Origin of the sequence: Citrobacter sp. Cpo061 (assembly GCF_030332845.1) — a bacterium.
GTDB classification, from domain to species: Bacteria; Pseudomonadota; Gammaproteobacteria; order Enterobacterales; family Enterobacteriaceae; genus Citrobacter; species Citrobacter portucalensis.
This window is the reverse complement of record NZ_JAOWHB010000054.1, coordinates 514315-629657: the sequence shown is the minus strand read 5'-3', so window position 1 is coordinate 629657 and position 115343 is coordinate 514315. Positions and strand designations below refer to the sequence as shown.

The window sequence follows — 115343 nt, the reverse complement described above, 5'->3', positions numbered from 1 at the left end:
GTGACGCTTCCCTGATGTTGAGTTTTTCCTGCCAGGTAGCGGGTTTTAAAGCGAGTGAAATGATCGCTTAACCCTTCTGCGGCTTGCGTATCTCCCGCCAGATCCAACAAGGCGATGGCCACTTCAGCAGTGCAATATTGCCCTTCAGCGTGAACGCCACGCAGGTGGTAAGCAGAAAGGCGTGATAAATCAACGGAGATCACCGGTAGGTTATCGAGGTACGGGCTTTTGCGGAACATTTTACGCGCCTCAGGCCAGGTACCGTCGAGCATGATAAACAATGGTGGCTTACCGGCTGGTGGCGTGAAAATCACTTCACGCTCTTCACCCGCATAGGAGGCCGGGAATACAACCATCGGCTGGTAATCCGGATTTTTCACCAGTTCCAGCAGCGCCTGCGGCGGCTCGGTGCGTGACCACTGAAAAGCCGTGGTATCGGGCAGAATATCAGCAATCAAACGCCCCGTGTTGCTGGGCTTCATCGGCTCGGTATCAAACATCACCAGACAAAAGCGACTTTTTGCCTCAGAGGGTGCCAGCGTTGCGCACAAGCAGAGTTTCTGCGGCAGCAGGCAGCGCTGACAGCGGCGAACGCGATTACCTCGGGCAAGGAAAGGACGCGTGGCGCGCGCGAGGCGCTCTGCGCGTAACTGAAGAACAGCGTTATCGGTCATGGGGAAACACGTTGAAAAACGCTATTGTCGCAGAGGTGAAAACGGGGCACAAGATGCGCCCCGTAGAGATTATAATGATTCGTTAAGCCAGCTATCAAATGGGGCTTTTGGTACAGCGCCGTTAAGCATGTCGACAATTTCCCCTTTTTTGAAAATCATAATGGTCGGAATACTGCGGATACCGAAACGGGCGCTGAGTTCACGCTCGGCTTCCGTATTCACTTTAACAAAACGCACTTTACCGCTACGCTCTTCCGCGACATCTTCAAAAATCGGGGCGAAGTTACGACATGGACCACACCAGGGGGCCCAAAAGTCAACGACCACCGGGAGATCGTCTTTTAACAGTTTATCCAGTGTCTCACCGGTCGCATTGATCACCTCCCCATCAAACAGGTCGTGACCACAGCGTCCGCATTTAGCCGCTTCCTGGACACGATCGTCGGGGATGCGGTTGATAGCCTGGCAGCTGGTACAAACGGTATTCATAACTAACCTCTGGATGAGTGGAGTGGACTTCACGGCAGGAACGCCAGTATGTTTCTATTATGTTACATATTATCGGGGAGTCTGTTCTAAACAACAATGCGTTTTATTCAATGAGTACAATAGTCCTTAGCTTTTAAATGAAATAATGGCTAACGACGTGCACATCGGGTAATCTGCGCGCTTCGCGCAGAGCAGGTGGAGAAAAACATGAGCGACGAACTGAAGAACAAAAACGGCAAGGTCAAAGTGATGTACGTCCGCAGTGACGATGACTCGGATAAACGCACCCAAAATCCACGTACTGGTAAAGGCGGCGGTCGCCCCGGTACTTCCCGAGCCGAAGGCGGTCGTCGCCCTGCCCGTGATGACCGAAAGGGTCCGAACAGCGAACGCGGTCGTGAACGTGGTCGTGACCGCGATGTAGAACGTGACCGCAGACGTGAAGATTCACCGTGGCGTACCGTGTCCCGCGTACCGAATGATGACGCAGCGGATAAAGCCGATCACGGCGGTATTAGCGGTAAGAGCTTTATCGATCCTGAAGTATTACGCCGTCAGCGTGCGGAAGAAACCCGCGTTTACGGTGAGAATGCCTGTCAGGCTCTGTTCCAGAGTCGTCCGGACGCCATCGTCCGCGCCTGGTTTGTTCAGAGCGTAACCCCGCGCTTTAAAGAAGCATTACGCTGGATGGCGGCAAACCGAAAAGCCTATCACGTGGTTGACGAAGCCGAGCTGGCGAAAGCCTCTGGCACTGAACACCATGGTGGCGTCTGTTTCCTGATCAAAAAACGTAACGGTACTACCGTTAAGCAGTGGGTCGGTCAGGCAGGGGCGCAGGATTGCGTGCTGGCACTGGAAGATATCGCTAACCCGCATAACCTGGGCGGCATGATGCGTAGCTGCGCGCACTTCGGTGTGAAAGGCGTAGTGGTTCAGGATGCGGCGCTGCTGGAATCAGGTGCGGCCATCCGTACCGCTGAAGGCGGAGCTGAGCACGTTCAGCCGATTACCGGCGACAGCATTGTTGATGTGCTGGACGACTTCCGCCAGGCGGGTTACACGGTTGTGATGACCTCAAGCGCGAAAGGCAAACCGCTGTTTACTACCACGCTGCCGGAAAAAATGGTGCTGGTATTAGGGCGTGAGCGTGAAGCTCTGCCAGAAGCAGCATGCTCAGCCGACGATCTGTGCATAGCGATTGACGGCACTGGCAAGGTAGAAACGCTCAACGTTTCTGTGGCAACAGGCGTGCTGCTCGCGGAGTGGTGGCGTCAAAACAAAGCCTGATAATAAAAATGCCAGCGAATCGCTGGCATTTTTTTACTCGCTTTCTGCGGGTAATACCGGCATCCAGTCAATTGGCTTTTCACCTCGTTGTTCCAGCCATTCATTCGCCAGTACAAAGTGATTGCAGCCAAAGAAACCGCGATGCGCAGAGAGCGGTGATGGGTGGGGCGCTTTCAACACATGGTGACGCTGCGTATCAATAATCGCGCCTTTCTTCTGTGCGTGAGAACCCCAGAGCAGGAAAACCACACCTTCCCGATGTTGGTTAATCAGACTGATGACTTTATCGGTAAATGTTTCCCACCCAAGGCTGGCGTGAGAATGTGCCTGGCCGGCGCGGACGGTGAGTACGGTGTTGAGTAACAGTACCCCCTGGCGTGCCCAGCTTTCCAGATATCCGTGCGTTGGGCGCGTGAAGCCTGGAATCGTTGCCTCCAGCTCTTTGTACATGTTCAGCAACGAGGGTGGGGTGGCAATGCCGGGGCGAACAGAGAACGCGAGACCGTGTGCCTGGCCTGGACCGTGGTAAGGATCCTGACCCAGGATGACGACTTTCACGTCACCAAGCTCGGTAAAGCGAAAAGCGTTAAACACATCTTTTTGCGGCGGATAAATTGTCATTCCCGATTGACGCTCGCCGGCAACAGTATGCAGCGTGTTAACAAAATAAGGCTGCTGTTTCTCTTCAGCCAGCACATCGTGCCAGGTTAATTCGGTGGCCATCTCGCTCTCCTGCGAATTTTCAATCCCCCTAGCTTAACTGCTTCTTTCGACGTCGCAAAATTCTGTACGTTACTCAATGGTCTACCCCTTAAAGATAGTTGAAAATTTATGTAAAAAGTTTAGCTGCGCACATGGCGTAAGTTGATGTAAAACAATAAAATCCACCTATCACCACTTTCCATGTGTGGTTTTTGTTGATTTAAATCAAAGATTCAAGGGTGTGTGAGGGGTATATATACACTCAAGCAACAATGGTTTTACCAATTGGCCGGATGACGGCCAACCGAGATCAAATAATTTTGCCGGGGAGGCATCAAATGATTACAGGTATCCAGATTACTAAAGCTGCAAACGACGACCTGCTGAACTCTTTCTGGCTGCTGGACAGCGAAAAAGGCGAAGCACGCTGCATCGTTGCGAAAGCAGGTTTCAATGCTGATGAAGTCGTTGCAGTCAGCAAACTGGGCGAAATCGAATACCGTGAAGTACCGGTAGACGTACAGCCGGAAGTCCGCGTGGAAGGTGGTCAGCACCTGAACGTGAACGTTCTGCGTCGCGAAACGCTGGAAGATGCAGTTAAGCATCCGGAAAAATATCCGCAGCTGACCATCCGTGTTTCTGGTTATGCAGTGCGTTTCAACTCTCTGACCCCAGAACAGCAGCGCGACGTTATTGCTCGTACCTTTACTGAGAGCCTGTAAGGCTCACGGGGAATAACCCCGTTTAGCAGAGAATCAAAAAGCGGAAGATGCCAGTGCGTCTTCCGCTTTTTTGCATCTGTTAGTAAAAGATCCTCACCGCGCAATACACCAACAGCAGCGCCAGAATGATATTCAACTGTCGACCGTAACGGCGAAAAACGCGCTGAAAAAGATGGCCCGCCAGCGCCCAGCAGGCATTCCCGAAGGTGCCGATCAGCGCTAACAGAATACTCACCCCAATCAGCCAGTGGGCGTCCTGAGTGTACGGTAATACGAACGTGGATAACGCGGTAATGCCGTACAAAATGATTTTCACGTTAACAAACTGCAAGCCAAAACTTGCCCAGAAGCTAATCGGCTCTGACTGCAATCTATCGTTCGAGGTCGGGCTGGTGGCGATCTTCAGCGCCAGCCACAGGATATAAGCGGCCCCAGCCCAACTAAGCCAATGGATGATGGCTGGATCCATGACCGCCAGTGAAAATGAAATCCCGGCGCACATCAGCATGACGATTAAAAAGCCCAGGCTCATTCCGGCCAGTACGCGTGTACTCTGACGAAAACCGTGTGACGTCGCGGCGCTGAGCGCAAGGATGTTGTTTGGTCCGGGAGTTAGCGCGGTAATCAATGTATAGGTCCAGAATGCACTTAAAAGGGTGGGGGTCACTTGTTATCTCCTTTGTTTTGATAGACAGTACCCGAGACTAAATATTTAAAAAAATGAATGTTTTTGCATTCTGAATTCGATATTTTCGATGGGTTGGTGCGGATGGATTTACGTCGGTTTATTACGCTAAAAACGGTGGTGGAAGAGGGCTCATTTCTGCGGGCATCACAAAAACTGTGCTGTACGCAATCAACGGTTACCTTTCATATTCAACAGCTTGAGCAAGAGCTTTCGGTGCAGTTGTTTGAAAAAATTGGTCGCCGGATGTGTCTCACCAGTGAGGGAAAACGGCTGATGCCGCATATCCATGACCTGACGCGCGTGATGGCATCGATTCGACAGTCGGCACATCAGGGTGCGCAGCCGAGCGGCGATCTACGTGTCGCAACAGGCGAAACGCTGCTGGCGTATAAAATGCCGCAGGTTCTACAGCGATTTAAACAACGTGCGCCCCATGTGCGGCTGTCTTTACAGTCGCTCAACTGTTATGTCATTCGCGATGCATTGCTCAGTGATGATGTTGATCTGGGGGTCTTTTATCGGGTGGGTAATGACGATGCCCTGGAGTTGATGCCGCTTGGCGATCAGTCACTGGCATTAGTTGCTTCGCCACTGCTTCAGCACGTTGATTTTACTCAGCATAACCAGCACATTCCCTGCAGTTTTATCATTAATGAGCCGCAATGTATTTTCAGACAACGCTTCGAGGGGCTACTGCGTAAACGACAGATTACGCTGGAAAATACCATTGAGTTATGGAGCATTGAAAGCATTAAGCAGTGCGTATCGGCAAATCTTGGGATCAGCTTTTTGCCGCATTTTGCCGTCGAGAAAGAGTTACGTTCAGGGGAGTTGATTGAATTACCGTTCAGTGAACAACCTGAGTTAATTACGGCATTGTGTGGTTATCATGCCGGAAAAGTCGTTAGCCCGGCGATGCGGGTGTTTCTTGAGTGCATTGAAGAGAGTTTTGCATCACGTGAAAAAATGCCGGGCTAAATGGCCCGGCATTCGGTTTACTCTTTGTCGGACTGCTGGGTAGCAGCGCCGCTCGGCTTACGACGTTTGCCGATATTTTTGGCGTCGCGGTGACGTTTTTTCACCCGCGGCTTCTCTTTCTCTTTCGCCTTTTTCTCAGCGCGCTTCGCCAGCACTTTCTTGGATGGCTTACCGTTAGATTTCTCACTTGGCGCGCGCGTGGTTGGACGCAGTTCGTCAATGACGCGAGCTTTCAGCGGTTCGTCAATATAGCGGCTCGCTTTGCCGAGCAGCAGGTGGTCGTGCGCTTCAACCAAAGAGATCGCAGTGCCTTTACGGCCAGCACGACCGGTACGGCCAATACGGTGCAAATAGGCATCGCCACTGCGCGGCATGTCGAAGTTAAACACGTGGCTGACGTCAGGAATATCGATCCCGCGAGCGGCAACGTCGGTTGCTACCAGCACGTTCACACGACCATCGGTCAGGCGTTTGATCGCTTCGTTACGTTTGTTCTGCACCATCTCGCCTTCGAGATAGCAGTTATTAATGCCCGCCTGGCGCAGCCAGCCTGCCAGTTCGTGCACACGCTCACGTTTGCGTACGAAGACAATCGAGCGAGTCGCTTCCGGCTGTTTTAACAGGTGGATCAGCATGGCAGTTTTGTGCTCGATGTCATCGGCACGGTAGTAAAACTGATGGATCTTCTTGCGTTCGCGGGTGGACGGATCCGCTGAGACTTCGACCGGGTCTTCCAACAGACGCTCGGCAAAATCTTTAATCGCATCGCCTTCCAGCGTGGCGGAAAACAGCATGGTTTGCTTACGCCAGCGTGTTTCACCGGCGATATGCTCGATGTCCTGGGCAAAGCCCATGTCCAGCATACGGTCTGCTTCATCGAGAATTAGCGTTTCAACCGCATGGCAGTCGAAGTTTTCTTCTTTAATGTATTGCAGCAGACGACCCGTGGTGGCGACCACGATGTCCTGGTTTTCGCTAAAGACTTCCATGTGGTTCATGTAAGCCACGCCGCCGGTAATCGTAGCGATATCCAGATGTGTATTCTTCGCCAGCTCACGAGCGTGTTCGGCAACCTGCATCGCCAGTTCGCGCGTTGGCGTCAGGATTAAAATGCGCGGCGGACCAGATTTCTTGCGCGGGAAGTCGAGCAGGTGCTGCAACGCTGGCAGCAAATATGCCGCCGTTTTACCGGTGCCTGTCGGCGCAGAACCGAGTACATCACGGCCATCGAGCGCAGGCGGAATGGCGGCAGCCTGAATGGCGGTCGGGCGAGTGAAACCTTTTTCCTGGAGGGCATCCAGAAGGCTTTCATCGAGTTCAAGTTCGGAAAAAGTCGTTACAGTCATGTTCTACCTCTGAGTGGGGCGCTGATTATAGACGTTACGGCTGCAATCTTCATCTGTTTGTATGGATATACCTTCTCAGGTATTGTTTTTATCCTATGTTATCGTTTTTTTTCCAGGAAGGTTGTTCTTCATGCCCCAGTCTACATCCGTACTGAGACGTAATGGATTTACTTTTAAGCAGTTTTTTGTGGCACACGATCGCTGTGCAATGAAAGTCGGAACAGACGGCATTTTATTGGGGGCCTGGGCCCCCGTTGCGGGCGTAAAGCGGATCCTGGATATTGGTACCGGGAGCGGCCTGTTGGCGCTGATGTTGGCCCAGCGCACTGATGAAAACGTCATCATTGACGCCGTGGAGCTTGATGTCGATGCCGCGCAGCAGGCGCAGGAGAACATCGCGCAATCTCCGTGGATGCATCGCGTGAGTGTTCATACAGAGGATGCGCAGCAGTGGATACCGCGTCAGACCGTGCGTTTTGATTTGATAATCAGCAACCCTCCCTATTATGAACAGGGCGTGGAATGTGCTACACCGCAGCGCGAGCAGGCGCGCTATACCACCACGCTCGATCACCAGGCGTTGCTTACGCTGGCGGCGGACAGCATTACGGAAGAAGGTTTTTTTTGTGTCGTGCTGCCGGAACAGATTGGGAACGCGTTTACCCAGCAGGCATTAAGTATGGGCTGGCATCTGCGATTACGTACGGATGTAGCAGAAACGGAAGCCCGACTACCGCATCGGGTATTGCTGGCATTCTCCCCGCAGGCCGGGGAGTGCTTTAGCGACAGGCTGGTGATTCGTGGGCCAGACCAACGTTACTCTGAAGGTTACACGGCGCTGACCCAGGCGTTTTACCTGTTTATGTGATGACTTAGCGGCGAGAGAATGGACGGGCCGGCTTCTGGAAGCTGCTCTGGGTAATCCAGCGTGTAGTGCAGGCCCCGACTCTCTTTGCGCATCATTGCGCAGCGGACAATCAGCTCGGCAACCTGTACCAGATTGCGCAGTTCCAACAAATTGTTCGACACGCGGAAATGGGCGTAATACTCGTCGATTTCCTGTTGCAGCATGGTGATACGGCGCAGAGCGCGCTCCAGGCGCTTGGTCGTACGCACAATACCGACGTAATCCCACATAAACAGCCGCAGCTCATGCCAGTTATGCTGGATAACAACCAACTCATCCGGATTTTCTACCCGGCTTTCATCCCAGCCCGGGAGCGTGCTAACGCCGCGAGCATAAGGCATGCGCCTGTCGATATCTTCAGCCGCGGACCAGCCATAAACCAGACACTCCAGCAATGAGTTCGATGCCATCCGGTTGGCGCCATGCAGGCCGGTGTAACTCACTTCGCCGATCGCATACAGCCCGTCGACATCGGTACGGCCAAAGTCATCCACCATCACACCGCCGCAGGTATAGTGCGCGGCAGGCACGATGGGAACCGGCTCTTTGGTTAAATCAATGCCCAATCCCAGCAACTTTTCATAAATCATCGGGAAATGCTGACGAACAAATTCTTCCGGCTTATGGCTGATATCGAGGAACATGCAATCTGCACCAAGGCGCTTCATTTCATGATCAATGGCGCGGGCGACAATATCGCGGGGAGCCAATTCGCCACGTTCGTCAAAATCGGGCATAAAGCGTGAATCGTCCGGGCGCTTCAGGTGCGCGCCTTCGCCGCGCAGCGCTTCGGTCAGCAGAAAATTGCGCGCCTGTGGATGATACAGCGCTGTCGGGTGAAACTGGTTAAACTCCAGGTTGGCGACGCGGCATCCTGCGCGCCAGGCCATTGCAATCCCGTCACCCGAGGAAATATCCGGATTGGTGGTGTATTGATACACCTTTGACGCGCCGCCGGTGGCCAACACTACCGACTTCGCATGGCAGGTTTCGACGGCTTCTTTATTACGATTCCAGATCCATGCGCCGACAACCCGACGCGTTCCCGGCAGACCGATTTTATCGGAGACAATCAGGTCGACGGCGTTGCTACGCTCAAGAACCCGGATATTGGGGTGATTTTGTGCCTGGCTGACGAGGGTGGTTTCGACTTCTTTGCCGGTAGCATCCGCAGCGTGCAGGATGCGTCGATGGCTGTGACCGCCTTCACGGGTCAGGTGATAGCTCTCTTCGCCGTTAGGCTGAACCTGTGTATCGAATAAGACGCCCTGATCGATAAGCCATTGAACGCAGGTGCGAGCATTGCTGGCGACAAATTCAACCGCATGGCGATCGCACAGCCCGGCCCCGGCAATCAGCGTATCTTCAACGTGGGAGTCGATACTGTCGGTTTCATCGAAAACCGCGGCAATACCCCCCTGGGCATAAAATGTCGAGCCTTCGCTGACCGGCCCTTTGCTCAGGACAATAACCTGATGTTTTTCAGCCAGGCGCAGCGCCAGTGAGAGTCCGGCAGCCCCGCTGCCAATGATCAGCACGTCACAGGATAATTCAGGAGTCGTATTCATGATGTTTGTTTAATTTACTAAACAGTGTTTGGTCACCATAGCACCACATTGCGCGATACTGCACGTTTTATTTTTAAATGTGTTGCAATGACTAAACATGAAGGAAAAGCATGATGAGGGCGAAATAGGCAAAAATATTTTGTGAAGCAGGCCGTTAGCATCAGATTATGTGATGAAATAAAGTGCCCGTTGGGTTACTCTGCAAGCGGTGAAATGGGCATTTCTGTACAGATAGTGCGTTGATCGGGTTATGTAGACTTATAATGAGAGATAAGACCTGTCTACAACATGACAAACAAAAAACAATGCGTAACGGAACTTTACGAAACTTGAGCACTCTAAGCATTTGCTTGCTCATAGTGAAGCTGATGGAGTGGCGTTTCGAAAGCGCGTGGAAATTTGGTTTGGGGAGACTTTACCTCGGATGAGCGAGCAGTTAACGGACCAGGTCCTGGTAGAACGGGTCCAGAAGGGAGATCAGAAAGCCTTTAACCTACTGGTAGTGCGCTATCAGCATAAGGTGGCGAGTCTGGTTTCTCGCTATGTACCGTCGGGTGATGTACCCGATGTAGTACAAGAAGCATTTATCAAAGCCTATCGTGCGCTGGACTCGTTCCGGGGAGATAGTGCTTTTTATACCTGGCTGTATCGTATTGCAGTCAATACAGCGAAGAATTACCTGGTCGCTCAGGGGCGTCGTCCACCTTCCAGTGATATTGATGCGATTGAAGCAGAAAATTACGAAAGTGGCGGTGCGCTGAAAGAAATTTCGAACCCTGAGAACTTAATGTTGTCAGAAGAACTGAGACAGATAGTTTTCCGAACTATTGAGTCCCTCCCGGAAGATTTACGCATGGCAATAACCTTGCGGGAGCTGGATGGCCTGAGCTATGAAGAGATAGCCGCTATCATGGATTGTCCGGTAGGTACGGTGCGTTCACGTATCTTCCGAGCGAGGGAAGCTATTGATAATAAAGTTCAACCGCTTATCAGGCGTTGACGATAGCGGGATACTGGAAAAGGTATTAGGCATGCAGAAAGAGAAACTTTCCGCTTTAATGGATGGCGAAACGCTGGATACTGAGTTACTCAAAGAGCTAACTCACGACCCGGAAATGCAAAAAACCTGGGAGAGTTATCACCTGATTCGCGATTCCATGCGAGGTGATACCGCCGACGTTCTCCATTTCGATATTTCCGCCCGCGTAATGGCCGCCATCCAGGATGAGCCAGTACGCCAGACGGCGCCATTGATTCCTGAGGCCCAGCCAGCACCGCACCAGTGGCAGAAAATGCCATTCTGGAAGAAAATGCGTCCGTGGGCCGCGCAGCTTACCCAAATGGGTGTGGCCGCGTGCGTATCACTTGCAGTTATCGTTGGCGTCCAGCACTATAATGGACAATCTGAAACGTCCCAGCAGCCCGAAACACCGGTATTTAATACATTACCGATGATGGGTAAAGCCAGTCCGGTAAGCCTGGGTGTACCTTCTGACGCGACGGCCAGCGGCGGTCAACAACAGCAGGTACAGGAGCAGCGTCGTCGTATTAATGCCATGTTGCAGGATTACGAATTGCAACGTCGACTGCACTCTGAACAGCTTCAGTTTGAGCAGGCCCAAACACAGCAAGCCGCTGTGCAGGTGCCAGGAATTCAAACTTTAGGAACGCAATCGCAGTAATGAAGCAACTTTGGTTTGCCATGTCACTTGTGGCTGGTAGCCTGTTCTTCTCTGTAAACGCCTCGGCCAATCCTGCGTCCGGGGCGTTGTTGCAGCAGATGAATCTGGCCAGCCAGTCGCTAACCTATGAGCTGTCATTTGTCAGCATCAATAAGCAGGGTGTTGAATCCCTACGTTATCGTCATGCCCGCCAGGATAACCGTCCACTCGCGCAACTATTACAAATGGATGGACCGCGCCGGGAAGTTGTGCAACGCGGCAACGAAATTAGCTATTTTGAGCCTGGTCTCGAACCGTTCACGCTGAACGGCGATTATATCGTTGACTCTCTGCCATCCCTGATTTACACCGACTTCAAACGCCTTGCTCCCTACTATGATTTTATCTCAGTAGGCCGCACCCGTATTGCCGATCGGCTCTGTGAAGTGATCCGCGTTGTGGCGCGTGACGGCACCCGTTACAGCTATATCGTTTGGATGGACACGGAGACCAAACTGCCGATGCGTGTCGATCTCCTCGATCGTGATGGCGAAACGCTGGAACAGTTCCGTGTAATCTCCTTTACCGTGAATAACGGTGTTAGCGACAGCATGCAGACGTTAGCAAAAGCGAATTTACCACCGTTGCTGTCGGTTCCTGCGGGTGAGAAAACCAACTTCAACTGGAGTCCGTCGTGGTTGCCACAAGGTTTCAGTGAGGTCTCAAGCAGTCGACGTCCGCTGCCGACGATGGATAACATGCCGATTGAATCACGCCTTTATTCTGATGGCCTGTTTAGTTTCTCCGTGAACGTAAACCGTGCGACGCAGAACAGCGCCGATCAACTGCTGCGTACCGGCCGTAGAACAGTCAGCACCAGCGTGCGTGATAATGCGGAAATTACGATTGTGGGCGAGCTTCCACCACAAACGGCGAAGCGTATCGCGGACAATATCAAGTTCAGGGCAGCACAATGATTAAAGAGTGGGCGACGGTCGTCTCCTGGCATAATGGTCTGGCGACGGTCAGCTGCGATGTTAAAGCATCATGTAGCAGCTGTGCTTCCCGGGCCGGATGCGGGAGCCGCGTGCTGAACAAACTGGGACCACAGACCACACACACCATCGTGGTGCCCTGCGACGAACCCTTGACCCCAGGTCAAAAAGTTGAACTGGGCATTGCCGAAGGTAGCCTGTTGGGATCGGCGATGCTGGTCTACATGTCTCCGTTGGCGGGGCTGTTTCTTTTCGCAGCGCTGTTCCAGGTGCTGTTTGGTTCCGATCTTGCGGCATTAAGCGGCGCAGTGCTGGGGGGCGTGGGCGGATTCCTGATTGCTCGTGGATACTCTCGTAAGCTTGCTGAACGCGAAGCCTGGCAGCCGGTCATTCTGAACGTTGCTCTCCCACCCGATCTTATTCGCGTCGAAACCCAGCAGTGATATCTTTGCCTGATGGCGTTGCGCTTATCAGGCCTACAGCGTGCTCAGATGCAGGCGTAGGCCGGATAAGGCGTTTATGCCGCCATCCGGCAAAAGTTTCACCGACTTTGCAAGGTTGTTTCCAGTTCCCGCTATCCTTGCTCTATGAACGTTTCCTCGCCTCAGCGTTGTAGTGTAGAATGCGGCGTTTCACTTAAACAGACGTTAAGCTCAGATCAGCGACTTCTCAGAGCCTGCTCCGGCGGGCGTAAGGCACAATAATTACACTATATGAAGAACATACGTAACTTTTCAATCATAGCTCACATCGACCACGGTAAATCGACGCTGTCTGACCGTATTATCCAGATCTGCGGTGGCCTGTCTGACCGTGAAATGGAAGCGCAGGTTCTCGACTCGATGGATCTTGAGCGTGAGCGCGGTATTACTATCAAAGCGCAAAGCGTGACGCTCGATTTCAAAGCATCTGATGGTGAAACCTATCAGCTTAACTTTATCGACACCCCGGGCCACGTTGACTTCTCGTATGAAGTTTCCCGCTCGCTTGCTGCCTGTGAAGGCGCATTGCTGGTGGTTGATGCCGGACAGGGCGTAGAAGCGCAGACCCTGGCTAACTGCTATACCGCCATGGAAATGGATCTGGAAGTGGTACCGGTACTGAATAAAATTGACCTGCCAGCCGCCGATCCTGAACGCGTAGCGGAAGAGATCGAAGATATCGTTGGTATCGATGCGACGGATGCCGTTCGCTGCTCGGCGAAAACCGGCGTTGGCGTCACTGACGTTCTTGAACGTCTGGTACGCGATATTCCGCCGCCGGAAGGCGATCCGGAAGGCCCTTTACAGGCGCTGATCATCGACTCCTGGTTCGATAACTACCTTGGCGTGGTGTCACTGGTGCGTATTAAAAACGGCACTATGCGTAAAGGCGACAAAATTAAAGTAATGAGCACTGGTCAGGTCTATAACGCCGACCGTCTGGGCATCTTCACGCCAAAACAGGTTGACCGTACCGAGCTGAAATGCGGCGAGGTAGGTTGGTTGGTTTGTGCGATTAAAGACATCCTCGGCGCACCGGTTGGTGATACCCTGACACAGGCGCGTAACCCGGCAGACAAACCGCTGCCTGGCTTTAAAAAAGTGAAGCCGCAGGTTTACGCCGGTCTGTTCCCGGTGAGCTCTGACGACTACGAAAACTTCCGTGACGCGCTTGGCAAGCTGAGCCTGAACGACGCCTCCCTGTTCTACGAACCGGAAAGCTCTACCGCGCTGGGCTTCGGCTTCCGTTGTGGCTTCCTTGGTCTGCTGCACATGGAGATCATTCAGGAACGTCTGGAGCGTGAATACGATCTGGATCTGATCACCACCGCGCCGACCGTAGTCTACGAAGTCGAAACCACGGCGAAGGAGACTATTTACGTCGATAGCCCGTCCAAGCTGCCGCCGCTGAACAACATCTACGAACTACGTGAGCCGATCGCTGAGTGTCACATGCTGCTGCCGCAGGCTTACCTTGGCAACGTCATCACCCTGTGTATCGAGAAGCGTGGCGTCCAGACCAACATGGTTTACCACGGTAACCAGGTGGCGCTGACGTATGAGATTCCAATGGCGGAAGTCGTACTCGATTTCTTCGACCGTCTGAAGTCGACCTCTCGCGGCTACGCGTCGCTGGACTATAACTTCAAACGCTTCCAGGCGTCTGACATGGTGCGTGTTGATGTCCTTATCAACAACGAACGTGTCGATGCGCTGGCGCTGATTACCCACCGCGACAACTCCCAGAGCCGTGGCCGTGAACTGGTTGAGAAGATGAAAGATCTGATCCCTCGCCAGCAGTTTGATATCGCGATCCAGGCGGCCATTGGTACGCACATCATCGCGCGTTCAACGGTTAAGCAGTTGCGTAAAAACGTTCTGGCGAAATGCTACGGTGGCGATATCAGCCGTAAGAAAAAGCTGCTGCAAAAACAGAAAGAGGGTAAAAAGCGCATGAAGCAGATCGGTAACGTCGAACTGCCGCAGGAAGCGTTCCTCGCCATTCTGCATGTCGGTAAAGACAGCAAATAATCTTAAGGAGTTGGCATGGCGAACATGTTTGCCCTGATTCTGGTGATTGCCACACTGGTGACGGGCATTTTATGGTGCGTAGATAAATTCATCTTCGCGCCAAAGCGCCGGGAGCGTCAGGCAGCAGCGCAAGCTGCTGCAGGTGATTCACTGGATAAAGCTACGCTGAAAAAAGTGGCACCTAAGCCAGGCTGGCTGGAAACCGGGGCGTCCGTTTTCCCGGTACTGGCGATTGTGCTGGTGGTGCGTTCATTTATCTATGAACCATTCCAGATCCCGTCAGGTTCGATGATGCCGACGCTGCTTATCGGTGACTTTATCCTGGTGGAGAAATTCGCCTACGGGATTAAAGATCCAATTTACCAGAAAACGTTGATCGAAACCGGTCATCCGAAACGCGGTGATATCGTGGTGTTTAAATACCCGGAAGATCCGCGTCTGGACTACATTAAACGTGCTGTCGGTTTACCGGGAGACAAAGTAACGTACGATCCAGTGGCGAAAGAGGTGACTATTCAGCCAGAATGCCGTTCCGGCCAGGCGTGTGAAAACGCGCTGCCGGTAACGTACTCTGATGTTCAGCCAAGTGATTTTGTACAGACCTTTGCTCGTCGTAACGGCGGTGAAGCGACCAGCGGCTTCTTTGAAGTTCCGCTGAACGAAACGAAAGAGAACGGTATTCGCCTTTCTGAGCGTAAAGAAACGCTGGGTGAGGTTACGCACCGCATTCTGACCGTGCCGATTGCGCAGGATCAGGTGGGGATGTATTACCGTCAACCTGGTCAGCCGTTGGCAACCTGGATCGTTCCGCCGGGACACTACTTCATGATGGGTGATAACCGTGATAACAGCGCGGACAGCCGTTACTGGGGATTTGTACCGGAAGCGAATCTGGTTGGTAAAGCGACCGCTATCTGGATGAGTTTCGATAAGCAAGAAGGTGAATGGCCGACCGGTGTGCGTTTAAGCCGTATTGGTGGCATTCACTAATCACCGATAATTGTTCACGTTGTCGTCATTACGGCGGCAGCGTGAATTATTTCTCGGATAAATTCCCGCAGACTAACGACATCCCTTGTCGTTGTGTATAGAATATTCCCCCGAAGTTTTAGGTTGGCACCGACAGGTTGCCACGGCACACGAAACAGCGTTGGTTTGTATACAAAAGCATGCAGGCGAAGCCGGATGGCTCAGCGAAATGCGTATATCAGGTCTGTTTCGTGTGCTGAATTGTTGACGCATTCATTTATTGGTATCGCATGAACCCCATCGTAATTAATCGGCTTCAACGGAAGCTGGGCTACACTTTTAATCATCAGGAGCTGTTGCAGCAGGCATTAACTCACCGGAGCGCCAGCAGCAAACATAACGAGCGTTTAGAATTTTTAGGCGACTCTATTTTGAGCTTTGTTATCGCTAATGCGCTGTATCACCGTTTCCCGCGTGTGGATGAAGGTGATATGAGCCGCATGCGCGCGACGCTGGTTCGCGGCAATACGCTGGCTGAATTAGCCCGTGAGTTTGACCTCGGTGAATGTTTACGTTTGGGGCCAGGTGAGCTGAAAAGCGGCGGCTTCCGTCGTGAATCAATCCTGGCGGATACCGTTGAAGCTTTGATCGGCGGCGTCTTCCTCGACAGCGATATTCAAACCGTTGAGCAATTGATCCTGAACTGGTATCAAACTCGTCTGGATGAAATTAGCCCAGGCGACAAACAAAAAGATCCGAAAACGCGCCTGCAGGAATATTTGCAGGGCCGCCACCTGCCTCTGCCGTCTTATTTGGTTGTACAGGTCCGTGGTGAAGCACACGATCAAGAATTTACTATCCACTGCCAGGTCAGCGGCCTGAGTGAACCGGTGGTTGGCACAGGTTCGAGCCGTCGTAAGGCTGAGCAGGCTGCCGCCGAACAGGCGTTGAAAAAACTGGAGCTGGAATGAGCGAAGAGAAAACCTACTGCGGATTTATTGCTATCGTCGGTCGCCCGAACGTCGGCAAATCCACCCTGTTGAATAATCTGCTTGGGCAGAAGATTTCTATTACCTCACGTAAGGCTCAGACAACACGTCACCGTATTGTTGGCATCCATACCGAAGGCGCGTATCAGGCGATTTATGTTGATACCCCGGGTCTGCATATGGAAGAAAAACGGGCTATTAACCGCTTGATGAACAAAGCGGCGAGCAGCTCTATCGGTGATGTTGAACTGGTTATTTTCGTTGTTGAAGGCACCCGCTGGACGCCGGACGACGAAATGGTGCTCAACAAGCTGCGTGATGGCAAAACCCCGGTTATTCTGGCCGTCAACAAAGTCGACAACGTTCAGGAAAAAGCCGATCTGCTGCCGCACCTGCAGTTCCTGGCAAGCCAGATGAACTTCCTTGATATCGTACCGATTTCTGCCGAAACCGGCTTGAATGTCGATACCGTTGCGGGCATCGTGCGTAAGCATTTGCCGGAAGCTATTCATCACTTCCCGGAAGATTACATCACCGACCGTTCTCAGCGCTTTATGGCCTCTGAAATCATCCGTGAAAAGCTGATGCGTTTTCTGGGTGCTGAACTGCCGTACTCCGTTACCGTGGAGATTGAGCGTTTTATCTCTAACGAGCGCGGTGGCTACGACATCAACGGTCTGATCCTCGTTGAACGTGAAGGGCAGAAGAAGATGGTTATTGGCAACAAAGGGGCCAAGATTAAAACCATCGGCATCGAAGCGCGTAAAGACATGCAGGAGATGTTCGAAGCGCCCGTTCACCTCGAACTGTGGGTGAAAGTGAAATCCGGCTGGGCCGATGACGAACGCGCGCTGCGTAGCCTCGGTTACGGCGACGACGTCTAAACACATCCTCTGAAACACGGCGAGTATATGGAAGGATGGCAACGCGCTTTTGTCCTGCATAGTCGCCCCTGGAGCGAAACCAGTCTCGTGCTGGACGTCTTCACGGAAGAGTCGGGTCGCGTGCGCCTTGTGGCTAAAGGCGCACGTTCCAAACGCTCCAATCTTAAAGGCGCACTCCAGCCTTTTACCCCGTTGTTGCTTCGCTTTGGTGGACGTGGCGAGGTCAAAACCTTGCGCAGCGCCGAAGCCGTTTCTCTGGCACTCCCCCTTAGCGGAATCACGCTGTACAGCGGCTTGTATATTAACGAGCTTATCTCGCGCGTACTCGAATACGAAACCCGCTTTTCTGCACTCTTTTTCGATTACCTGAACTGTATTCAGGCGCTGGCTGGCGCGACGGGTTCGCCAGAACCTGCATTGCGTCGCTTTGAGCTGGCCTTACTTGGTCATCTGGGGTATGGCGTCGATTTTACCCACTGTGCGGGCAGCGGCGAGCCGGTAGACGACACCATGACCTATCGCTACCGGGAAGAAAAAGGGTTTATCGCAAGCGTAGTGATTGATAACGCCACCTTTACCGGACGCCATCTGAAAGCACTCGAATCGCGGGAATTTCCGGATGCTGATACGCTTCGCGCCGCGAAACGCTTTACCCGCATGGCGTTAAAGCCGTATCTTGGTGGTAAGCCCTTAAAGAGCCGCGAATTATTCCGGCAGTTTATGCCGAAGCGAAAATAAAAAACGAGGATTGTCATGGCCGAATTACTGTTAGGCGTCAACATTGACCACATTGCCACTTTACGTAATGCACGCGGTACCGCATATCCGGACCCGGTTCAGGCAGCGTTTATCGTTGAACAGGCGGGCGCGGACGGTATTACCGTACACCTGCGTGAAGACCGTCGTCATATCACTGACCGTGACGTACGTATTTTGCGCCAGACGCTGGATACACGCATGAATCTGGAAATGGCAGTCACCGAAGAGATGCTGTCGATTGCCGTTGAGACTAAGCCGCATTTTTGCTGCCTGGTGCCGGAAAAGCGTCAGGAAGTTACCACTGAAGGTGGGCTGGACGTCGCCGGTCAGCGTGACAAGATGCGCGATGCCTGCAAACGCCTGGCGGACGCAGGCATTCTGGTTTCGCTGTTTATCGATGCCGATGAAGAGCAGATTAAGGCCGCTTCGGAAGTTGGCGCACCGTTTATTGAAATTCACACTGGCTGTTACGCCGATGCGAAAACCGACGCAGAACAGGCCAGCGAACTGGCGCGTATCGCCAAAGCGGCAACCTATGCTGCAAGTCTTGGCCTGAAGGTGAATGCGGGTCACGGTCTGACGTATCACAACGTTAAAGCTATCGCTCGGATCCCGGAAATGCACGAGCTGAACATTGGCCATGCCATTATTGGACGTGCGGTGATGAGCGGCCTGAAAGAGGCCGTAGTAGAAATGAAGCGCCTGATGCTGGAAGCGCGTGGCTAATGGCGATTCTGGGATTAGGTACGGATATCGTGGAGATTGCCCGCATCGAAGCGGTGATCTCCCGTTCCGGCGACCGCCTGGCAAGACGTGTGCTCAGCGACAACGAATGGGCAATCTGGGAAACGCATCAGCAGCCGGTGCGTTTTCTGGCGAAGCGTTTTGCAGTCAAAGAGGCGGCAGCAAAAGCCTTTGGCACGGGTATTCGCAATGGGCTGGCATTTAATCAGTTTGAAGTCTTTAACGACGAACTTGGTAAGCCGCGTTTGCGATTATGGGGAGAGGCGTTAAAACTGGCGGAAAAACTCGGCGTTGCGCACATGCATGTGACGCTGGCCGATGAGCGTCACTACGCCTGCGCCACGGTGATTATCGAAAGTTAGATTCAGGACGATGCCGGATGGCGACGTGTAGTGTCTTATCCGGCCTACGGGTTATGCGTTTGTTGCAGGGGCAGGGTAGGGGCTTCTTCGCCAGATGGCGACGCGGCTAAAGTTTATCGGCGTGGTGCATCAGCACAAACTTATCCCACAGCTGCTCTTCTGTTTCGACATGCGCCGGATCTTTCAAAATAGTATTGGGGATCGGGCACACCTTCTGGCAGGTTGGCGTGTCGTAATGGCCTACGCATTCCGTACACTTGTCACTGTTAATCTCGTAAATGCTATCACCCATCGAAATCGCCTCATTCGGGCATTCGGGCTCGCACATATCGCAATTGATACACTTTTTAGTGATTAACAGGGCCATCAGGAAACTCTCAAAACATCACAAATCGGGCGGGCATTATACGCGCATTCTTTGCTCAGACCAGTTTTTTTACCAGTGCTTCGCTGTGGCGAATACGTTCCGGGGCATGCTCCAGATCCTGCTGCACCAGCGCCATAAACAGTAAATCAGTGAGCATCATTTGCGCATGGGTGGAGGAAATCGCTGCGCTGCGCGTGGCCTGCTCCTCGGCAATGGTGTACAGACAATGACTTGCCCGTTGCTGCAGTGCGTTCGGTGTAAATCCGGTGATGGCGAGGATTTTCGCGCCGGTGCGCAACGTTTCATCCGCAGCCAGGTTGAGCTCGCGACGCTCTCCGGTATACGAAATGGCCAGCAGTAGATCGTTGGGCGAAAGCGCCTGCACCGTCGCCAGTAGGGCGTGCATATCGCGTTCCACCACCGCGTTAAAACCAATCTTCAGCAGCTTCCAGGCAAAATTCTGCGCTACCAGACCCGATGCGCCAATCCCGGTCACGATAATGCGGCGGGCTGAACGCAGCATCGTGACGCTCTCCATCAGTTTCTCTTCGCTGTTGACGTCCAGCGTTGCATGCATCGCCGCCACGTTCTCCTTAATCAGTTTCTCGCCTACCATTCGCATCGGGTCGTCACCGCGAATCTGATTATGTACCGGAATGGAATGGGGGTTGGGATTGCTGGCCAATGCTTCGCTAATCGCCAGTTTGAGTGCCGGGAATCCTTTAAAGCCCATCTTTTGCGCGAATTTCACCACGCTGGACTGGCTGACGCCCGCTTCAAAGGCCAGCTGTTGTGAACTGAGATGACGCGCAGTATCCGGTTGAGCAAGAAGATAATCCGCAAGTTTTTTATCGCTTTGCGCGAGATCCGGATAACGCTGACGAATGCGAATTAAACAGTTCATGCTTTCTCCTGGCGAAAATGCGATGGCGATTACAAAACAAAATATCACTCGCCTTAGTGAATATAATATTCCATTATGACAGATTATTATGAATTAAAAATTCCTAAGGAACAAAAAATGAATCTCGGTGCGTTAGTTTCAGAAACCCGCAATCCTCAGACCATGGATCTGGATGCGCTCTCCACTCTGGAGTTGGTTCATCGTTTTAATCAACAGGATACGCTGGTAGCTGAAGCAGTAAAAGCAACTCTTCCCGAAGTTGCGCGTGCGGTCGATGCGGCAGCTGACGCGCTAAAAGCCGGTGGACGCATTATTTACATGGGAGCGGGTACCAGCGGGCGTCTTGGGGTGCTGGACGCGTCTGAATGCCCGCCGACCTTCGGCGTCCCGCACGGTCTGGTGGTTGGGCTGATTGCCGGGGGACCGGGCGCTTTGCTGAAGGCAGTAGAAGGCGCAGAAGATAACCCGCAGCTAGGCGAAGACGATCTGCGCGGGCTCAATCTTACCGCACAGGATCTGGTGGTGGGGCTGGCAGCTTCTGGTCGCACGCCGTATGTAATTGGCGGGTTGAAATATGCGCGTTCGGTGGGCTGTACAACGGCGGCTATTTCTTGCAATCCGGATTCCCCTATCGCGCATGAAGCGGATATTGCCATTTCTCCGGTAGTGGGGCCTGAGGCGCTGACCGGGTCAACACGACTGAAATCCGGCACCGCGCAAAAGCTGGTGCTCAATATGATCTCCACCGGCGCGATGGTGAAATTTGGCAAGGTGTACCAGAACCTGATGGTGGATATGCAGGCAACTAACGTCAAACTGGTCGATCGGGCGTGCCGTATGGTGGTTGAAGCCACCGGTATTGCGCGGGCTCAAGCTGAAACGCTGCTGAAACAGACGGATTATGATGTTAAGCCAGCTATTTTAATGGCGCTCACCGGCCTGGATGCCGCTGCCGCCCGCGAAAAGCTTGCCGCTCACCAGGGTTTTTTACGCGCGGCGTTAGAACACTAAGAGGTGTATATGGATAAGACGGCGTTGCTGGCCAGCGACATCTTGCTGGGCGTTGGCGGAGAGAACAATATTCTGCGTCTGGAAAACTGTATGACCCGTGTCAGGGTGGAAGTTCAGGATGATGGGCAGATCGATATTCCCCGCCTCAGGCAACTGCCCGGCGTTAGCGGCTACGTGAAGCAGGGCGCACAGCACCAGATTATTGTCGGCCCCGGTAAAGCTGCCAAAGTGGTGGATGCCATGCGTTCCCTGATTGCCGATGGCGGCGAGCGAGCAGGTGCCAATGATATTGAGCGCACCAAGTCAGAGGCCAAAGCGAAGTACAAAGCGCCGATGAGCGATGCGCTGCGCAAGCTGGCGAACGTCTTTATCCCTCTTATTCCGGCGTTTATCGCCTCCGGTTTGATTACCGGCATTATTAACATCCTTAAGCGCCCGGATATCGTGGGGGATTTTGCGACCCACTATCCAAATATGCTGGGGTTGATGGGCATATTTGGCAGCGCCGTGTTTGCCATTATGAATATTCTGGTCGGGGTGAATACCGCCAAAGTTTTCGGTGGCTCCCTAGCAATGGGCGGGGTGATGGCGGGGATCCTTTCCAGCCCTCAGCTGGCGCAAATTACCCTGTTTGGCGAAGCGTTGCAGCCGGGGCGTGGCGGGGTGATCGCGGTATTGTTGGTGGTTGCGCTGATGTGCTGGATCGAACGCAAATTCCGCACGCTGTTGCCGGAATCACTGGAGCTTATCCTTAACCCGCTGCTGACCACCATTATTACCGGCGTAATCGCTATTGTCGCGCTGCAACCGCTTGGCGGATGGATTTCTGAATCTATCGCTCACGGCGCATCCTGGGCTATCGATCGCGGCGGTTTTCTGGTCGGTGCCGTGCTGGCAGGAACCTTTCTGCCGTTGGTGCTCACCGGACTTCATCAGGGATTGGTGCCCATCCACGTTGAGCTGGTTCAGGCACACGGTTATAACGCGCTTTTTCCGATCCTGGCGATGGCGGGCGTTGGGCAAATAGGTGCTGCGATCGCGGTTCTGATGAAAACTCGTAATGCGCGGCTAAAGAAAGTGATCAAAGGGGCGCTACCGGTCGGACTGCTGGGGATTGGCGAGCCGCTGATTTTTGGCGTAACGCTGCCGTTGGGTAAGCCGTTTATCGGTGCCTGTCTTGGCGGCGCGGTAGGTGGGGCGCTGATTAGCTACTGGAAGGTGGCGACGGTCATCACCTTTGGCATCTCCGGGTTACCGCTGGCGCTGACGATTGTTGCCGGAAAAGTGATGTTCTATCTGGTAGGCTATCTGGTAGCAGTTATCGCCGGGTTCCTGTTTACCTGGCTATTGGGATTCACTGATCCAGAGGAATAAGGTTTGACCAATCACCAGCGCCGCGTTGTCTTTTTTGATTTGGATGGCACGTTACACCAGCAGGATATGTTCGGTAGTTTTATTCGCTATCTGCTGCGTCGCCAGCCGCTGAATGCGTTGCTTGTGCTGCCTCTATTACCGGTGATTGCGCTGGCGTTGCTGATAAAAGGACGTGCCGCCCGCTGGCCAATGAGCCTGCTGTTATGGGGATGCACTTTTGGCCGCAGTGAGGCGCGTCTGAAAGCGCATCAGGCCGACTTTGTGCGCTGGTTTCGCCGTAACGTGACGGCGTTTCCGCTCGTGCAGCAGCGGCTGACAACCTACCTGTTAAGCTCTGACGCTGATATCTGGCTTATTACCGGCTCTCCGCAGTCACTGGTCGAGCAGGTTTACTTTGATACTCCATGGCTACCGCGAGTCAATCTGATTGCCAGCAAAATGGCGCGGGGATACGGCGGTTGGGTACTGACTTTGCGCTGTCTGGGCCATGAGAAAGTGACACAACTGGAACGCCACATTGGCGCGCCGCTACAGCTTTATAGTGGCTATAGTGACAGTAATCAGGACAATCCGCTGCTCTCTTTTTGCCAGCATCGCTGGCGCGTCACGCCGCGCGGAGAGCTTCAGCAACTCGAATAGCTAACGCACATGCAATTTGAAGTATGACGTGTATAATGCGCCCGCTTTGATTACTGGAGTTACCCCTTTGTCAGATGTTGAATTTAGCCACGAATACTGGATGCGTCATGCTTTAACGCTGGCTAAGCGCGCCTGGGATGAGCGTGAAGTCCCGGTGGGTGCGGTATTGGTACATAACAACCGAGTGATTGGCGAAGGCTGGAACCGCCCGATTGGACATCATGATCCGACTGCCCACGCTGAGATTATGGCGCTGCGTCAGGGCGGCCTGGTGCTGCAGAACTACCGTCTGTTAGATGCCACGCTGTATGTCACTCTGGAGCCGTGCGTGATGTGCGCTGGCGCGATGGTGCACAGCCGTATCGGTCGGGTCGTTTTTGGCGCGCGCGATGCGAAAACGGGCGCTGCCGGGTCATTAATGGATGTACTGCATCACCCTGGAATGAATCATCGGGTTGAAGTGACAGAGGGGGTACTGCGGGATGAATGTGCCACGTTGCTCAGTGATTTCTTCCGCATGCGCCGGCAGGAAATCAAAGCCCTGAAAAAATCCGCTAATCAGTAACTCTCAGCCTGACGGCAGTGCGCTTATCAGGCGTACAAGACTACTTCTCCTCTTTTTTATGCGGTGAAAACAGCAAGGAAGGGGAGTGCGTCAGGTAGTTTGACGACGTTTGAGACAGAAACGCCGAAAGCGGGAATTTCTCTTTACCTAATAGTTCTGCGGGCGTCACCGTCGGGTAATCCTGCGCCAGTTGCTGCGTTTCTAGCGCCTGTTTTTCTTTCTCTTGCAGATATCCCACCAGGCTAATTTGGTACTTACGGATATTTTCCACATAGGCGTAAGCTTCGTGGCCGCGCGCATAGCCATAGGTCAACTTGTTATAATACGGTTTTTGGCTGAGAAGCGGTAATCGCTGTTTTACGTCGGACCAACTGTTCGGATTGCCTTTGGTTTTCACCGTCAGCGCCCGCGCATCCAGCATGTGCGCATAACCCATGTTATAGGCTGCAAGGGCAAACCAGATGCGTTCTCCTTCGGGGACGGTATCCGGTACTTTACTCATCATATCCTGCAAGTATCGCGCCCCGCCGCTGATACTCTGTTCGGCATCGGTACGGTCGGTCAGCCCGAGACTCTGAGCGGTATTTTTAGTCAACATCATCAGCCCGCGTACGCCGGTTGGAGAGGTGGCCTGCGCGTCCCAGTGTGATTCCTGATATGAGATAGCGGCCAGCAGTCGCCAGTCTATCTCTTGCGCATATTTCTCAAACAGCGGCTTGAGGTCCGGCAACACGCTGTCTACGGCGCGTAAAAAGGAGCGGGTATCGACATAGTCAAAATCATCGCCATGCCCGAGATATTTCTCTTCCAGCCGTGCCAGAGAACCGTCTTCATTCATGGTGTTGAAGAAATCCAGTAGGGCGGCAGACAGCGTGTTGTCATCGTCCAGCCGACTAAACCATGTCACCGGTTGTTCGTCAGAGACGTCGAGTGCTACGGCCAGCTCAGGATGCACGCGTTGATATAAGCTGATGGCAACAGAATCGGCAATGGTGTAATCCAGCTTTCCGGCGATTACATCATCAAGCAGTTCGGTGGTGCCCTTTTTGTCATCGACTTTCCAGCTCAGATCGGGAAATTTTTTCTCTTTTAGCTGCTGGAGGTCATTAACCACCACGTGCCCCGGGGCGATAGTCAGTTGGTTTTCGTTCACGGTGGCAAGCGTGCGCGGGCGGTATTGCCCAACCCGGTACACCAGTTGTTGTGAAACCGAATAATAGGTCGGGCCGGGCTGGTAATTTTTCACCCGCTCGCTGTTATAGACCAGACCTGCGGCTAACAGGTCGGCATTGCCGTTATCCAGGTCGTCAAAAAGCTGGCTGATGTTCTGGCGTACGGTAACTTTTAACTTCACGCCTAAGTAGTCGGCAAATTCCTGGGCCAGTTCATAATCCAGACCGAATTTTTTGCCATTGAGGGTCGCGTAAGTTAATGGCGAATCAATGGTACTGACGCGTAGCTCTCCCCGCGACTGAATGGCGGCGATACGATTTTCGGCTTTACCGAACCAGGGGATAGATGGCCAAAGGGCCGCTGCCAACAACAGCGTCAATATGCCGATGAACAGATAATTAATCTTTAATTTTTTCAATTAGTTAATTCTCTGAACCGTACGTTGTCTCTGTCTGCTGTGGTGTTGATTAAGAAGTGAAGTCGTCATTAATGAACGGCATTTTGCTTAAACTTGCGTCAGTTGGCAACTTATTCAGAAATCTGACCGCATTTGATGATAAGTGACGGTCGTGATTTTATTTCGACGCAAACGGTTTCGTCGGCGCGGTAGATTCTTTATAATGACGCCCGTTTCCCCCACTTGGGCACACCGAAAGCTTAGAAGACGAGAGACTTATGATGGAAATTCTGCGTGGTTCACCTGCACTGTCTGCATTCCGTATTAACAAACTGCTGGCACGTTTTCAGGCTGCCAACCTCCAGGTCCACAACATTTACGCCGAGTACGTCCATTTTGCCGATCTGAATGCACCGTTAAATGAAGATGAGCACGCGCAGCTTGCACGCCTGCTGAAATATGGTCCTGCTCTGCAAAGCCACGCCCCGGAAGGCAAACTGCTGCTGGTTACGCCTCGCCCAGGCACCATCTCCCCGTGGTCTTCTAAAGCGACTGATATTGCCCACAACTGCGGTCTGCACCAGATTAGCCGCCTGGAACGTGGCATTGCCTGGTATGTAGAAGCCTCCACGCTGACCGCTGAGCAATGGCAGATGGTGGCCGACGAACTGCACGATCGCATGATGGAAACGGTTTTCTCTTCGCTGAACGATGCCGAAAAACTGTTTGCCCATCACCAACCGGCGCCGGTCTCCAGCGTTGATCTACTGGGTGAGGGGCGTCAGGCGCTGATCGACGCTAACCTGCGTCTGGGTCTGGCGCTGGCGGAAGACGAAATTGACTATCTGCAGGATGCGTTCACCAAACTGGGACGTAACCCGAACGATATTGAACTATACATGTTTGCGCAGGCCAACTCTGAGCACTGCCGCCACAAGATTTTTAACGCCGACTGGATTATCGATGGTAAACAGCAGCCGAAGTCGCTGTTCAAGATGATCAAGAATACCTTCGAAACCACGCCGGACCACGTGCTGTCTGCCTATAAAGACAACGCTGCGGTAATGGAAGGCTCTGAAGTGGGCCGCTATTTTGCCGATCACAAAACCGGCCGCTACGATTTCCATCAGGAACCAGCCCACATCCTGATGAAGGTTGAAACTCACAACCACCCGACGGCTATCTCTCCGTGGCCAGGTGCTGCAACCGGCTCCGGTGGCGAAATCCGCGACGAGGGCGCAACAGGTCGCGGTGCAAAACCGAAAGCCGGGCTGGTGGGTTTCTCCGTTTCCAACCTGCGTATTCCTGGCTTTGAACAGCCGTGGGAAGAAGACTTCGGTAAGCCGGACCGTATTGTTACCGCGCTTGATATCATGACCGAAGGCCCGCTGGGCGGCGCGGCGTTTAACAACGAATTTGGTCGTCCGGCGCTGACCGGCTACTTCCGTACCTATGAAGAAAAGGTCAACAGCCACAACGGCGAAGAGCTGCGCGGTTACCATAAACCGATCATGCTGGCAGGCGGGATCGGTAACATCCGTGCCGATCACGTGCAGAAGGGCGAGATCGTCGTTGGCGCTAAGCTTATCGTCCTTGGCGGTCCGGCGATGAACATCGGTCTTGGCGGCGGGGCTGCTTCCTCTATGGCTTCCGGCCAGTCTGATGCCGATCTTGATTTCGCTTCCGTACAGCGTGACAACCCGGAAATGGAACGTCGTTGCCAGGAAGTTATCGACCGTTGCTGGCAGATGGGTGATGCGAACCCGATTCTGTTTATCCATGACGTTGGCGCGGGTGGACTGTCTAACGCTATGCCGGAGCTGGTAAGCGATGGTGGGCGCGGCGGTAAGTTCCAACTGCGCGATATTCTTAGCGACGAGCCGGGCATGAGCCCGCTGGAAATCTGGTGTAACGAATCCCAGGAACGCTACGTGCTGGCGGTTGCTGCCGATCAATTGCCGCTGTTTGATGAACTGTGTAAGCGTGAGCGCGCGCCGTATGCGGTGATTGGTGAAGCTACCGAAGAACAGCATCTGACCTTGAGCGACAGCCACTTCGACAACCAGCCGATCGACATGCCTCTTGATGTGCTGCTGGGTAAAACACCGAAAATGACCCGCGATGTGCAGACGCTGAAAGCCAAAGGCGATGTCCTGAATCGTGGTGAAATCTCGATTGCAGATGCGGTTAACCGCGTGCTGCATCTGCCGACTGTCGCGGAGAAAACGTTCCTCGTGACCATCGGTGACCGTACCGTTACCGGCATGGTGGCGCGTGACCAGATGGTTGGTCCATGGCAGATCCCGGTCGCCAACTGCGCGGTCACTACCGCAAGCCTCGATAGCTACTACGGCGAAGCGATGTCTATCGGCGAGCGCGCGCCGGTTGCGCTATTGGACTTCTCTGCCTCTGCGCGTCTGGCGGTCGGTGAAGCGCTGACCAACATTGCGGCAACGCAGATTGGCGACATCAAACGTATTAAGCTGTCGGCAAACTGGATGGCGGCTGCGGGTCACCCTGGTGAAGATGCTGGCCTGTACGAAGCAGTAAAAGCCGTTGGGGAAGAGCTATGCCCGGCGCTCGGCCTGACCATTCCAGTGGGCAAAGACTCTATGTCGATGAAAACCCGCTGGCAGGAAGGTAACGAGCAGCGTGAAATGACCTCGCCGCTGTCGCTGGTGATCACCGCCTTTGCCCGCGTAGAAGATGTGCGCCACACCATTACCCCACAGCTGTCTACTGAAGACAACGCCCTGCTGCTGATTGACCTCGGTCTTGGTCACAATGCGCTGGGCGCTACGTCGCTGGCGCAGGTTTACCGTCAACTGGGCGATAAGCCTGCCGACGTGCGTAACGTTGAGCAACTGAAAGGCTTCTACGATGCGATTCAGGCGCTGGTCGCTGCGCGTAAGCTGCTGGCCTACCATGACCGCTCTGACGGCGGTCTGCTGGTTACGCTGGCGGAAATGGCCTTCGCCGGTCACTGCGGTATTGACGCTGATATCCACTCTCTGGGTGAAGATCGTCTGGCGGCGCTGTTTAACGAAGAACTGGGTGCGGTGATTCAGGTTCGTGCTGCTGAGCGTGAGGCGGTGGAAGCGATTCTGGCTACTCACGGCCTGGCAGACTGCGTACACTTCCTCGGTAAAGCCGTTGAAGGTGACCGCTTCACCCTGACCGCTAACGGCCAGCCGGTGTTTAGCGAAAGCCGTACTACCCTGCGTATGTGGTGGGCGGAAACCACCTGGCAGATGCAGCGCCTGCGTGACAACCCGGAATGCGCCGATCAGGAACACGATGCTAAAACCAACGATGCGGACCCTGGTCTCAACGTTAAACTGTCGTTTGATATCAACGAAGATGTTGCCGCTCCGTACATCGCCACCGGTGCGCGTCCCAAAGTGGCCGTACTGCGCGAGCAGGGTGTGAACTCCCACGTTGAAATGGCAGCTGCCTTCCACCGTGCGGGTTTTGACGCCATCGATGTGCACATGAGCGACCTGCTGGGCGGACGTATCGGCCTGGGTAACTTCCAGGCACTGGTGGCCTGCGGCGGCTTCTCTTACGGCGATGTGCTTGGCGCTGGTGAAGGTTGGGCGAAGTCGATTCTGTTCAACAACCGCGTCCGTGATGAGTTCGAAACCTTCTTCCATCGCCCGCAAACGCTGGCGCTCGGCGTGTGTAACGGTTGTCAGATGATGTCTAACCTGCGTGAGCTGATCCCAGGAAGCGACCTGTGGCCGCGCTTTGTACGTAACCACTCCGATCGTTTTGAAGCCCGCTTCAGTCTGGTCGAAGTGACGCAAAGCCCATCCTTACTGCTTGCTGATATGGTGGGTTCGATGATGCCGATAGCCGTTTCTCACGGTGAAGGTCGTGTCGAAGTGCGTGACGGTGCGCATCTGGCTCAGCTTGAGAGTAAAGGTCTGGTGGCGCTGCGCTACGTTGATAACTTCGGTAAGGTGACCGAGACCTATCCGGCTAACCCGAACGGTTCGCCGAACGGCATTACTGCAGTGACCACTGAAAATGGTCGCGTCACCATTATGATGCCGCACCCGGAACGTGTGTTCCGTACCGTGAGCAACTCCTGGCACCCGGAAAACTGGGGCGAGGATAGCCCGTGGATGCGTATTTTCCGCAACGCGCGTAAACAGCTCGGTTAATTCGCTCAATAGTCATCAAGCCCCTCTTCGCGAGGGGCTTTTTTTTGTCTGCCGGATGAAACCCGCCTGATGACGCTACGCTTATCAGGCCTACAGGGAAAATGCGGTTGTAGGCCGGATAAGGCGTTCACGCCGCCATCCGGCAATAAACTCAGCGCTTGCACCTAAAAGTAAAGTGTCGGGAAATGCCGACATGGACAGGGTTGTGGTGTCGTCAAAAAGAGACGTTTAATTATTTGATTTAATAGTGATTTGTTTTTAAGTGCTGCAAGTGTTGCTGATTGGCGACAGAGAGAACAAAAAACAGCCAGAACTGTTATTTGTGAAAATAATAATATTTTTCATACTTATCATTGTGTTAATAAAGTGTTTTGAATATTGGCACAGATGCTGCATAATATTAACCAGTGGCTCATTCACCTTCTTATGTCAGCCCCTTCGGGACGTGCTACATAAACTTCGAATGACGCACAACAAGGTGCCTGCCGTCCAACATCTGATATTAGCATTGCTCATATCAACCTCCGGGCGAAACGTCGAGTTAGGCACCGCCTTATTCCACAACAAAGCCGGGTTAATCCCGGCTTTGTTGTATCTGGCGTTCCCCTCAGTTAGCATCAATCTATTCCTGTCCATTGAGAGTAACGCCTTGAAGCGCTGGTCAGTTTTTCCCCGATCTTTACGTCAATTGGTGACGTTGGCCTTCTTGCTTATCCTGCTGCCGTTGTTAGTTCTGGCCTGGCAGGCATGGCAAAGTCTGAATGCCCTGAGCGCGCAGGCTGCGCTGACAAACCGCACCACGCTGATTGATGCCAGACGCAGCGAGGCGATGACCAACGTCGCGCTGGAGATGGAGCGCAGCTATCGGCAATACTGCGTGCTTGATGACCCAACATTGGCCAGGGTCTACCAAAGCCAGCGTAAACGCTACAGCGACATGCTGGATGCGCATGCGGGGGTGTTGCCGGATACCAAGCTCTACCAGGCGTTGCGTCAGGATCTTAACGATCTCGCGCAGTTGCAGTGTAAAAACAGTGGTCCTGACAGTGTGTCGGCTGCACGGCTGGAAGCGTTCGCCAATGCCAATACCGAGATGGTGCAAGCGACGCGTACCGTGGTCTTTTCTCGTGGGCAGCAGTTACAGCAGGAAATAGCCGAACGCGGGCAGTTTTTTGGCTGGCAGGCACTGGTGCTGTTTCTCGTCAGCCTGGCGATGGTCTTGCTGTTTACCCGCATGATTATCGGCCCGGTGAAGGGCATTGAACGGATGATCAACTGTCTGGGAGAAGGGCGCTCGCTGGGGGATAGCGTATTATTTACCGGGCCACGGGAGCTGAGATCTGTGGGGCAGCGTATCATCTGGTTAAGCGAACGCCTCTCCTGGCTTGAGTCGCAACGGCATCAGTTTTTACGCCATCTTTCCCATGAGCTGAAAACACCGCTGGCGAGCATGCGCGAAGGTACCGAATTGTTGGCCGATCAGGTGGTTGGCCCGTTAACACCGGAGCAAAAAGAGGTGGTCGGTATTCTGGATGACAGCAGCCGTAACCTGCAAAAGCTGATTGAACAACTCCTCGATTACAACCGCAAGCTGGCTGATGACGAGGTAGAACTTGAAAGTGTGGAAATCGCGCCGTTGGTGGAAAGCGTTGTTTCTGCGCATAGCCTGCCCGCTCGCGCCAAAATGATACATACTGATGTTGCGCTTGCGGTGAACACCTGCCTGGCAGAACCGATGCTGTTGATGAGCGTGCTGGACAATCTTTATTCCAATGCTGTGCACTATGGTGCTGAATCCGGTAACATTTGGATCCGCAGCAGTTTGCATGGCTCAACGGTATACATCGATGTAATGAATACCGGCACACCGATTCCAGAAGCAGAACAGACCATGATCTTCGAGCCTTTTTTCCAGGGGAGTCATCAGCGAAAAGGGGCGGTAAAAGGAAGCGGGTTGGGGCTAAGCATTGCCAGAGATTGCATCCGCCGTATGCGGGGCAAGCTGTATCTGGTTGATGACCATGCGCAAAACGTTTGTTTTCGCATAGAACTGCCGCTAGCTGCTGCGAAAAATCACTAAAATAAACTTAAGTCTGGTGAGTATGCCATACGTTGTTGTCCGAATGCTTAAACGACATTTTCTTCGTCGCGTCATCCTCGCAAGCCTGCCGTGCCTGGCGCTGGTTGGTTGTGTCCCGAACGCGGTGAATCATATTATCGGCGATCCCTCGCAGGAGAAAATTCCGCCTAATCAACTGGCGGACTACCTTGCAACCGACTGTACGGATATCTGGTCGCTGTCTGGCCAGTCTACAGAAACCAATCCGTTGTACTGGCTGCGGGCGATGGATTGTGCCAATCGCCTGATGCCGGTGCAGGCGCGTAGTGAAGCCAGCACCCTGATGACAGATACCTGGCAGGGCGCTTTCAGGCGTGGGATCCTGCTCGATAATGCCAACATTACGCCGCCTGAAAGGCGGGAGGTTGTTACGCGCCTCGATGCGTTAAGCCCGCAAATTCCGCCGCAGGTACGCCCGCTGTATCAGGTCTGGCGCAGCAGCCAAACGTTGCAGTTGCAGCTTGCCGAAGAGCGTATGCGCTACAGTAAGCTCCAGCAGGCGTCCGACAGCGATCTCGATACGCTGCGCCAACAGCAACAGCATTTGCAGTCCCAGCTCGATCTCACGACCCGCAAGCTGGAGAATCTGACCGATATTGAGCGTCAGCTTTCCACGCGCAAACCTGGCGGTAACTACAATCCTGATGCGCCGCACGGGAACGATAAACTCACTACGCCTGATAACGAAGAAGGCGCAGCGCCGTCTGCCGATGAGGTTACACCATGATAAGCCGTAAGCCCGCGCATCTGCTGCTGGTGGATGACGATCCGGGACTGTTGAAATTACTTGGAATGCGACTGACCAGCGAAGGCTACAGTGTCGTGACCGCGGAAAGTGGGCAGGAAGGGTTACGGGTGCTGAACCGTGAAAAAGTGGATCTGGTTATTAGCGATCTGCGTATGGATGAAATGGACGGCATGCAGCTGTTTACTGAAATCCAGAAAGTACAGCCTGGAATGCCGGTAATTATCCTGACCGCTCACGGCTCCATCCCGGACGCCGTTGCGGCGACCCAGCAAGGGGTGTTCAGTTTCCTCACTAAACCAGTCGACAAGGACGCGTTATATCACGCGATTGACGGGGCGCTGGAACAGTCTGCGCCCGCCACCGATGACAGCTGGCGCGAATCTATCGTTACCCGCAGCCCGCTGATGCTACGCCTGCTGGAACAGGCGCGGATGGTGGCGCAATCGGACGTTAGCGTCTTGATCAACGGTCAAAGCGGAACCGGGAAAGAAGTTTTCGCTCAGGCTATTCACAACGCCAGCCCACGCAGCCAAAAACCTTTCATTGCCATTAACTGCGGCGCGTTGCCGGAACAACTGCTGGAATCAGAACTGTTTGGTCATGCGCGCGGTGCTTTTACCGGTGCGGTGAGCAATCGTGAAGGGCTGTTTCAGGCCGCAGAAGGCGGTACGCTGTTTCTCGATGAGATTGGCGATATGCCTGCGCCGTTACAGGTGAAACTGCTGCGCGTATTGCAGGAACGAAAAGTCAGACCGTTGGGCAGTAACCGCGATATCGACATTGATGTGCGGATCGTTTCTGCGACCCACCGCGATTTACCCAAAGCGATGGCACGGGGCGAATTTCGCGAGGATTTGTACTATCGCCTCAATGTGGTGAGCCTGAAGATCCCTGCGCTGGCCGAGCGTACGGAAGATATTCCGCTGCTGGCGAACCATCTGCTGCGCCAGTCTGCTGAACGGCACAAACCGTTCGTACGCGCCTTTTCAACCGATGCCATGAAGCGGTTAATGACCGCCAGTTGGCCGGGCAACGTGCGTCAACTGGTCAACGTAATTGAGCAGTGCGTGGCGTTGACCTCTTCGCCGGTGATCAGCGACGCGCTGGTGGAGCAGGCGCTGGAAGGGGAAAACACCGCGCTGCCGACCTTTGTTGAGGCGCGTAACCAGTTTGAGCTCAACTACCTGCGTAAGCTGCTGCAAATCACCAAGGGCAATGTGACCCACGCAGCAAGAATGGCGGGGCGCAACCGCACCGAATTCTATAAATTACTTTCTCGGCACGAGCTGGATGCAAACGATTTCAAAGAATAAATCTGCGGATTATGTTAGCTTTATTCGATCAAAAGACAGGCGACCTTTTCAAGGAATAGCATGAAAAAGATTGATGCGATTATTAAACCCTTCAAGCTGGACGACGTCCGCGAAGCGCTGGCAGAAGTCGGCATTACCGGTATGACTGTGACAGAAGTGAAAGGTTTTGGCCGTCAGAAAGGCCATACCGAGCTGTACCGTGGTGCGGAATATATGGTGGATTTTCTGCCGAAGGTAAAAATTGAAATTGTGGTTACCGACGACATCGTCGATACCTGCGTCGACACCATTATCCGTACTGCCCAGACCGGCAAGATCGGTGACGGTAAGATTTTTGTCTTCGACGTGGCACGCGTTATTCGTATTCGTACCGGTGAAGAAGACGACGCGGCAATCTAAGCCGCGCCGTTAATTTGTAGGCCTGATAAGCGTAGCGCATCAGGCAGAGTGATTGCCGGATGGCGGCGTAAACGCCTTATCCGGCCTACTTGCGTAACACATTACAAGACTTTGTGCGGGCCAAAGCACTCGTAATGAATGTTCTCGTTTTTCACGCCCAGACCGACCAGCTGCTTCGCGGCGAACTGCATGAAACCAACCGGACCGCACAGATAAAACTGCATCGCCGGATCGCTGATTGCGCTTTCCAGTTTGTTCAAATCTATCAGACCTACGCTATCAAAGGCACCTTTCGCACGATCGGCTTCGGTTGGCTCACGATACCAGGTGTGTGCGCTAAAGCGTGGCAGCGTTTTGCCGAGTTCGTTGACTTCATCAGCGAAGGCATGCACGTCACCATTTTCTGCCGCATGGAACCAGTTAACCTGCGCCGTATGCTGCGCTTTTGCCAGCGTATCCAGCATCGCCAGCATTGGGGTTTGTCCCACGCCCGCGGAGATCAGAGATACCGGGGTGTCGGTCGCAACGTCCATAAAGAAATCGCCCGCAGGTGCGGCCAGGTGAACAACGTCGCCAACATTCGCATGGTTGTGCAGCCAGGTTGAAACCTGACCACCGTCCTCACGCTTAACCGCAATACGGTAGCCTTTGCCATCGGGTTTACGGGTCAGTGAGTACTGACGAATTTCCTGATGCGGGAAACCTTCCGGCTTTAACCAGACGCCCAGATATTGCCCCGGATGATATTCAGCTACTGCGCCACCGTCGACAGGTTCAAATTCAAAGCTGGTGATAAGTGCACTGCGTGGGGTTTTTGCCACGATACGGAAAGGACGGGTACCTTCCCAGCCGCCATTTTTATTGGCATTTTCGCTGTAGATTTGCGCTTCACGGTTGATGAAAACGTTCGCCAGCACGCCGTATGCTTTGCCCCACGCATCCAGAACTTCCTGGCCTGGGCTGAACATTTCGTCCAGCGTTGCCAGTAAATGGCCACCCACGATGTTGTACTGCTCGGGTTTAATCTGGAAGCTGGTATGCTTCTGTGCGATTTTCTCAACAGCCGGCAACAGTGCCGCCAGATTTTCGATATTGCTGGCATACGCGGCAATAGCATTAAACAGCGCTTCACGCTGATCGCCATTACGCTGATTACTCATGTTGAAGATTTCTTTCAGCTCTGGGTTATGCGTAAACATGCGGTCGTAGAAATGGGCGGTCAGCTTCGGGCCTGTTTCAACCAGCAGGGGAATGGTGGCTTTCACTGTAGCGATGGTTTGTGCGTCAAGCATACGGTCTTCCTTTATCTGAGACTTTAATGATGTATGTCAAATGCATCTTATAAAAAATACCCCTGCATTGTAAATGGTTCTTTGTAACTTTGCGTTGTAAAGGTTACATCGTGAAAAATCTGCATCACAAACCTGAAAAGAAATCCGTTGAAATTCAGCAGACCTTTGTTCTCCAAAGCCTTGCGTATCTTGAAGGTAATCGTTTGCGTAAAATCCTTTGTCAAGACCTGTTATCGAAGAATGATTCGGTTATACTGTTCGCCGTTGTCCTACGGACCGCCTTTTAAGGCCGAAAATTTTATTGTTAGCTGAGTCAGGAGATGCGGATGTTAAAGCGTGAAATGAACATTGCCGATTATGATGCCGAACTGTGGCAGGCTATGGAGCAGGAAAAAGTACGTCAGGAAGAGCACATCGAACTGATCGCCTCCGAAAACTACACCAGCCCGCGTGTTATGCAGGCGCAGGGTTCTCAGCTGACCAACAAATATGCTGAAGGTTATCCGGGCAAGCGCTACTACGGCGGTTGCGAGTACGTTGATATCGTTGAGCAACTGGCTATCGATCGCGCAAAAGAGCTGTTTGGCGCTGACTACGCTAACGTACAACCGCACTCCGGCTCTCAGGCTAACTTTGCTGTTTACACCGCTCTGCTGCAACCGGGCGATACCGTTCTGGGTATGAACCTGGCACAAGGCGGCCACCTGACTCACGGCTCCCCGGTTAACTTCTCCGGCAAACTGTACAACATCATCCCTTACGGTATTGATGAGTCCGGCAAAATTGACTACGAAGACATGGCGAAGCAGGCCAAAGAGCACAAACCGAAGATGATCATCGGTGGCTTCTCTGCTTACTCCGGCGTTGTTGACTGGGCAAAAATGCGTGAAATCGCCGACAGCATCGGTGCATACCTGTTCGTCGATATGGCGCACGTTGCGGGTCTGATTGCCGCAGGCGTTTATCCGAACCCGGTTCCACACGCACACGTTGTGACCACCACCACCCACAAAACCCTGGCGGGTCCACGCGGTGGCCTGATCCTGGCGAAAGGCGGTGACGAAGAGCTGTACAAAAAACTGAACTCTGCTGTGTTCCCAAGCGCGCAGGGCGGCCCGCTGATGCACGTGATCGCGGCGAAAGCTGTGGCGCTGAAAGAAGCGATGGAGCCTGAGTTCAAGGTTTACCAACAGCAGGTTGCCAAAAACGCCAAAGCGATGGTGGAAGTGTTCCTGAACCGTGGCTACAAAGTGGTTTCTGGCGGTACTGAAAACCACCTGTTCCTGCTGGATCTGGTTGATAAAAACCTGACCGGTAAAGAAGCTGACGCCGCGCTGGGCCGTGCTAACATCACCGTTAACAAAAACAGCGTACCGAACGATCCGAAGAGCCCGTTTGTGACTTCCGGTATCCGTATCGGTTCTCCGGCTGTGACTCGCCGTGGCTTTAAAGAATCGGAAGTGAAAGAGCTGGCTGGCTGGATGTGTGACGTTCTGGACAACATCAATGACGAAGCTGTTATCGAGCGCGTCAAAGGTAAAGTGCTGGATATCTGTGCACGTTTCCCGGTTTACGCGTAAGTAATACGGATTGCCAGATGGTGGTGTAAACACCTTTTCCGGCCTACAGGTAACTCACATGTAGGCCGGATAAACGAAGTGCCATCCGGCAGTTATATTGACTTAAGCAAGATTGTTTCATCGATTAAAGTCGCCACTGGCGGCTTTTTCTTTGCCTGAATCCATTTTCTCAATAAACGTATTTCTCGACCCTGATTCAACGTTACTGCGCCGACAATCACGCCATCCTGTAGGTTAAACCATATTGCTTTCTGCGCATCAGGATCGCCGCGTAGGAGCCAGTTCTCACCCTGCATTTCGCCGACAAACTGTAGATTATCACGGTACTGATCGGTCCAGAACCAGCCCGGCGTTGCTGCTGGCTGCGGTTGATTGAGCATCGCGGCGGCGGCAACCTGTGCCTGAAAATTGGCGTTTTCCCAGCTTTCCACGCGTACTAACGAACCGTCAGCCTGGCGCGTTATCGCTACGTCACCGGCGGCGAAAATCGCGGGATCGGAGGTGGTGCAGGCGGCATCAACGATAATGCCGTTCGCCGTCTCCAGCCCCGCTTCGCGGGCCAGCATATCGTTAGCCACAATACCAATGCCATAGATCACCGCATCAGCGGTGAGAGTTTCGCCGTTTTGCAGCATGAGCGAGAGACACTCTCCCGCTTCGGCATGCTCAATAGCGCTGTTAAGCAGTACCCGCACGCCCGCAAGTTGGTGGCGGGCTAGCAGGTAGTCGCGCACCGGAGCAGGCGCGTTGCGGCCCATAACCGTTGGCGCCAGCTCCACCACCGTCACCTGACAGCCGCGTTGAGTCGCGCTGGCCGCCAGTTCCAGACCAATGGTGCCCGCACCGACAATGACAATCGACTTGCCCGGCAATAAATTGTCGCGCAGGCGCTCGGCATCGCCCGCGTGGCGCAGGGTGAAGCAACGATCGCCCAGCTTATCCAGTTGCGGAAGGGGGCGTGCCGCAGCGCCCGTCGCAATCAGTAGCCGATCCCATGGATAACTCTGCCCATTAGCCAGCACCAGCTGATGCGTTTGGCGGCCGAGCGTCTGCACAGTAACCCCCAGATGCAGCTGTACGTTGTGTTCCCGCCACCAGTCAGCGGGGAGTATCGGCTGAAGTTGCGGATTGTCGTCCAGTAGCATCGCTTTGGAGAGCGGTGGGCGTTCATAGGGCAGATGCTGCTCATCGGAAAACAGGTGTAATTCGCCGTCAAAACCTTGTTGGCGCAGTGCAGCGGTAGCCATAGCCGCCGCCTGACCGCCGCCGACGATAGCAATAGTTTTTGGGTTCATAACGCCTCCTCAGAGATCCAGTCCGGCGGCGACGTGACGAATACCGCGAATCCCCAGACCGGCGTCGGCATTGATCATCACGCCGCTCAATGTGCGGTTGTTGCGCTTTGACGCCAGCATCACATACGGGCCGGTAAAATCCGCCGGCTCCGGGAAAAATTGTAGTGGCAAAATAGCGGCGATTTTTTCCGGCGTCAGCGACTGCATAATCGATGTATCGTTTTGTCCCAGCGCCTGCGGGCCGCGTAGATCTGTCGCCATACCGCATGGACCGACACCGTTAACACGAACCTTTGGTGCCAGCTCGTATGCCAGCTGGCGAATCAGCCCGGTAGCCGCATGTTTGCTGGCGGTATACAGCGGGCCGCCGCCGCCGGGATACCACGACGCATTGGATAGGGTAAAGATGATGCTGCCTTCGCTGGCGATAAGTGCAGGGGCACAGGCTTTCGCGCCCAGCAGATAGCCCAGCACGTTGACGTTAAACAGCTCATGAAAGCCGCTCTCCAGCGCATCCGCAGGCGTATTGACCAACGAGGCGTTGTGATCCCATATCCCCGCATTTCCGATAAAACAGTCCAGCGTACCGTAATGCGTCAGGATTTGATCTACCGCGCGCTGATAGTCGGCGTAGCAGGTGACGTTGCCTTCGATTGCCAGCACATGTTCGCCAAAGCGCTGACGCAGGCTGGCAACTTTAGCTGGCGACAGCTCCAGCGTGGCGACCCGCGCACCTTCTTCGATGAAACGCTCGACCAGTGCCAGACCAAGACCGGAGCCGCCGCCGGTGATAAAGACCACGTTATCGCGTAAATCGCTCATCTTGCGTCCTCTGGAATATCAACAAACACATCGCTACCGTCTACATATACCGCGTAGGTGGTGAGCGCGTCGGTGGCGGGTAAGCACAACGCCTTGCCGGTTTTCAGGCAAAAACTGGCGGCATGCAGCGGGCATTCCACCGTAGCGTCGTCTTCCAGATAGCCTTCCGACATCGAGGCGTTACCGTGGCTACAGCGATCGTTAATGGCATAGAACTCGCCGCCAACGTTGAACAGCGCGATGACGGGCGAGGTATCAAGCCGGAGCGCTTCACCCTCCGGCAAATCCCCTACGGGGCAGGCATAAACACGACTCATCAGAACAGTACACTCAGGTTATGGGAGGTGATCACCGCTTGATCCAGCACGATCTCACGCTCCAGTAAGCGCCACTCATCGCCCGGCAAACGGCGCACTTTGTCTATGCGCATGCCGACGTAAAAGGTTTCATCGCGCTCTTTTTGCGCGCGATACAGCAGATAATTAAGGCGCACGGCAAAGACGTCGGGAACCCCAGTTTCACTGACCTGGCAGTTGCTGATCAGGTGCCGGGTACGCGACGGTGGCTCTTCCGCCCAGGCCATGCCGGTTTCCAGCCGCGCGATACGACGTTCGAGCTGGTCTTTGTTGTCGTTGAAAATCCAGGTGGTCGGCGGCTGCACGCCTTTGCGACGATCGCGCGTCTGGGCATTGACCGTCGTACGCATGGTGTAGCGAATGTCTTCATCCAGTTGTGCCAGCCAGTCACGAAACTTCCAGTCATCCAGCAGGCTGGCTTCATGGTAGAGAAACTGTGTAATGCGGTGGTGTAGTTCCTGAGAAACGAAGGTGCTCATTTCATCACCTCCTGCTGGTAAGCGGCGGTTTTTTCCTGCACTTCCTGCCAGCTTTCGCTGCTGAGTAAATCGGCCCAGCGCTGATACATGCCGCGCGCGGCGGTTTCCGAAAAGATGTAGTTGGTGATCCCCGGAATGCCGTCTTCACGACGTTTCTCCTGGCCCAGCCCCATTTCCAGACACAACTTGGTGTTGCGTGCGCGGTGACCCTTCAGCAGTTTTTGAATTTCACACCAGTTTTCCGAGTCGTCCTGCTCCAGGAATCCGGCGGGGCCAAAGGCGCGCGTGGCGCTGTTTTCAAACGCAGCTTTCACTTCATCAGAGGCGGCTTTATCGGTAATACAGAATGCCCATACTTCAACTTGATCCGGCCCGCGCGGATGCCAGACCCTTAAGGTGGCAGTACCGTTGAGCCAGGAAAGCGTTGGGAAAATGTTGTTGTGACCGGCCAGACGCAGGGCGCGAACTTTACCCAGACGCTGCTCGGCTTCCGCGTAGGTGTCGCGGTAATAGCTGGAGACTTCGCCGTCGACCCAGACGTTGGCATCAGGATTTTCGGTAAAGAAAAATCCGCTACCGTGCCCATCCTGACCGAACTGTAGTGCGTCTTTGGCGGTTTCCCACACCGGGCGGGCGGTTTGTCCGTCGCCCAGGCGTTTACCGCTGCCGTCGTCTTTTGCCCCCAGCACCTGCACGGCCGAGGCATGGCTGAACAGCGCGTGATACTGGTCGCTGGCAAACTGTTCGGCGGGGAATTTCCAGTTACAATCAATGGTCCACTTTTGTACGCCACCGACGATTTCGGTGCCGCCTTCACGACGATCCAGCACACCGTCGAGATACCAGGCGATGTCGCCGAGATAATCGCGCAGCGCAGGCGCGGAGGTATCCCAGTTGCCGAAAATCAGTCCCTTGTAGCTCTCTACGCCAGGAACTTCGTTCAGCCCCCAGTGCGATTTGCACAGCCCTTGCGGGTAGGCGCGCGGTTCCAGCGGAACGTCGATCAGCTCGCCGTTTATGCCGTACGACCAGCCGTGATACGGGCAGGTGAAAGCGCGGGTATTGCCGCAGTCGGCGTAGCTGACGCGCATTGCGCGGTGGCGACACTGGTTGAGAAACGCTTTGATGCTGCCGTCTTTCTGGCGAACCACCACAACTGCATCCTCGCCCATGTAGGTGTTAAAAAAATCACCGGGTTTGGGGATTTGGCTTTCGTGGGCGAGAAATAACCAGCAGCGTCCGAAGATGCGTTCCAGCTCCAGTTGGTAAATTTCAGGGTCGGTATAAATTCGTGGGGTTACGCGACCGTTTTGCGTGTCGATCAGTTGGTAGATGTCTAAATTTGAGGGTGTGGTCATATTTTTTAATCCTGAAAGCTAAGATGTATTGACCTTCTTTTTTTGTACCTTAAGGATGTTGCTGGTTAGTTATTAATCTGTGAAATAGTAAATTTCTACCAGTTGAGACATTTTTTCGATAACAAGGAGAAGGGCATGGAACTGAGGCACTTACGCTATTTCGTAGCGGTGGCGCAGGCGCTGAATTTCACCCGAGCGGCAGAAAAGCTGCATACCTCTCAGCCGTCGTTAAGCAGCCAGATCCGCGATCTGGAAACGTGCGTGGGCGTTCCGTTGCTGGTGCGGGATAAACGAAAAGTTGCGCTGACGGCGGCGGGAGAGTGCTTTTTGCAAGATGCGCTGGCGATCCTCGAACAGGCGGAAAACGCCAAAGTTCGTGCCCGTAAAACGGTGCAGGAAGATAATCATTTCGCCATCGGTTTTGTCCCTTCCGCAGAGGTAAATCTGCTGCCGAAGGTGCTGCCTTTGTTTCGTTTAAAACAGCCAGATACGCACATTGAGCTGGTGAGTCTGATCACCACCGAACAGGAAGAGAAGATCCTGAGTGGAGAGCTGGATGTGGGCTTAATGCGCCACCCGGTGTACAGCCCGGATCTCGATTATCTGGAGCTGATTCATGAGCCGTTAGTAGTGGTTTTACCGGTGAATCATCCGTTAGCTAATGAGCAAGCAATCTCCGCAGAACAACTACACGGCGTGAATTTTGTCAGCACCGATCCGGCCTACTCTGGCGCGTTAGCGATGATTGTCAAAAACTGGTTTCAGCAGCAAAAAAGCCAGCCCAACATTGTGCAGGTGGCAACCAACATTCTGGTGACCATGAACCTGGTCGGCATGGGGCTGGGGGTGACTTTGATACCCGGTTATATGAATAATTTTAATACCGGACAGGTGGTTTTCCGCCCTATTGTTGGCGATGTACCGACCATTGCGCTGTTGATGGCGTGGAAAAAAGGGCCAATCAAACCGGCGTTGACCGATTTTATCGCCACGGTACATGAACGTTTAGCGGTGAGCCTGACGGAGTAATGGCTATAACTCGCTAAGCTGTGACTCGACATACAGATAGCCAATGCCCATAAGTTGCTGGGTGCGATTAAGCTTACCGAAGCTTATCTGCGTGGCTCTGGCTCGCGGGTTATCGCCGTGATCGAATGGGTTAAACCCAGTTTGCTGCACCAGCGTATTGAGCCAGCTGTCGCCAAATGCGCAGCTACGCCCATACAACCATATTTGGTTAATATTCAGTATATTCAGAAAGTTATAAAGACTCAGCCCGATGGCGCTGGCGGCATTTTCGGCCCAGGCCTGAATGCGGACATCTCCGTGCTGCCAGGCCGCAATTAGCTGGTCAGTGGTGAGCGTTTCCGGATCGTAAAGGGATGTCGGCTGCGATTTCATCCACACCCGGGCCTGCTTTTTCAATGCGCTTAATGACGCTACGGTTTCCAGACAGCCATAGCGACCACAGTCACAGGCGACACCATCGGGATGAATGATGGTATGCCCAATCTGACCGCTGCCATACAGGCTACCGCGCCAGATGTTATCGTTAATCACAAACGATGAGCCAATACCGTAATCAACGTTAATCACGCAGAAATCACCGTTTGCCGCCGGGTTTTGCCATTTTTCCGCCAGCGCCAGCATCACGCAGTCATTGTCCAGCCGGACCTGCACGCCGAGCTTCTCCTCCAGCAGATATTTTATTTCCACCGGTGTTTTCCACGGGGCCTGGGGCATGGTTTTTGATGCACCGGTTATCGGATCAACTTGACCATGAACGCCAAGCGCCAGATTAATCGTCACCTCGGGAAATTCCCGACGATACTCCCGCCAGTGTGCTGCCAGGGCTGACAGCAGTGCTTTTGGCGATTCGGGGTTGATAACTTCATGCTGCCAGTTGCCGACAGCAACCAGCCGCGCGTCCGCCAGTTGACTGGTGATGCTGGTGGGGGTGACGTTGATGCACAGCGTCCAGGCGCCTTTTTCTGGCAAATGATAGCTGCCGCTGCTCAAACCGCGCTGACTTAAGGTTTCTCGCGAATGGCTGATTCTCCCTTCATCCATCAGTTCTTCGAGGATATTGCTGACCGCCGGGATCGACAGGCTGGTGAGCTGCGCCAGCTGTGACTTGCTGAGCTGTTTTTCCCGCCACAGGTGAGACAAAAAGATCTGTTTATTCGCCTGACGGACCCTGACGTTGTTGAACCCCGAACGCTGCATTCACTTAACTCCCTTAACTATATTGCGTGAGCATTGCGCATTTTAACGCCACCTAACTGCCGCAGAATAGCATCAAGTTGAATTTTTACTTTTGTTTATTGAGTGGAGAGCGGCATGTACGGTTCAGTTAAAGTCTGGCAGGAAACGATCACCCTCCCAACTTGGGCGGCGGGTGAAGAAGATGCCAACCCAATGTTTCTGGAAAAACGGGTGTATCAGGGATCTTCTGGAGCGGTTTACCCTTACGGCGTGATTGATACGCTGACCGGCAAACGTGAAATGCGCGACTATCAGGCGGTGTGGATGGAGAATGACTTCATTCGCATCATGCTGCTGCCGGAGTTAGGCGGGCGTATTCATCGAGCGTATGACAAAGTGCAGCAGCGCGACTTCGTCTACTACAACGAAGTGGTGAAACCCGCGCTGGTCGGTCTGCTTGGGCCGTGGATCTCCGGCGGCATCGAGTTTAACTGGCCGCAACATCATCGCCCGACCACCTTTATGCCGGTGGATTTTACTCAGCAGCAGGGTGAGCAGGGTGAATACACCGTGTGGATGGGTGAGGTTGAGCCTATGCGCGGTTTACAGGTAATGACCGGATTCACGCTGTATCCGGATCGCGCGTTGATCGAGATAACCGGGAAGGTGTTTAACGGTAACGCTACCCCGCGCCACTTCTTATGGTGGGCGAATCCGGCGGTGAAGGGCGGCGACGATCATCAGAGCGTGTTCCCTCCGGATGTGACGGCGGTATTTGACCACGGTAAGCGCGATGTCTCAGCGTTTCCAATCGCCACCGGCACATACTACAAAGTGGACTATTCGGCCGGTGTGGATATCTCACGCTACAAGAACGTACCCGTACCGACCTCCTATATGGCTGAAAAATCAGATTATGATTTTGTTGGCGCGTGGCATCACGGCGAGCGTGGTGGGTTGCTGCATGTGGCCGATCACCATGTTTCGCCGGGGAAAAAACAGTGGACATGGGGATACGGCGACTTTGGTGTTGCCTGGGATCGTAATCTCACCGATGACAACGGTCCGTATATTGAACTGATGACCGGGGTCTTTACCGATAATCAGCCGGATTTCACCTGGCTTGCGCCGTACGAAGAGAAAGTCTTCGTGCAAAACTTCTTGCCCTACAGCGAACTGGGAATGGTGCAAAACGCCAGCACGCAGTTGGCGCTTCGTCTGGTGCGTGAGCGTAGCCAGCTTTCTGTGGGCGTTTATGCGATTGCGCCGCTACGCGATGTTCAGGTTACGCTTGCTGCGCACGGGCAGCCGTTCTATGAAAATACCCTCACCCTTGAGCCTGGACAGAGCTGGCTGGCCGATGTGTCTGACAATGGCCATGCCCGGGTGACGATGACCGTCACAAGCGTCGATGGCACTACGCTTTTGCAGTACGAAGAGCACATCGCGAAAGAATTACCGCTGCCTTCGGCGGCCGTTGCGCCAGCGCTGCCAGAAGCGCTTTCTAATACCGATGAACTCTATTTTATTGGTCAGCATCTGGAGCAGTACAACCACGCCAGCCGCTATGCCGAAGATTATTATCGCCGCGCGCTGGACGTTGATCCGCTGGACTACCGCAATAATGTGGCCCTGGGGACGCTGGCGCTAAACCGCGCCGACTGGGCGCTGGCGGCACAATGTGCTGGCAAGGCGCTGGAGCGGGCGCATAAGCTCAATAAAAATCCGCGTGATGGTGAGGCAAGTATGCTGCTGGCCGCCGCACAGGAACGTCAGGGCGATGATGACAGCGCGTGGGATAATTATTATAAGGCCAGCTGGAGCGGCAACTGCCGGGATGCGGCTTTCTGGTCGTTAGCGCGTCTGGCGATGAAGCGTCAGGACTACGCCGGCGCCTTGGAAAAGGTCGAGCAGAGCCTGCGCTTTAACGGCAGTAATCACCTGGCGATGGGGCTGAAAGCGCTGGCGCTGGCAAAGCTTGATCGCAATGCGCAAGCGCTGGACTACATTCGCCAACAACTGGTTGATTATCCGCTGAGTTACACCCTGCACTATGCGCGCTGGGCTATTTGCCAGGATGAGGCCACTGCACAGGCGCTAATCTCGATTACCGGGCGGCGCGGGACCAACGCGTGTGAACTGGCAGGCTGGCTGACTTCTTTGGGGCAAAAGGATGCTGCCCGTAGCGTGCTGGAACTGCTCGACAGCCAGGAAACGCTGCCGATGCTGTGGCGCGCTTCGCTGAGCGATAATCCACAACCGTTCATTGAACGTGCTCGTGAGTGTCTGCAAAACCGCGTGCGCTTCCCCAATACGCTGGATGAAGTGCAGATGCTGCAAACTCTTGAGCAAAGTGCTTTTGCCCGCTATTTCCTCGGCTGCTTCTGGTACAGCAAACGGCGTTATGCCGAGGCGGTTTCCTGCTGGCAGTTCACGCTTGCGCAGGAAGCGGATTTCGCACCGGTACACCGTTTACTGGGAATCTATGCCTGGAACAAACTGCGCGATGCACAGCAGGCGATGCAGTATTTGTCGCAGGCCGTGGCGCTGGAACCACAGAATGCTCGCTTCCTGTTTGAACTCGACTATCTCAAGAAGTTAATGGCACAACCCGCTGAGCAGCGTCTGCAGCGACTGGAAGCCAGTAAAGAGATTGTCTTCCATCGAGACGATCTGACGGTGGAACTGCTCAGCTTGTGGAATGGGGTGGGGCGCTACGACGATGCCGCCGCAGTGTTACGTGAACGCGTGTTCCATCCGTGGGAAGGTGGTGAAGGTAAAGCCACCGGGCAATATCTGCTGAATCAGATGCATCGTGCCCTTGCTGCCGTTCAGTCCGGCGACCTGCAAACCGCCATCGCGCAGCTGCAACAGGCGCTGCACTACCCGCAAAACCTTGGGGAGGGGCGTCTGCCTGGGCAAACGGATAATGACATCTGGTATTTGCTGGGGCATTGCGCGCAGCTGCAAGGCCATTTCGAGGAATCCCAGCGCTACTTCTCCCGTGCGACGCGTGGCGGCAGCTCACTGGATGCCGGACGTTACTACAACGACCAGCCAGTGGACTATCTCTTCTGGCAGGGTATGGCGCAGAGAAAACTTGGCGATGACGCAGAGGCGGACGCTTTGTTCAATAGCTTCCTGCAATGGGTTGAGTCGCATCACGACAACGTGCCGGATGTCGATTTCTTCGCCGTCTCGCTACCCGACCTGGTGGTGCTGGATACCTCAGCACAAGCAAAACACCAGCAACACTGCCTGTTTATCAATGCGCTCGGGCATCTGGGGCTGGGAAATAGCGCCGCCTGTCAGCGCGGACTTGATGAACTCCTGCAACTCAATCCGGCACATGACAAGGCATTACTGCTGCGTCACGCCATTAACGTAAGGCTTTTCCAGTAACACCCGAAACGGGTGGGGGTAACCTCACCCGAAACCTACTGTACCCTGCGTTTCCCTGAAAGAGGAATCATAATGAATAACGCGCAGACACATTTAAAGATTGGTTACGTCTGGACTATCTGCCTGGTTGCGGCCTGCGGAGGTTTACTGTTTGGCTATGACTGGGTGGTGATCGGCGGGGCAAAACCCTTCTATGAAGCATATTTCTCGATTACCGATCCGGCACAATCCGGCTGGGCGATGAGTTCCGCGCTGGTTGGTTGTATCTTTGGCGCGCTGATTTCCGGCTGGTGCGCCGATAAATTTGGCCGAAAAATGCCGCTGATTCTCTCAGCGATCCTCTTTAGCGCTTCCGCCTGGGGAACTGCCGTCGCCAGTAACTTCGATATGTTTATTGTTTATCGCATCGTTGGCGGCGTGGGGATTGGTCTGGCGTCTGCGCTAAGCCCACTGTATATCGCCGAGGTTAGCCCCGCTGAAAAGCGTGGTCGCTTTGTGGCCGTTAACCAGCTCACCATCGTCATTGGCGTGCTGGCGGCGCAGCTTATCAACCTGATGATTGCCGAACCTGTCGCCACAGGCGCTACGCAGCAGGCAATTGTTGAAAGCTGGAACGGTCAGACGGGCTGGCGCTGGATGTTTGGCGCAGAATTAGTGCCCGCGGTAATTTTCCTGGTGCTGATGTTCTTTGTTCCTGAATCGCCGCGTTGGCTGGTGAAAGCGGGGAAAGCCGATCGTGCGCGTGCCATGCTGCAGCGCATTGGTTCGGCGGAATATGCCGGGCAAACGCTGAAAGAGATTGAACATACGCTGCAAAAAGATAATCACAAGGTCGCGTGGTCAACGCTGTTACAACCACAGATCAAACCGATCGTGATTATTGGCATGGTGCTGGCAGTGTTTCAGCAGTGGTGTGGGATCAACGTTATTTTCAACTATGCGCAGGAGATCTTCGCTTCTGCCGGATTCGACATCAACGGTACGTTAAAATCGATCGTAGCGACCGGGATCATCAATCTGGTCTTTACCCTTGCCGCTCTGCCGTTAGTGGACAAAATTGGGCGTCGTAAACTGATGCTGTTTGGTGCATCAGGGCTGACGGTTATCTACGTACTCATTGCCGGGGCATACGGGTTGGGCATTCTGGGCTGGCCGGTTTTGGTTCTGGTGCTGGCGGCGATTGCCATTTACGCCCTGACGCTGGCTCCGGTGACCTGGGTACTGCTGTCTGAAATTTTCCCTAACCGCGTTCGTGGGTTGGCGATGTCGCTGGGGACGCTGGCGCTGTGGATTGCCTGCTTCCTGCTGACCTATACCTTCCCGCTGCTCAATGCGAGTCTGGGCGCGTCGGGAAGCTTCCTGCTGTACGGTGTGATTTGCGCGATGGGCTTCATATATGTTCTGCGTAATGTACCGGAAACCAAAGGCGTGACGCTGGAAGCGCTGGAAGAACAGCTGGCGGCGCAACATACAAAAGCTGGCACATCAGCCCAGCAACGAAGCGCCCGATAATGGATGGTCTGCTGACGCTACAAAACGCACATCTGCGGATGTGCGTAGACTCGCAGGGCGGTTCGCTATTAAGTCTGGTTTCGTTACAACATCAACAGGCCATTTTACGCGAAGGTCATGGTCAGCAACCCGGTGATTGCGGCCTGTTCCCGATGCTGCCGGTCGCGAATCGGGTGGCGGGAAATCGTTTTATGCTGCGCGGTGAAGAGGTGGTTTTACCTCAACATGGCGCAGATGACACCTTTTTCCTGCACGGTGACGGCTGGCTGCAACGCTGGCAGGTTATCACTGTCACTCAAAGCGGTTGTTTGCTGCAGTTGCGCAGTTGGCATCCCTGTGGCTACGACTATACGGCGCAGCTTTGCTATCAACTGGAAACCTCGAGCCTGCACGCCTCGTTGACGCTCACTCATTGCGGTGAGCAGCCAATGATTTACGGCTGCGGGTTCCATCCGTTTTTCGCCTTTGATAAGCGCAGTACTGCGCAGTTCACCGCAAGCGGCTACTGGCCTGAGGGGGAGCAGCATCTGCCGCTGGAATGGCAACGTGATATCCCTTCAGCGGCTGATTTCATGCATGCGCAATACGGTGAGGATAGCTGGCTGAATGTCGGATATTCTGGCTGGAGCGGGCGGGCCGTTATTCATCGTGATGTGATGAAAGTCACGATTTTAGCGCAAACTCCGTGGTTGATGCTGTTCAGAATGTCGGGTGAGGAGTTCCTGTGTCTGGAGCCGCAAACGCATCCGGTGAATGCCCACAACATGCAGGGGCAGCCGGGATTGCAGGTTTTAGCGCAGGGAGAACGCTGCCATTTTGCGATGCAAATTAGCATCGAATAGGGCAAAAATCATGTTATCTGCCTGTTAATGCTCTCTTGCGCCAGCCTGCGTTTGTCGCCAGACTATCGCCTCCAAACGGGAGGGATTCATGGCTTTGCATTCCACGCGCTGGCTGGCGCTCGGTTATTTCACCTACTTCTTTAGCTACGGTATCTTTCTGCCTTTCTGGAGCGTCTGGCTCGAAGGGCTAGGGCTGACGCCGGAAACCATCGGTTTACTGCTGGGCGCGGGGCTGATTGCCCGTTTTCTCGGTAGTTTGCTGATTGCGCCGCGTGTGAGCGATCCCTCTCGGCTGATCTCAGCGTTACGTATTCTGGCCCTGTTGACGCTGGTGTTTGCGCTGGCCTTCTGGGCGGGAACCAACGTGGCGTGGCTGATGGTGGTGATGGTCGGCTTCAACCTGTTTTTCTCACCGCTGGTACCGCTGACCGATGCGCTGGCCAACACCTGGCAGAAACAGATAACCATGGATTACGGTCGGGTGCGACTGTGGGGATCCGTGGCTTTTGTGATCGGCTCCGCGCTAACCGGCAAACTGGTGAGCCTGTTTGACTATCGGGTGATCCTGGTCCTGCTATCGCTTGGCGTCGCCTCGATGCTGCTGGGCATGATGATTCGCCCGAGCGTGCAGCCAGCGGGTGAAAACCGTCAGCAGGAGAGTGCGGGATGGCCCGCCTGGCGCGCGCTGATAACCCAGAGCTGGCGTTTTCTTGCTTGCGTGAGTCTGCTACAGGGGGCGCATGCTGCGTATTATGGTTTCAGCGCCATCTATTGGCAGTCTGCCGGATATTCCGCTTCGGCGGTGGGCTATTTATGGTCACTAGGTGTGGTGGCGGAGGTGATTATTTTCGCACTTAGCCACAAGCTGTTCCGTCGTTTCAGCGCCCGCGATCTGCTGCTGCTTTCCGCCGTTTGCGGGGTGGTGCGTTGGGGATTGATGGGCTGGAGCACCGAGCTGCCGTGGCTGATCGTGGTGCAAATCCTCCATTGCGGAACCTTTACCGTCTGCCACCTGGCGGCAATGCGTTATATCGCGGCACGCCAGGGGAGCGAAGTTATTCGTTTGCAGGCGGTGTATTCCGCGATAGCGATGGGCGGCAGTATCGCCATCATGACCGTATTCGCGGGCTATCTGTACCAGAATCTGGGCAGCGGCGTGTTCTGGGTGATGGCGCTGGTGGCGCTCCCGGCAATCGTTCTGCGCCCGAAGGTGGTCGCGCAGCCTGCAACGTTATGATTCGAGGATTTTGCGGATCTGCTGCTGCTGATGCGGCGTAAGCGCCAGATCCGCATGAATCAACGGGGGTGAAAATAGCGGTAACGGCGTGGTGTACGGCGTAATAATCAGCGTTACGCCGCGCGGGGCACCCTCTTTTTGAAAGTCCTGCATCGGCATATGTTTTACGTTGAGCGGCAGCAGCGTCAGTTCGCGCAGCTGTTGCTCTATATGTACTTCAAGTTGTTCGTTACTACCGGTCAGCAGGATAATCTGCTTTTCGTGTAAATCCTTCTCCTGCATCAGCCAGGCGCCGAAAATAACGGCCACCAGCCCGATCTCTTCTTCGGAAAATTGCACATCGTATTCGGCCTCGAAGCCGTGAATCGCCTCGCGGGTAGTACGAACCAGCCGGGGATAAAGGCGGCTGAACTCTTCCGGCTGCGTGTTATCAATGCCGATGGCAAACACGCTGCGGTTCAGTGCCTGAGCCAGGTGGATATACAACTGGTCATTCAGCCCTTGCTCATCGCTGAAGCGCACATTGCCATACTCGCGAAAACGCAGCACCAGCCGCGCAATAGCAAGGCGCAGGCGGCGATCCTGCTGGTGATTATCGCGAATCGGGTCGGGGATACGAAGCATTGAGAACAGCAACGCCATAAACAGCGATTCGCCCAGCGGTGCACTCTGCATGACGTGGCGCTGCCAGTGACGGCCAATTTCCTCGGCGAGCGGATATTCCGCGCAGGATTGCGCCCAGCGTTGCTGGAGTGGGTTAAACTCCGGGGTGATCCCCGCGTGGTGCTGTAGCAGGCAGTACTGTAAATACAGGCGCAGGAACTGGATGTCACGACACTCAAACGGTTTCTGCAAGCGCCGGGAACACAGATTAATGAGCGCGTGCAGATTGGTGTCGTCATACAGCGTACGTGCGATCCCCCTTTGTTTAAGTTCTGCTTTTAACGCCGGGGTAAACTGCTGGGCGATAAAGGCAGGGCAAATCCGCAGGCCACGGCGCAGCCACTGCAACAGACACAGACGTTGATTTAGCGGGGTTCCTTCGATCGTATAGCCACCATTCTGCGCGGTGGCTATCGCGAGCCGGTGATAGCGCTGGATTTCGAGTCCTGCGCCAATAATATCTTCCTGAACCGTGGCATCATCGACACCGTTGAGGCTGCTGAAGGTTTGTGTAGTAGCGATTTGCCCCGGCAGGAAAAGCGTCAGCAGCACCTGGCAACGGCGCTGGGGAGCGGAAAGTACAGATGGTGGGGCAAGCGTTGACATCATCTGTAGGATCTCCCGTAAGTATGTTTGATAAGAATAGCTAAAGTTTGCTCATAGATTTTGAGAATGGAATGCTTTCCACCAGGAATGCTGGAGAGCGTCACAGAATTTTTAACGTGCGGAACAGATAGCGGTAGTGGAACGCAGCGAGTTAATCCGCTTTTTCACTGTTTTATCTTTTGTTTAGATATGCCAGAGATGCACTGCATGTCATGTTAAACATGATGGAGAATATTTTATTCCGCTATGGGGTTCCGTTCACCCCTGCGTTATCACTTCTCTGAATCATAGATACCCGTGAACGTGCAAGGGAGGCTCACCGCCGCCTCCCTTGCATCCCAGGCTCCCGGCGGGAAAATCGTCGCGATGCGATTCATTCGTCTTATGCCGTCTGCCTGTCGGGTCGGGGACGAGCCTGCGTCCCTGCAGACCGTCCACTCTGCCCGCATCCATGCGGGCAGACCCGGTCAGCCGTCAACGCCTCATCGATTTTCAGCCGGACCGGGGTCATCGCTTCAACGCTCTGACTTCCAGTGAAACCCGTTTTGCTGTTTAAACAAAAAACGCAGATGGTCAGGTGTGGGCTGGTCCGGCTGAAAATTGCCGACGTGTTTCCGTAAGGCCGGGAGAGCCAGCATGGATGCTGGCTCAGGGCGCGCTTTGCAAGGACGCTACCTCGCGCCCGGCCCGGTAGCCTGGAGGAATAAGCGGAGGGTATTGCGTAGCAACAATTTTCCCGCGGGGAGCCGGGATTGTTAAGGGTACGGCGATAGTACCCTTAACACGTTCACAGGCAGTATCGTTTCAGAGAAGTGAAAAACATAAGGTGAACGTAGCAATATACCGGAGGCAACAGATTCATTACCTCCGAAACAGCTGTCTGGCGTTACTTACCACGGCTCAGCGTTAATCCCACATCACCACCTGGATGCACAGACAACAGAGTCTCCTTTGAGTAACCGCTTTCGCTCATCAGGCAGGCGCAGGCGGCGTCAAAGATAGCCAGCACCAGTAAAATTGATGTGGTGGCCAACATGTTCAGCGGGTCGGCCTCACGCTGGACGCCGGTGGAAATCACCAGCCTCGACGCTTTAGCAATGGCTGAATCGGCGTTTTCAGTCACGCTCAGAATCGGCACATTTCGCGCAGTCAGTCCGGGCAGCAGCCGGGTGAGTTCATCCGAATTTCCCCCACGCGACAGCATAATCACCAGGTCGTTGGCGCGTAAAAAACCGAGATCGCCATGCGCCGCGTCCGTCGCGTTGAGGTAGATCGCTGGGCGTTCCACGCACGCAAGCATATGCGCCACTTTACGCGCTGCGATGCCGGAGGTACCGACGCCGGTAACGACGATTTTCCCCTGACAGCCGCGCAGCTCCGCCATCAGCGACTGCCAGAGCGGTTCAGTCAGATGCTGCCCCAGACCCGCCAGGGCATCGCTATAGAGCTGAAATACGCCGGTGGCCTGAGACCAGGAGTCGCTCATGCGTCCTCCTGCATCAACTGGCGGTATTTCATATGATCCTGATACATCTCGTGGAATACCCGATATTTGCGATCGTAGTACTGCTTAATGCGATTTGTTTGCGGGGTAACCGTTTTACCAATCCGGCTCATCGCCGACATCGCTTCCGGGAAGGTTTCGAAAACGCCCGCGGCGATAGTTCCCATCATGGCGCCACCCAGCAGCATGGCTTCGCTCTCTTCAGGCAGCAGCATCGCGCAGCCGGTGGCGTTGGCATGTTCCTGAACGAAGATTGGGTTTTTCGTCCCGCCGCCGCTGGCCATTATCGTATCGATGGTGTAGCCGCTTTGATTCATCGTTTCAATGATATGGCGGGTTCCCAGCGCAATGGCCTGGATGGTCGCAAGGTACTGTAGCGCCATATCTTCCGGCGTACGTGACAGTTTCAGTCCGGTGATGGCGCCCGTGAGCGTTGGGTTAGCGCGCGGCGAGCGATTGCCGTGGAAATAGGGCAGGATGTGCATATCGCGGGTTAAAAATGCGATATCTTCCGGTTCACCGGCCATTTTACGCAACAGCGCATTCAGCACTTCGTAAATGGTCTGCCCCTGAGATTTAGCCTGCGCCAGCAGGGTTTCGTAGCAAGGATGCGACTGAATAACGTGGTCGATTAACGCCCCGGTTGCTGACTGTCCACCTTCGTTAAGCCAGTATTCTGGCAGCACGGCTGAGTAGTAAGGGCCCCAGACGCCGCCGATAAAACGCGGCTCTTTGGAAATCGCCATGTGTCCAGTGGAAGTGCCGCCAATCAGCGCGATACGACGGTCAAAATCCGCCACCTCGCCGGAAACACCGCTTGCCCCGAGCGTGCCGAGGGTACCGGCGTGGGCATCGATGATCGAGACGCTGACAGCGGTCCCCGGAATCAGCCCCATTTCGCTGGCGGCGCGCGCGGATAGCCCGTGACCGAGCGGTTCGCCCATGGTTTTCACGTAGCGACCAATTTTGGCAGCATCATGCTCCAGCAAATCTTCCAGCCCAATCTGGCGGAAATAGCTGGCATCCCATTTGTCTTCATGGCCCATATAGGTCCATTTACACACCGTCGAACACAATGAGCGTGTGTCATCGCCCGTTGCGCGCCAGGTCAGGAAATCGGGCAGGTCAAAGTAGTATCCCGCATTGGCCCAGGTGTTGGGCATATGTTGCTTCAGCCATAGCAGTTTTGGCGTCTGCATTTCCGGGGAGATAATGCCGCCAACGTAGTCCAGCACCCGATGATGCAGGGCGTTGATGCGCTCGGCCTGAGTAATGGCGCGGTGATCCATCCACACAATGATGTTCTGTTCGCTGCGCCCGGACGGGCTAATGGTCAGCGGTTTACCTTCTTTGTCCAGCACCACTAGTGAACAGGTCGCGTCAAAGCCGAGACCTTTAACCTGGATAGGGTTGATATCCGACTGGTTAATCGCATCGCGAACCGCGTTACACACCGCCTGCCAGATGTTATCGGAAGACTGCTCAACAAAATCGGCCTGCGGGCGGTAAATCTCGATGGCCCGGCTGGCCTGACCGACCATTCTGCCGTTGAGATCAAACACGCCAGCACGGGCGCTTCCGGTTCCGACATCCACACCAATAAAGTAACTTGCCATAATTTTTTCTCCTGAAATCAGGCTTTACGATTCTGTAATGCGATAAAGAGGATCAGCACCGCGCCCCACAGCGCCATCGTCAGATAGCTGCTGACCCCCAGCAAGTTAAGGCCGCTTTCCAGCATTTGCAGCACAATCAGTGCCAGCACCAGGCCTATAATGCGCCCGAAGCCGCCATCCGGGTTGATACCGCCGAGGACGGAGGCAAGGATGGTGACCAGCAGGTAGGATTCACCGTATCCGGCTTTAGCTGAGTTGAATTTCGCCATCATCAAAATGGCGGCGACCCAGCCGAGCAGGGCAGAAATCACGTACACCGAAATTTGTACCCGTACGGTATTTACGCCGCTGTAGCGGGTAGCCTGTTCATTGGAACCAACGAGATACAGGCTGCGCCCAAGCGTGGTGTGTTCCAGCAGTACCCACAGCAGGATTGCCACCAGGAAAAAGAGCAGTAGCGCCACCGGAATACCGGCAATCGTGGCGTTACCAAGGTACTGAATGGCGGTCGGGAAACCGGAAATCACCGTCCCGTTGGAAAGCAGAATATTCAGCCCGGAGATAAGCGTCATCGTGCCGAGCGTGGCGAGAATAGGCGAGACCCCGACCCAGGCAATCAGCGCACCGTTGAGCGTGCCGATAGCCACCGCTACGGCAGCGCCTGCCAGCAGCGCCAGCACCAGAAACAGCGGGTTATCCGGATGGGTGACGATAATCGCCGCCATCACCAGCGAGCAGGCGTTCGCACCGGCAATAATCGACAAGTTAATGCCGCCGGTCAGCATGGTCATGCCCATCCCGAGAGCCAGCATGCCGAGGATTGGTAGCTGTGAGCCAATCGACTGGAAGTTAGCGACGCTGAAGAAACGGCTGCCGAGCAGGGCTGAGAAGACCAGGGCGACGATCACAATAATCACGCATTGCAGACGAATGATGGCATCACCGGGTAAAAATCTGGCGATTGTTTTCATCTCAAAGCTCCCTTGCCAGTTTGCGTTTTTCATTCCAGGCCGTGGCGCTAATGCTGACCAGGATAATGGCGCCGCTGAACACGGTGTGCCAGTAAGAGGAGACGCTGAGCAGCGTCAGGCCATTTTGTAAGAAGGCCAGCAGAACCACGCCGAGCAGGGTTCCGGTCAACGTACCGCGCCCGCCGCTCATGCTGGTTCCGCCGAGTACTACCGCCGCCAGCACCGTCAGCTCAAAGCCGAGCAGCGAATTGGGCGCAACTGACTGGGTGATTTGCGCCTGAACCACGGCGGCAACGCCTGCCAGAATGCCCATGTAGCCATAGACGTAAAAATGCAGCTTCAGCAGATTCAGCCCCAGGCGCGAGGCCGCGTCGCGGTTGCCGCCCATGGCGTAAACCTGACGGCCAAGACGGGTATAGTTCATCAGCACGGCGGTAAAAATGATCACCGCCGCCAGGCACAGCAGGGGGAGGGTCAAACCGTAGTCGTAGCCATCCGCCGCGGTGAACGAGAACCAGTTAATGCCGTTCATAAACCAGTCCGGGAAGCCGTACAGCCAGGTGCCTTTGGTGGCGTAAACCAGCAGACCGTAGTAGACGTTCAGCGTGGCGATGGTAATGATGATTGCCGGAACGCGTAGCCAATAGACCAGAAAACCGTTGATCAGCCCAAGCAGCAGGCCCACCGCAATGGCGATGATTAACGCCAGCGCGAAGTTGCCGCCGTGACCGATAACCCAACTGGCCATTGCATACTGGGCTATCGCGGTCATCGCCGGAAATGAGATGTCGATCCCACCGGAAATCAGCACTACAAACAGCCCACAGGCCAGGATGCCGAGAATCGCGTAGCTGGTGGCCACATCCGTCAGGTTCCCCAAAGACAAGAACTCGTCGGTGCTGATGCTCAGCCCAACGGCAAGGGCTACAACCAGCAGGCCCAGCCAGAACTCATGTTGCCCGATTAAACGGGAGAGATGCATCTTATTCATTGATTACCTCGACCACTTCAGCAATCTCCTCTTCACGGCATTGATGAGGATTAAATTCCGCCACCAGCTTGCCGCGACGCATTACCAGCACACGGTGGCTGTTGTAATACGCTTCCGGGATTTCATCGCAAATCATCAGCACCGCCATACCTTGTTCAGCCAAATCGCGGGCTATCTGGTAAATACCCTCTTTGTTGGCGATATCCACGCCGACGGTAGGCGAGTCGAGGATCAGGATGCGGGGATTGGTCGCCACCCATTTGGCAATGGCGATACGCTGGGCATTACCGCCGGAAAGGGTTTTGACCGGCAGGTGCGGATCGGACACTTTGATATTCAGTTCGCGGATTAAATCGGCGACCAACTTTTGCGCTTTACGATGATCGAGCAGACCGCTACCGGTGTGCAGTTGATCAAACACCGTGACGATGGTGTTGTCGTAGATCGACTGCTCCATGATCAGCCCCTGCGTCAGGCGATCTTCTGAGACATAGCCGATCCCGTGTTGGATGGCATCATGGTTATTGCGCAGAGTAACCGGCTGACCGTTAATGCGAATCTCGCCGCTTTCCGGGTGCGTCATACCAAACAGGCTCAGACAAAGCTCAGTGCGCCCGGCACCCAGCAGACCAACAATGGAGACGATCTCGCCGCCGTGCAGCGACAGATTAATGTTCTGGTATTTACCTCTGCGGCTGAGATTGCGCAGCTCAAGCAGCGGCTCTTGCTCAATCGCGGGCCTTTCCGGCAACGGGCTGTAGTGGAAGCGTTGTCCGGTCATCAGGAAGGCCAGCTCGTGGCTGTCGAGTTCGCTGGCAGGGTATGTGCCCACCAGTTTGCCGTCGCGCATTACGCTGATGCGGTCAGCCACTTCCATCACCTCATCCAGACGATGGCTGACAAACACGACGCAAATTCCGGCCGCTTTCAGTTCATTAACTACTCGCAGCAGGCCATTAACCTCCTGGCGGGTTAGCGAGGCGGTGGGCTCGTCCATAATCACCAGACGCGCATCGGCGGCAATCGCCCGGCAAATGGCGACCAGCTGTCGATCAGCAATTGAGAGTTTTTCAACTTTTTTATCGGGATCGATATTCACCCCAATACGTTTCATGGCTGCCAGCGCCTGCTGCTTCATGGCGCCGCGACGCACCCAGATATCGCCACCCGGCAGATAGCGGTTGACCGCGATATTTTCTGCGACGCTAAAGTTGGGGAACAATGACAGGTCCTGATAAATAACCTGAATGCCATAATGCGAAGAGAGCTGCGGCGTCAGGTGATGGAACAATTTGCCATCAAGTAAAATCTGCGCGCCTTTTTCTGGGTGATAAACCCCGGAGATCACTTTAATAATGGTACTTTTACCACAGCCGTTTTGACCCGCCAGACAGTGAACTTCGCCTTTTCTCAGCGTCAGATTCACGTTATCCAGCGCCAGCACGCCCGGGAATTGTTTGCTGATATTCTCAAGAGTGATAAATGCGGTGGTGTCTGCCATGGACAATACCCCTGCGCGCGTCCGGGGGGACGCTGAGTGTTAGTTTGGTTGATAGCGCCGACCAGGCGGTCGGCGTTAAGGTTCCCTGGTGTTGGCTAAAGCCTTAGAAACCAAGTGATTGTGCGTTGTCTTTGGTGACTTCGAGGATCTTGTTAAAGCGGATCACTTTCTTCTCCGTGTCGATATCGGCTTTCCCTAAACCATCGATACTCAGATCGGCGTTCACTTCTTTGCCCTGCAACAGCTGATCGGCAACGGTGACCAGCGCGTAGCCCGCGTCTTTTGGATCCCACAGCAGCGCTTTTTTGATATCACCGCGCATCAGGTAAGGTGCTGCCTGCGCTGGCATGGCGATCCCGACGACGGCGATCTTATCTTTGGCGCGTTTTTTCTGCACAGCCTGACCCGCACCGATTGGACCCAGCGAGCCGAAGCCGATAATGCCCTTCATCTGCGGGTAGGTTTTCATCAGATCCAGCGTTGTGGCGTAGGATTTATCGATACTTTCCGCGACCGGCAGACGTGAAGTGACTTCGAACATTTCCGGATATTTTTCTTTCTGGTACTTAATTGCATAATCCGCCCACGCGTTATGCAGTGGGACCGTCAGCGAACCAACATAGATGGCATATCCGCCTTTGCCGCCCATATTTTTCGCTAACTCATCGACGTTAGCCTGTGCGTATTTTTCACTATCGATGGTTTCGATATCCCACTGGCCAATTTGCTCATCCGGGGATTCGTGCGTCAACACCACGATGCCTTTATCGCGCGCTTTTTTCAGTACCGGCTCAAGGACCTTGGCATCATTCGGCACCACGATGATCGCATTAACGTTTTTGGCGATCAGATCCTCAATCACTTTCACCTGCTGCGCCGGGTCCGGCGTTGAAGGTCCGGTCTGGTAAGCATTCACATCCAGTTTTTTTGCTGCTTCATTTACGCCGGTTTCCATCCGGTTAAACCATGGGATCCCGGTGACTTTGGCAACCACAGCAATTTCATATTTTTCCGCCGCAAAGGACGTGCCGGACAACATGCATGCAGAAACCAGGGTTGCACTGAGTAATGCGAGTTTGAATTTCATAGTTGTACCTTTCGTAGGGGGCAGGACATGTCACGGCGTGAAGTTAACAATGAATGGAAGAGGGAATGAATCATAAGTTTGGTAAATGTGATATGCGCCCATTATTGTGAATTTATAGAAATAAAATGGTTAATAATTAGTTAAATTTGCATAGTTTTACATTCAGGTTTTCAAATTAAGTGTTAATTAAATATTAAAATGAAACTATTAATTAACATTTTGTTATCATTTGGCTTAAGTTTTGACGCCTAAAAGGTGTTTGGGGGGAATTTCCCGAAGAAGAAATTATCGAAATTGAGAACTGAATCGATACCGGAAAAGGGTGCTCAATATTTTTTCGTTCAATGGTATCCTCAGCACACTTTCGCCAAACCCGGCATCATTATTTGTGGCGGTGTAGATTTTCATCGTGGAGCACTCATGCAAGGCGTTAAACGTATCATTATCACGTTGTTTCTCGCTGTTCTGTCCTTTGGCGCAGGCGCGCATCCCCACAGCTTTATCCATCTGAAAACTGAGATAGTGAGCGAGAATGACCAGTTCGTCGCGCTGAAAATGCGCTGGACGATGGATGAAATTACCTCGGCGGATCTGCTTTACGATGCGGGAAATGCCAAACCTGGTGATGAGATCTGGAAGAAACTGGCGGCGGAAGTGATGGCCAACGTTCTCGGGCAGCACTATTTCACCGAAGTGTGGCACGACGGGAAAAAGGTAAAGTTTAAAAACAGGCCGACGGAATATGGCATGTCGCGGGAGGAACACCAGGCAGTGCTGACGTTCGTTTTGCCGCTGGCCGAAGCTCAGCCGCTGAGTGGTCAAAAATATACCATTTCAACCTTCGACCCGACCTACTACGTTGATATGAGCTATGACAAAGATAGCGACGCCAGGCTGGGGCAGTCCATAAGCCAAAAATGCCTGATTTCAGTACATACGCCGACGCCCAATGAACAAACGTTGAGCTTTGCGCAGTCGCTGGATAAAGAAGACGCACCGCCGGAGGATATGGAGTTGGGTAAACAGTTTGCACAGACGGTAACGCTGCAATGTCAGTAGTGTATCAACAACGCGCAGCCAGACGTCGCTGGCTCATGCTATGGCCGCTGGCTGTCTTTTTGCTGCTGGCGGCAGGCGGCATACTGTGGCTATGGCAGGCCTGGCCGCAGGTGATGATGAAAAGTGTCGTCTGGCAGCGCGACGTTAACCAACAGATGAGCGGGTTGCTGAAAGCGGTTGCTGCCAGGCCGGCCCAGGCCGGGGGATCGCTGCTGCTATTTAGTTTTCTCTACGGCGTTCTGCACGCGCTGGGGCCGGGACATGGAAAAATCGTTATTACCACCTGGCTGGCAACGCACCCCTCGAAGCTGAAGTCGAGTATTGGCCTGACGCTGGCCTCATCTTTATTACAGGGGTTGGTCGCTATCGGACTGGTGGTTGTGGTGCTTACCATCTTGCAGTTGCCTGCACGACAGCTACATATGAGTAGTTTCTGGCTGGAGAAAGGGAGTTATGCTCTGGTTGGCGTGTTGGGTGTTTTATTGTGCGTCCGTGCGCTGAAGAAATTGCGCCAGCTGCTGCGCCGCCCAAAATTCACTGCCTTCACGCCGCATCATGTGCATCACGAGGGTTGCGGCTGCGGGCATCAGCATTTGCCCGATCCTGAACAGCTGCAAAATGGTGATGACTGGCGTGCCCGGTTGATGATCGTGCTGTCTATGGGGATGCGCCCGTGCTCGGGGGCCATCATGGTTTTACTGTTCAGCAAAGTGGTTGGCGTGTTTAGCTGGGGTATGGCGTCGGCGCTGGCGATGGCGGCAGGAACCTCTTTGACGATTACGTCACTGGCTCTGCTGGTACACAGTTTCCGCTCGCTGGCGGTGAAACTTAGCGGGCATAAAGCGCCGGTATTGTGGCGACAGATTGGCTGGACGACGCTGGCATTAGCCGGTGGTGCGGTGCTGATCACTGCTGCGGTAGTGATGTGGATGAGTGCGGTGCCGGTGGGGCGAGGGATAAGACCGTTTTAGCACTGTTGTAGGATGAATGCCTGATGGCGCTTCGCTTATCAGGCCTACGGGGAATTCCCTGGTAGGCCGGATAAGGCGCTAGCCGCCATCCGGCATCAAACGATTAACGCTTCAGCGCATCGCTCAGTTCATCACGCATGTTAGCCAGCATGGCTTTCACTACGCGCGGGTTACCTGCAACGATGTTGCCGGTCGCCATGTAGTTATGACCACCGGTAAAGTCGCAAACCAGTGCGCCAGCTTCACGGGCAATCAGTTCACCTGCGGCGAAATCCCACGGGCGCAGGCCAATTTCGAAATAACCGTCAACGCGGGCTGCGGCAACGTAGGCCAGATCCAGCGCAGCAGAACCGGTGCGGCGGAAGTCCGCGCATTCGGTAAACATGTTGCCCAGAATTTTCATGTAAGAAGCGGCGTGCTGTTTGGCTTTGAACGGGAAACCGGTGGCGATGATGGTGCCATCCAGATCGCGGGCGGTGCTGCCACGCAGGCGGTAGCCGTTCAGCTGTGCGCCCTGGCCACGGGTTGCGGTGAACAGTTCGTTACGCATTGGATCGTAAACAACGGCGACTTCAGTACGGCCTTTGATGCGTACTGCGATGGATACCGCGAAGTGCGGCAGACGTTTTACGAAGTTGGTGGTGCCATCCAGTGGATCGATAACCCATTGAACATCCAAATCTTCACCAACATGTTCACCGCTTTCTTCGGTGATGATGGTGTGCTGTGGGTAAGATTTGCGAATCGTTTCGATAATAATCGCTTCGGCGGCTTTATCGACGTTAGTCACGAAATCATTGCTGCCTTTCTGGCTGGTTTCTACAGAGTCTGGGGTTTCGTAGTGTTTGGCAATTACATTACCCGCCTTGCGCGCTGCGCGCACGGCGATGGTCAGCATCGGATGCATCGGTCTCTCTCACTGGATGTTAAAGAACGGGAAAACGGCGCAGAGTATAGCAGCGAGTTCGGAATATGTCTTCGTTTTATGATAATATGCCCGAATAATCTTTAGCCGAAGAAATACAATGCTGCAAAATATTCGAATCGTGCTGGTGGAAACCTCTCACACTGGCAACATGGGCTCTGTAGCCCGCGCAATGAAAACCATGGGTTTAACCAATCTGTGGCTGGTAAATCCACTGGTTAAACCGGACTCCCAGGCCATCGCCCTGGCAGCGGGTGCCAGTGATGTGATCGGCAGCGCGCAGATCGTCGATACGCTCGATGAAGCGCTGGCGGGCTGTAGCCTGGTGGTAGGCACCAGTGCGCGTTCCCGCACGCTGCCGTGGCCGATGCTGGATCCGCGTGAATGCGGTTTAAAAAGTGTCTCTGAAGCGACGAACTCGCCGGTGGCGCTGGTCTTTGGTCGTGAACGTGTTGGTCTGACCAACGAAGAGCTGCAGAAGTGCCATTATCACGTCGCCATTGCCGCGAACCCGAAATACAGTTCGCTCAACCTGGCGATGGCAGTGCAGGTCATCTCTTATGAGGTGCGCATGGCCTGGCTGGCGACGCAGGAAAGCGACAAGACCGTAGATTACGAAGAAGCAGAGTATCCGCTGGTCGATGATTTAGAGCGTTTTTACGGTCATCTGGAGCAAACGCTGCTGTCGACCGGGTTTATCCGCGAAGGGCACCCGGGGCAGGTGATGAATAAGCTGCGCCGTCTGTTTACCCGTGCGCGTCCAGAGAGCCAGGAACTGAACATCCTGCGCGGGATTTTAGCTTCAATCGAGCAGCAGAATAAAAGCAAGTAACTGTACTAATGCCGGATGCGCTTCGCTTATCCGGCCTACAGGCCGCACGATTCGTAGGCCGGATAAGCGAAGCGCATCCGGCAAGTGAAAATGGCACTGAAGGTTAAATACCTGACTAAATTAGTCAAGTAAATAGTTGACTGATTTAGTCGGGAATGTCAGACTTGCCCCTGCTATGCAATACCCCCATTTTACAATAAAAAACCCCGGGCAGGGGCGAGTTTGAGGCTAAGTAAGACATGAGACTGACATCAAAAGGGCGTTACGCCGTGACCGCAATGTTGGACGTTGCGCTCAACTCCGAAACGGGCCCGGTACCGTTGGCTGATATTTCTGAACGTCAGGGAATTTCCCTGTCATATCTGGAGCAGCTGTTTTCCCGTTTGCGTAAAAACGGTCTGGTTTCCAGCGTACGTGGACCAGGCGGCGGGTATCTGCTGGGTAAAGATGCCGGCAGCATCGCAGTAGGTGAAGTGATTAGCGCTGTTGACGAGTCTGTAGATGCGACCCGTTGCCAGGGCAAAGGCGGTTGTCAGGGCGGCGATAAATGCCTGACCCACGCGCTGTGGCGCGATCTGAGCGATCGTCTGACCGGTTTCCTCAACAACATTACGTTGGGCGAACTGGTAAATAATCAGGAAGTCCTGGATGTGTCTGGTCGCCAGCATACCCATGACGCTCCACGCACTAATCGTGCTCAAGACGCGATCGACGTTAAGTTACGCGCATAATAAAAGTATTTTAGAATCAGGCCGGGGTGCTACACACCCCGTTAACTCGGTCGTACATCCAGCCGGTTGCCTGATTCCTTGCATTGAAGCGATGTACGGAGTTTATAGAGCAATGAAATTACCGATCTATCTCGACTACTCCGCAACCACGCCGGTGGACCCGCGTGTTGCCGAGAAAATGATGCAGTGTCTGACCCTGGACGGAAACTTTGGTAACCCAGCGTCTCGTTCACACCGTTTCGGCTGGCAGGCTGAAGAGGCGGTAGATATCGCCCGTAACCAGATTGCCGACCTCGTGGGCGCTGACCCGCGTGAAATCGTATTTACTTCCGGTGCGACTGAATCCGATAACCTGGCGATTAAAGGTGCAGCCAACTTTTATCAGAAAAAAGGCAAGCACATCATCACCAGCAAAACCGAACACAAAGCCGTGCTGGATACCTGTCGTCAGCTGGAGCGCGAAGGGTTCGAAGTCACCTACCTCGCCCCGCAGCGTAACGGCATTATCGACCTGAAAGAACTTGAAGCAGCAATGCGTGACGACACCATCCTCGTGTCCATCATGCACGTGAACAACGAAATCGGCGTGGTGCAGGATATCGCGACTATCGGCGAAATGTGCCGTGCTCGCGGCATCATCTATCACGTTGATGCGACCCAGAGCGTGGGCAAACTGCCTATCGATCTGAGCCAACTGAAAGTTGACCTGATGTCCTTCTCCGGCCACAAAATCTATGGTCCGAAAGGTATCGGCGCGCTGTACGTTCGTCGTAAACCGCGTATTCGTATTGAAGCGCAGATGCACGGCGGCGGTCACGAGCGCGGTATGCGTTCCGGTACGCTGCCTGTGCATCAGATCGTCGGCATGGGTGAAGCATACCGTATCGCTAAAGAAGAGATGGAAACCGAGATGGCGCGCCTGCGCAGTCTGCGTAACCGTCTGTGGAACGGCGTGAAAGATATGGAAGAGGTGTACCTCAACGGTGACCTCGAGCAGGGCGCACCGAACATTCTCAACGTCAGCTTCAACTTTGTTGAAGGCGAGTCGCTGATTATGGCGCTGAAAGACCTGGCTGTATCCTCCGGTTCTGCATGTACTTCTGCAAGCCTGGAGCCATCCTACGTGCTGCGCGCGCTGGGGATGACCGACGAGCTGGCACACAGCTCAATTCGTTTCTCTTTAGGTCGTTTCACTACCGAAGAAGAGATTGACTACGCCATCAATCTGGTTCGCAACTCCATCGGCCGCCTGCGCGACCTTTCTCCGCTGTGGGAAATGTTCAAACAGGGCGTGGATCTGAACAGCATTGAATGGTCACATCACTAATCGGTACCGATAAGGAGAATTCAGCATGGCTTACAGCGAAAAAGTAATCGATCATTACGAGAATCCACGTAACGTGGGCTCTTTTGACAACAGCGACGAGAACGTGGGCAGCGGCATGGTGGGTGCACCGGCCTGTGGCGACGTGATGAAGTTGCAGATCAAAGTCAACAATGAGGGTATCATTGAAGACGCGCGTTTCAAGACTTACGGCTGCGGTTCCGCTATTGCTTCCAGCTCTCTGGTTACCGAATGGGTAAAAGGGAAATCTCTGGACGAAGCACAGGCGATTAAAAACACCGATATCGCCGACGAGCTTGAACTGCCACCGGTGAAAATTCACTGCTCTATTCTGGCTGAAGACGCGATTAAAGCCGCGATTGCGGATTACAAAAGCAAACGTGAAGCAAAATAATTAAGAGTTGAGGTTTTATTATGTCGATTACCTTAAGCGACAGTGCAGCAGCGCGTGTAAATACCTTCCTGGCAAACCGCGGTAAAGGGTTTGGTCTGCGTCTGGGCGTGAGAACCTCCGGCTGCTCAGGTATGGCCTATGTACTGGAATTTGTTGACGAGCCGGCGGCTGAAGATACCGTGTTTGAAGACAAAGGCGTAAAAGTCGTGATCGACGGTAAGAGCCTGCAATTCCTCGACGGTACGCAGTTAGACTTCGTCAAAGAAGGTCTGAACGAAGGGTTTAAGTTCACTAACCCGAACGTGAAAGACGAATGTGGATGCGGCGAAAGCTTCCACGTGTAACGCGCTTACTGATAACCCCACCGTGGTCGCCTGCGCGTGGGGTTTGTTTTACCTGACTCTCTGGTTTTGCCTCATCGAACAACAGAGAATCGATGCCCTGAGAATGTTATGGACTACTTCACCCTCTTTGGCTTACCGGCCCGTTATCAGCTCGATACTCAGGCGCTGAGCCTACGTTTTCAGGATCTACAACGTCAGTATCATCCTGATAAATTCGCCAGCGGTTCCCAGGCGGAACAACTTGCTGCGGTTTCGCAGTCCGCCACTATCAACCAGGCCTGGCAAACGCTGCGTCATCCTTTGATGCGCGCCGAATACTTATTGTCTTTACACGGTTTTGATATCCGCAGCGAGCAGCACACGGTGCGCGATACCGCGTTCCTGATGGAGCAACTTGAGCTGCGTGAAGAGCTGGACGAGATTGAACAGGCAAAAGACAGTCAACGTTTAGATGCGTTTATGAAACGCGTCAGCGGAATGTATAACGTTCGCCATCAATTGATGGTGGAACAGCTGGATAGCGAGACGTGGGACGCAGCGGCAGATACCGTGCGTAAGCTGCGTTTTCTCGATAAACTGCGAAGCAGTGCAGAACAACTCGAAGAAAAACTGCTCGATTTTTAATTTCCGGAAGCGAAAATGGCCTTATTACAAATTAGTGAGCCTGGTCTGAGCGCCGCGCCGCACCAGCGTCGTCTGGCGGTAGGTATCGATTTAGGCACCACCAACTCCCTGGTTGCTACCGTACGCAGCGGCCAGGCCGAAACGCTGGCAGACCATGAAGGTCGCCACCTGTTGCCGTCAGTGGTTCACTATCAGCAGCAGGGCTACTCTGTCGGTTACGATGCCCGCGCCAATGCAGCGTTGGATACGGCAAACACCGTTAGCTCGGTAAAACGCATGATGGGCCGCTCTCTGGCGGATATCCAGGCGCGTTACCCGCATCTGCCATATACGTTCCAGGCGAGCGAAAACGGTCTGCCGATGATTGAAACCGCTGCCGGTTTGCTTAATCCGGTGCGCGTCTCCGCTGATATTCTGAAAGCGCTGGCCGCGCGGGCTACCGAATCGCTGTCCGGCGAACTGGACGGCGTGGTAATCACCGTTCCGGCTTACTTTGACGATGCACAGCGTCAGGGGACCAAAGACGCCGCGCGTCTGGCGGGCCTGCACGTATTGCGTCTGCTGAACGAACCGACCGCAGCGGCGATCGCGTATGGTCTGGACTCCGGTCAGGAAGGCGTGATCGCAGTCTACGATCTTGGCGGCGGTACGTTTGATATTTCTATTCTGCGCCTGAGCCGCGGCGTGTTTGAAGTGCTGGCGACCGGCGGTGATTCCGCGCTCGGCGGCGACGATTTTGACCATCTGCTGGCCGATTATATTCGCGAGCAGGCGGGCGTGGCCGATCGCAGCGATAACCGCGTACAGCGTGAACTGCTGGATGCCGCGATTGCAGCGAAAATCGCACTTAGCGACGCTGATTCTGTAACGGTTAACGTGGCAGGATGGCAGGGTGAAATCACCCGTGAAACCTTTAATGAACTCATTTCCGCACTGGTCAAGCGTACGCAGCTGGCCTGCCGTCGCGCGCTGAAAGATGCGGGCGTGGAGCCGCAAGATGTGCTGGAAGTGGTGATGGTTGGCGGTTCAACGCGCGTGCCTCTGGTACGTGAACGCGTCGGTGAATTTTTTGGCCGTACGCCGCTGACCTCTATTGACCCGGACAAAGTGGTCGCTATCGGTGCGGCAATCCAGGCGGATATTCTGGTCGGAAATAAACCGGACAGCGAAATGCTGCTGCTGGACGTTATCCCGCTGTCTCTGGGACTGGAAACCATGGGCGGTCTGGTGGAGAAAGTGATCCCACGTAACACCACTATCCCAGTGGCGCGCGCGCAGGACTTTACCACCTTTAAAGATGGCCAAACCGCGATGTCCATTCACGTGATGCAGGGCGAGCGTGAGCTGGTGCAGGACTGTCGTTCACTGGCGCGTTTTGCGCTGCGCGGCATCCCGGCATTGCCAGCAGGCGGCGCACATATCCGCGTGACCTTCCAGGTGGATGCCGATGGGCTGCTGAGCGTCACCGCCATGGAGAAATCCACAGGCGTTGAGTCCTCAATCCAGGTTAAACCGTCCTACGGTCTGACCGACAGTGAAATCGCCTCCATGATTCAGGATTCGATGAGTTTTGCCGAGCAGGACGTTAAAGCCCGTATGCTGGCAGAACAGAAAGTCGAAGCGGCACGCGTACTGGAGAGTTTATCCGGTGCGCTGAACGCTGATGCCGCGCTGTTAAGCGCCGCAGAACGTCAGGCTATCGACACCGCCGCCGCGCACTTGAGCGAGGTTGCACAGGGTGACGATGTTGACGCGATAGAACAAGCCATTAAAAACGTAGACAAACAAACCCAGGAATTCGCTGCTCGCCGCATGGACAAATCCGTCCGTAGCGCGCTGAAAGGCCATTCCGTGGACGAGGTTTAATATGCCAAAGATTGTTATTTTGCCTCATCAGGATCTCTGTCCCGATGGCGCAGTTCTGGAAGCTGAGACCGGCGAAACCATTCTCGACGTTGCCCTGCGTAACGGGATCGAGATTGAACACGCCTGTGAAAAATCCTGTGCCTGCACTACCTGCCACTGCATCGTGCGTGAAGGTTTTGATTCTTTGCCGGAAAGCACAGAAGAAGAAGACGACATGCTGGATAAAGCCTGGGGACTGGAGCCGGAGAGCCGTTTAAGCTGTCAGGCGCGGGTAACCGAGGACGATTTAGTGGTCGAAATCCCACGTTACACAATCAATCATGCGCGTGAGCATTAACAGAGGGTAGTATGGGACTGAAGTGGACCGATAGCCGCGAAATCGGCGAGGCGCTGTATGACGCTTTCCCCGATCTCGATCCCAAGACCGTTCGTTTCACCGATCTGCACCAGTGGATCTGTGACCTGGAAGAGTTCGATGATGATCCTCAGGCATCGAACGAAAAAATCCTTGAGGCCATTTTGCTGGTCTGGCTGGACGAAGCCGAATAAGTCAACGGGCTGCCCACGGGTGGCCCGTTTTCCTGTATGCGCGAAAATAAGGATAAATAAAATGACAGAAGCCATGAAAATTACGCTTTCCACGCAACCCGCCGATGCCCGCTGGGGTGAAAAGGCGACATACAGCATTAATAATGACGGCATTACCCTGCACCTGAACGGAAAAGATGACCTCGGCCTTATCCAGCGTGCTGCGCGTAAAATCGACGGCCTGGGTATTAAACACGTTCAACTGGACGGTGAAGGCTGGGATACCGAACGTAGCTGGGCGTTCTGGCAGGGCTATAAGGGACCAAAAGGCACCCGCAAAGTTGAGTGGGCCGCTCTGGACGAAGCGCAGCGCAAAGAGCTGGATAGCCGTCTGAAGATTATTGACTGGGTGCGCGATACCATTAACGCCCCGGCAGAAGAGCTGGGCCCGGAACAGCTGGCGCAGCGCGCTGTTGATCTGCTGTGCTCCGTCGCGTGCGATAATGTCTCTTACCGCATCACCAAAGGTGAAGATCTGCGCGAGCAGAACTACATGGGCCTGCATACCGTGGGTCGCGGATCTGAACGTCCTCCAGTGCTGCTGGCGCTGGACTACAACCCAACAGGCGACAAAGAAGCCCCGGTTTATGCCTGCCTGGTTGGTAAGGGAATTACTTTTGATTCCGGTGGTTACAGCATCAAGCAAAGCGCATTTATGGACTCAATGAAGTCCGACATGGGCGGTGCGGCAACGGTCACCGGCGCGTTGGCATTTGCCATCACCCGTGGTCTGAACAAGCGCGTGAAGCTGTATCTGTGCTGCGCGGATAACCTGATTAGCGGCAACGCCTTTAAGCTCGGCGACATTATTCACTATCGCAACGGTAAAAAAGTTGAAGTGATGAATACCGATGCCGAAGGACGTCTGGTGCTGGCCGATGGCCTGATCGATGCCAGTGCGCAGAAACCGGAACTGATCATTGATGCTGCCACGCTGACCGGCGCGGCGAAAACCGCGCTGGGCAACGATTACCACGCGCTGTTTAGCTTTGATGATCAGCTGGCTGCTCGCCTGCTGGCAAGTGCGGCGCAAGAAAACGAACCGTTCTGGCGTCTGCCGCTGGCAGAGTTTCACCGTAGCCAGTTGCCGTCGAACTTTGCCGAACTGAATAACACCGGTAGCGCGGCTTACCCGGCTGGCGCAAGCACCGCGGCGGGCTTCCTGTCCCATTTCGTGGAAAACTACCAGCAGGGCTGGCTGCATATCGACTGCTCTGCAACCTATCGCAAAGCGCCGGTTGAGCAGTGGTCTGCGGGCGCAACCGGTCTGGGTGTGCGCACGATTGCGAATCTGCTGACCGCATAATTTATTACTGTATTGCCGGATGGCGCTACGCTTATCCGGCCTACATGTATTCATCCAATTTGTGATACTTATGTCCGAAACAAAAAACGAATTAGAAACATTGCTGGAACAAGCGGCAACAGAGCCTGCGCATCGTCCGGCATTTTTCCGTACTTTACTGGAATCCACAGTCTGGGTGCCGGGTACTGCCGCAGAAGGCGAGGCGGTGGTTGAAGACAGCGCTCTCGACCTGCAGCACTGGGAAAAAGAAGACGGAACGACCGTGATCCCGTTCTTCACTTCTCTGGAAGCCCTGCAGCAGGCGGTGGAAGATGAGCAAGCATTTGTCGTTATGCCGGTGCGTACGTTGTTTGAAATGACGCTCGGCGAAACGCTCTTTCTCAACGCGAAACTGCCGACCGGCAAAGAATTTATGCCGCGTGAAATCAGCCTGCTGATGGGGGAAGAGGGGAATCCGCTCAGCACCCAGGAAGTACTGGAAGGTGGTGAATCGCTGATCCTCTCTGAAGTCGCTGAACCACCGGCGCAGATGATTGACTCGCTGACTACGCTGTTTAAAACCATTAAGCCGGTAAAACGCGCGTTTCTCTGCTCAATCAAAGAAAGCGCGGAAGCCCAGCCGAATCTGCTGATTGGTATTGAAGCGGAAGGGGATATTGAAGAGATCATCCACGCTGCTGGCAGCGTCGCGACCGATACGCTGCCGGGCGATGAACCTATTGATATCTGCCAGGTGAAGAAGGGTGAGAAGGGCGTGAGCCACTTTATCACTGAGCATATCGCACCGTTCTACGAACGCCGCTGGGGCGGTTTCCTGCGCGACTTTAAACAGAACCGGATTATCTAAATTGTAGGCCGGATAAGCGAAGCGCTATCCGGCTTTTCCAGCTTTATAATTGCGGTTCTACCGGTAAATCGTTGCGCGCTCCCCATTCGCTCCATGCGCCGTCATACAATGCGACGTCAGAAACGCCCAGCGTGGCAAGTGCCAGCACGACGACGGCAGCCGTTACGCCGGAGCCGCAGCTGGCGATAATAGGGCGGTCAAAGCTCACGCCGTGGCTGAAGAAAATAGCATCCAGCTCATCGGTGGTTTTCAGTTCGCCGTCACGAACCAGTTCTGTCCACGGTACGTTAAGCGCACCCGGCACATGACCACGTTTCAGACCAGGACGCGGCTCGTCAACTTCGCCATTAAAACGCGCAGCCGGACGGGCATCGACGATCTGCGCCGTTTTTTCATGACTGGCCAGCAGTACATCGGTAACGCGCACAACTGCGTCAGGCGTAAAGGCCACGTTAAATTCACCTTCAGGTAAATCCTCATCGCCTTCCTTGAGCATTAACTCATCGCGCTTCCAGCCTGCCAGACCGCCTGCCAGAATGGAGACATTTTCGACGCCAAATGTCCGCAGCATCCACCATGCGCGTGGCGCGGAAAACAGATTACCGTCATCGTAGATAACCAGATGCTTATCCTGATTAACGCCCAGCTCGCGCATCGCAACGGCAAAGGCTTCGGGGCGTGGCATCATATGCGGTAGCGGTGAGGTATGATCGGAAAGCGCTTCAATATCAAAAAATACTGCGCCAGGAATATGGCCCGCACGATACTCCTCGCCAACATCGCGATCTTCCTGTCCTGGAGGTGCCATCCGGGCATCAAGAATTTGTATTTCCGGGTCGTCAATGTGTTCGGCAAGCCAGTCGGCAGCGACAAAGAAGGCGGTGGTCATAGGCATCTCCATTTTTACCAGGTTTTGGCAAATTGTCGGATGTTTACCGTAAAGCGACAAGTAAAACAGGCTGATTTGTCAGGTGAATCCACATTAATCACTTAAATTAAGACAACGTTGTTCAGTTACTGACTTCCACAGCCGGAAATCTGACGCATAATAGTTGTTCTACGTAGCTAACGGGCCACTACGGCCAGGGATGAAAAATGAAACATTTACGCGTAGCGGCCTGCATGCTGATGCTGGCACTGGTCGGGTGCGATAATAATAACGAAAAATCACCGACGGCTGCGAAACCTGATGCGCCTGCGGCACAGACTGCGCCAGCAAAAGATAAAGCTCAATTACAAAAGCTGATGCAGCAAAGCCAGGGCAAGTCGCTGACGCTGCTGGATGCCTCAGAGGTCCAGCTCGACGGTGCGGCAACGCTCGTTTTGACCTTCTCCATTCCCCTCGATCCAGAACAAGATTTTTCCCGCGTCGTGCACGTTGTTGATAAAAAAAGCGGCAAAGTGGATGGTGCCTGGGAGCTGGCGCCAAATCTGAAAGAGCTGCGCTTACGCCATCTGGAACCTAACCGGGAACTGGTGGTGACCATTGAGCGTGATTTGCTGGCGCTGAATAAAGCGACGTTCGCTATTGATTATGAAAAAAACATTACCACCCGTGATGTACAGCCAAGCGTTGGGTTTGCCAGTCGCGGCTCGCTGTTGCCGGGAAAAGTAATTGAAGGCCTGCCGGTAATGGCCCTCAACGTTAACAGTGTGGATGTGAACTTCTTTCGTGTGAAGCCTGAATCGCTCGGCGCATTTGTCAGCCAGTGGGAATACCGCAATTCATTGACGAACTGGGAATCTGACAATCTATTGAAAATGGCGGAACTGGTGTATACCGGACGCTTTGACCTCAATCCTGCGCGTAACACCCGTGAGAAGCTGCTGCTGCCGCTGAGCGATATCAAGCCGTTGCAGCAAGCAGGAGTTTACATCGCGGTGATGAATCAGGCTGGACAATACAACTACAGTAATGCCGCTACGCTGTTCACGCTCAGCGATATTGGTGTGTCTGCGCACCGTTACCATAATCAACTGGATGTCTTTACGCAGAGTCTGGAAAACGGCGCTGCGCAGCAGGGTATAGAGGTCACCTTACTCAACGAAAAAGGACAGACGTTGGCGCAGGCTACCAGCGACGCGCAGGGTCATGTCAAACTGGAGACTGATAAAGACGCGGCTTTATTGCTGGCCCGCAAAGACGGGCAAACCACGCTGCTGGATCTGAAACTCCCGGCGTTGGATCTGGCTGAATTTGATATTGCCGGTGCACCGGGATACAGCAAACAGTTCTTTATGTTTGGTCCCCGTGACCTCTATCGTCCTGGCGAAACGGTGATCCTCAACGGATTACTGCGTGACAGCGACGGCAAAACGTTGCCCGACCAGCCTGTGAAGCTGGAGGTCGTGAAGCCCGACGGGCAAGTGTTACGTTCGGTGGTTAGCCAGCCGGAGAACGGTCTGTACCGTTTTAGCTGGCCGCTGGACACCAACGCGCCAACCGGTATGTGGCATATTCGTGCTAATACGGGCGACAACCAGTCACGTATGTGGGATTTCCACGTCGAAGATTTTATGCCTGAGCGGATGGCGCTCAATCTCTCCGCTAATAAGATTCCGGTGGCTCCGGCTGATGAAGTGAAGTTCTCGGTAGTGGGCTACTACCTGTACGGCGCGCCCGCTAACGGCAATGCTCTGCAAGGGCAGCTTTTCCTGCGCCCGCTGCGCGAAGCGGTGCAGGCATTGCCGGGGTTCCAGTTTGGTAATATTGCCGAAGAAAACCTGTCCCGCAGCCTCGATGAAGTTCAGCTTACGCTGGATGAACACGGTCGCGGCGAAGTGACCACCAACAGCCAATGGCAGGAGACGCACTCCCCGTTACAGGTGATCCTGCAAGCCAGCCTGCTGGAGTCAGGTGGTCGCCCGGTGACGCGTCGGGCTGAACAAGCCATCTGGCCTGCGGACACGCTGCCGGGTATTCGTCCGCAGTTTGCGGCAAAAGCCGTCTATGACTACCGCACTGATACCACTGTGAATCAGCCTATCGTTGATGAAAACAGCAACGCCGCTTTCGACATTGTTTATGCCGATGCGCAGGGCGAGAAAAAAGCGGTGTCCGGTTTGCAGGTGCGTTTGATCCGCGAGCGCCGGGATTATTACTGGAACTGGTCTGAAGGCGAGGGCTGGCAATCACAGTTCGATCAAAAGGATCTGGTTGAAGGTGAGCAGACTCTGGATCTTAAGGCCGATGAAACCGGTAAAGTCAGCTTCCCGGTTGAGTGGGGTGCCTATCGTCTGGAAGTGAAAGCCCCGAATGATGCGGTGAGCAGCGTACGCTTCTGGGCAGGTTATAGCTGGCAGGATAACAGCGACGGCAGTGGGGCTGTGCGTCCCGATCGCGTGACTCTGAAACTGGACAAACCCAGCTATCGTCCTGGCGATACCATGAAGCTGCACGTTGCCGCTCCTGCTGCTGGCAAAGGTTATGCGATGGTGGAATCCAGCGAAGGCCCGCTGTGGTGGCAAGAAATAGACGTACCGGCGGATGGTCTCGATATCTCCATCCCGATTGATAAAACCTGGAATCGCCACGATTTGTATCTCAGTGCGCTGGTGGTTCGTCCTGGCGACAAGTCCCGTTCGGCCACGCCAAAACGGGCGGTTGGTTTACTGCATTTGCCGTTAGGTGATGAAAACCGTCGTCTGGCGCTGGCGCTGGAAAACCCGGCGAAAATACGTCCAAACCAGTCGTTGACCGTCAAGATTAAAGCCAGCGTCAAAAATGGCGACGTACCAAAACAGGTTAACGTGCTGGTCTCTGCCGTTGATAGCGGGGTGTTGAACATTACCGATTACGCCACGCCAGATCCGTGGCAGGCATTTTTCGGACAAAAACGCTATGGCGCGGATATTTATGATATTTACGGCCAGGTGATCGAAGGGCAAGGGCGGCTGGCGGCGCTGCGTTTTGGTGGTGATGGCGATGAATTAAAACGCGGCGGTAAGCCACCGGTCAATCACGTCAATATCGTGGCGCAACAGGCGCTGCCGGTCACGCTCAACGAGCAGGGCGAAGGTACGGTGACGCTACCGATTGGTGATTTCAACGGCGAGCTACGGGTAATGGCACAGGCCTGGACGGCGGATGACTTTGGCAGCAGTGAAAGCAAGGTGATTGTTGCCGCGCCGGTAATTGCTGAACTGAATATGCCGCGTTTTCTGGCGGGAGGCGATACCTCGCGACTGACGCTGGACGTGACTAACCTGACTGACAAACCGCAAACACTGAATATTAAGCTCGCGGCCAGCGGTTTACTGGAGCTGATGGGACAAGATCCTGCTCCATTGAATCTGGCACCAGGCGTACGGACTACGTTGTTTATTCCGGTGCGTGCGCGGGAGGGGTTTGGCGATGGCGAAATTCAGGCAGAAATTAGCGGTCTGACTTTACCGGGTGAAACGCTGCCAGTTCAGCATAAACAGTGGAAGATTGGCGTGCGTCCGGCGTTCCCGGCGCAAACCGTTAATAACGGTGTCGCACTTCAACCGGGCGCAACCTGGCAGCTTCCGGGCGAAGAACTGACCAATTTCTCCCCTGCAACGATGCAGGGACAACTGCTGTTCAGCGGTAAGCCGCCGCTGAATCTGGCGCGTTATATCCGCGAACTGAAGGCTTACCCTTACGGCTGCCTGGAGCAAACGGCGAGCGGGTTGTTCCCATCCTTATACACCAATGCTGCGCAATTGAAGGCGTTAGGTATTGTGGGCGACAGCGATGAAAAACGCCGCGCGGCAGTCGATATTGGGATTTCTCGTTTAGTGCAGATGCAGCGTGATAACGGTGGTTTCGCGCTGTGGGATAAAAACGGATCAGAAGAGTACTGGCTGACTGCGTATGTCATGGATTTCCTCGTCCGTGCGAACGAACAAGGCTACAGCGTCCCGGTTGAGGTGATTAACCGTGGCAACGAGCGGCTGCTGCGCTATTTGCAGGATCCAGGAATGTTGTCGATTCGCTATACCGACGACTCTTCAGCAAGCCGATTTGCCGTACAAGCCTACGCCGCGTTGGTTCTGGCGCGTCAGCAAAAAGCCCCGCTTGGCGCACTGCGTGAAATCTGGGAGCGACGCGCTCAGGCGGCTTCTGGTTTACCGCTGTTGCAACTGGGGATCGCGCTGAAAAATATGGGCGATGCTAACCGCAGTGAACAGGCGTTGACGCTGGCGCTGAATACGCCGCGCCGCGATACGCAACAGTGGATGGCGGATTACGGCAGTGCGTTACGGGATAACGCGTTGATGCTGGCCTTGCTCGAAGAGAACAAGCTCAAACCTGACGTGCAGAATACGCTGCTGAACACGTTGTCAGAACAGGCCTTTGGGCAGCGCTGGCTCTCGACTCAGGAAAATAATGCGTTGTTCCTTGCCGCGCGTACGTTACAGGACTTGCCAGGCACATGGCAGGCGCAAACGTCACTCTCGGAGCAACCGTTAGCCGGGGAGAAATCACAGACGCGTAATCTGGATGCCGATGCGCTGTCTACGCTGAGCGTCACCAATACCGGTAATCAACCGCTGTGGCTGCGTCTGGATGTGAGCGGTTATCCGCAAACCTCACCGACACCTGCCAGCAACGTTCTGCATATTGAGCGTCAAATCCTGGGGCTCGACGGAAACAGTAAATCACTGGATTCTCTGCGCAGCGGCGAGCTGGTGCTGGTCTGGCTGGAGGTGAAAGCCAGCCAGAACGTGCCGGATGCACTGGTGGTTGACTTACTGCCAGCAGGACTGGAACTGGAAAACCAGAATCTGGCCAACGGCAGCGCCAGCCTGCAGGATAGCGGTAGCGAAGTGGCGAATTTGCTTAATCAGATGCAGCAGGCAGATATCCAGCACGTTGAGTTCCGTGACGATCGTTTTGTCGCTGCGGTGGCGGTCAATGAAGGACAACCGGTTACGCTGGTGTATCTGGCGCGAGCGGTAACGCCGGGGACCTACCAGGTTCCCGTCCCACAGGTGGAATCAATGTATGTTCCGCAGTGGCGCGCGACCGGTGCGACAGAGGGACTTTTGATTGTCAGACCGTAAATGATGCGCCGGTTGGGTAAACGCGGCTGCTGGCTCTGGCTGGCAGCCGTTGCGCTATTGATTGTGGCGGCAGTTTGGGCGGCAGATAAAATCTGGCCGCTGCCTTTGCGCGAAGTCGATCCGGCACGGGTCGTGGTGGCACATGATGGTACGCCACTCTGGCGCTTTGCCGATGCCGAAGGTATCTGGCGGTATCCGGTAACGATTGATGAGGTGTCGCCCCGCTACCTTGAGGCGTTAATTAACTATGAAGACCGCTGGTTCTGGAAGCATCCCGGCGTCAATCCGTTTTCAGTACTGCGCGCAGCATGGCAGGACCTCTCCTCTGGGCGTGTGGTTTCGGGCGGCAGTACGCTCACCATGCAGGTCGCACGATTACTCGATCCCCATCCGCGAACCTTCGGCGGCAAGTTTCGCCAGCTCTGGCGCGCATTGCAGCTGGAATGGCATCTCTCCAAACGCGACATCCTGACACTGTATCTCAACCGTGCGCCGTTTGGCGGTACGCTGCAGGGCGTGGGGGCGGCAAGTTGGGCCTATCTTGGCAAATCACCCGCGCAATTGAGTTACTCCGATGCCGCGCTGCTGGCTGTTTTACCACAGGCACCAAGTCGCCTGCGTCCAGATCGCTGGCCGGACCGTGCCCAAGCAGCGCGTAATAAAGTGCTCGAGCGTATGGCGAGCCAGGGTATTTGGCCTGCCAGACAGGTACAGGAGTCACGTGAAGAACCGGTCTGGCTGGCGCCCCGGCAAATGCCGCAGTTAGCGCCGTTATTCTCACGCATGATGCTGGGAAAAAGCCGGAGCGATAAAATCGTGACTACCCTTGATGCCGGATTGCAGCGTCAACTGGAAGAGCTGGCGCAGAACTGGAAGGGGCGCTTACCTGCACGCAGTTCGCTGGCAATGATTGTGGTCGATCACACCGATATGAGCGTGCGTGGTTGGGTGGGGTCGGTAGATATGAATGACGACTCCCGCTTTGGTCATGTGGATATGGTGAATGCGATCCGTTCGCCAGGCTCGGTGCTGAAGCCGTTTGTTTACGGTCTGGCGCTGGATGACGGACTCATTCATCCCGCTTCGTTGTTGCAGGATGTCCCGCGGCGAACCGGAGATTATCGACCGGGGAATTTTGACAGCGGTTTTCATGGCCCGGTGAGCATGAGTGAAGCGCTGGTAAGGTCGTTGAATTTACCCGCCGTGCAGGTGCTCGAAGCCTATGGTCCGAAGCGCTTTGCCGCATCGTTACGTAACGTCGGCTTACCGCTGTATCTGCCCGCAGGGGCTGCGCCAAATCTGTCGCTGATTTTAGGTGGTGCGGGGGCAAGGCTGGAAGATATGGCCGCAGCGTACAGCGCCTTTGCCCGCCAGGGAAAAGCGGGAAAACTACGTCTGCAGCCGGGTGACCCACTGCTTGAACGTCCGTTGATGTCGGCGGGTGCGGCGTGGATTATTCGCCGTATTATGGCCGACGAAGCGCAACCGCTGCCGGATAACGCACTGAGCAGAGTGGTTCCGCTGGCGTGGAAAACGGGCACCAGCTATGGCTATCGCGATGCGTGGGCGATTGGCGTTAACGCTCGTTATGTGATCGGTATCTGGACTGGCAGACCAGACGGAACGCCGGTGGTGGGCCAGTTTGGATTTGCCAGCGCCGTGCCGCTGCTCAATCAGGTCAACAATCTTTTGCTCTCTCGCGGGACCAATCAGCCGGAAGATCCACGTCCTGATTCCGTGAGTCGCGGCGTGGTGTGCTGGCCGGGCGGGCAATCCCTTGCCCCAGGAGACAGCAACTGCCGTCGCCGTCTGGCAACCTGGTTACTGGATGGCAGTCAGCCGCCAACGTTATTATTGCCCGAGCAGGAAGGGGTTAATGGCATTCGTTTTCCTGTCTGGCTGGATGATGAAGGCAAACGTGTGGCGGCGGATTGCCCGCAGGCGCACGAGCAAACATTAATCGTCTGGCCGTTGCCGCTGGAGCCATGGCTACCGGAATCAGAACGCCGTGGGGCGAGATTACCGCCAGTTTCTGCCACGTGTCCGCCGCTGGGACAAGGCGCTTCACAGCCGTTGCAGTTGACAGGCATTCGTGATGGCGCGATTGTGAAGCGTTTACCCGGTTCTGCTCAGGCCTCATTGCCGGTGCAAACCAGCGGTGGGAGCGGTGAACGCTGGTGGTTTCTTAACGGTGAAAGGCTGGATGAACGCGGACGTCGTCTTACGCTACGGCTGGCGACTAAAGGGGATTATCAACTGCTGGTGATGGATGACGCTGGTCAGGTAGCGACGGTGAGATTTTCGATGCAGTAGACCAGTTGGTGACTGTTTGTTGCTAGAATTCATCTTATTTTAAAAAAATGTTACCTTCATCAATAGTCAATTGCCGGGATGCTCTTTATAATCCGCGCCAGGTCGTACATCTATATAGACAACAACAGAACACATTACAGAGGTTATCATGGCTATTGAACGTACTTTTTCCATCATCAAACCAAACGCGGTGGCAAAAAACGTTATTGGGAGCATCTTTGCGCGCTTTGAAGCAGCAGGGTTCAAAATTGTCGGCACTAAAATGCTGCACCTGACCGTTGAGCAGGCACGTGGCTTCTATGCTGAGCACGATGGCAAACCGTTCTTTGACGGTCTGGTTGAATTCATGACCTCCGGTCCGATCGTTGTTTCTGTTCTGGAAAGCGAAAATGCCGTACAGCGTCATCGCGATCTGCTGGGCGCAACCAACCCGGCGAATGCGCTGGCCGGTACTCTGCGTGCAGACTATGCTGACAGCTTCACCGAGAACGGTACTCACGGTTCCGACTCCGTTGAGTCAGCGGCGCGCGAAATTGCCTATTTCTTTGGTGAAGGTGAGGTTTGCCCGCGCACTCGCTAATAAGCTCGTGGGGTAGGCCGGATAAGCATTTGCGCATCCGGCTCTGCTTTGCCTGATGGCGATGCTGATGCGTCTTATCAGGCCTACGATCTTCCTTTACATATTATTTTCGCTAATGCTTCGTGCAAACGTGGCATCCCTGCGCCAGACTTTGTACAATGCAACGCCCCGGAAGAGCAGATCGCTTGCCGGGGCGTTTCTTTTTAACCCTCCACGGGCCACAACGTGTAACAACGAGGCCGGAAAAAATTATGTCTGAATTAGTTAACACCTCTGAAGTCGTCATTCCTGCGGTTCCAAATAAAAATGGAAAAATTAACCTGCTGGATCTGAACCGTCAGCAAATGCGCGAATTCTTCAAAGAGATGGGCGAAAAACCGTTTCGTGCCGATCAGGTCATGAAGTGGATGTACCACTATTGCAGCGACAACTTTGATGACATGACTGACATCAACAAGGTGCTGCGTAACAAGCTGAAAGAAGTGGCTGAAATTCGCGCCCCGGAAGTGGTGGAAGAGCAGCGTTCTTCTGACGGTACGATCAAATGGGCTATCGCGGTTGGCGATCAGCGCGTTGAAACGGTGTATATCCCGGAAGACGATCGTGCGACCCTGTGTGTTTCTTCACAGGTCGGGTGCGCATTAGAGTGTAAATTCTGCTCTACGGCGCAACAGGGCTTTAACCGTAACCTGCGGGTATCTGAGATCATTGGCCAGGTCTGGCGCGCGGCGAAGATCGTTGGTGCGGTAAAGGCTACGGGCGTGCGTCCTATTACCAACGTGGTGATGATGGGGATGGGCGAGCCGCTGCTCAACCTGACCAACGTGGTTCCGGCGATGGAAATCATGCTTGATGACTTCGGTTTTGGGCTGTCCAAGCGTCGCGTCACGCTCTCCACCTCAGGCGTTGTCCCTGCGCTGGATAAGCTGGGTGATATGATTGACGTCGCGCTGGCGATTTCTCTGCATGCGCCGAACGATGAAATTCGTGACGAAATTGTACCTATCAACAAAAAGTACAATATCGAAACATTCCTTGGCGCGGTTCGTCGTTATCTGGAGAAGTCCAACGCTAACCAGGGTCGTGTAACCATTGAGTATGTGATGTTAGATCACATCAATGATGGCACTGAACACGCGCATCAGCTGGCAGAACTGCTGAAAGATACGCCGTGTAAGATCAACCTGATCCCGTGGAACCCGTTCCCGGGCGCGCCGTATGGCCGTAGTTCTAACAGCCGTATCGATCGTTTCTCCAAAGTGTTGATGAGCTATGGTTTCACTACCATCGTGCGTAAAACACGTGGTGATGACATCGATGCAGCCTGCGGTCAGCTGGCGGGCGACGTTATCGACCGTACCAAGCGTACTCTGCGTAAGCGTATGCAGGGCGACGCTATCGAGATTAAGACCGTTTGATGTTGGCGCACTACGGTATAATTCCTGTACCGTAGTGCAACGTAAGCCATATGAGGTTTTTTGTTGTCGTCGTCAGGTCAATAATAACGGTGCGTTTTTGTCGACTTTAAGGCAGTATGTAACGGCGTAACAAGTGTTTAGCCCTCAGGTTTACGCCGTTTTGTCATTGATAGTCTGACCGTTTTATACTGTCTGACGAAGGTTAACTGACCAGATGTTTCGCGGTGTGGGTGAGCATTGTGGCTCGCCGGCATCAGAACCCAAATTTACGCAGCTGTAGCGAATGAATACTGAAGCCACGCACGACAAAAATGAAACACTATCCACCGGCGTTCGTCTGCGCAATGCCCGTGAACAACTCGGATTCAGCCAGCAGGCAGTCGCGGAGCGACTTTGCCTGAAGGTCTCCACGGTACGCGATATTGAAGAGGATAAGGCGCCAGCCGATCTTGCTTCAACATTCCTGCGCGGGTATATCCGTTCTTATGCGCGTCTGGTGCATATTCCTGAAGAAGAACTGTTGCCAGGGCTGGAAAAACAGGCTCCGATTCGACCAGCTAAAGTCGCACCGATGCAGAGCTTCTCGCTCGGCAAACGTCGTAAGAAACGCGACGGCTGGTTAATGACCTTTACCTGGCTGGTACTGTTTGTCGTTGTCGGACTGACAGGCGCCTGGTGGTGGCAGAACCATAAAGCACAGCAGGAAGAGATCACCACCATGGCCGATCAATCCTCTGCTGAGCTGAATGCCGGTAAAGAGGGTGCGCAGAACGTACCGTTAGATACCAGCGCAGCAGCAGGGCAGGATACCCCTCCGGCTCCTGACGATGGTGCGGTAGCGGACGCAGCGCCAACGCCAGACGTTGCTGCGACCCCGGCACCCGCCGCTGATGCGCAACAGAACGCCGTTGTTGCCCCATCTCAGGCTAACGTCGATACCGCAACCGCAGCGCCAACAGCGCCAGCTACAGCGGCTCCTCTGCCGACCGATCAGGCAGGTGTGACTACACCTGTAGCCGATCCTAACGCGCTGGTGATGAACTTTACCGCCGATTGCTGGCTGGAAGTAACCGATGCGACCGGTAAAAAACTGTTCAGCGGGATGCAGCGTAAAGACGGCAATCTAAACCTGACCGGTCAAGCGCCGTACAAACTGAAAATTGGCGCCCCGGCGGCAGTGCAGATTCAGTTCCAGGGTAAACCTGTCGATCTGAGTCGTTTTATCAGAACTAACCAGGTTGCGCGTCTGACCGTTAATGCCGAACAATCACCGGCTCAGTAACAGACGGCAATGCGGGAGATTTTTTAATGCATAACCAGGCTCCAATTCAACGTAGAAAATCGACACGCATTTACGTTGGGAACGTGCCGATCGGCGATGGTGCGCCCATCGCCGTACAGTCTATGACTAACACGCGTACCACGGATGTGGAAGCGACGGTTAATCAGATTAAAGCGCTGGAACGCGTAGGCGCAGACATTGTTCGTGTCTCTGTACCGACAATGGATGCCGCAGAAGCGTTCAAGCTTATCAAACAGCAGGTTAACGTCCCGCTGGTTGCCGATATTCACTTCGACTATCGTATCGCGCTGAAGGTAGCGGAATACGGTGTTGATTGCCTGCGTATTAACCCAGGTAATATCGGCAGTGAAGAGCGTATTCGCATGGTGGTGGATTGCGCTCGTGATAAAAATATTCCTATCCGTATCGGCGTCAACGCCGGATCGCTGGAAAAAGATCTGCAGGAAAAATACGGTGAACCGACGCCGCAGGCGCTGCTGGAATCCGCTATGCGCCATGTGGATCACCTCGATCGTCTGAACTTCGATCAATTCAAAGTCAGTGTTAAAGCGTCTGACGTTTTCCTCGCCGTAGAATCCTATCGCCTGCTGGCGAAACAGATCGATCAACCGCTGCATCTGGGGATCACCGAAGCCGGTGGCCTGCGTAGTGGTTCGGTGAAGTCCGCGATCGGCCTTGGCCTGCTGTTATCTGAAGGGATCGGCGATACGCTGCGTGTTTCTCTGGCAGCCGATCCGGTGGAAGAGATCAAAGTGGGTTTCGATATCCTGAAATCGCTGCGCATTCGCGCGCGCGGGATCAACTTCATCGCTTGCCCAACCTGTTCGCGTCAGGAGTTTGACGTTATTGGTACGGTTAACGCGCTGGAGCAACGCCTGGAAGATATCATTACGCCAATGGACGTTTCGATCATCGGTTGCGTGGTAAACGGTCCTGGTGAAGCGCTGGTTTCTACGCTGGGCGTGACGGGCGGTAACAAGAAAAGCGGCCTGTATGAAGACGGCGTGCGTAAGGACAGACTCGATAACGACGATATGATTACGCAGCTTGAAGCCCGCATCCGCGCTAAAGCGAGTATTCTGGACGAAGCGCGTCGTATCGACGTGCAGCAGCTTGAAAAATAACAACGTGATGGGAAGCGGCGTGCTTCCCGTGTATGATTGAACCCGCATGGCGCCCGCATTGTTCGGGTTAGCGCTGAGGGTTCATTTTTATATTCATAAAGAGAATAAACGTGGCAAAAAACATTCAAGCCATTCGCGGCATGAACGATTATCTGCCTGGCGAAACCGCCATCTGGCAGCGCATTGAAGGCACTCTCAAAAACGTGCTCGGTAGCTACGGTTACAGTGAAATCCGCTTGCCGATTGTAGAGCAGACCCCGTTATTCAAACGCGCGATCGGTGAAGTCACCGACGTGGTTGAAAAAGAGATGTATACCTTTGAGGACCGTAATGGCGACAGCCTGACGTTGCGTCCTGAAGGGACTGCGGGCTGCGTACGCGCCGGCATCGAACATGGTCTCCTGTACAATCAGGAACAGCGTCTGTGGTATATCGGGCCGATGTTCCGCCACGAACGTCCGCAGAAAGGACGCTATCGTCAATTCCATCAGCTGGGTGTCGAAGTATTTGGCCTGCAAGGCCCGGACATCGATGCGGAACTGATTATGCTGACCGCTCGCTGGTGGCGCGCGCTGGGTATTTCTCAGCATGTTAGCCTTGAGCTGAACTCAATCGGTTCGCTTGAAGCCCGCGCTAACTACCGTGATGCGTTGGTCGCCTACCTGGAACTGCATAAAGAGAAACTGGACGAAGACTGCAAGCGTCGTATGTACACCAATCCGCTGCGCGTTCTCGACTCCAAAAACCCGGAAGTACAGGCGCTGCTCAACGACGCGCCTGCACTGGGCGACTATCTTGATGACGACTCTCGCGAGCACTTCGCGGGCTTGTGCAAACTGCTGGAATCCGCAGGCATTGCCTACACCGTCAATCAGCGCCTGGTTCGTGGTCTTGATTACTACAACCGCACCGTATTTGAGTGGGTCACCAGTAGCCTGGGCTCTCAGGGTACCGTGTGTGCCGGTGGGCGTTACGACGGTCTGGTTGAGCAACTTGGCGGTCGTGCAACGCCAGCCGTGGGCTTTGCTATGGGGCTGGAACGACTTGTTTTGTTAGTTCAGGCAGTTAATCCGGAATTTAACGCAGATCCTGTTGTCGATATATACCTGGTTGCTTCAGGGGCGGACACGCAGTCGGCGGCAATGACGCTTGCAGAACGTCTGCGCGATGAAGTTCCTGGTGTGAAACTGATGACAAACCACGGTGGCGGCAACTTTAAGAAACAGTTTGCCCGTGCCGATAAGTGGGGCGCCCGCGTTGCACTGGTACTGGGCGAGTCCGAAGTGGCTGACGGTACTGTTGTAGTGAAGGATTTGCGCTCTGGTGAGCAAACGGCAGTAGCGCAGGATAGCGTTGCCGCGCATTTGCGCACTTTACTGGGCTAAGGAGAAGGACAGCGTGGAAATTTACGAGAACGAACACGACCAGGTTGATGCGGTAAAACGCTTCTTTGCTGAAAACGGCAAGGCGCTGGCTGTTGGGATCATTTTAGGGGTTGGCGCGCTGGTTGGTTGGCGTTACTGGACCAGCCATCAGACGGAGTCCGCACGCTCTGCTTCTTTGGCATATCAAAATACGGTGACTGCGGTTAGCGCGGGTAAACCGGACAGCATTCCTGCCGCTGAGAAATTTGCTGCAGAAAATAAAAATACCTACGGCGCGCTAGCTTCACTGGAACTTGCGCAGCAGTTTGTTGACCAAAATGAACTTGAGAAAGCCGCAAGTCAGCTGCAACAGGGCTTGGCTGCGACCAGCGATGAAAATCTCAAAGCGGTGATTAACCTGCGTCTGGCTCGTGTTCAGGTTCAACTTAAACAGGCTGATACCGCGCTGAAAACACTCGACACCATTAAAGGTGAAGGGTGGACGGCCATTGTTGCCGATCTGCGCGGTGAAGCGTTGCTGAGCAAAGGCGACAAACAAGGTGCGCGTAGCGCATGGGAAGCGGGTGTGAAAAGCGATGCCTCTCCTGCTCTGAGCGAAATGATGCAGATGAAAATCAATAATTTGTCCATCTGAGAGGGACCCGATGCAATTGCGTAAATTACTTCTGCCAGGGCTGCTTTCCGTTACCCTATTGAGCGGCTGTTCACTGTTTAGTGGCGAAGAAGATGTCGTTAAGATGTCCCCATTACCGGTGGTTGAAAACCAGTTTACTCCGTCTACGGAATGGAGCACCTCCGTAGGTAACGGTATTGGTGATTTCTATTCCAATCTTCACCCTGCGCTGGCGGATAACGTTGTCTATGCAGCCGATCGCGCTGGTGTAGTGAAAGCATTGAACGCAGGCGACGGTAAAGAAGTCTGGTCTGTGAATCTGGGTGAGAAAGACGGCTGGTTCTCCCGTGCATCTGCACAGCTTTCTGGCGGTGTAACCGTGTCCGGCGGACATGTTTACATTGGCAGCGAAAAAGCACAGGTTTATGCGTTGAATACCAGCGACGGTACCACCGCATGGCAGACGAAAGTCGCCGGTGAAGCGCTGTCTCGTCCTGTTGTGAGCGATGGCGTAGTTTTGATCCACACCAGCAACGGTCAGTTGCAGGCCTTGAACGAAGCTGATGGTGCTATCAAATGGACCGTTAACCTCGACATGCCTTCTCTGTCACTGCGCGGCGAATCTGCCCCAGCGACCGCCTTTGGCGCAGCTATTGTCGGCGGTGATAACGGTCGCGTGAGCGCCGTGCTGATGCAGCAAGGCCAGATGATTTGGCAGCAACGTATTTCTCAGGCGACAGGTCCAACGGAAATCGATCGTCTGAGCGACGTTGATACCACGCCGGTTATCGTCAATGGCGTTGTTTATGCGCTGGCTTATAATGGTAACCTGACGGCGCTGGATCTGCGCAGCGGTCAGATTATGTGGAAACGCGAACTGGGCTCGGTGAATGATTTTATCGTCGACGGCAACCGTATCTACCTGGTTGACCAGAACGACCGCGTACTGGCACTGACCACCGACGGCGGCGTGACGCTGTGGACGCAAAGCGATCTGCTACACCGTCTGCTGACGTCCCCGGTATTGTATAATGGCAATCTGGTCGTCGGTGATAGCGAAGGCTACCTGCACTGGATTAACGTTGACGATGGTCGTTTTGTTGCCCAGCAGAAAGTCGACAGCTCAGGTTTCCTGACCGAGCCGGTCTCTGCTGATGGTAAACTGCTGATCCAGGCGAAAGACGGTACGCTGTACTCTATTACGCGTTAATCGTCCCGGCCGCTCGCTTTGAAAAACGGCTCCTGGTGCAGGAGCCGTTTTACTGTTTTTAACAACGGGGCAAAAAATGTGCCCGTTGTCTGATGATTTTTTAAATGAGGCTTTAAACATGGTACCTGTGGTCGCGCTTGTCGGGCGCCCTAACGTTGGCAAATCCACGTTATTTAACCGTCTAACTCGCACCCGAGATGCGCTGGTTGCGGATTTCCCGGGTCTGACTCGTGACCGTAAGTACGGTCGTGCGGAAATTGAAGGCCGTGAGTTTATCTGTATTGATACCGGCGGTATTGATGGCACCGAAGACGGTGTTGAAACCCGTATGGCGGAACAGTCGCTGTTGGCTATCGAAGAAGCAGACGTTGTGCTGTTCATGGTGGATGCGCGTGCTGGCCTGATGCCAGCGGATGAAGCTATTGCTAAACATCTGCGTTCGCGCCAGAAACCGACGTTCCTGGTCGCCAACAAAACTGACGGACTCGATCCTGACCAGGCGGTTGTTGATTTCTACTCATTGGGTCTGGGTGAAATTTATCCGATCGCGGCGTCCCATGGTCGTGGTGTTCTCAGCCTGCTGGAGCATGTTCTGCTGCCGTGGATGGATGACGTTGCTCCTCAGGAAGAAGTGGATGAAGACGCAGAATACTGGGCGCAGCTTGAAGCCAAAGAAAACGGCGAAGAAGAGCCTGAGGACGATTTCAACCCGCAGGATTTGCCGATTAAACTGGCAATCGTCGGCCGTCCGAACGTAGGTAAGTCCACGCTTACTAACCGTATTCTCGGCGAAGACCGCGTGGTGGTTTACGACATGCCGGGAACCACGCGTGACAGTATTTATATTCCGATGCAGCGCGATGAACGCGAATATGTGCTCATCGATACCGCGGGCGTGCGTAAGCGCGGCAAAATTACCGAAGCGGTAGAAAAATTCTCAGTAATCAAAACGCTGCAGGCAATTGAAGATGCCAACGTTGTGATGCTGGTGATTGACGCGCGTGAAGGGATTTCCGATCAGGACCTGTCGCTGCTGGGCTTTATCCTCAATAGTGGGCGCTCACTTGTTATCGTTGTGAACAAGTGGGATGGCCTGACGCAGGAAGTAAAAGAGCAGGTCAAAGAGACGCTGGACTTCCGTCTGGGCTTTATTGATTTTGCGCGCGTACACTTTATCTCAGCTCTGCACGGTAGCGGCGTGGGTAACCTGTTTGAATCGGTCCGTGAAGCATACGATAGCTCTACACGTCGCGTGAGCACCGCGATGCTGACGCGCATCATGACCATGGCAGTAGAAGATCATCAGCCGCCTCTGGTGCGTGGTCGTCGTGTGAAGCTGAAATATGCCCATGCCGGTGGTTATAACCCGCCAATCGTGGTGATTCACGGCAACCAGGTCAAAGACCTGCCGGATTCCTACAAGCGCTATCTGATGAACTATTTCCGCAAGTCTTTGGACGTGATGGGGACGCCGATCCGTATTCAGTTCAAAGAAGGGGAGAACCCGTTTGCGAACAAACGTAATACATTGACGCCGACTCAGATGCGTAAGCGTAAGCGTTTGATTAAGCACATCAAAAAAAGCAAGTAACTGTTGCTGATGCAGATAAAAACTCGCGCTTGTCGCGGGTTTTTTTTCGTCTGCCCATTGCTGATCTCCCCCTGTGTAAAGTCAATCACTATTCGTTTTTTGCCAAGTTTAAATCTAAGAAAGTAGACATTTGTCGAGTTTTCATCTTAAAGTCCGGGGGCTGGTACTAGACAAAACTAGCCTTAGGTTATCAAATGGTTAAATAACTTTTCGCCGCATGTAAAAAATCGGTCAGATACGTAACTGGCTGGCGTACATCGCGGTGTTTACACGCACGACGACATAACTTTCGGGAGAATTATGCAATCCTCTGTTAATCAAAAAGAAAGCCGAACTTTCTTCGGTCATCCTTACCCGCTCGGCTCGCTGTTCTTCACAGAGATGTGGGAGCGCTTCTCGTTTTACGGCATTCGCCCGTTACTGATCCTGTTTATGGCTGCTACCGTTTATGACGGCGGCATGGGGCTGGCGCGTGAAAATGCCTCGGCGATTGTGGGTATCTTTGCCGGTACGATGTATCTCGCCGCGCTGCCAGGTGGCTGGCTGGCGGATAACTGGCTCGGCCAACAGAAAGCGGTGTGGTACGGTTCCATTTTGATTGCGCTCGGTCACTTGTCGATCGCGCTCTCGGCCATTATGGGGAACAACCTGTTCTTTATCGGCCTGATGTTTATCGTGCTCGGTTCCGGTCTGTTTAAAACCTGTATCTCAGTGATGGTTGGCACGCTGTATAAAAAAGGCGATGCGCGTCGCGACGGCGGTTTCTCGCTGTTCTATATGGGCATCAATATGGGATCGTTTATCGCGCCGCTGATCTCCGGCTGGCTGATTAAATCCCACGGTTGGCACTGGGGCTTTGGCATCGGTGGTATCGGGATGCTGGTGGCGTTGATCATCTTCCGCGTGTTTGCCGTTCCATCGATGAAACGTTATGACAGCGAAGTGGGTCTGGACTCAACCTGGAACAGCCCGGTAGTGAAACGTAACGGTGTGGGCGCGTGGCTGCTGGCGCTGGCCGTCGGCGTAGCTGTTATCGTTACGCTGATTGCGCAGGGCGTGATTGTGATAAATCCGGTCGCGGTTGCCAGTATGCTGGTGTATGTGATTGCCGCCTCCGTCGCGCTTTATTTTATCTACCTGTTTGTCTTTGCTGGTCTGAACCGCAAAGAGCGCGCCAGACTGCTGGTCTGCTTTATCCTGCTGGTTTCCGCCGCGTTCTTCTGGTCTGCGTTTGAGCAGAAGCCAACCTCGTTCAACCTGTTCGCTAACGACTACACTAACCGTATGATCGGCGATTTTGAAATCCCGGCGGTCTGGTTCCAGTCGATAAACGCACTGTTTATCATTCTGTTGGCACCGGTATTCAGCTGGGCGTGGCCGAAACTGGCGAGCATGAACATTCGCCCGAGCAGCATCACCAAGTTCGTTATCGGTATTCTCTGTGCCGCTGCAGGCTTTGGTCTGATGATGCTGGCAGCGCAAAACGTTCTCAGTAACGGTGGCGCAGGCGTCTCCCCATTCTGGCTGGTGGGCAGTATCCTGATGCTGACGCTTGGTGAGCTGTGCCTGAGCCCGATCGGTCTGGCGACCATGACGCTGCTGGCCCCGGAAAGAATGCGCGGGCAGATGATGGGCCTGTGGTTCTGCGCCAGTGCGCTGGGTAACCTGGCCGCAGGTCTGATTGGTGGTCATGTGAAGGCCGACCAACTGGATATGCTGCCGGATCTCTTCGCTCGTTGCTCGATTGCATTGCTTATCTGCGCCGCGGTACTGATCGTCCTCATTGTGCCGATCCGTCGCATGCTGGAGAATACGCAAACTAAACCGGCTACTAGCGCCTGATAACACCTCGATTGTGCCGGGGCAGACGTGATGTCCCGGCCAATTCATTTACGAGGTGAGAACATGCTGTTAGGGTTTGTTGGGCTTGGCGCAGTCGTTGAAACGGCATACTTGCCCGCATTGCGTAAACTTTACGGTGATTCCCTGTGCTGTGTGGGATTTGACGTGCAACCCGCAAAACAGCCCGCTGGTGTGACACGCTGTGCATCGCTCGCTGAACTTCTTGCAACACCGCTTGATACCCTGTTTATCACCACCGCTTCTCTGCATCATCTCGATGTGCTTGAACAGGCGCTGGCCGCTCCCATCGCACGAATCGTGGTTGAAAAACCGATTGTTGCCACGCTTTCCCAAATTGAAAAACTGAAAACGCTGCTGGAGCAACCCGACGCTGCCGACCGTGTGCTGGCGCTCGACCACTGGATGGCGCGTAATGGCGCAATGCAGCTGGCATTGGGAAAACTCGGTGCGCAGTGGCAGGGCGATAACCCACAACAGGCACTTGTCTCTCACTTTTCAGACGTTGTTAAAATCGACGGTTTTTTGCAGGAGCCGAGCGGATATAACGCTACAGGAGAGCCGATCGCGCTCAACTTTGCCACTGGTGAGCCAGATACGCGTGAGCTTCGCCACCCGGACGGTGTGATTCTGGACATTGGCACACACGTACTGGCCATGCTGCGTGAAACAGTGCGTTACCTGGGCGGTAATGACAGCATGACCCTGCAGGTGAAGAGCGCTAAAGACCGTCTGGGACGTAACATCATCCAGGGTGACCTGACCACGGCTGAAGGAGAGGCGCATCTGCAAGGACTGATTAGCGGTGTACCGTTGGATATCTGGCTGAATAAATACGCGGGGCCTGCTGGCGGACAAAAAGGTCTGCGCCTTTATCTGCGTGATGGGCGTATCATCAGCTACGACCGACGGGGTGCCGACGATGTGCTCGAATTGATTGACGGTGATGTTGTGCAACGCTGGTGTCTGCCTGGTACGATTTATGCCCATTGTCTGGCGGAACATATTCTGGGGACGCAAAGTCTGTTTGAACGCAGCCCGCAGGAGGTGAGCCGCACCACGCAGCGCAGGCTGGATGAGGTAGAACGATTACTGATCCTACAGCAACAGTTGCGTGGTTCACACTAAGCGTATCATGGTAAAATTAGCGCAGAATTGAACACCATTTAAAGGAGTCACCATGTCGATGACCTGCCCGGATTGTCATGCAGAACTGGAACCACAAAACGGTGTGGCACACTGTGAAAACTGTAAAAAAGATATTCCGTTAGAAGCGCGCTGCCCGGAGTGCCATCAGCCACTCCAGGTGTTAAAAGCCTGCGGGGCGGTGGACTACTTCTGTCAGAATGGCCATGGTCTGATCTCGAAGAAACGTGTGGAGTTTGTGCCGGTCTAATCTGGCTTTTTCTTACGCGTTTTCTTTGCCGTCGTTACGCCTTTCACTTCGCTCTCTACCCAGCCGTCTGACAGGCGGGTAGTGAGCACATCACCGGTTTTTACCTGTTTGGTCTGCTTCAGTACTTTGCCGTCGGTCGCGGTAGTGACGCTATAGCCGCGAGCGAGCGTCGAGAGAGGACTCACCGCTTCAAGATGCGTCACCACATTACCGAAGCGTTCTCGCTGTGCACTTAAACGCGCGCGGATATTCTCTGCCAGACGGTACTCCAGTTGCTGAATACGGGTTTGCGCCCGATAAATTCGCGGCTGTGGGTTTTGCTGGCTCAGGCGTTGACTTACGCGCTGTTGGCGCTGATTGGCCTGCTTAATCTTATTCTCAAGAGCGAAATTCATCCGCTGACGCAGCCGCTCCAGCACGGTCTGCTGACGGGCCAGACGCAGTTGCGGATGTTGCTGTTGCAAACGGTGATGAAGCTGGGTAAAGCGACGAGTACGGTTGGCGATGTAGTAGTCCATCGCCATCTCCAGACGCTGCTGGCCATGCTGAATTTGACGCAGCAGTTCCAGTTGATTGCGGCTGACAGTTTCCGCCGCTGCTGATGGCGTAGGCGCCCGTAAATCTGCAATAAAATCGGCAATAGTGACATCTGTTTCGTGGCCGACGGCGCTTACTACCGGAATGCGGCTGGCAAAGATTGCCCGTGCTACGCGTTCATCGTTAAAACTCCACAAATCTTCCAGAGAACCGCCGCCGCGCCCGACGATAAGCACATCGCACTCGCCCCGCGCGTTCGCCAGCTCAATGGCGCGAACGATCTGTCCTGGCGCATCGTCGCCCTGGACCGCGGTCGGGTAGATAATAACGGGCAGGGATGGGTCACGGCGCTTCAGCACGTGGAGAATGTCGTGCAGCGCAGCCCCGGTTTTCGAGGTAATGACCCCAACGCAGTGAGCCGGTGAGGGTAGTGATTTTTTGAACTGCTGATCGAATAGCCCTTCAGCCTGCAGTTTGGCTTTGAGTTGCTCATATTTTTGCTGCAACAAACCTTCACCAGCTGGCTGCATGCTCTCAACAATTATCTGGTAGTCGCCACGCGGTTCGTACAACGTAATGTTGGCGCGTACCAGGACCTGCTGACCGTGCTGTGGGCGGAACGTTACCCGTCGATTGCTGTTGCGAAACATCGCGCAGCGTACCTGGGCGGTGTCATCTTTGAGCGTGAAATACCAGTGACCGGAGGACGGTTGAGTGAAATTCGAGATTTCACCGCTGATCCAAACTTGTCCCATTTCCTGCTCAAGCAGCAAACGAACCGTCTGATTTAGGCGGCTTACGGTAAAAATTGAGGTGGTCTGAGAGGATAACATGTGAGCGGGATCAAATTCTAAATCAGCAAGTTATTCAGTCGAAAGTAACATGCTCACAGAGGAGCGCAAGGTTTTTTTGCAAAAAAGTGTGGATGCAATCGGTTACGCTCTGTATAATGCCGCGGCAATATTTAATAACCTCCCAGGTGAGATATTGCCCATGCTACGTATCGCAAAAGAAGCCCTGACGTTTGACGACGTCCTCCTCGTTCCCGCTCATTCTACCGTTCTGCCGAATACTGCTGACCTCAGCACCCAGTTGACGAAAACCATTCGCCTGAACATTCCTATGCTCTCCGCAGCAATGGACACCGTGACGGAAGCGCGCCTGGCAATTGCCCTGGCCCAGGAAGGCGGCATCGGTTTTATCCACAAAAACATGTCCATCGAGCGCCAGGCTGAAGAAGTTCGCCGCGTGAAGAAACACGAATCTGGCGTGGTAACTGACCCACAGACCGTACTGCCAACCACTACTCTGCGCGAAGTGAAAGAACTGACCGAGCGTAACGGCTTTGCTGGCTACCCGGTAGTGACTGAAGATAACGAACTGGTCGGCATCATCACCGGCCGTGACGTGCGTTTTGTGACTGACCTGAACCAGCCGGTTAGCGTATATATGACGCCAAAAGAGCGTCTGGTGACCGTTCGTGAAGGCGAAGCGCGCGATGTCGTTTTTGCCAAAATGCACGAAAAACGCGTTGAGAAAGCGCTGGTTGTTGATGACAGCTTCCACCTGCTCGGCATGATCACCGTAAAAGATTTCCAGAAAGCAGAACGTAAACCTAACGCCTGTAAAGACGAGCATGGTCGTCTGCGCGTTGGTGCAGCGGTAGGTGCTGGCGCAGGTAACGAAGAGCGTGTAGACGCGCTGGTTGCCGCTGGCGTAGACGTTCTGCTGATTGACTCCTCTCACGGCCACTCTGAAGGCGTTCTGCAGCGTATCCGTGAAACTCGCGCTAAATATCCTGACCTGCAGATCATCGGCGGTAACGTTGCTACGGGCGCAGGTGCTCGCGCGCTTGCTGAAGCTGGCTGCAGCGCAGTTAAAGTGGGTATCGGCCCTGGCTCCATCTGTACTACCCGTATCGTGACCGGCGTCGGTGTTCCGCAGATCACTGCCGTTTCTGATGCCGTTGAAGCGCTGGAAGGCACCGGTATTCCGGTTATCGCCGACGGCGGTATTCGTTTCTCCGGCGACATCGCTAAAGCGATTGCTGCTGGTGCTGCCGCAGTGATGGTTGGCTCCATGCTGGCGGGTACTGAAGAATCCCCGGGCGAAATCGAACTGTACCAGGGCCGTTCTTACAAATCTTACCGCGGTATGGGTTCTCTGGGCGCGATGTCCAAAGGGTCTTCTGACCGTTACTTCCAGAGCGATAACGCTGCTGACAAACTGGTCCCGGAAGGTATCGAAGGTCGCGTTGCCTATAAAGGTCGCCTGAAAGAGATCATTCACCAGCAGATGGGCGGCCTGCGCTCCTGTATGGGTCTGACCGGCTGTGGTACTATCGACGCGCTGCGAACGAAAGCAGAGTTTGTACGCATCAGCGGTGCGGGTATTCAGGAAAGTCACGTTCACGATGTGACCATCACCAAAGAGTCCCCTAACTACCGCATGGGCTCCTGATAAGTTTCCGCGCCCGGCTATATGCCGGGCGAATTTGTTTCACTTGCCTCGGAATTAGCGTCAATGACAGACAATATTCATAAACATCGCATTCTCATCCTCGATTTCGGCTCGCAGTACACTCAGCTGGTTGCACGTCGCGTACGTGAACTGGGCGTCTACTGTGAACTGTGGGCATGGGATGTTACGGAAGCACAAATTCGCGAATTCAACCCAAGCGGTATCATTCTTTCCGGTGGTCCGGAAAGTACCACCGAAGAAAACAGCCCGCGTGCGCCGGAATACGTTTTCAATGCGGGCGTGCCGGTGTTCGGCGTGTGCTACGGCATGCAGACCATGGCAATGCAGCTCGGTGGTCATGTTGAAGGTTCTAACGAACGTGAATTCGGCTATGCGCAGGTTGAAGTTCAAACCGACAGCGCGCTTGTCCGTGGTATTGAAGACTCCCTGACCGCAGACGGCAAACCGCTGCTGGACGTGTGGATGAGCCACGGCGACAAAGTGACCGCCATTCCGGAAGGTTTCGTGACCGTTGCCAGCACCGACAGCTGCCCGTTCGCTATCATGGCGCACGAAGAAAAACGCTTCTACGGCGTGCAGTTCCACCCGGAAGTTACCCACACCCGTCAGGGCATGCGCATGCTGGAGCGTTTTGTGCGCGACATCTGCCAGTGTGAAGCGCTGTGGACGCCGGCAAAAATTATCGATGACGCCGTTGCCCGCATTCGTGAGCAGGTTGGCAATGATAAAGTTATCCTCGGTCTGTCCGGCGGCGTTGACTCCTCCGTGACCGCGATGCTGCTGCACCGTGCAATCGGCAAAAACCTGACCTGCGTGTTCGTCGACAACGGTCTGCTGCGTCTCAACGAAGCTCAGCAGGTGATGGATATGTTCGGCGACCACTTTGGCCTGAACATCGTTCACGTGGAAGGCGAAAAGCGTTTCCTGGACGCGCTGAAAGGCGAGAACGACCCAGAAGCTAAACGTAAAATCATTGGCCGCGTATTCGTGGAAGTATTCGATGAAGAAGCGCTGAAGCTGGAAGACGTTAAGTGGCTGGCGCAGGGCACCATCTACCCGGACGTGATCGAATCCGCGGCATCTGCCACCGGCAAAGCGCACGTTATCAAATCTCACCACAACGTGGGCGGTTTGCCGAAAGAGATGAAGATGGGTCTGGTTGAACCGCTGCGTGAGCTGTTCAAAGACGAAGTGCGTAAGATTGGTCTGGAGCTGGGCCTGCCGTACGACATGCTGTACCGTCACCCGTTCCCGGGACCGGGTCTGGGCGTGCGTGTGCTTGGCGAAGTGAAGAAAGAGTACTGCGACCTGCTGCGTCGCGCGGATGCTATCTTCATTGAAGAGCTGCACAAAGCTGACCTGTACAACAAGGTAAGCCAGGCGTTCACCGTGTTCCTGCCGGTTCGTTCCGTTGGTGTGATGGGCGATGGCCGCAAGTACGACTGGGTTGTTTCCCTGCGTGCGGTCGAAACCATCGACTTTATGACCGCGCACTGGGCACACCTGCCGTATGACTTCTTAGGCCGCGTCTCTAACCGCATTATCAACGAAGTGAACGGTATTTCCCGCGTTGTGTACGACATCAGCGGTAAGCCGCCAGCTACCATTGAGTGGGAATGATATCCCTTTCCGTTAGCGGTTTTTTGAACCGGTAATATGCAAAAAACCCTCTGTTTATAGAGGGTTTTTTATTGCACGCATTTCAGAAAATACTTCAGCAAATACTTCAGGCGCATGTTCTGTAGGAAAGTACGCTAATCGACCAGTTGCAGCTGGGGCTGCTGCTGAGGTGTGACATTCTGAATACGCACATCCATCTGTGGATAGGGTAGGTCTATGTGGTTGGCGTCCAGCGCCTCTTTAATGTTTTCCAGCAGATCGTAATAGGTATTCCAGTATTCGATATTGGGCACCCATACGCGCACGTAAAAATTCAACGCTGAAGCGCCCAGTTCGCCCAGACGAACGGTTACCCCACGTTGCTTATCGATGCGGCTGTCCTGCTCGATAATGTGATTAATAACTTGCTTAACCTCTGCAATCCGACTCTGATAACCCACACCAATCACCAGATCGATACGACGAAAAGGGTGACGGGAATAGTTAATGATGTTGTCAGCGATGATCTTACCGTTTGGAATCACCACTTCTTTGCTGTCTGCGGTTAGCAGGGTGGTGGAGAAAATGTGCACCTTTTCTACTGTTCCGGTGACTGCACCAATCTGCACTACTTCTCCGGCGCGAAAAGGCCGCAGGGAAACCAACAGCACGCCAGCGGCAAAGTTGGAAAGCGAGCTTTGTAACGCGAGGCCAATGGCTAGTCCGGCGGCACCGATGACGGCAATAATGGAGGATGTTTCAATACCGATGCGACCTAATGCGGCGACGACGGAAAAGGCGAGGGTAATGTAACGTACCAGCGCGGTGAAGAACTGAATGATCGTTCTGTCGACTTTACGTTTAAGCAGTAACTTTTCCAGCCCACGAGAGAGCAGACGAGCGATAAATTTACCGATAAACAATAAGATCACGGCGGCAACGATATTCCAGCCGAATTGAATGACAGCATCGCTGTGCCCGGCGATCCACTCAAGGCCGCTTCTTATTTTCGGGAATAATAAAAAACCACTCATGGTATTACCCTGTAGAATTTAAAAATGATAACAATTCAAATAACTATTTAATTTTCATGCGAAATATAAATGCTTGCGTCAGTGATATTTGCTGGTGATATTAATTAGCGTTTATTTGAGCACTGTTTGTCTTTTTATGTCCGCTAAACCGGAACGTAAAATCAGCGCGAATGGTGCGGTGAAGTGGGATGAAAAGATTGTGCATTTGTGCGAAAAATACGGCCGATTATCTGATAATTAAGCGAGAGAGGGGGGATGTGTGTAAAGTTTCATCACTCAAATCCCTTACCGGATGGTTAAATGTCAGGCGATTAGCCATCCGGTAAGGAATCTTAATGCTGGGGGTATCACAGGCGCGAGCGATCAATGTTCGTCGGTTTGTGCAGGAGCTGTCTGTTGCGGCTGAGTGGTCTGCTGAGATTCTTTTTTGTCCTGGTGGTGATGCCACGCACCAATGGCGGAGTAGACGAAGCGTCCGAAGAAGAAGAGAAAGCTGATAAGCAGTACGATCCGGATCATGCGACTGTTAAATCGGTGTCGTTTGCGTAGGCTGGTAACCTGGCTCACAAAAGGTTCCTTGTAGTGTACCCAACTGAGGGCGATACTCACATTAAGGCACACTGTGAGGGAATGGTCAATTCTTCCTTATGTAAAATTGCTTCAGTTGTTTTATCTTCTTATGTTATGGAAATTAATATTATTATTTGCATGAATAATGTATTAACGATAAAAAATAATGAAAAGAGTAATAATTGATGAATGAGGGGGATGTTTTTTGATATGTATCAAGCATCACACTTTGCTGACAACTAAAATCGATGAATCATTGTGATGTATTTTACTTTATCGTTTTAAGGTCAGGTGGGATGCCTGTCTGAATACCCCCTACAGGATGTGTGGGATTCTACTGAGCATCTATGAAACTCAATAAAAATTATATTGGTATTAGAGATAGATGGTGGGCATTACCTCTCATCTTACCTTCTTTGTTGTTGCCTATATTGAGCACTGCCACCACCTATGCCCATATTAGTACGGGGACCGTAATTCTTTTCTACCTGCCGTTAGCGCTGATGATTAGCCTGATGCTTTTTTTTGGCTGGGCGGCATTGCCAGGTATTATCATTTCCATTATCTGGTACAAATATCCGCAGGTCGGGTTATTTGAAACACTTTCAATAATTTCGCACTTTATAGTTATAATCGTGCTTAGCTGGGGAGGATATAAAGTATTTTCTCCCCGACGAAACAACGTTTCCCACGGGGATTCTCACCTGATGTTTCAGCGTATGTTCTGGCAGGTCTTCTGCCCGGCAACGCTGTTTCTGATACTCTTCCAGTTTGCTGCATTTGTGGGTGTTTATGAAAGCAAATCCGGCATGGTGGGCGTTATGCCCTTCAATACAGGCACATTGATCAACTATCAGTCCATACTCGCGGGGAATCTTGTAGGTGTGCCGCTGTGTTATTTCATCATTCGAACAATTCGCAACCCCTTGCATCTGAGAGGCTATTTTTCTCAGTTAAAGCAGCAGTTTGATACCAAAGTGACTAAAACAGAGTTTGCGGTCTGGTTGATTATATTGACTGTGCTAATGGCAATGTTGTGTATGCCGCTCAATGAACAAAGCTCAATATTTAGCACTAATTATACCTTGTCACTGTTACTTCCCGTCATGCTGTGGGGGGCAATGCGTTACGGTTATAGATTTATTTCGGTGATATGGGCGGTCGTACTTATTACCGCAATTCATTATTATCAGCGCTATATGCCATGGTATTCGGGTTACGATACGCAGCTTGCCATTACCTCATCAAGTTATCTGGTTTTTTCCTTCATCGTGAATTTCATTGCTGTCCTGGCAACGCGTCAACGTTTTGTTACCCGGCGCAACCATCGCCTGGCCTTCTTTGACCCTATGGTGCATATTCCGAATTTGCGCGCTTTGAACCGGGATTTGAAAAACGCGCCATGGTCAGTGCTTTGCTTTTTGGGTGTTCCGGGCATGGAGCTGCTGGTGAAAAATTACGGCATTATGCTGCGTATCCAGTACAAGCAAAAACTGGCTCAGTGGATAACACCGTTGCTTGAACAGGATGAGCATGTCTATCAATTGTCAGGTAATGATTTAATCCTGCGTTTTAACACTGAGCTACACCAGGAGCGCATTGAAGCACTGGACAGGCATATCAAGCAGTTTCGTTTTGTCTGGGACGGAATGCCTTTGCAACCGCAGGTTGGGATCAGCTTTTGCTATGTCCGTTCTCCTGTTAACCATATCTATTTGTTGCTGGGAGAGTTAAGTACCATTGCCGAATTATCGCTGGCAACCAATTCACCAGAGAATTTGCAGCGGCGTGGTGTGATGCACCTGCAACGCGACCTGAAAGATAAAGTTGCGATGATGAACCGTATTCAGCAGGCGCTGGAGAACAATCGTTTTTTCCTGAAGGCGCAGCCGATTTTTGGCGTGCGTGGCGACGTTTATCACGAAATCCTCCTGCGGCTTGAGGGGGATGACGGTGAAACTATCGCCCCTGATAGCTTCTTGCCGGTAGCCCATGAGTTTGGTTTGTCATCCCGTATCGATCTGTGGGTGATTGAAAATACGTTGAAATTTATGGCGCAGAATCGGGAAAAAATGCCCGCCCACCGGTTTGCTATCAACTTATCACCCACCTCAGTATGTCGCGCGCGACTTCCTAATGACATCAATCAGTTACTGAATAAGTACAAGGTTGAAGCATGGCAACTTATCTTTGAAGTGACGGAAAGCAATGCCTTGACCAATGCGGAACAGGCACAGGCAACGTTGCTGCAGCTGCAATCACTGGGCTGTCAGATTGCGATTGATGATTTTGGTACTGGATATGCCAGCTATGCGCGGCTGAAAAATGTGAATGCCGATATCCTGAAAATTGACGGTAGCTTTATTCGCAATATTGTTTCGAACAGCCTCGACTACCAAATCGTGGCCTCTATTTGCCATCTTGCGCGGATGAAAAGAATGCTGGTGGTTGCGGAGTACGTCGAAAGCGAAGAAATACGCAGTGCGGTGATTTCACTGGGGATTGATTACATGCAGGGGTATCTGATTGGTGAGCCACTGCCGTTGAATGAAACGCTGGAAAAGCAGGTGCCAGATGAACTGACACCTGCTGAGATCTTATGCGGCGATATCGGGTGAGCTCTCTTCTTCAATTTTGAGTCGCCAGCCTGTTACGGCTTCCCAGTATTGCTGCTCTTTCTCCAGATCGAGCAGCACCAGCGCATTTTGGCTAAACCAGTCATGCGGGAAGCGTAAGGTCCAGTGGCTGTCGTCGGTTATCAGGGTCAAAGTCGGCGGTGTGGTGGTCGCCTGACGCTGATTATTCAACAGCACGCCCAGGCGCAGCAGCTGAATTAACGGCAGAAACTGTTTCTTCTTAAACAGCGTAAAGCGGGGCAAGTCGTCGAGCTTAATCGCTTTGCGATGATAACGAACTAATGTTGCCATCATCAGCTGTTGTTCCTGATTGAAACCAGGCAGATCGCTGTTTTGTAAGATATACGCAGAGTGGCGATGCAAACCGCTGTGGTTAATGTTCAGCCCAACCTCATGCAGCATTGCTGCCCAACGCAGTAACGCTTCCAGTTGGGGATTGGCCAGCTTTGGCTGCTGCGTATGCCACTGGTCGTACATTTGCATCGTCGTTTCTAGTACGCGCCGGGCCTGTTCGCTGTCAATGTTGTACTGGTTCGCCAGGCTGCTGGCGGTACGGCTACGAACATCCTGGTGGCGAAAACGGCCTTCCATCTCGTACAGCACGCCCTCACGTAACGCACCATCAGAAAGGCGAAGTTCGCGAATAGCTAACGCGTCAAAAACGCCGCACAGAATCGCGAGTCCGGGTACAAACACTGCTTTTCTTTCTTCTGACAACCCCGGCAAGCTGAGCGCATCAAATGACGCGTGCTTCAACACTTCAGATGTCAGCTTGTCCAGACGTTCGGGGGTGATAAAACCGTCTTTTTCACCCATCTCCAGCAGCACTTCATGGGCTGCCTTAATGGTGCCCGATGCGCCCAGCGCAACGTTCCAGCCCTGAATGCGAAACTGCCAGGTTAAGGTTTCGAGCTTTTGCGCAGCCGCCATGCGGGCACGCTGGAAGTTTTCGCGGTTAATTACACCGCGCGGGAAATACATCTGGGCAAAGCTGACGCAACCCATACGGCGGCTTTCGACCAGTTTAGGCTCGAAATCTTCCCCGATCACCAGTTCTGTTGAGCCGCCGCCGATATCGATAACCAGCTTGCGACCTTTTTCCGGCTGCGTATGTTCAACGCCCATAAAGATCAATCGGGCTTCTTCGTTGCCGGAAATAATCTCAATTGGGTAGGGGATGACTTTTTCCGCTCGCTTGAGAAAATCAGTCGCATTCAGTGCCTGACGCAAAGTATGGGTTCCCACGATACATACGCTTGATGGAGGAAACCCCTGCAAACGTTCGGCGAACAGTGATAAACAGCTTAGCCCGCGCTCCATGGCCTCTTCGCTCAGCTTGTTATCTTCGCCGAGGCCATCCGCCAGATGTACGCGTTGTTTCAGTCGCCCAATAATTTGCATTGCGCCATCAACCACGCGGGCAATGACCATATGGAAACTGTTTGAACCAAGGTCGACCGCAGCAAATTCCTGCGGTCGTGGAGTCTTGTCGTGTATTGGCATATCTTTAGTCAGGTTGCTCGAGTGATTTGATGTAATCGTAAATCGCCAATTGTGACTGAACCTTACGGCGGTTTCCGCGCGGTACGTAGCGATTACTCAGTTCTTTATCAATAAAGCGGGCTTTCACCGTGTCGCTGAACAGGATATCGATAATATCCAGCACGCGTTGCTTAAGGCGCGGGTCAAGAAGCGGTGTGGCAACTTCGATACGATAGTCGATGTTTCTTGTCATCCAGTCAGCGGAGGAGAGATACACCTGCTTGTCACCCCCGTTCTCGAAGATATAGACCCGGTCATGTTCAAGATAGCGATCAACGATGCTGATAACGCGAATATTGTCGCTGATACCTTCCAGATTCGGAATCAAAGAACACATACCACGAATCAACAAATTGACCGGCACACCAGAGCTTGAGGCCGCATAGAGGCGGTCAACCAGACCTTTATCGACCAGGTTATTCAGTTTTAGCGTAATGCCGGAAGGCAGTCCTTGCTGCGCGTTGGCGATTTCTTTGTCGATCATCGCGTACAGCAGACGGCGTGAGTTCTGCGGGGAAACCAGCAGATAATCGAACGTCACCGGGCGATACGGGTTCTCGATGAAGTTAAACACCCGACGCACTTCGTTGGTAATGCGCGAATCGGCAGTTAGCAACGAGTAGTCGGTATACAGGCGTGCCGTTTTTTCGTTGAAGTTCCCCGTCCCGATATGCGCATAGCGCACGACTTCATCACCTTCTTTACGCGAGATAAGGAACAGTTTGGCGTGAATTTTCAGGCCTGGCGCGGAGAAGATGACGTGAACGCCTGCTTCGGTAAGACGCTTGGCCCAATGGATGTTGGCTTCTTCATCGAAGCGGGCCTGCAATTCCACCACCACGGTGACTTTCTTACCGTTGTGCGCGGCATGGATCATTGAATCTATGATGCGTGAATCTTTTGCCACACGGTAGATGTTGATCTTTATAGCCAGCACGCTCGGGTCGAAAGAGGCCTGGCGCAGCAGTTCAAGAACGTGCTCAAAGGTGTGATAGGGGTAATACAGCAGCACGTCGCGTTCACGAACGGCGTCAAAGCCGTTACGAAACTTCTCGTTGTCGAACCAGATATGGCGCAGACGCGGCAGCGGTTTGTTCACCAGGTTAGCTTTGCCAACGTTAGGGAAGTTAATAAAGTCTTTGAAGTTATGGTAACGCCCGCCGGGAACAATCGAGTCGTAGCGAGAAATCGTCAGTTTTTCACGCAGTACTTCGACCAGTGCATTGGGCATGTCACGCTGATAGACAAAACGTACAGGTTCTGCGGTCAGACGCTGTTTCAGGCTGGATGACATCAGCTCCATCAGGCTCGATTCCATCTCGTGCACCAAATCGTATTCGGCGTCACGGGTCATTTTCATCGAATAGGCGTTCAGTGCGTCGTAGTCAAAGAACCCTTTGAAAATGTCGTCAAGGCAGTAACGTAAGATGTTGTCCAGCAGGATCATCGGTTTGCGACGGCGCGGGGTTTCCGGCGGCAGATTCACAAAACGGGGAACCTTGTCGGAAGGGATTTCCAGCAGCGCGTAGCGGATCGTATCACCACGGATAATTTCTACCGCCAGATAGGTGTAGTCATCTTTCAAAAACTGGACTAAATCCGTCTCGCGGTTAATCAGGATCGGCGTGATGTGCTGGCGAAGATATTGCTTGAAGTAATGACGCAACCAGCTTTGCTGATTGACCGACAACTGGCGTTCGTTGATTAAGAAAATCTGATTGCGCGCCATTTCCAACAGCAACTCGTTGTACAGGCCGTCAAATTCCTGATCGGCTTTTAATACGCGGGCCTGGATTTTGCCTAACAAATGGCGGGAGTGAGAGTTTGAACCCTGTTCTTCGCTAATAATGATTCGGCGCTTCAGTTCGGCAAAACGAACCTTATAAAACTCGTCGAGATTATTGGAATAGATGCCTAAGAAACGCATCCGTTCGATCAACGGGTTTGACTTATCAGCAGCTTCCTGGAGTACACGTTCGTTGAACGCTAACCAACTGAGTTCTTTCTCGATGTATAGCTTTTCCTGACCCATTACCACTTTTACTCCGTTTCATTCACGGGACACTACCGATTTATTATGGCGAGCATTGCTCTCAGATGTCCAACTGTGCCAGAAAAATATGACAATAAACCGTCTGATAGCAAAGAGAAAGGGGGAGCGTAGATGAATACCGGTGGTATTAACCGGAAAAGGTAGTTATGCCTGTAAGCCGGATGGTGACATTCGGCTTACAGGTTGTTTTTTTATTATTCGTCGGCGGCGTAGCCTTGTGGAGGCAAACGAACGCCATCCAGCCATGCAGCGTTATCACGCATCTTCAGGCGACCGTCGATAAACCAGCTTACCACCAGCGGGTAAATGGTATGTTCCTGAGCCTGAACCCGTGCCGTGACGTCATCTTCGCTGTCGCCTTCAAATACTGGGACTTTGGCCTGGAGAATGACCGGTCCGCCGTCCAACTCATCCGTCACGAAATGGACTGAGGTACCATGTTCTTCATCGCCGTTTTCCAGTACCTGGCGATGCGTATGCAGGCCGGGATACTTCGGCAATAAAGACGGGTGGATATTCAGCAATAGTTCAGCATAGTGAGCGACAAACGCCGGGCTGAGGATACGCATATAACCGGCCAGCACCACAACATCGGGTGCATAGGCGTCAATCTCTTGTATCAGTTGGCGGTCGAATGCTTCGCGACTTGCAAACTGGGCAGCTTCCAGCGAGTGTGCCGGAATATTCGCTTCGCGTGCGCGCTCAAGGCCGAACGCATCGGCCTTGTTACTGAATACTGCACGTATGGTGCCATTGATTTTTTTCTGTTCGCAGGCGTCGATTATCGCCTGCAAATTACTTCCGTTGCCGGAAATGAGCACCACAATGTTTTTCATTCAATGACCACACGCTGTTCGGAATCAGAAGCTTTGATGATACCGATTTTCCATGCGTTTTCACCTTTCTCATTGAGCAAAGCAAGGGCTTTGTCCACTTCCGGAGCTGGCAGGGCGATAACCATACCTACACCGCAGTTAAAGGTGCGATACATCTCATGCTGGCTGACGTTACCCGCCGTTTGCAGCCAGTTGAAGACGGCTGGCCACTGCCATGAAGATTCGTCGATCACTGCCTGCGTGTTGTCTGGCAGAACGCGTGGAATATTTTCCCAGAAGCCGCCGCCGGTCAGGTGGGCAATGGCGTGCACATCAACCTTCTCGATCAGTTCCAGAATGGATTTCACGTAAATGCGGGTAGGGGCCAGTAAGTGATCGGCCAGCGGCTTGCCTTCAAGCTCGGTGGTTTCTGGGTCACAACCGCTGACTTCTACAATTTTACGCACCAGAGAGTAGCCGTTGGAGTGCGGGCCGCTGGAGCCGAGCGCAATCAGTACGTCACCGTCAGCCACTTTTGAACCGTCGATAATCTCTGATTTTTCGACGACGCCAACGCAGAAACCTGCCACGTCGTAATCTTCGCCGTGGTACATCCCTGGCATTTCAGCTGTTTCCCCACCGACCAGCGCACAGCCAGACTGCAGGCAGCCTTCGGCAATCCCGTTAATGACGCTGGCTGCGGTGTCCACATCCAGTTTGCCGGTAGCATAGTAGTCGAGGAAGAACAGTGGCTCAGCGCCCTGAACCACGAGGTCGTTGACGCACATTGCGACGAGGTCAATGCCGATAGTGTCGTGGCGTTTCAGATCCATCGCCAGACGCAGTTTTGTACCAACGCCATCAGTGCCGGAAACCAGTACCGGTTCACGATATTTTTGCGGCAATGCGCACAGCGCACCGAAGCCACCCAGACCACCCATAACTTCCGGACGACGAGTTTTCTTTACTACGCCTTTGATTCGATCAACCAGAGCATTACCTGCATCAATATCAACACCGGCATCTTTGTAGCTAAGAGAGGTTTTATCGGTCACTGCCTGCTTCCCCACATGTTTACTTGCAGTAAAAGTTAAATTCGGCGCAATTCTAACAGGGAAAGCAAACGTTTGCGAGCCTGCTCTGCATCAAGTTTTATCTGCTGGTTTTTTCGGCATTTTACAATCATTTATCTATTTGTTTGAGCTGGGCCACGAAAATGAAACCGGGTACAGTCTTGTGCTTGAATCCTGTTAGCCGAATGCACAGTATCGTACTGAAACCGGTTTCTGTTTTCTGTTGCGGACCTCATCAACAGCGTTTTGCGCAGAGTCATCACGATAGGGGAAGGGTATGTCAGGATTTAAAGCAGATTTCATGTGGGGTGGTGCTGTCGCTGCTCATCAACTGGAAGGTGGCTGGCAGGAGGGCGGAAAAGGCGTCAGCGTTGCTGATGTCATGACCGCGGGAGCGCATGGTGTGGCGCGTGAAATTACCGACGGTGTGATTGCCGGTAAAAATTACCCTAACCATGAGGCCATCGATTTTTATCATCGCTATAAAGACGACATAAAGCTGTTTGCCGAAATGGGGTTTAAATGTTTTCGCACCTCTATTGCCTGGACACGTATTTTTCCCTTAGGCGATGAAGAACAACCCAATGAGGCTGGCCTACAGTTCTATGATGGCCTGTTTGACGAATGCCTGAAATACGGCATTGAGCCGGTGATTACGCTGTCGCATTTTGAGATGCCTTACCATCTGGTGACGGAGTACGGCGGCTGGCGCAACCGCAAGCTTATCGATTTCTTTGTCCGTTTTGCCAGGGTGGTATTCACTCGTTACCAGCACAAAGTGAAGTACTGGATGACGTTTAATGAGATTAACAACCAGGCAAATTATCACGAAGATTTCGCGCCCTTTACTAACTCAGGTCTGAAATACCAGCCAGGCGAAGACCGCGAGCCGGTCATGTACCAGGCGGCGCACTATGAGCTGGTGGCAAGCGCGCTGGCGGTAAAGGTCGCGCGTGAGATTAACCCGGAATTACAGATAGGGTGCATGATTGCCATGTGTCCAATCTATCCGCTGACCTGCGCGCCAGACGATATGATGATGGCGATGAATGCCATGCACCGGCGTTACTGGTTTACTGACGTCCATGTGCGCGGCAAATACCCGCGGCATCTTCTCAACTACTTTGCCCGTCGTGGCTTTGAACTGGATATCACCGAGGAAGACTGTCAGGCGCTGGCCAAGGGCTGCGTTGATTACATCGGCTTTAGCTATTATATGTCTTTCGCGACCCAGGCAACGGCGGACAACACACAGCTGGATTACGACGAGTCGAAAAGCCTGGTTTCCAACCCGTACGTGCAGAAATCGGACTGGGGCTGGCAGATTGATCCGGTTGGCCTGCGTTATTCACTGAACTGGTTCTGGGATCATTATCAACTGCCACTATTTATTGTGGAGAATGGATTTGGCGCCATTGATGTGCGCGAGGACGATGGTACAGTTAACGACCAGTACCGTATTGACTACCTTGCCGCCCACATACGTGAGATGAAAAAAGCGGTGGTGGAAGATGGCGTGGATCTGATGGGATATACCCCGTGGGGCTGCATTGATTTAGTCTCTGCCGGGACAGGGGAGATGAAAAAACGCTACGGGTTTATCTATGTCGATAAAAATAATGACGGTAGCGGGACATTAACGCGCTCACCTAAAAAATCTTTTTCGTGGTATCAAAAAGTCATCCAGACCAATGCTGAATATCTTTAAAATTCATAGCATTGACAGCGATCCCCGCCATCAGTGCGGGGCTTGTTTTATACTCATCATTCAGACGCAAATGACTTTGGTTGATCCATATCAAGCGTATGCAGTGTTGCGCCAGAGAGGAAAAGCGGTATAATCCGGCGATTTTTTTTGTGGTTGCCATTCGTCTGAGGAAAGGAGAAGAGTATGAAGATCGTGGAAGTCAAACACCCACTCGTCAAACACAAGCTGGGACTGATGCGTGAAAACGACATCAGCACTAAACGCTTTCGTGAACTCGCCTCGGAAGTTGGCAGTCTGCTGACTTATGAAGCAACCGCTGGTCTGGAAACCGAAAAGGTGACCATTGAAGGCTGGAACGGTCCAGTTGAAGTTGACCAAATCAAAGGCAAAAAAATCACCGTTGTGCCTATCCTGCGTGCGGGCCTGGGCATGATGGAAGGCGTTCTGGAAAACGTTCCGAGCGCGCGTATCAGCGTTGTTGGTATGTACCGTAACGAAGAGACGCTGGAGCCGGTTCCGTATTTCCAGAAGCTGGTTTCTAACATCGATGAGCGTATGGCGCTGATCGTTGACCCAATGCTGGCAACCGGCGGCTCTGTTATCGCCACTATCGATCTGCTGAAAAATGCAGGCTGCACCAGCATTAAAGTGCTGGTCCTGGTTGCGGCACCGGAAGGTATCGCGGCACTGGAAAAAGCGCACCCGGATGTGGAGCTGTACACCGCCTCCATCGATCAGGGACTGAACGAGCACGGATACATTATTCCGGGGCTCGGCGATGCCGGCGATAAGATTTTTGGTACTAAGTAAACGAATAAGTGAAAAGAAGCCGACTTTAAGAGTCGGCTTTTTTTTGAATAAAACAACCCAATGGCTAATAACAAACAACACTCAGAGGAAAACACTATGACGCGCCGTGCTATCGGGGTGAGTGAAAGACCGCCGCTTTTACAGACAATCCCGCTTAGTTTGCAGCACCTGTTCGCCATGTTTGGCGCAACGGTACTGGTGCCAGTCCTGTTCCACATCAACCCGGCTACCGTTCTGCTGTTTAACGGCATTGGTACGTTGCTGTATCTCTTTATTTGTAAGGGTAAAATTCCCGCATATCTGGGTTCCAGCTTTGCCTTTATTTCCCCGGTACTGCTGCTGCTGCCGTTAGGGTATGAAGTGGCGCTGGGCGGTTTCATTATGTGTGGCGTCCTGTTCTGCCTGGTTTCTTTTATTGTTAAGAAGGCAGGAACCGGCTGGCTGGATGTCATGTTCCCGCCTGCGGCGATGGGCGCAATCGTTGCCGTCATCGGTCTGGAGCTGGCTGGCGTTGCTGCGGGTATGGCGGGGTTACTGCCTGCTGAAGGGCAATTACCGGATTCAAAAACCATCATCATTTCTATGGTGACGCTGGCGGTAACGGTCTTTGGTTCCGTATTGTTCCGCGGTTTTATGGCGATTATCCCGATTCTGATCGGGGTGCTGGCCGGTTATGCGCTCTCCTTCGTGATGGGCGTTGTGGACACTACGCCGATTGCGCAGGCCCACTGGTTCGCGCTGCCGACGTTCTACACGCCGCGTTTTGAGTGGGTTGCCATTCTGACCATCCTGCCAGCGGCGCTGGTGGTCATCGCTGAACACGTCGGGCATCTGGTGGTGACGGCGAATATCGTGAAAAAAGATTTGATTCGCGATCCTGGCCTGCATCGTTCTATGTTTGCCAACGGTCTGTCTACGGTAATCTCTGGTTTCTTCGGCTCTACGCCGAACACCACATACGGCGAAAACATCGGCGTAATGGCGATCACCCGCGTTTACAGTACCTGGGTTATCGGCGGTGCGGCAATTTTCGCCATTCTGCTCTCCTGCGTGGGTAAACTGGCGGCGGCGATCCAAATTATCCCACTGCCGGTGATGGGCGGCGTATCACTGCTGCTGTACGGTGTGATTGGTGCTTCTGGTATTCGCGTACTGATCGAGTCGAAGGTTGACTATAACAAGGCGCAGAACCTGATCCTGACCTCGGTTATTTTGATCATCGGCGTAAGTGGCGCGAAAGTTCACATCGGTGCCGCAGAGCTGAAAGGCATGGCGCTGGCGACCATCGTTGGTGTCTGTCTGAGCCTGATTTTCAAAGTTATCAGCCTGCTGCGTCCGGAAGAAGTTGTGCTTGACGCGAAAGATGCAGACAGTCCGCAACAGTAAATCTCTGACCGGGCGGCAGCGCTGCCCGGTTCTATCGCGACGTATTTCTGTGTTAAACTCAACGCGATTTTATGAAATCCTGGGTTGAGGTATCTCTGAACACACCGGCACAGCTCTCTTTGCCACTTTATCTTCCTGACGACGAAACTTTCGCAAGTTTCTGGCCGGGGGATAACTCCTCTTTACTGGCTGCACTGCAAAACGTGCTGCGTCAGGAACATAGCGGGTATATTTATCTCTGGTCGCGTGAAGGCGCTGGCCGTAGTCATTTGCTGCATGCAGCCTGTGCGGAACTGTCCGCGCGCGGCGATGCGGTAGGCTACGTGCCGCTCGACAAACGCACCTGGTTCGTCCCCGAGGTGCTCGACGGGATGGAGCATTTATCGCTGGTTTGCATCGATAACATCGAATGTGTGGCCGGTGATTCGCTGTGGGAAATGGCGATCTTTGATCTCTACAACCGTATCCTGGAGTCGGGGAAAACGCGCTTGCTGATCACCGGCGATCGTCCGCCAAGACAGCTGAATCTAGGGTTGCCGGATCTCGCCTCACGCCTGGACTGGGGGCAAATCTACAAGCTACAACCGCTTTCCGATGAAGATAAGCTGCAGGCGTTGCAATTACGCGCCAGACTTCGTGGATTTGAACTGCCGGAAGATGTGGGACGTTTTCTGCTAAAGCGTCTGGATCGAGAAATGCGAACGCTGTTTATGACGCTGGATCAGCTTGATCATGCTTCGATCACCGCCCAGCGTAAGCTGACCATTCCGTTCGTAAAAGAAATTCTGAAGCTGTAAGCGCCGCAGCCGAGCAGACTGCGGCAGGTTGCAGGTTAACCGACGATTTCCAGTACCTGCTCGGGCGGGCGTCCAATTCGAGCCTGACCTTTGGCAACCACAATCGGGCGCTCCATCAGTTTCGGGTTTTCTACCATTGCCTGAATCAGCGCATCTTCACTCAGATTTTTGTCCGCCAGGTTAAGCGATTTATAGAGATCCTCTTTCTGGCGCATCAGTTCACGCGCGCTGGACATGCCGAGCATTTGCAGCAGTTCACGCAGGGTTGCTGCATCAGCCGGCGTTTCCAGATACAACACCACTTCCGGGTCCACGCCGTTGGACTTCAGTAATTCCAGCGTTTCACGGCTCTTGGAGCAGCGTGGGTTATGGTAGATTTTAATCGCGTCTGACATGACTTCTCCTTGCATAACAATACTGCCGGATGGCGGCCAAAAGACCTTATCCGGCCTACATTTTGCGTCTGACGTAGGCCGATAAGACGCTACAGCGTCGCCATCCGGCAAGGGTTCGATAATTACATTTTCGTGTACGGTTTAAAACGTTCTTGCAGCTGGCGTAGCTGGTCAATACGGGCATCGTATCTGGCCTGCTGCTGGCTACCCAGTTTCACCTGAGAGCTTGCGCTGCTGAGCATCGAAATAGCCTGATCCAGACGTCCTGCGAGGGCATACCCCTCCGCGCGCGCCGCCAGCTCCTGATCGCGGTTGCTCAGGTTGGCTTCCGTTTGCGCTAACAGATCCCAGCCGTTAGGGTCATCTTTATGGTTAAACGTATAGCGATTCAGGATGGTCGCCGCCTCTTTGGCTTGTCCACCCTGTAAATAGGCATTCGCCAGGTTGAGCTGCAGAACCGGGTTAGTGCGCAGGTCTCGGGCGTTTTTCAGGCGGTTAATGGCATCACTGGTTTTCTTCTGGCCGAGATCGATATCCGTTGCCAGGTCGAGATACCAGGCATTGTTAGGATCTGCCGCCAGCAGCGGTTGCAGCGCTTTACGCGCCTCGTCGTATTTACTGGCTTCCATCGCCTGCAATGCCCGGCCATACTGGGCCGCACGTTGCTCACGTACGTTGCCTTTCGACCAGCTACTCAGCAGGTCATCGGTCAACTGGTTACGACCAGAGTTGTACATGCCTAAGGTTCGTGCCTTAGCCAGATAAAAATCTTCTGACGACTGGACGACCACCGGGCGCATCTGGTTGGCACGGTTACGGGCATCAGACAGACGGCTTTCCGGCAGGGGGTGAGTCAGCAAAATTTCCGGCGGACGCGAAGAGTAACGAGCCTGGTCGAGCAGTTTTTCCAGGAACGTTGGCATGGCCTGGGGATCGAATCCCGAGCGTTGCAGTACCTGAATACCAATGCGATCTGCTTCCTGTTCGTTTTGCTGCGTAAAGCTGATCATCCCCTGACGTGTACCCGCCAGCGTACCGGTCAGCGCCGCCATACCCGCCTGCGGGCTGGCCATCGCCAATAAAATTGAACCTAACGCACCAACCCACGTTAGCGGTGCGCTACGTTTCTGGTCTTCCATGGCACGCGCCAGGTGGCGTTGCGTGACGTGGGAAATTTCGTGCGCCATAACCGATGCCAGCTGGCTTTCGTTGTCGGAATAGCGGAATAGTGCAGAGTGCAGGACAACGTTGCCGCCAAAGAAAGCAAAGGCGTTGATTTCATCGTTGTTAATCAAAAAGAAGGTGAAGGGCGTTTTTACCGAGTCGGCGTGCGAGACCAGACGCATCCCCAGCGCATTAATATATTGGGTGAGCAATGGATCGTTAATTAATGGCGCACTGCCGCGCAGTTGGCGTACGTAATAATCGCCCATCTGCATTTCCTGTCCTATGGAAAGCGTACTGCCTGCCGACGTTCCCATATCAGGCAGGGTGTCCGCAGTATCAGCAAATGCGGGCGCAACCTGACCGATAGTCAGTGCGGCAATGAGGGTAGCAACCAGGTTTTTTTTCAACTGCCTGAACATAACCTCTGTCCTGTATTCTTTTTTGAGATAGCCATTTGACCGATGCTGTGAAGTATCGTTCACACTCCGCAAGCTTACGGAGTGTAACTGCGAAACCTGACGATGAACACCCAGGAAAAATGTCTTTTCACTTTGCGTAATCAGCCATAAAAAGCGAAGTCTTTTTTGTGACATTTCGATACAATTCGGGATCGCAATCCCGCTATTGGGTTCATGGAAGGGTTTTATGCTCGAAATGTTGATGCAATGGTATCGTCGCCGCTTTAGCGACCCCGAAGCCATCGCCCTGCTGATTATTCTTGTTGCCGGTTTTGGCATCCTGTTTTTCTTTAGCGGTCTTTTGGCGCCGCTGCTGGTCGCCATTGTGCTGGCGTACCTGCTTGAATGGCCGACAGTGCGGCTGGAACATATTGGGTGTTCACGGCGTTGGGCGACATCGATTGTGCTGGTGGTGTTTGTCGGTATTTTACTGCTGATGGCCTTTGTGGTGATGCCCGTTGCGTGGCAGCAGGGAATTTACCTGATCCGCGACATGCCCGGCATGCTCAATAAATTGTCTGATTTTGCCGCCACCTTGCCACGACGTTACCCGGCGCTGATGGATGCGGGCATCATTGATGCGATGGCGGAAAATATGCGCTCGCGAATGCTCACCATGGGCGATTCGGTGGTGAAATATTCGCTGGCCTCACTGGTCGGTTTGCTGACGCTGGCGGTTTATCTGGTGCTTGTCCCGTTGATGGTGTTCTTCCTGATCAAAGATAAAGGCCAGATGCTGAATGCCGTGCGCCGGGTGCTACCGCGTAATCGCGGGCTGGCGGGACAGGTATGGAAAGAGATGAACCAGCAAATCACCAACTATATCCGCGGGAAGGTGCTGGAAATGGTGGTGGTCGGCGTAGCGACCTGGCTCGGCTTCCTGCTGTTTGGTCTCAACTATTCGCTGCTGCTGGCGGTGTTGGTCGGGTTCTCTGTGCTGATCCCGTATATCGGCGCTTTTGTGGTGACGATTCCGGTGGTTGGCGTGGCGCTGTTCCAGTTCGGACTTGGCACTGAGTTCTGGAGCTGTTTTGCTGTGTACCTGATAATCCAGGCACTGGACGGCAATTTGCTGGTTCCCGTGCTGTTCTCCGAGGCGGTCAATCTGCACCCACTGGTGATTATTCTCTCCGTGGTGATTTTCGGCGGTCTGTGGGGATTCTGGGGCGTATTCTTTGCGATTCCTCTGGCGACGTTAATCAAAGCGGTAATGCATGCCTGGCCGGATGGTCAGGTCGTTGACGAACCCTAATCTGCAAGATCCGGCGATATCATGTCGCCGGATCTGAACTTGTCTGACCTCTATCCACTCTTTCTGAATAATCTCCTTTGGTGTCGTTTTTCTCCGCGTTTGTCTTTAACTTGACCATCGTGATGTCTTTTAGTCACACAAGGATTAAGGCCAACAGGAGAACAAAATGGGTCACAGCACACACACGCAGCAAAAGGTGGGATGGGGCGGTTATCTCGCTTTTTTTATTACGATTATTCTTTTTTCCGGCATGTTTGCGAAAAGTACCGAATGGTGGCGGGTCTTTGACTTCACCGTCCTCAACGGTGCGTTTGGGCAGATTAATGCTGCGGGCGACACGGCGGTCTCTTTTCGTGGCACAGGGGGGATGGGGGCAAAAGACGGCTTCTTATTCGCGCTTGAGCTGGCGCCTTCCGTCATTCTTTCGCTCGGGATTATTTCTGTCACCGAAGGGCTGGGTGGGTTGCGCGCGGCACAACAGCTGATGACGCCGGTCCTGCGTCCGTTACTGGGCATTCCGGGTATTTGTTCGCTGGCGTTGATTGCGAATTTGCAAAATACCGATGCCGCGGCCGGGATGACCAAAGAAATGGCGGAAGAGGGCATTATCACAGAGCAGGAACGCGCTATTTTTGCCTGCTGGC

Annotated in this window: 100 protein-coding genes (2 of these 100 only partly in view); 66 read left to right on the top strand and 34 right to left on the bottom strand. The window is 53.7% G+C overall.

The features are described 5' to 3' along the window. On the bottom strand, positions 1–674 hold the 5' portion of the coding sequence (gene tapT / locus OGX97_RS23155; protein WP_003835347.1) for a tRNA-uridine aminocarboxypropyltransferase. 25 nt of this gene lie to the left of the window's left edge; the window shows 674 of its 699 coding nt (coding positions 1–674); its start codon is at positions 672–674; the stop codon falls past the left edge of the window. Positions 675–743: 69 nt separating this feature from the next. Next, positions 744–1163, bottom strand: coding sequence for a thioredoxin TrxC (trxC, locus tag OGX97_RS23150; RefSeq protein WP_008785506.1), 420 nt, complete (start codon positions 1161–1163; stop codon positions 744–746). A 207-nt stretch (positions 1164–1370) separates the two neighbouring features. On the opposite strand from trxC, the gene OGX97_RS23145 reads away from it, so the two are divergent. Next, positions 1371–2450, top strand: coding sequence for a tRNA/rRNA methyltransferase (locus OGX97_RS23145; protein ID WP_235126980.1), 1080 nt, complete (start codon positions 1371–1373; stop codon positions 2448–2450). Positions 2451–2483: 33 nt separating this feature from the next. Here OGX97_RS23145 and ung read toward each other — a convergent pair whose 3' ends face one another. Continuing rightward, the gene (ung, locus tag OGX97_RS23140) at positions 2484–3173 is read right to left on the bottom strand and encodes a uracil-DNA glycosylase (protein ID WP_008785504.1); all 690 of its coding nucleotides are present in this window, start codon (positions 3171–3173) and stop codon (positions 2484–2486) included. Between the two features lie 317 nt (positions 3174–3490). On the opposite strand from ung, the gene grcA reads away from it, so the two are divergent. Then, complete coding sequence (grcA, locus tag OGX97_RS23135; protein WP_003037563.1) at positions 3491–3874, top strand: autonomous glycyl radical cofactor GrcA; 384 nt, start codon at positions 3491–3493, stop codon at positions 3872–3874. Positions 3875–3953: 79 nt separating this feature from the next. Here grcA and eamB read toward each other — a convergent pair whose 3' ends face one another. Continuing rightward, positions 3954–4541 (bottom strand): cysteine/O-acetylserine transporter, encoded by a 588-nt coding sequence (gene eamB, locus OGX97_RS23130; protein WP_198802835.1) that lies wholly within the window; start codon positions 4539–4541, stop codon positions 3954–3956. Between the two features lie 102 nt (positions 4542–4643). Between eamB and OGX97_RS23125 the strand changes: the two genes are divergently transcribed. Beyond that, positions 4644–5540 carry a LysR family transcriptional regulator gene (locus tag OGX97_RS23125; protein ID WP_235126981.1) on the top strand — a complete coding sequence of 299 codons (897 nt, stop codon included), beginning with the start codon at positions 4644–4646 and terminating at the stop codon, positions 5538–5540. A gap of 17 nt (positions 5541–5557) precedes the next feature. Here OGX97_RS23125 and srmB read toward each other — a convergent pair whose 3' ends face one another. After that, positions 5558–6886 carry an ATP-dependent RNA helicase SrmB gene (gene srmB, locus OGX97_RS23120; protein ID WP_003835340.1) on the bottom strand — a complete coding sequence of 443 codons (1329 nt, stop codon included), beginning with the start codon at positions 6884–6886 and terminating at the stop codon, positions 5558–5560. A gap of 130 nt (positions 6887–7016) precedes the next feature. On the opposite strand from srmB, the gene trmN reads away from it, so the two are divergent. Further along, positions 7017–7754 carry a tRNA(1)(Val) (adenine(37)-N(6))-methyltransferase TrmN gene (trmN, locus tag OGX97_RS23115; protein ID WP_048215761.1) on the top strand — a complete coding sequence of 246 codons (738 nt, stop codon included), beginning with the start codon at positions 7017–7019 and terminating at the stop codon, positions 7752–7754. On the opposite strand, the gene nadB is transcribed toward trmN, so the two are convergent. Then, positions 7739–9361: an L-aspartate oxidase gene (gene nadB / locus OGX97_RS23110; protein ID WP_286592736.1), complete on the bottom strand. Its 1623-nt coding sequence runs from the start codon at positions 9359–9361 to the stop codon at positions 7739–7741. The two genes, trmN and nadB, sit on opposite strands and share 16 nt — an antisense overlap. 263 nt (positions 9362–9624) lie before the next feature. On the opposite strand from nadB, the gene rseD reads away from it, so the two are divergent. From rseD to acpS, 12 genes are all read left to right on the top strand, one after another. Beyond that, positions 9625–9789: a rpoE leader peptide RseD gene (gene rseD / locus OGX97_RS23105; RefSeq protein ID WP_122973798.1), complete on the top strand. Its 165-nt coding sequence runs from the start codon at positions 9625–9627 to the stop codon at positions 9787–9789. Beyond that, on the top strand, positions 9786–10361 hold the full coding sequence (gene rpoE / locus OGX97_RS23100; RefSeq protein WP_003037573.1) for an RNA polymerase sigma factor RpoE: 576 nt from the start codon (positions 9786–9788) through the stop codon (positions 10359–10361). Before rseD ends, rpoE begins: the two co-directional genes overlap by 4 nt. A gap of 31 nt (positions 10362–10392) precedes the next feature. Beyond that, positions 10393–11043, top strand: a complete 651-nt coding sequence (gene rseA / locus OGX97_RS23095; protein ID WP_008785497.1) for an anti-sigma-E factor RseA — start codon at positions 10393–10395, stop codon at positions 11041–11043. Further along, a complete protein-coding gene (gene rseB / locus OGX97_RS23090; RefSeq protein ID WP_003835334.1) occupies positions 11043–11999 on the top strand; it encodes a sigma-E factor regulatory protein RseB in 957 nt (318 codons plus the stop codon). The genes rseA and rseB overlap by 1 nt, the downstream gene beginning before the upstream one ends. Next, complete coding sequence (rseC, locus tag OGX97_RS23085) at positions 11996–12460, top strand: SoxR-reducing system protein RseC (protein WP_048225094.1); 465 nt, start codon at positions 11996–11998, stop codon at positions 12458–12460. The genes rseB and rseC overlap by 4 nt, the downstream gene beginning before the upstream one ends. A gap of 270 nt (positions 12461–12730) precedes the next feature. Beyond that, complete coding sequence (gene lepA / locus OGX97_RS23080) at positions 12731–14530, top strand: translation elongation factor 4 (RefSeq protein WP_003037577.1); 1800 nt, start codon at positions 12731–12733, stop codon at positions 14528–14530. A gap of 15 nt (positions 14531–14545) precedes the next feature. Beyond that, the gene (gene lepB, locus OGX97_RS23075; protein ID WP_279850706.1) at positions 14546–15520 is read left to right on the top strand and encodes a signal peptidase I; all 975 of its coding nucleotides are present in this window, start codon (positions 14546–14548) and stop codon (positions 15518–15520) included. A gap of 269 nt (positions 15521–15789) precedes the next feature. Further along, a complete protein-coding gene (gene rnc / locus OGX97_RS23070; protein WP_003037579.1) occupies positions 15790–16470 on the top strand; it encodes a ribonuclease III in 681 nt (226 codons plus the stop codon). Beyond that, on the top strand, positions 16467–17372 hold the full coding sequence (gene era, locus OGX97_RS23065; protein WP_279850707.1) for a GTPase Era: 906 nt from the start codon (positions 16467–16469) through the stop codon (positions 17370–17372). Before rnc ends, era begins: the two co-directional genes overlap by 4 nt. Positions 17373–17399: 27 nt before the next feature. Then, the gene (recO, locus tag OGX97_RS23060) at positions 17400–18110 is read left to right on the top strand and encodes a DNA repair protein RecO (protein WP_008785495.1); all 711 of its coding nucleotides are present in this window, start codon (positions 17400–17402) and stop codon (positions 18108–18110) included. A 15-nt stretch (positions 18111–18125) separates the two neighbouring features. Further along, positions 18126–18857 carry a pyridoxine 5'-phosphate synthase gene (pdxJ, locus tag OGX97_RS23055; RefSeq protein WP_048215762.1) on the top strand — a complete coding sequence of 244 codons (732 nt, stop codon included), beginning with the start codon at positions 18126–18128 and terminating at the stop codon, positions 18855–18857. Next, the gene (acpS, locus tag OGX97_RS23050; RefSeq protein ID WP_003037588.1) at positions 18857–19237 is read left to right on the top strand and encodes a holo-ACP synthase; all 381 of its coding nucleotides are present in this window, start codon (positions 18857–18859) and stop codon (positions 19235–19237) included. The genes pdxJ and acpS overlap by 1 nt, the downstream gene beginning before the upstream one ends. 106 nt (positions 19238–19343) lie before the next feature. Here acpS and OGX97_RS23045 read toward each other — a convergent pair whose 3' ends face one another. Together OGX97_RS23045 and OGX97_RS23040 are read right to left on the bottom strand one after the other, a co-directional pair. Then, positions 19344–19604 carry a YfhL family 4Fe-4S dicluster ferredoxin gene (locus OGX97_RS23045; protein ID WP_003037590.1) on the bottom strand — a complete coding sequence of 87 codons (261 nt, stop codon included), beginning with the start codon at positions 19602–19604 and terminating at the stop codon, positions 19344–19346. Between the two features lie 55 nt (positions 19605–19659). Then, positions 19660–20508 (bottom strand): MurR/RpiR family transcriptional regulator, encoded by an 849-nt coding sequence (locus tag OGX97_RS23040; protein ID WP_032944256.1) that lies wholly within the window; start codon positions 20506–20508, stop codon positions 19660–19662. 117 nt (positions 20509–20625) lie between these two features. Here OGX97_RS23040 and murQ point away from each other — a divergent pair, with 117 nt between their 5' ends. Genes murQ through tadA form a run of 4 tightly spaced genes read left to right on the top strand, consistent with a single transcriptional unit; the run spans position 20626 to position 24097 of the window. Beyond that, entirely contained in the window at positions 20626–21519 is an 894-nt protein-coding gene (gene murQ / locus OGX97_RS23035) for an N-acetylmuramic acid 6-phosphate etherase (protein ID WP_032944255.1), read from the top strand. A gap of 9 nt (positions 21520–21528) precedes the next feature. Next, positions 21529–22893 carry a PTS transporter subunit EIIC gene (locus tag OGX97_RS23030; protein WP_279850708.1) on the top strand — a complete coding sequence of 455 codons (1365 nt, stop codon included), beginning with the start codon at positions 21529–21531 and terminating at the stop codon, positions 22891–22893. A gap of 3 nt (positions 22894–22896) precedes the next feature. Further along, the gene (gene yfhb / locus OGX97_RS23025; RefSeq protein WP_008785491.1) at positions 22897–23532 is read left to right on the top strand and encodes a phosphatidylglycerophosphatase C; all 636 of its coding nucleotides are present in this window, start codon (positions 22897–22899) and stop codon (positions 23530–23532) included. A gap of 28 nt (positions 23533–23560) precedes the next feature. Continuing rightward, entirely contained in the window at positions 23561–24097 is a 537-nt protein-coding gene (tadA, locus tag OGX97_RS23020; protein ID WP_071845284.1) for a tRNA adenosine(34) deaminase TadA, read from the top strand. 40 nt (positions 24098–24137) lie between these two features. Here the strand turns inward: tadA and mltF are convergent, their stop codons facing one another. Further along, complete coding sequence (gene mltF / locus OGX97_RS23015) at positions 24138–25688, bottom strand: membrane-bound lytic murein transglycosylase MltF (protein ID WP_008785489.1); 1551 nt, start codon at positions 25686–25688, stop codon at positions 24138–24140. A 257-nt stretch (positions 25689–25945) separates the two neighbouring features. Here mltF and purL point away from each other — a divergent pair, with 257 nt between their 5' ends. The 5 genes from purL to glnB all read left to right on the top strand — a co-directional run bounded on the left by purL (position 25946) and on the right by glnB (position 34412). After that, entirely contained in the window at positions 25946–29833 is a 3888-nt protein-coding gene (purL, locus tag OGX97_RS23010; protein ID WP_279850709.1) for a phosphoribosylformylglycinamidine synthase, read from the top strand. Between the two features lie 649 nt (positions 29834–30482). Beyond that, positions 30483–31913 (top strand): two component system sensor histidine kinase QseE/GlrK, encoded by a 1431-nt coding sequence (gene qseE, locus OGX97_RS23005; RefSeq protein WP_103286014.1) that lies wholly within the window; start codon positions 30483–30485, stop codon positions 31911–31913. 22 nt (positions 31914–31935) lie between these two features. After that, entirely contained in the window at positions 31936–32679 is a 744-nt protein-coding gene (gene qseG / locus OGX97_RS23000; protein ID WP_174771209.1) for a two-component system QseEF-associated lipoprotein QseG, read from the top strand. After that, positions 32679–34013 (top strand): two-component system response regulator GlrR, encoded by a 1335-nt coding sequence (glrR, locus tag OGX97_RS22995; RefSeq protein WP_304502732.1) that lies wholly within the window; start codon positions 32679–32681, stop codon positions 34011–34013. Before qseG ends, glrR begins: the two co-directional genes overlap by 1 nt. Positions 34014–34073: 60 nt before the next feature. Further along, positions 34074–34412: a nitrogen regulatory protein P-II gene (gene glnB / locus OGX97_RS22990; protein WP_002914032.1), complete on the top strand. Its 339-nt coding sequence runs from the start codon at positions 34074–34076 to the stop codon at positions 34410–34412. 101 nt (positions 34413–34513) lie between these two features. On the opposite strand, the gene hmpA is transcribed toward glnB, so the two are convergent. Beyond that, entirely contained in the window at positions 34514–35704 is a 1191-nt protein-coding gene (gene hmpA, locus OGX97_RS22985) for an NO-inducible flavohemoprotein (RefSeq protein WP_125363473.1), read from the bottom strand. A gap of 326 nt (positions 35705–36030) precedes the next feature. Here hmpA and glyA point away from each other — a divergent pair, with 326 nt between their 5' ends. Further along, positions 36031–37284 carry a serine hydroxymethyltransferase gene (gene glyA, locus OGX97_RS22980; RefSeq protein WP_079935298.1) on the top strand — a complete coding sequence of 418 codons (1254 nt, stop codon included), beginning with the start codon at positions 36031–36033 and terminating at the stop codon, positions 37282–37284. Positions 37285–37376: 92 nt separating this feature from the next. Here the strand turns inward: glyA and hcaD are convergent, their stop codons facing one another. Genes hcaD through hcaE form a run of 5 tightly spaced genes read right to left on the bottom strand, consistent with a single transcriptional unit; the run spans position 37377 to position 41594 of the window. Next, on the bottom strand, positions 37377–38579 hold the full coding sequence (gene hcaD / locus OGX97_RS22975; protein WP_125363474.1) for a phenylpropionate dioxygenase ferredoxin reductase subunit: 1203 nt from the start codon (positions 38577–38579) through the stop codon (positions 37377–37379). A 9-nt stretch (positions 38580–38588) separates the two neighbouring features. Further along, positions 38589–39401, bottom strand: coding sequence for a 3-phenylpropionate-dihydrodiol/cinnamic acid-dihydrodiol dehydrogenase (gene hcaB, locus OGX97_RS22970; protein ID WP_048215769.1), 813 nt, complete (start codon positions 39399–39401; stop codon positions 38589–38591). Beyond that, positions 39398–39718, bottom strand: coding sequence for a 3-phenylpropionate/cinnamic acid dioxygenase ferredoxin subunit (hcaC, locus tag OGX97_RS22965; RefSeq protein WP_032944244.1), 321 nt, complete (start codon positions 39716–39718; stop codon positions 39398–39400). Before hcaC ends, hcaB begins: the two co-directional genes overlap by 4 nt. Beyond that, positions 39718–40236 (bottom strand): 3-phenylpropionate/cinnamic acid dioxygenase subunit beta, encoded by a 519-nt coding sequence (gene hcaF / locus OGX97_RS22960; RefSeq protein WP_118262737.1) that lies wholly within the window; start codon positions 40234–40236, stop codon positions 39718–39720. Before hcaF ends, hcaC begins: the two co-directional genes overlap by 1 nt. Continuing rightward, positions 40233–41594 carry a 3-phenylpropionate/cinnamic acid dioxygenase subunit alpha gene (gene hcaE, locus OGX97_RS22955; RefSeq protein WP_125363475.1) on the bottom strand — a complete coding sequence of 454 codons (1362 nt, stop codon included), beginning with the start codon at positions 41592–41594 and terminating at the stop codon, positions 40233–40235. Before hcaE ends, hcaF begins: the two co-directional genes overlap by 4 nt. A gap of 135 nt (positions 41595–41729) precedes the next feature. Here hcaE and hcaR point away from each other — a divergent pair, with 135 nt between their 5' ends. Next, complete coding sequence (gene hcaR, locus OGX97_RS22950) at positions 41730–42623, top strand: DNA-binding transcriptional regulator HcaR (protein WP_048234713.1); 894 nt, start codon at positions 41730–41732, stop codon at positions 42621–42623. 3 nt (positions 42624–42626) lie between these two features. On the opposite strand, the gene OGX97_RS22945 is transcribed toward hcaR, so the two are convergent. After that, positions 42627–43820 (bottom strand): ROK family transcriptional regulator, encoded by a 1194-nt coding sequence (locus OGX97_RS22945; RefSeq protein ID WP_125363476.1) that lies wholly within the window; start codon positions 43818–43820, stop codon positions 42627–42629. A 114-nt stretch (positions 43821–43934) separates the two neighbouring features. On the opposite strand from OGX97_RS22945, the gene OGX97_RS22940 reads away from it, so the two are divergent. The 4 genes from OGX97_RS22940 to OGX97_RS22925 all read left to right on the top strand — a co-directional run bounded on the left by OGX97_RS22940 (position 43935) and on the right by OGX97_RS22925 (position 50792). Next, a complete protein-coding gene (locus OGX97_RS22940; protein WP_279850710.1) occupies positions 43935–47201 on the top strand; it encodes a DUF5107 domain-containing protein in 3267 nt (1088 codons plus the stop codon). Positions 47202–47273: 72 nt separating this feature from the next. Further along, positions 47274–48713 (top strand): sugar porter family MFS transporter, encoded by a 1440-nt coding sequence (locus tag OGX97_RS22935; RefSeq protein WP_125363478.1) that lies wholly within the window; start codon positions 47274–47276, stop codon positions 48711–48713. Further along, a complete protein-coding gene (locus tag OGX97_RS22930; RefSeq protein WP_071446847.1) occupies positions 48713–49555 on the top strand; it encodes an aldose 1-epimerase in 843 nt (280 codons plus the stop codon). Before OGX97_RS22935 ends, OGX97_RS22930 begins: the two co-directional genes overlap by 1 nt. An 88-nt stretch (positions 49556–49643) precedes the next feature. Further along, complete coding sequence (locus OGX97_RS22925; protein WP_008785472.1) at positions 49644–50792, top strand: 3-phenylpropionate MFS transporter; 1149 nt, start codon at positions 49644–49646, stop codon at positions 50790–50792. On the opposite strand, the gene csiE is transcribed toward OGX97_RS22925, so the two are convergent. From csiE to OGX97_RS22890, 7 genes are all read right to left on the bottom strand, one after another. Continuing rightward, a complete protein-coding gene (gene csiE / locus OGX97_RS22920; RefSeq protein ID WP_235126999.1) occupies positions 50787–52064 on the bottom strand; it encodes a stationary phase inducible protein CsiE in 1278 nt (425 codons plus the stop codon). The genes OGX97_RS22925 and csiE overlap by 6 nt on opposite strands. An 883-nt stretch (positions 52065–52947) precedes the next feature. Then, positions 52948–53547, bottom strand: a complete 600-nt coding sequence (locus tag OGX97_RS22915) for a KpsF/GutQ family sugar-phosphate isomerase (RefSeq protein WP_060683417.1) — start codon at positions 53545–53547, stop codon at positions 52948–52950. Continuing rightward, positions 53544–55181: an FGGY-family carbohydrate kinase gene (locus OGX97_RS22910; protein ID WP_008785469.1), complete on the bottom strand. Its 1638-nt coding sequence runs from the start codon at positions 55179–55181 to the stop codon at positions 53544–53546. Before OGX97_RS22910 ends, OGX97_RS22915 begins: the two co-directional genes overlap by 4 nt. 17 nt (positions 55182–55198) lie before the next feature. Then, positions 55199–56152, bottom strand: coding sequence for an ABC transporter permease (locus tag OGX97_RS22905; RefSeq protein WP_279850711.1), 954 nt, complete (start codon positions 56150–56152; stop codon positions 55199–55201). Between the two features lies 1 nt (position 56153). Further along, positions 56154–57143, bottom strand: a complete 990-nt coding sequence (locus OGX97_RS22900; protein ID WP_008785467.1) for an ABC transporter permease — start codon at positions 57141–57143, stop codon at positions 56154–56156. Next, complete coding sequence (locus OGX97_RS22895) at positions 57136–58644, bottom strand: sugar ABC transporter ATP-binding protein (RefSeq protein ID WP_008785466.1); 1509 nt, start codon at positions 58642–58644, stop codon at positions 57136–57138. Before OGX97_RS22895 ends, OGX97_RS22900 begins: the two co-directional genes overlap by 8 nt. Positions 58645–58747: 103 nt before the next feature. Beyond that, positions 58748–59731, bottom strand: coding sequence for an autoinducer 2 ABC transporter substrate-binding protein (locus tag OGX97_RS22890; protein WP_003037665.1), 984 nt, complete (start codon positions 59729–59731; stop codon positions 58748–58750). A gap of 420 nt (positions 59732–60151) precedes the next feature. Between OGX97_RS22890 and OGX97_RS22885 the strand changes: the two genes are divergently transcribed. Both OGX97_RS22885 and OGX97_RS22880 read left to right on the top strand, forming a co-directional pair. After that, positions 60152–60790, top strand: coding sequence for a DUF1007 family protein (locus OGX97_RS22885; protein WP_279850712.1), 639 nt, complete (start codon positions 60152–60154; stop codon positions 60788–60790). Then, entirely contained in the window at positions 60781–61761 is a 981-nt protein-coding gene (locus OGX97_RS22880) for a nickel/cobalt transporter (protein WP_279850713.1), read from the top strand. Before OGX97_RS22885 ends, OGX97_RS22880 begins: the two co-directional genes overlap by 10 nt. A 103-nt stretch (positions 61762–61864) precedes the next feature. On the opposite strand, the gene suhB is transcribed toward OGX97_RS22880, so the two are convergent. Then, positions 61865–62668, bottom strand: coding sequence for an inositol-1-monophosphatase (gene suhB, locus OGX97_RS22875; protein ID WP_003835237.1), 804 nt, complete (start codon positions 62666–62668; stop codon positions 61865–61867). Between the two features lie 118 nt (positions 62669–62786). Here suhB and trmJ point away from each other — a divergent pair, with 118 nt between their 5' ends. The 11 genes from trmJ (at position 62787) to sseB (ending at position 71563) form a co-directional block, all read left to right on the top strand. Further along, positions 62787–63518, top strand: coding sequence for a tRNA (cytosine(32)/uridine(32)-2'-O)-methyltransferase TrmJ (gene trmJ, locus OGX97_RS22870; RefSeq protein ID WP_279850714.1), 732 nt, complete (start codon positions 62787–62789; stop codon positions 63516–63518). Between the two features lie 239 nt (positions 63519–63757). Beyond that, positions 63758–64249, top strand: a complete 492-nt coding sequence (gene iscR / locus OGX97_RS22865) for a Fe-S cluster assembly transcriptional regulator IscR (protein WP_003037674.1) — start codon at positions 63758–63760, stop codon at positions 64247–64249. 112 nt (positions 64250–64361) lie between these two features. Beyond that, the gene (gene iscS / locus OGX97_RS22860) at positions 64362–65576 is read left to right on the top strand and encodes a cysteine desulfurase (protein ID WP_003835233.1); all 1215 of its coding nucleotides are present in this window, start codon (positions 64362–64364) and stop codon (positions 65574–65576) included. 25 nt (positions 65577–65601) lie between these two features. After that, a complete protein-coding gene (iscU, locus tag OGX97_RS22855) occupies positions 65602–65988 on the top strand; it encodes a Fe-S cluster assembly scaffold IscU (RefSeq protein WP_002913991.1) in 387 nt (128 codons plus the stop codon). A 20-nt stretch (positions 65989–66008) separates the two neighbouring features. After that, a complete protein-coding gene (gene iscA / locus OGX97_RS22850) occupies positions 66009–66332 on the top strand; it encodes an iron-sulfur cluster assembly protein IscA (RefSeq protein WP_003835203.1) in 324 nt (107 codons plus the stop codon). A gap of 108 nt (positions 66333–66440) precedes the next feature. Beyond that, entirely contained in the window at positions 66441–66956 is a 516-nt protein-coding gene (gene hscB / locus OGX97_RS22845) for a co-chaperone HscB (RefSeq protein ID WP_279850715.1), read from the top strand. 15 nt (positions 66957–66971) lie between these two features. Further along, complete coding sequence (gene hscA / locus OGX97_RS22840) at positions 66972–68822, top strand: Fe-S protein assembly chaperone HscA (protein WP_279850716.1); 1851 nt, start codon at positions 66972–66974, stop codon at positions 68820–68822. Position 68823: 1 nt separating this feature from the next. Further along, positions 68824–69159 carry an ISC system 2Fe-2S type ferredoxin gene (fdx, locus tag OGX97_RS22835; RefSeq protein WP_003037690.1) on the top strand — a complete coding sequence of 112 codons (336 nt, stop codon included), beginning with the start codon at positions 68824–68826 and terminating at the stop codon, positions 69157–69159. An 11-nt stretch (positions 69160–69170) separates the two neighbouring features. Further along, positions 69171–69371, top strand: a complete 201-nt coding sequence (gene iscX / locus OGX97_RS22830) for a Fe-S cluster assembly protein IscX (RefSeq protein ID WP_003037694.1) — start codon at positions 69171–69173, stop codon at positions 69369–69371. Between the two features lie 61 nt (positions 69372–69432). Continuing rightward, complete coding sequence (gene pepB / locus OGX97_RS22825; RefSeq protein ID WP_008785461.1) at positions 69433–70716, top strand: aminopeptidase PepB; 1284 nt, start codon at positions 69433–69435, stop codon at positions 70714–70716. Between the two features lie 70 nt (positions 70717–70786). Continuing rightward, entirely contained in the window at positions 70787–71563 is a 777-nt protein-coding gene (gene sseB / locus OGX97_RS22820) for an enhanced serine sensitivity protein SseB (RefSeq protein ID WP_016157136.1), read from the top strand. Between the two features lie 43 nt (positions 71564–71606). Here the strand turns inward: sseB and sseA are convergent, their stop codons facing one another. After that, positions 71607–72452 (bottom strand): 3-mercaptopyruvate sulfurtransferase, encoded by an 846-nt coding sequence (gene sseA / locus OGX97_RS22815; RefSeq protein ID WP_048234730.1) that lies wholly within the window; start codon positions 72450–72452, stop codon positions 71607–71609. A gap of 206 nt (positions 72453–72658) precedes the next feature. Between sseA and OGX97_RS22810 the strand changes: the two genes are divergently transcribed. The 13 genes from OGX97_RS22810 to OGX97_RS22750 all read left to right on the top strand — a co-directional run bounded on the left by OGX97_RS22810 (position 72659) and on the right by OGX97_RS22750 (position 92386). After that, positions 72659–77593: an alpha-2-macroglobulin family protein gene (locus OGX97_RS22810; protein ID WP_286592734.1), complete on the top strand. Its 4935-nt coding sequence runs from the start codon at positions 72659–72661 to the stop codon at positions 77591–77593. After that, positions 77594–79906, top strand: coding sequence for a peptidoglycan glycosyltransferase PbpC (gene pbpC, locus OGX97_RS22805; protein WP_279850718.1), 2313 nt, complete (start codon positions 77594–77596; stop codon positions 79904–79906). Positions 79907–80054: 148 nt separating this feature from the next. Continuing rightward, positions 80055–80486 (top strand): nucleoside-diphosphate kinase, encoded by a 432-nt coding sequence (gene ndk / locus OGX97_RS22800; protein WP_003037710.1) that lies wholly within the window; start codon positions 80055–80057, stop codon positions 80484–80486. A gap of 251 nt (positions 80487–80737) precedes the next feature. After that, positions 80738–81904 (top strand): bifunctional tRNA (adenosine(37)-C2)-methyltransferase TrmG/ribosomal RNA large subunit methyltransferase RlmN, encoded by a 1167-nt coding sequence (locus OGX97_RS22795; RefSeq protein WP_008785455.1) that lies wholly within the window; start codon positions 80738–80740, stop codon positions 81902–81904. Positions 81905–82187: 283 nt separating this feature from the next. Continuing rightward, positions 82188–83186 carry a cytoskeleton protein RodZ gene (rodZ, locus tag OGX97_RS22790; protein WP_008785454.1) on the top strand — a complete coding sequence of 333 codons (999 nt, stop codon included), beginning with the start codon at positions 82188–82190 and terminating at the stop codon, positions 83184–83186. Positions 83187–83212: 26 nt separating this feature from the next. Then, positions 83213–84331 (top strand): flavodoxin-dependent (E)-4-hydroxy-3-methylbut-2-enyl-diphosphate synthase, encoded by a 1119-nt coding sequence (ispG, locus tag OGX97_RS22785; protein WP_003037720.1) that lies wholly within the window; start codon positions 83213–83215, stop codon positions 84329–84331. Between the two features lie 110 nt (positions 84332–84441). After that, a complete protein-coding gene (gene hisS / locus OGX97_RS22780) occupies positions 84442–85716 on the top strand; it encodes a histidine--tRNA ligase (RefSeq protein WP_003835173.1) in 1275 nt (424 codons plus the stop codon). Positions 85717–85729: 13 nt separating this feature from the next. Then, positions 85730–86350 (top strand): YfgM family protein, encoded by a 621-nt coding sequence (locus tag OGX97_RS22775; RefSeq protein WP_003835172.1) that lies wholly within the window; start codon positions 85730–85732, stop codon positions 86348–86350. Between the two features lie 10 nt (positions 86351–86360). After that, complete coding sequence (bamB, locus tag OGX97_RS22770; protein WP_008785453.1) at positions 86361–87539, top strand: outer membrane protein assembly factor BamB; 1179 nt, start codon at positions 86361–86363, stop codon at positions 87537–87539. 118 nt (positions 87540–87657) lie between these two features. After that, positions 87658–89130, top strand: coding sequence for a ribosome biogenesis GTPase Der (gene der / locus OGX97_RS22765; RefSeq protein WP_003835168.1), 1473 nt, complete (start codon positions 87658–87660; stop codon positions 89128–89130). A gap of 300 nt (positions 89131–89430) precedes the next feature. Continuing rightward, positions 89431–90972 (top strand): peptide MFS transporter, encoded by a 1542-nt coding sequence (locus OGX97_RS22760; RefSeq protein ID WP_003835166.1) that lies wholly within the window; start codon positions 89431–89433, stop codon positions 90970–90972. A gap of 63 nt (positions 90973–91035) precedes the next feature. Further along, positions 91036–92118 carry a Gfo/Idh/MocA family oxidoreductase gene (locus tag OGX97_RS22755; RefSeq protein WP_032944203.1) on the top strand — a complete coding sequence of 361 codons (1083 nt, stop codon included), beginning with the start codon at positions 91036–91038 and terminating at the stop codon, positions 92116–92118. 52 nt (positions 92119–92170) lie between these two features. Further along, entirely contained in the window at positions 92171–92386 is a 216-nt protein-coding gene (locus OGX97_RS22750; RefSeq protein ID WP_003835160.1) for a zinc ribbon domain-containing protein, read from the top strand. Here OGX97_RS22750 and xseA read toward each other — a convergent pair. Further along, positions 92383–93756 (bottom strand): exodeoxyribonuclease VII large subunit, encoded by a 1374-nt coding sequence (gene xseA, locus OGX97_RS22745; protein WP_279850719.1) that lies wholly within the window; start codon positions 93754–93756, stop codon positions 92383–92385. The genes OGX97_RS22750 and xseA overlap by 4 nt on opposite strands. Before the next feature lie 160 nt (positions 93757–93916). Between xseA and guaB the strand changes: the two genes are divergently transcribed. Together guaB and guaA are read left to right on the top strand one after the other, a co-directional pair. Next, a complete protein-coding gene (gene guaB, locus OGX97_RS22740) occupies positions 93917–95383 on the top strand; it encodes an IMP dehydrogenase (RefSeq protein ID WP_003037756.1) in 1467 nt (488 codons plus the stop codon). A 63-nt stretch (positions 95384–95446) separates the two neighbouring features. After that, the gene (gene guaA / locus OGX97_RS22735) at positions 95447–97024 is read left to right on the top strand and encodes a glutamine-hydrolyzing GMP synthase (protein WP_008785448.1); all 1578 of its coding nucleotides are present in this window, start codon (positions 95447–95449) and stop codon (positions 97022–97024) included. A 134-nt stretch (positions 97025–97158) separates the two neighbouring features. Here the strand turns inward: guaA and mscS are convergent, their stop codons facing one another. Both mscS and OGX97_RS22725 read right to left on the bottom strand, forming a co-directional pair. Further along, on the bottom strand, positions 97159–98037 hold the full coding sequence (mscS, locus tag OGX97_RS22730) for a small-conductance mechanosensitive channel MscS (RefSeq protein ID WP_048234740.1): 879 nt from the start codon (positions 98035–98037) through the stop codon (positions 97159–97161). Positions 98038–98400: 363 nt separating this feature from the next. Further along, positions 98401–98604 carry a YfgG family protein gene (locus tag OGX97_RS22725; RefSeq protein WP_008785446.1) on the bottom strand — a complete coding sequence of 68 codons (204 nt, stop codon included), beginning with the start codon at positions 98602–98604 and terminating at the stop codon, positions 98401–98403. A gap of 350 nt (positions 98605–98954) precedes the next feature. Here OGX97_RS22725 and OGX97_RS22720 point away from each other — a divergent pair, with 350 nt between their 5' ends. Then, positions 98955–101225, top strand: a complete 2271-nt coding sequence (locus OGX97_RS22720; protein ID WP_286592733.1) for a bifunctional diguanylate cyclase/phosphodiesterase — start codon at positions 98955–98957, stop codon at positions 101223–101225. On the opposite strand, the gene ppx is transcribed toward OGX97_RS22720, so the two are convergent. The 4 genes from ppx to purM form a co-directional block, all read right to left on the bottom strand. Further along, positions 101205–102746 (bottom strand): exopolyphosphatase, encoded by a 1542-nt coding sequence (gene ppx / locus OGX97_RS22715; protein WP_032944195.1) that lies wholly within the window; start codon positions 102744–102746, stop codon positions 101205–101207. The two genes, OGX97_RS22720 and ppx, sit on opposite strands and share 21 nt — an antisense overlap. Positions 102747–102750: 4 nt before the next feature. Beyond that, entirely contained in the window at positions 102751–104817 is a 2067-nt protein-coding gene (ppk1, locus tag OGX97_RS22710; protein WP_032944192.1) for a polyphosphate kinase 1, read from the bottom strand. 215 nt (positions 104818–105032) lie between these two features. Further along, a complete protein-coding gene (purN, locus tag OGX97_RS22705; RefSeq protein WP_279850720.1) occupies positions 105033–105674 on the bottom strand; it encodes a phosphoribosylglycinamide formyltransferase in 642 nt (213 codons plus the stop codon). After that, the gene (purM, locus tag OGX97_RS22700) at positions 105671–106708 is read right to left on the bottom strand and encodes a phosphoribosylformylglycinamidine cyclo-ligase (protein WP_020996702.1); all 1038 of its coding nucleotides are present in this window, start codon (positions 106706–106708) and stop codon (positions 105671–105673) included. Before purM ends, purN begins: the two co-directional genes overlap by 4 nt. 295 nt (positions 106709–107003) lie before the next feature. Here purM and OGX97_RS22695 point away from each other — a divergent pair, with 295 nt between their 5' ends. The 4 genes from OGX97_RS22695 (at position 107004) to OGX97_RS22680 (ending at position 111427) form a co-directional block, all read left to right on the top strand. Beyond that, positions 107004–108434 (top strand): 6-phospho-beta-glucosidase, encoded by a 1431-nt coding sequence (locus tag OGX97_RS22695; protein WP_279850721.1) that lies wholly within the window; start codon positions 107004–107006, stop codon positions 108432–108434. Positions 108435–108617: 183 nt separating this feature from the next. Continuing rightward, positions 108618–109244, top strand: coding sequence for a uracil phosphoribosyltransferase (gene upp, locus OGX97_RS22690; protein WP_003835110.1), 627 nt, complete (start codon positions 108618–108620; stop codon positions 109242–109244). 96 nt (positions 109245–109340) lie between these two features. Next, the gene (gene uraA, locus OGX97_RS22685; protein ID WP_003835107.1) at positions 109341–110630 is read left to right on the top strand and encodes a uracil permease; all 1290 of its coding nucleotides are present in this window, start codon (positions 109341–109343) and stop codon (positions 110628–110630) included. Positions 110631–110725: 95 nt separating this feature from the next. After that, entirely contained in the window at positions 110726–111427 is a 702-nt protein-coding gene (locus tag OGX97_RS22680) for a DnaA inactivator Hda (protein ID WP_211924219.1), read from the top strand. Positions 111428–111462: 35 nt separating this feature from the next. Here the strand turns inward: OGX97_RS22680 and arsC are convergent, their stop codons facing one another. Beyond that, a complete protein-coding gene (arsC, locus tag OGX97_RS22675; protein WP_003037937.1) occupies positions 111463–111822 on the bottom strand; it encodes an arsenate reductase (glutaredoxin) in 360 nt (119 codons plus the stop codon). A gap of 122 nt (positions 111823–111944) precedes the next feature. Continuing rightward, complete coding sequence (gene bepA / locus OGX97_RS22670; protein WP_008785438.1) at positions 111945–113408, bottom strand: beta-barrel assembly-enhancing protease; 1464 nt, start codon at positions 113406–113408, stop codon at positions 111945–111947. A 226-nt stretch (positions 113409–113634) separates the two neighbouring features. Between bepA and OGX97_RS22665 the strand changes: the two genes are divergently transcribed. Both OGX97_RS22665 and OGX97_RS22660 read left to right on the top strand, forming a co-directional pair. Next, positions 113635–114699, top strand: a complete 1065-nt coding sequence (locus OGX97_RS22665) for an AI-2E family transporter (protein ID WP_003037941.1) — start codon at positions 113635–113637, stop codon at positions 114697–114699. A 166-nt stretch (positions 114700–114865) separates the two neighbouring features. After that, positions 114866–115343 carry the 5' portion of a nucleoside recognition domain-containing protein gene (locus tag OGX97_RS22660; RefSeq protein ID WP_032944189.1) on the top strand. It continues 182 nt past the right edge of the window, so the window shows 478 of its 660 coding nt (coding positions 1–478); it begins with the start codon at positions 114866–114868; its stop codon lies off the right edge, out of view.

Bases quoted from the DNA above. Each gene is read 5' to 3' on its own strand.
- ppx (WP_032944195.1), bottom strand. From the start codon at position 102,746: ATGCCAATACACGACAAGACTCCACGACCGCAGGAATTTGCTGCGGTC.
- OGX97_RS22910 (WP_008785469.1), bottom strand. From the start codon at position 55,181: ATGGCAAGTTACTTTATTGGTGTGGATGTCGGAACCGGAAGCGCCCGT.
- OGX97_RS23030 (WP_279850708.1), top strand. From the start codon at position 21,529: ATGGATAAGACGGCGTTGCTGGCCAGCGACATCTTGCTGGGCGTTGGC.
- hcaR (WP_048234713.1), top strand. From the start codon at position 41,730: ATGGAACTGAGGCACTTACGCTATTTCGTAGCGGTGGCGCAGGCGCTG.
- OGX97_RS22940 (WP_279850710.1), top strand. From the start codon at position 43,935: ATGTACGGTTCAGTTAAAGTCTGGCAGGAAACGATCACCCTCCCAACT.
- rseB (WP_003835334.1), top strand. From the start codon at position 11,043: ATGAAGCAACTTTGGTTTGCCATGTCACTTGTGGCTGGTAGCCTGTTC.
- upp (WP_003835110.1), top strand. From the start codon at position 108,618: ATGAAGATCGTGGAAGTCAAACACCCACTCGTCAAACACAAGCTGGGA.
- hcaE (WP_125363475.1), bottom strand. From the start codon at position 41,594: ATGACCACACCCTCAAATTTAGACATCTACCAACTGATCGACACGCAA.
- rodZ (WP_008785454.1), top strand. From the start codon at position 82,188: ATGAATACTGAAGCCACGCACGACAAAAATGAAACACTATCCACCGGC.
- OGX97_RS22760 (WP_003835166.1), top strand. From the start codon at position 89,431: ATGCAATCCTCTGTTAATCAAAAAGAAAGCCGAACTTTCTTCGGTCAT.
- fdx (WP_003037690.1), top strand. From the start codon at position 68,824: ATGCCAAAGATTGTTATTTTGCCTCATCAGGATCTCTGTCCCGATGGC.
- hcaC (WP_032944244.1), bottom strand. From the start codon at position 39,718: ATGAGTCGTGTTTATGCCTGCCCCGTAGGGGATTTGCCGGAGGGTGAA.
- ppk1 (WP_032944192.1), bottom strand. From the start codon at position 104,817: ATGGGTCAGGAAAAGCTATACATCGAGAAAGAACTCAGTTGGTTAGCG.
- trmN (WP_048215761.1), top strand. From the start codon at position 7,017: ATGCCCCAGTCTACATCCGTACTGAGACGTAATGGATTTACTTTTAAG.
- ndk (WP_003037710.1), top strand. From the start codon at position 80,055: ATGGCTATTGAACGTACTTTTTCCATCATCAAACCAAACGCGGTGGCA.
- bepA (WP_008785438.1), bottom strand. From the start codon at position 113,408: ATGTTCAGGCAGTTGAAAAAAAACCTGGTTGCTACCCTCATTGCCGCA.
- iscS (WP_003835233.1), top strand. From the start codon at position 64,362: ATGAAATTACCGATCTATCTCGACTACTCCGCAACCACGCCGGTGGAC.
- OGX97_RS22915 (WP_060683417.1), bottom strand. From the start codon at position 53,547: ATGAGCGACTCCTGGTCTCAGGCCACCGGCGTATTTCAGCTCTATAGC.
- glnB (WP_002914032.1), top strand. From the start codon at position 34,074: ATGAAAAAGATTGATGCGATTATTAAACCCTTCAAGCTGGACGACGTC.
- trmJ (WP_279850714.1), top strand. From the start codon at position 62,787: ATGCTGCAAAATATTCGAATCGTGCTGGTGGAAACCTCTCACACTGGC.
- OGX97_RS23125 (WP_235126981.1), top strand. From the start codon at position 4,644: ATGGATTTACGTCGGTTTATTACGCTAAAAACGGTGGTGGAAGAGGGC.
- hscB (WP_279850715.1), top strand. From the start codon at position 66,441: ATGGACTACTTCACCCTCTTTGGCTTACCGGCCCGTTATCAGCTCGAT.
- OGX97_RS22750 (WP_003835160.1), top strand. From the start codon at position 92,171: ATGTCGATGACCTGCCCGGATTGTCATGCAGAACTGGAACCACAAAAC.
- OGX97_RS22695 (WP_279850721.1), top strand. From the start codon at position 107,004: ATGTCAGGATTTAAAGCAGATTTCATGTGGGGTGGTGCTGTCGCTGCT.
- hcaD (WP_125363474.1), bottom strand. From the start codon at position 38,579: ATGAACCCAAAAACTATTGCTATCGTCGGCGGCGGTCAGGCGGCGGCT.
- csiE (WP_235126999.1), bottom strand. From the start codon at position 52,064: ATGATGTCAACGCTTGCCCCACCATCTGTACTTTCCGCTCCCCAGCGC.
- OGX97_RS22885 (WP_279850712.1), top strand. From the start codon at position 60,152: ATGCAAGGCGTTAAACGTATCATTATCACGTTGTTTCTCGCTGTTCTG.
- nadB (WP_286592736.1), bottom strand. From the start codon at position 9,361: ATGAATACGACTCCTGAATTATCCTGTGACGTGCTGATCATTGGCAGC.
- OGX97_RS22935 (WP_125363478.1), top strand. From the start codon at position 47,274: ATGAATAACGCGCAGACACATTTAAAGATTGGTTACGTCTGGACTATC.
- OGX97_RS22810 (WP_286592734.1), top strand. From the start codon at position 72,659: ATGAAACATTTACGCGTAGCGGCCTGCATGCTGATGCTGGCACTGGTC.
- OGX97_RS22755 (WP_032944203.1), top strand. From the start codon at position 91,036: ATGCTGTTAGGGTTTGTTGGGCTTGGCGCAGTCGTTGAAACGGCATAC.
- pepB (WP_008785461.1), top strand. From the start codon at position 69,433: ATGACAGAAGCCATGAAAATTACGCTTTCCACGCAACCCGCCGATGCC.
- OGX97_RS23045 (WP_003037590.1), bottom strand. From the start codon at position 19,604: ATGGCCCTGTTAATCACTAAAAAGTGTATCAATTGCGATATGTGCGAG.
- OGX97_RS22890 (WP_003037665.1), bottom strand. From the start codon at position 59,731: ATGAAATTCAAACTCGCATTACTCAGTGCAACCCTGGTTTCTGCATGC.
- rnc (WP_003037579.1), top strand. From the start codon at position 15,790: ATGAACCCCATCGTAATTAATCGGCTTCAACGGAAGCTGGGCTACACT.
- OGX97_RS23145 (WP_235126980.1), top strand. From the start codon at position 1,371: ATGAGCGACGAACTGAAGAACAAAAACGGCAAGGTCAAAGTGATGTAC.
- qseG (WP_174771209.1), top strand. From the start codon at position 31,936: ATGCCATACGTTGTTGTCCGAATGCTTAAACGACATTTTCTTCGTCGC.
- purL (WP_279850709.1), top strand. From the start codon at position 25,946: ATGATGGAAATTCTGCGTGGTTCACCTGCACTGTCTGCATTCCGTATT.
- OGX97_RS23040 (WP_032944256.1), bottom strand. From the start codon at position 20,508: ATGAACTGTTTAATTCGCATTCGTCAGCGTTATCCGGATCTCGCGCAA.
- sseB (WP_016157136.1), top strand. From the start codon at position 70,787: ATGTCCGAAACAAAAAACGAATTAGAAACATTGCTGGAACAAGCGGCA.
- rseD (WP_122973798.1), top strand. From the start codon at position 9,625: ATGAGAGATAAGACCTGTCTACAACATGACAAACAAAAAACAATGCGT.
- glyA (WP_079935298.1), top strand. From the start codon at position 36,031: ATGTTAAAGCGTGAAATGAACATTGCCGATTATGATGCCGAACTGTGG.
- OGX97_RS22930 (WP_071446847.1), top strand. From the start codon at position 48,713: ATGGATGGTCTGCTGACGCTACAAAACGCACATCTGCGGATGTGCGTA.
- bamB (WP_008785453.1), top strand. From the start codon at position 86,361: ATGCAATTGCGTAAATTACTTCTGCCAGGGCTGCTTTCCGTTACCCTA.
- OGX97_RS22905 (WP_279850711.1), bottom strand. From the start codon at position 56,152: ATGAAAACAATCGCCAGATTTTTACCCGGTGATGCCATCATTCGTCTG.
- iscU (WP_002913991.1), top strand. From the start codon at position 65,602: ATGGCTTACAGCGAAAAAGTAATCGATCATTACGAGAATCCACGTAAC.
- OGX97_RS22900 (WP_008785467.1), bottom strand. From the start codon at position 57,143: ATGAATAAGATGCATCTCTCCCGTTTAATCGGGCAACATGAGTTCTGG.
- suhB (WP_003835237.1), bottom strand. From the start codon at position 62,668: ATGCATCCGATGCTGACCATCGCCGTGCGCGCAGCGCGCAAGGCGGGT.
- hcaB (WP_048215769.1), bottom strand. From the start codon at position 39,401: ATGAGCGATTTACGCGATAACGTGGTCTTTATCACCGGCGGCGGCTCC.
- rseA (WP_008785497.1), top strand. From the start codon at position 10,393: ATGCAGAAAGAGAAACTTTCCGCTTTAATGGATGGCGAAACGCTGGAT.
- der (WP_003835168.1), top strand. From the start codon at position 87,658: ATGGTACCTGTGGTCGCGCTTGTCGGGCGCCCTAACGTTGGCAAATCC.
- lepA (WP_003037577.1), top strand. From the start codon at position 12,731: ATGAAGAACATACGTAACTTTTCAATCATAGCTCACATCGACCACGGT.
- trxC (WP_008785506.1), bottom strand. From the start codon at position 1,163: ATGAATACCGTTTGTACCAGCTGCCAGGCTATCAACCGCATCCCCGAC.
- iscR (WP_003037674.1), top strand. From the start codon at position 63,758: ATGAGACTGACATCAAAAGGGCGTTACGCCGTGACCGCAATGTTGGAC.
- grcA (WP_003037563.1), top strand. From the start codon at position 3,491: ATGATTACAGGTATCCAGATTACTAAAGCTGCAAACGACGACCTGCTG.
- OGX97_RS22880 (WP_279850713.1), top strand. From the start codon at position 60,781: ATGTCAGTAGTGTATCAACAACGCGCAGCCAGACGTCGCTGGCTCATG.
- sseA (WP_048234730.1), bottom strand. From the start codon at position 72,452: ATGACCACCGCCTTCTTTGTCGCTGCCGACTGGCTTGCCGAACACATT.
- acpS (WP_003037588.1), top strand. From the start codon at position 18,857: ATGGCGATTCTGGGATTAGGTACGGATATCGTGGAGATTGCCCGCATC.
- OGX97_RS22945 (WP_125363476.1), bottom strand. From the start codon at position 43,820: ATGCAGCGTTCGGGGTTCAACAACGTCAGGGTCCGTCAGGCGAATAAA.
- hmpA (WP_125363473.1), bottom strand. From the start codon at position 35,704: ATGCTTGACGCACAAACCATCGCTACAGTGAAAGCCACCATTCCCCTG.
- ispG (WP_003037720.1), top strand. From the start codon at position 83,213: ATGCATAACCAGGCTCCAATTCAACGTAGAAAATCGACACGCATTTAC.
- iscX (WP_003037694.1), top strand. From the start codon at position 69,171: ATGGGACTGAAGTGGACCGATAGCCGCGAAATCGGCGAGGCGCTGTAT.
- rpoE (WP_003037573.1), top strand. From the start codon at position 9,786: ATGAGCGAGCAGTTAACGGACCAGGTCCTGGTAGAACGGGTCCAGAAG.
- xseA (WP_279850719.1), bottom strand. From the start codon at position 93,756: ATGTTATCCTCTCAGACCACCTCAATTTTTACCGTAAGCCGCCTAAAT.
- OGX97_RS22925 (WP_008785472.1), top strand. From the start codon at position 49,644: ATGGCTTTGCATTCCACGCGCTGGCTGGCGCTCGGTTATTTCACCTAC.
- OGX97_RS22795 (WP_008785455.1), top strand. From the start codon at position 80,738: ATGTCTGAATTAGTTAACACCTCTGAAGTCGTCATTCCTGCGGTTCCA.
- pbpC (WP_279850718.1), top strand. From the start codon at position 77,594: ATGATGCGCCGGTTGGGTAAACGCGGCTGCTGGCTCTGGCTGGCAGCC.
- purN (WP_279850720.1), bottom strand. From the start codon at position 105,674: ATGAAAAACATTGTGGTGCTCATTTCCGGCAACGGAAGTAATTTGCAG.
- rseC (WP_048225094.1), top strand. From the start codon at position 11,996: ATGATTAAAGAGTGGGCGACGGTCGTCTCCTGGCATAATGGTCTGGCG.
- OGX97_RS22895 (WP_008785466.1), bottom strand. From the start codon at position 58,644: ATGGCAGACACCACCGCATTTATCACTCTTGAGAATATCAGCAAACAA.
- guaA (WP_008785448.1), top strand. From the start codon at position 95,447: ATGACAGACAATATTCATAAACATCGCATTCTCATCCTCGATTTCGGC.
- iscA (WP_003835203.1), top strand. From the start codon at position 66,009: ATGTCGATTACCTTAAGCGACAGTGCAGCAGCGCGTGTAAATACCTTC.
- OGX97_RS22720 (WP_286592733.1), top strand. From the start codon at position 98,955: ATGAAACTCAATAAAAATTATATTGGTATTAGAGATAGATGGTGGGCA.
- srmB (WP_003835340.1), bottom strand. From the start codon at position 6,886: ATGACTGTAACGACTTTTTCCGAACTTGAACTCGATGAAAGCCTTCTG.
- arsC (WP_003037937.1), bottom strand. From the start codon at position 111,822: ATGTCAGACGCGATTAAAATCTACCATAACCCACGCTGCTCCAAGAGC.
- lepB (WP_279850706.1), top strand. From the start codon at position 14,546: ATGGCGAACATGTTTGCCCTGATTCTGGTGATTGCCACACTGGTGACG.
- era (WP_279850707.1), top strand. From the start codon at position 16,467: ATGAGCGAAGAGAAAACCTACTGCGGATTTATTGCTATCGTCGGTCGC.
- hcaF (WP_118262737.1), bottom strand. From the start codon at position 40,236: ATGAGCACCTTCGTTTCTCAGGAACTACACCACCGCATTACACAGTTT.
- recO (WP_008785495.1), top strand. From the start codon at position 17,400: ATGGAAGGATGGCAACGCGCTTTTGTCCTGCATAGTCGCCCCTGGAGC.
- mscS (WP_048234740.1), bottom strand. From the start codon at position 98,037: ATGAGTGGTTTTTTATTATTCCCGAAAATAAGAAGCGGCCTTGAGTGG.
- ung (WP_008785504.1), bottom strand. From the start codon at position 3,173: ATGGCCACCGAATTAACCTGGCACGATGTGCTGGCTGAAGAGAAACAG.
- pdxJ (WP_048215762.1), top strand. From the start codon at position 18,126: ATGGCCGAATTACTGTTAGGCGTCAACATTGACCACATTGCCACTTTA.
- OGX97_RS22665 (WP_003037941.1), top strand. From the start codon at position 113,635: ATGCTCGAAATGTTGATGCAATGGTATCGTCGCCGCTTTAGCGACCCC.
- uraA (WP_003835107.1), top strand. From the start codon at position 109,341: ATGACGCGCCGTGCTATCGGGGTGAGTGAAAGACCGCCGCTTTTACAG.
- murQ (WP_032944255.1), top strand. From the start codon at position 20,626: ATGAATCTCGGTGCGTTAGTTTCAGAAACCCGCAATCCTCAGACCATG.
- guaB (WP_003037756.1), top strand. From the start codon at position 93,917: ATGCTACGTATCGCAAAAGAAGCCCTGACGTTTGACGACGTCCTCCTC.
- hscA (WP_279850716.1), top strand. From the start codon at position 66,972: ATGGCCTTATTACAAATTAGTGAGCCTGGTCTGAGCGCCGCGCCGCAC.